At 65.5% G+C, this 103748-nt stretch carries 87 protein-coding genes, 2 tRNA genes and 1 rRNA gene; 49 read left to right on the top strand and 41 right to left on the bottom strand.

Going from position 1 to position 103748, the window contains the following annotated elements; translation table 11 throughout:
• Together GPA22_RS11580 and GPA22_RS11575 are read right to left on the bottom strand one after the other, a co-directional pair.
• Window positions 1-117 (bottom strand): 16S ribosomal RNA (locus tag GPA22_RS11580); the annotation flags it as partial.
• Window positions 118-547: 430 nt separating this feature from the next.
• The gene (locus GPA22_RS11575; RefSeq protein ID WP_211169075.1) at window positions 548-1912 is read right to left on the bottom strand and encodes a hypothetical protein; all 1365 of its coding nucleotides are present in this window, start codon (window positions 1910-1912) and stop codon (window positions 548-550) included.
• 212 nt (window positions 1913-2124) lie between these two features.
• On the opposite strand from GPA22_RS11575, the gene GPA22_RS11570 reads away from it, so the two are divergent.
• Window positions 2125-2919 (top strand): thymidylate synthase, encoded by a 795-nt coding sequence (locus GPA22_RS11570; protein ID WP_169256220.1) that lies wholly within the window; start codon window positions 2125-2127, stop codon window positions 2917-2919.
• Window positions 2916-3416, top strand: coding sequence for a dihydrofolate reductase (locus tag GPA22_RS11565; protein ID WP_169256219.1), 501 nt, complete (start codon window positions 2916-2918; stop codon window positions 3414-3416). Before GPA22_RS11570 ends, GPA22_RS11565 begins: the two co-directional genes overlap by 4 nt.
• A 44-nt stretch (window positions 3417-3460) precedes the next feature.
• On the opposite strand, the gene GPA22_RS11560 is transcribed toward GPA22_RS11565, so the two are convergent.
• The 3 genes from GPA22_RS11560 to apbC all read right to left on the bottom strand — a co-directional run bounded on the left by GPA22_RS11560 (window position 3461) and on the right by apbC (window position 7624).
• Entirely contained in the window at window positions 3461-5713 is a 2253-nt protein-coding gene (locus GPA22_RS11560; RefSeq protein WP_169256218.1) for an arginine/lysine/ornithine decarboxylase, read from the bottom strand.
• A gap of 141 nt (window positions 5714-5854) precedes the next feature.
• A complete protein-coding gene (gene dcd / locus GPA22_RS11555) occupies window positions 5855-6421 on the bottom strand; it encodes a dCTP deaminase (RefSeq protein WP_169256217.1) in 567 nt (188 codons plus the stop codon).
• 111 nt (window positions 6422-6532) lie between these two features.
• Window positions 6533-7624 (bottom strand): iron-sulfur cluster carrier protein ApbC, encoded by a 1092-nt coding sequence (gene apbC, locus GPA22_RS11550; protein WP_169256216.1) that lies wholly within the window; start codon window positions 7622-7624, stop codon window positions 6533-6535.
• A 171-nt stretch (window positions 7625-7795) separates the two neighbouring features.
• On the opposite strand from apbC, the gene GPA22_RS11545 reads away from it, so the two are divergent.
• The 5 genes from GPA22_RS11545 (at window position 7796) to GPA22_RS11525 (ending at window position 13498) form a co-directional block, all read left to right on the top strand.
• Window positions 7796-8380, top strand: a complete 585-nt coding sequence (locus GPA22_RS11545) for an OmpA family protein (RefSeq protein WP_169256215.1) — start codon at window positions 7796-7798, stop codon at window positions 8378-8380.
• Window positions 8381-8457: 77 nt separating this feature from the next.
• Window positions 8458-10602, top strand: a complete 2145-nt coding sequence (gene metG / locus GPA22_RS11540) for a methionine--tRNA ligase (protein WP_169256214.1) — start codon at window positions 8458-8460, stop codon at window positions 10600-10602.
• A 131-nt stretch (window positions 10603-10733) separates the two neighbouring features.
• Entirely contained in the window at window positions 10734-12425 is a 1692-nt protein-coding gene (locus GPA22_RS11535) for a sulfate permease (protein WP_169256226.1), read from the top strand.
• A complete protein-coding gene (locus tag GPA22_RS11530; RefSeq protein ID WP_169256213.1) occupies window positions 12418-12708 on the top strand; it encodes an acylphosphatase in 291 nt (96 codons plus the stop codon). Before GPA22_RS11535 ends, GPA22_RS11530 begins: the two co-directional genes overlap by 8 nt.
• Before the next feature lie 190 nt (window positions 12709-12898).
• Window positions 12899-13498: a peroxiredoxin gene (locus tag GPA22_RS11525; RefSeq protein ID WP_169256212.1), complete on the top strand. Its 600-nt coding sequence runs from the start codon at window positions 12899-12901 to the stop codon at window positions 13496-13498.
• Window positions 13499-13569: 71 nt separating this feature from the next.
• Here the strand turns inward: GPA22_RS11525 and dnaE are convergent, their stop codons facing one another.
• The 5 genes from dnaE to GPA22_RS11500 all read right to left on the bottom strand — a co-directional run bounded on the left by dnaE (window position 13570) and on the right by GPA22_RS11500 (window position 21152).
• Window positions 13570-17064 (bottom strand): DNA polymerase III subunit alpha, encoded by a 3495-nt coding sequence (dnaE, locus tag GPA22_RS11520; protein WP_169256211.1) that lies wholly within the window; start codon window positions 17062-17064, stop codon window positions 13570-13572.
• A gap of 86 nt (window positions 17065-17150) precedes the next feature.
• Window positions 17151-17540 carry a hypothetical protein gene (locus GPA22_RS11515; protein WP_169256210.1) on the bottom strand — a complete coding sequence of 130 codons (390 nt, stop codon included), beginning with the start codon at window positions 17538-17540 and terminating at the stop codon, window positions 17151-17153.
• A 14-nt stretch (window positions 17541-17554) separates the two neighbouring features.
• The gene (locus GPA22_RS11510; protein WP_169256209.1) at window positions 17555-18529 is read right to left on the bottom strand and encodes a quinone oxidoreductase family protein; all 975 of its coding nucleotides are present in this window, start codon (window positions 18527-18529) and stop codon (window positions 17555-17557) included.
• Between the two features lie 41 nt (window positions 18530-18570).
• On the bottom strand, window positions 18571-18771 hold the full coding sequence (locus tag GPA22_RS11505; RefSeq protein WP_169256208.1) for a DUF2905 domain-containing protein: 201 nt from the start codon (window positions 18769-18771) through the stop codon (window positions 18571-18573).
• A gap of 77 nt (window positions 18772-18848) precedes the next feature.
• Complete coding sequence (locus tag GPA22_RS11500) at window positions 18849-21152, bottom strand: NADP-dependent malic enzyme (RefSeq protein WP_169256207.1); 2304 nt, start codon at window positions 21150-21152, stop codon at window positions 18849-18851.
• Between the two features lie 381 nt (window positions 21153-21533).
• Here GPA22_RS11500 and GPA22_RS11495 point away from each other — a divergent pair, with 381 nt between their 5' ends.
• The gene (locus GPA22_RS11495) at window positions 21534-22313 is read left to right on the top strand and encodes a ParA family protein (RefSeq protein ID WP_169256206.1); all 780 of its coding nucleotides are present in this window, start codon (window positions 21534-21536) and stop codon (window positions 22311-22313) included.
• 45 nt (window positions 22314-22358) lie between these two features.
• Here GPA22_RS11495 and GPA22_RS11490 read toward each other — a convergent pair whose 3' ends face one another.
• On the bottom strand, window positions 22359-24578 hold the full coding sequence (locus GPA22_RS11490) for a UvrD-helicase domain-containing protein (RefSeq protein ID WP_169256205.1): 2220 nt from the start codon (window positions 24576-24578) through the stop codon (window positions 22359-22361).
• A gap of 246 nt (window positions 24579-24824) precedes the next feature.
• Here GPA22_RS11490 and GPA22_RS11485 point away from each other — a divergent pair, with 246 nt between their 5' ends.
• The 9 genes from GPA22_RS11485 to GPA22_RS11445 all read left to right on the top strand — a co-directional run bounded on the left by GPA22_RS11485 (window position 24825) and on the right by GPA22_RS11445 (window position 33546).
• Window positions 24825-25250, top strand: coding sequence for a hypothetical protein (locus GPA22_RS11485; protein ID WP_246264268.1), 426 nt, complete (start codon window positions 24825-24827; stop codon window positions 25248-25250).
• Between the two features lie 201 nt (window positions 25251-25451).
• A complete protein-coding gene (leuS, locus tag GPA22_RS11480; protein ID WP_169256203.1) occupies window positions 25452-28073 on the top strand; it encodes a leucine--tRNA ligase in 2622 nt (873 codons plus the stop codon).
• 12 nt (window positions 28074-28085) lie between these two features.
• Window positions 28086-28595: an LPS-assembly lipoprotein LptE gene (locus GPA22_RS11475; RefSeq protein WP_169256202.1), complete on the top strand. Its 510-nt coding sequence runs from the start codon at window positions 28086-28088 to the stop codon at window positions 28593-28595.
• Window positions 28592-29599 carry a DNA polymerase III subunit delta gene (gene holA, locus GPA22_RS11470; protein WP_169256201.1) on the top strand — a complete coding sequence of 336 codons (1008 nt, stop codon included), beginning with the start codon at window positions 28592-28594 and terminating at the stop codon, window positions 29597-29599. Before GPA22_RS11475 ends, holA begins: the two co-directional genes overlap by 4 nt.
• A 71-nt stretch (window positions 29600-29670) precedes the next feature.
• The gene (locus tag GPA22_RS11465) at window positions 29671-30948 is read left to right on the top strand and encodes a glutamate-5-semialdehyde dehydrogenase (protein ID WP_169256200.1); all 1278 of its coding nucleotides are present in this window, start codon (window positions 29671-29673) and stop codon (window positions 30946-30948) included.
• 123 nt (window positions 30949-31071) lie between these two features.
• Window positions 31072-31566 carry a methylated-DNA--[protein]-cysteine S-methyltransferase gene (locus tag GPA22_RS11460; protein WP_169256199.1) on the top strand — a complete coding sequence of 165 codons (495 nt, stop codon included), beginning with the start codon at window positions 31072-31074 and terminating at the stop codon, window positions 31564-31566.
• The gene (gene xerD / locus GPA22_RS11455) at window positions 31563-32477 is read left to right on the top strand and encodes a site-specific tyrosine recombinase XerD (protein ID WP_343036019.1); all 915 of its coding nucleotides are present in this window, start codon (window positions 31563-31565) and stop codon (window positions 32475-32477) included. The genes GPA22_RS11460 and xerD overlap by 4 nt, the downstream gene beginning before the upstream one ends.
• Before the next feature lie 52 nt (window positions 32478-32529).
• Complete coding sequence (gene ybaK, locus GPA22_RS11450; RefSeq protein ID WP_169256198.1) at window positions 32530-33018, top strand: Cys-tRNA(Pro) deacylase; 489 nt, start codon at window positions 32530-32532, stop codon at window positions 33016-33018.
• A gap of 162 nt (window positions 33019-33180) precedes the next feature.
• Entirely contained in the window at window positions 33181-33546 is a 366-nt protein-coding gene (locus GPA22_RS11445) for an H-NS histone family protein (RefSeq protein ID WP_169256197.1), read from the top strand.
• A 50-nt stretch (window positions 33547-33596) separates the two neighbouring features.
• Here GPA22_RS11445 and GPA22_RS11440 read toward each other — a convergent pair whose 3' ends face one another.
• Complete coding sequence (locus tag GPA22_RS11440) at window positions 33597-33974, bottom strand: dihydroneopterin aldolase (RefSeq protein ID WP_169256196.1); 378 nt, start codon at window positions 33972-33974, stop codon at window positions 33597-33599.
• A gap of 41 nt (window positions 33975-34015) precedes the next feature.
• On the opposite strand from GPA22_RS11440, the gene plsY reads away from it, so the two are divergent.
• On the top strand, window positions 34016-34609 hold the full coding sequence (gene plsY, locus GPA22_RS11435; RefSeq protein ID WP_169256195.1) for a glycerol-3-phosphate 1-O-acyltransferase PlsY: 594 nt from the start codon (window positions 34016-34018) through the stop codon (window positions 34607-34609).
• Window positions 34610-34623: 14 nt separating this feature from the next.
• On the opposite strand, the gene tsaD is transcribed toward plsY, so the two are convergent.
• Window positions 34624-35652, bottom strand: a complete 1029-nt coding sequence (tsaD, locus tag GPA22_RS11430; protein ID WP_169256194.1) for a tRNA (adenosine(37)-N6)-threonylcarbamoyltransferase complex transferase subunit TsaD — start codon at window positions 35650-35652, stop codon at window positions 34624-34626.
• A 146-nt stretch (window positions 35653-35798) separates the two neighbouring features.
• Here tsaD and rpsU point away from each other — a divergent pair, with 146 nt between their 5' ends.
• From rpsU to GPA22_RS11405, 5 genes are all read left to right on the top strand, one after another.
• Entirely contained in the window at window positions 35799-36011 is a 213-nt protein-coding gene (gene rpsU, locus GPA22_RS11425) for a 30S ribosomal protein S21 (protein WP_011238288.1), read from the top strand.
• Window positions 36012-36107: 96 nt separating this feature from the next.
• On the top strand, window positions 36108-36554 hold the full coding sequence (locus GPA22_RS11420) for a GatB/YqeY domain-containing protein (protein WP_169256193.1): 447 nt from the start codon (window positions 36108-36110) through the stop codon (window positions 36552-36554).
• Between the two features lie 37 nt (window positions 36555-36591).
• Window positions 36592-38427 (top strand): DNA primase, encoded by a 1836-nt coding sequence (gene dnaG, locus GPA22_RS11415; protein ID WP_169256192.1) that lies wholly within the window; start codon window positions 36592-36594, stop codon window positions 38425-38427.
• Between the two features lie 49 nt (window positions 38428-38476).
• A complete protein-coding gene (gene rpoD, locus GPA22_RS11410) occupies window positions 38477-40471 on the top strand; it encodes an RNA polymerase sigma factor RpoD (RefSeq protein ID WP_169256191.1) in 1995 nt (664 codons plus the stop codon).
• A 42-nt stretch (window positions 40472-40513) separates the two neighbouring features.
• Window positions 40514-40590 (top strand) — tRNA-Ile (locus GPA22_RS11405).
• 115 nt (window positions 40591-40705) lie between these two features.
• Here GPA22_RS11405 and tssH read toward each other — a convergent pair.
• The 8 genes from tssH to GPA22_RS11365 are packed head-to-tail and all read right to left on the bottom strand — an operon-like array spanning window position 40706 to window position 50050.
• Window positions 40706-43351 carry a type VI secretion system ATPase TssH gene (tssH, locus tag GPA22_RS11400; protein WP_169256190.1) on the bottom strand — a complete coding sequence of 882 codons (2646 nt, stop codon included), beginning with the start codon at window positions 43349-43351 and terminating at the stop codon, window positions 40706-40708.
• Window positions 43352-43379: 28 nt separating this feature from the next.
• Window positions 43380-44450, bottom strand: a complete 1071-nt coding sequence (gene tssG, locus GPA22_RS11395) for a type VI secretion system baseplate subunit TssG (protein WP_169256189.1) — start codon at window positions 44448-44450, stop codon at window positions 43380-43382.
• Window positions 44414-46240, bottom strand: a complete 1827-nt coding sequence (gene tssF, locus GPA22_RS11390; protein WP_169256188.1) for a type VI secretion system baseplate subunit TssF — start codon at window positions 46238-46240, stop codon at window positions 44414-44416. The genes tssG and tssF overlap by 37 nt, the downstream gene beginning before the upstream one ends.
• A gap of 1 nt (window position 46241) precedes the next feature.
• Window positions 46242-46721 carry a type VI secretion system baseplate subunit TssE gene (gene tssE, locus GPA22_RS11385; RefSeq protein WP_169256187.1) on the bottom strand — a complete coding sequence of 160 codons (480 nt, stop codon included), beginning with the start codon at window positions 46719-46721 and terminating at the stop codon, window positions 46242-46244.
• Window positions 46722-46767: 46 nt separating this feature from the next.
• Window positions 46768-47304 carry an Hcp family type VI secretion system effector gene (locus GPA22_RS11380; RefSeq protein WP_169256186.1) on the bottom strand — a complete coding sequence of 179 codons (537 nt, stop codon included), beginning with the start codon at window positions 47302-47304 and terminating at the stop codon, window positions 46768-46770.
• 30 nt (window positions 47305-47334) lie between these two features.
• Window positions 47335-48822 (bottom strand): type VI secretion system contractile sheath large subunit, encoded by a 1488-nt coding sequence (gene tssC / locus GPA22_RS11375; RefSeq protein WP_169256185.1) that lies wholly within the window; start codon window positions 48820-48822, stop codon window positions 47335-47337.
• The gene (tssB, locus tag GPA22_RS11370) at window positions 48819-49340 is read right to left on the bottom strand and encodes a type VI secretion system contractile sheath small subunit (RefSeq protein WP_169256184.1); all 522 of its coding nucleotides are present in this window, start codon (window positions 49338-49340) and stop codon (window positions 48819-48821) included. Before tssB ends, tssC begins: the two co-directional genes overlap by 4 nt.
• A 53-nt stretch (window positions 49341-49393) precedes the next feature.
• Complete coding sequence (locus tag GPA22_RS11365) at window positions 49394-50050, bottom strand: tetratricopeptide repeat protein (RefSeq protein WP_169256183.1); 657 nt, start codon at window positions 50048-50050, stop codon at window positions 49394-49396.
• Window positions 50051-50155: 105 nt separating this feature from the next.
• Here GPA22_RS11365 and tssJ point away from each other — a divergent pair, with 105 nt between their 5' ends.
• The 6 genes from tssJ to GPA22_RS11335 are packed head-to-tail and all read left to right on the top strand — an operon-like array spanning window position 50156 to window position 58151.
• Window positions 50156-50812, top strand: a complete 657-nt coding sequence (tssJ, locus tag GPA22_RS11360; RefSeq protein WP_246264272.1) for a type VI secretion system lipoprotein TssJ — start codon at window positions 50156-50158, stop codon at window positions 50810-50812.
• Between the two features lie 19 nt (window positions 50813-50831).
• On the top strand, window positions 50832-52175 hold the full coding sequence (tssK, locus tag GPA22_RS11355) for a type VI secretion system baseplate subunit TssK (protein WP_169256181.1): 1344 nt from the start codon (window positions 50832-50834) through the stop codon (window positions 52173-52175).
• Window positions 52172-52930 (top strand): DotU family type IV/VI secretion system protein, encoded by a 759-nt coding sequence (locus tag GPA22_RS11350; RefSeq protein WP_169256180.1) that lies wholly within the window; start codon window positions 52172-52174, stop codon window positions 52928-52930. Before tssK ends, GPA22_RS11350 begins: the two co-directional genes overlap by 4 nt.
• Before the next feature lie 6 nt (window positions 52931-52936).
• The gene (locus GPA22_RS11345) at window positions 52937-55717 is read left to right on the top strand and encodes a type VI secretion system Vgr family protein (RefSeq protein ID WP_246264266.1); all 2781 of its coding nucleotides are present in this window, start codon (window positions 52937-52939) and stop codon (window positions 55715-55717) included.
• Window positions 55718-55725: 8 nt separating this feature from the next.
• The gene (locus GPA22_RS11340; RefSeq protein ID WP_169256179.1) at window positions 55726-57201 is read left to right on the top strand and encodes a hypothetical protein; all 1476 of its coding nucleotides are present in this window, start codon (window positions 55726-55728) and stop codon (window positions 57199-57201) included.
• 2 nt (window positions 57202-57203) lie between these two features.
• Entirely contained in the window at window positions 57204-58151 is a 948-nt protein-coding gene (locus GPA22_RS11335) for a hypothetical protein (protein WP_169256178.1), read from the top strand.
• A gap of 110 nt (window positions 58152-58261) precedes the next feature.
• Here GPA22_RS11335 and GPA22_RS11330 read toward each other — a convergent pair whose 3' ends face one another.
• The 9 genes from GPA22_RS11330 to GPA22_RS11290 all read right to left on the bottom strand — a co-directional run bounded on the left by GPA22_RS11330 (window position 58262) and on the right by GPA22_RS11290 (window position 70419).
• Entirely contained in the window at window positions 58262-59158 is an 897-nt protein-coding gene (locus tag GPA22_RS11330; RefSeq protein ID WP_211169074.1) for a transglutaminase family protein, read from the bottom strand.
• 2 nt (window positions 59159-59160) lie between these two features.
• The gene (locus GPA22_RS11325) at window positions 59161-61788 is read right to left on the bottom strand and encodes a circularly permuted type 2 ATP-grasp protein (RefSeq protein WP_169256177.1); all 2628 of its coding nucleotides are present in this window, start codon (window positions 61786-61788) and stop codon (window positions 59161-59163) included.
• Window positions 61789-61797: 9 nt separating this feature from the next.
• A complete protein-coding gene (locus GPA22_RS11320) occupies window positions 61798-65154 on the bottom strand; it encodes a transglutaminase family protein (RefSeq protein WP_169256176.1) in 3357 nt (1118 codons plus the stop codon).
• Between the two features lie 55 nt (window positions 65155-65209).
• Complete coding sequence (locus GPA22_RS11315; protein ID WP_169256175.1) at window positions 65210-65938, bottom strand: proteasome-type protease; 729 nt, start codon at window positions 65936-65938, stop codon at window positions 65210-65212.
• A gap of 50 nt (window positions 65939-65988) precedes the next feature.
• Window positions 65989-66966 carry an alpha-E domain-containing protein gene (locus GPA22_RS11310; RefSeq protein WP_169256174.1) on the bottom strand — a complete coding sequence of 326 codons (978 nt, stop codon included), beginning with the start codon at window positions 66964-66966 and terminating at the stop codon, window positions 65989-65991.
• A 51-nt stretch (window positions 66967-67017) separates the two neighbouring features.
• Entirely contained in the window at window positions 67018-68442 is a 1425-nt protein-coding gene (locus GPA22_RS11305) for a circularly permuted type 2 ATP-grasp protein (protein ID WP_169256173.1), read from the bottom strand.
• Window positions 68443-68755: 313 nt separating this feature from the next.
• A complete protein-coding gene (locus GPA22_RS11300; protein WP_169256172.1) occupies window positions 68756-69181 on the bottom strand; it encodes a cupin domain-containing protein in 426 nt (141 codons plus the stop codon).
• A gap of 165 nt (window positions 69182-69346) precedes the next feature.
• Window positions 69347-69422 (bottom strand) — tRNA-Thr (locus GPA22_RS11295).
• Window positions 69423-69501: 79 nt separating this feature from the next.
• The gene (locus tag GPA22_RS11290; RefSeq protein WP_169256171.1) at window positions 69502-70419 is read right to left on the bottom strand and encodes a LysR family transcriptional regulator; all 918 of its coding nucleotides are present in this window, start codon (window positions 70417-70419) and stop codon (window positions 69502-69504) included.
• A gap of 177 nt (window positions 70420-70596) precedes the next feature.
• On the opposite strand from GPA22_RS11290, the gene GPA22_RS11285 reads away from it, so the two are divergent.
• Genes GPA22_RS11285 through GPA22_RS11275 form a run of 3 tightly spaced genes read left to right on the top strand, consistent with a single transcriptional unit; the run spans window position 70597 to window position 74267 of the window.
• Window positions 70597-71301, top strand: coding sequence for a haloacid dehalogenase type II (locus GPA22_RS11285; RefSeq protein ID WP_169256170.1), 705 nt, complete (start codon window positions 70597-70599; stop codon window positions 71299-71301).
• Window positions 71301-72071, top strand: coding sequence for a sulfite exporter TauE/SafE family protein (locus tag GPA22_RS11280; RefSeq protein WP_169256169.1), 771 nt, complete (start codon window positions 71301-71303; stop codon window positions 72069-72071). The genes GPA22_RS11285 and GPA22_RS11280 overlap by 1 nt, the downstream gene beginning before the upstream one ends.
• Before the next feature lie 18 nt (window positions 72072-72089).
• A complete protein-coding gene (locus GPA22_RS11275; protein WP_169256168.1) occupies window positions 72090-74267 on the top strand; it encodes a malate synthase G in 2178 nt (725 codons plus the stop codon).
• Between the two features lie 79 nt (window positions 74268-74346).
• Here the strand turns inward: GPA22_RS11275 and GPA22_RS11270 are convergent, their stop codons facing one another.
• On the bottom strand, window positions 74347-74772 hold the full coding sequence (locus GPA22_RS11270; protein WP_169256167.1) for an acyl-CoA thioesterase: 426 nt from the start codon (window positions 74770-74772) through the stop codon (window positions 74347-74349).
• A 131-nt stretch (window positions 74773-74903) separates the two neighbouring features.
• Between GPA22_RS11270 and GPA22_RS11265 the strand changes: the two genes are divergently transcribed.
• Entirely contained in the window at window positions 74904-75842 is a 939-nt protein-coding gene (locus GPA22_RS11265; RefSeq protein ID WP_169256166.1) for a nucleoside recognition domain-containing protein, read from the top strand.
• A 16-nt stretch (window positions 75843-75858) separates the two neighbouring features.
• Here GPA22_RS11265 and GPA22_RS11260 read toward each other — a convergent pair whose 3' ends face one another.
• On the bottom strand, window positions 75859-77940 hold the full coding sequence (locus GPA22_RS11260; protein ID WP_169256165.1) for a TonB-dependent receptor plug domain-containing protein: 2082 nt from the start codon (window positions 77938-77940) through the stop codon (window positions 75859-75861).
• 350 nt (window positions 77941-78290) lie between these two features.
• Between GPA22_RS11260 and GPA22_RS11255 the strand changes: the two genes are divergently transcribed.
• The 5 genes from GPA22_RS11255 (at window position 78291) to GPA22_RS11235 (ending at window position 83464) form a co-directional block, all read left to right on the top strand.
• A complete protein-coding gene (locus GPA22_RS11255) occupies window positions 78291-78650 on the top strand; it encodes a CidA/LrgA family protein (RefSeq protein ID WP_169256164.1) in 360 nt (119 codons plus the stop codon).
• Window positions 78647-79378, top strand: coding sequence for an LrgB family protein (locus GPA22_RS11250; protein ID WP_169256163.1), 732 nt, complete (start codon window positions 78647-78649; stop codon window positions 79376-79378). The genes GPA22_RS11255 and GPA22_RS11250 overlap by 4 nt, the downstream gene beginning before the upstream one ends.
• A gap of 56 nt (window positions 79379-79434) precedes the next feature.
• A complete protein-coding gene (locus GPA22_RS11245; RefSeq protein WP_169256162.1) occupies window positions 79435-81057 on the top strand; it encodes an MFS transporter in 1623 nt (540 codons plus the stop codon).
• Between the two features lie 76 nt (window positions 81058-81133).
• Entirely contained in the window at window positions 81134-83185 is a 2052-nt protein-coding gene (gene fusA, locus GPA22_RS11240; protein WP_169256161.1) for an elongation factor G, read from the top strand.
• An 18-nt stretch (window positions 83186-83203) separates the two neighbouring features.
• The gene (locus GPA22_RS11235) at window positions 83204-83464 is read left to right on the top strand and encodes a DUF4212 domain-containing protein (RefSeq protein WP_169256160.1); all 261 of its coding nucleotides are present in this window, start codon (window positions 83204-83206) and stop codon (window positions 83462-83464) included.
• Between the two features lie 93 nt (window positions 83465-83557).
• Here the strand turns inward: GPA22_RS11235 and icd are convergent, their stop codons facing one another.
• Together icd and GPA22_RS11225 are read right to left on the bottom strand one after the other, a co-directional pair.
• Window positions 83558-84802 carry an NADP-dependent isocitrate dehydrogenase gene (gene icd, locus GPA22_RS11230; RefSeq protein ID WP_169256159.1) on the bottom strand — a complete coding sequence of 415 codons (1245 nt, stop codon included), beginning with the start codon at window positions 84800-84802 and terminating at the stop codon, window positions 83558-83560.
• 297 nt (window positions 84803-85099) lie between these two features.
• Window positions 85100-87337, bottom strand: a complete 2238-nt coding sequence (locus GPA22_RS11225) for an NADP-dependent isocitrate dehydrogenase (RefSeq protein ID WP_169256158.1) — start codon at window positions 87335-87337, stop codon at window positions 85100-85102.
• A gap of 556 nt (window positions 87338-87893) precedes the next feature.
• Between GPA22_RS11225 and ggpS the strand changes: the two genes are divergently transcribed.
• Together ggpS and aceK are read left to right on the top strand one after the other, a co-directional pair.
• Complete coding sequence (gene ggpS / locus GPA22_RS11220) at window positions 87894-90146, top strand: glucosylglycerol-phosphate synthase (protein ID WP_169256157.1); 2253 nt, start codon at window positions 87894-87896, stop codon at window positions 90144-90146.
• Between the two features lie 60 nt (window positions 90147-90206).
• The gene (aceK, locus tag GPA22_RS11215; RefSeq protein WP_169256156.1) at window positions 90207-91997 is read left to right on the top strand and encodes a bifunctional isocitrate dehydrogenase kinase/phosphatase; all 1791 of its coding nucleotides are present in this window, start codon (window positions 90207-90209) and stop codon (window positions 91995-91997) included.
• Here the strand turns inward: aceK and soxZ are convergent.
• A complete protein-coding gene (gene soxZ, locus GPA22_RS11210; RefSeq protein ID WP_169256155.1) occupies window positions 91994-92305 on the bottom strand; it encodes a thiosulfate oxidation carrier complex protein SoxZ in 312 nt (103 codons plus the stop codon). The two genes, aceK and soxZ, sit on opposite strands and share 4 nt — an antisense overlap.
• On the bottom strand, window positions 92302-92769 hold the full coding sequence (gene soxY / locus GPA22_RS11205) for a thiosulfate oxidation carrier protein SoxY (RefSeq protein ID WP_169256154.1): 468 nt from the start codon (window positions 92767-92769) through the stop codon (window positions 92302-92304). The genes soxZ and soxY overlap by 4 nt, the downstream gene beginning before the upstream one ends.
• A gap of 118 nt (window positions 92770-92887) precedes the next feature.
• Between soxY and GPA22_RS11200 the strand changes: the two genes are divergently transcribed.
• A complete protein-coding gene (locus tag GPA22_RS11200) occupies window positions 92888-93199 on the top strand; it encodes a cytochrome C (protein ID WP_169256153.1) in 312 nt (103 codons plus the stop codon).
• Window positions 93200-93216: 17 nt separating this feature from the next.
• On the top strand, window positions 93217-94491 hold the full coding sequence (locus GPA22_RS11195) for an NAD(P)/FAD-dependent oxidoreductase (protein WP_169256152.1): 1275 nt from the start codon (window positions 93217-93219) through the stop codon (window positions 94489-94491).
• Window positions 94492-94495: 4 nt separating this feature from the next.
• On the opposite strand, the gene GPA22_RS11190 is transcribed toward GPA22_RS11195, so the two are convergent.
• The 3 genes from GPA22_RS11190 to coaBC are packed head-to-tail and all read right to left on the bottom strand — an operon-like array spanning window position 94496 to window position 96572.
• Window positions 94496-94918 (bottom strand): NUDIX hydrolase, encoded by a 423-nt coding sequence (locus GPA22_RS11190; RefSeq protein ID WP_211169073.1) that lies wholly within the window; start codon window positions 94916-94918, stop codon window positions 94496-94498.
• On the bottom strand, window positions 94918-95367 hold the full coding sequence (gene dut / locus GPA22_RS11185; RefSeq protein ID WP_169256151.1) for a dUTP diphosphatase: 450 nt from the start codon (window positions 95365-95367) through the stop codon (window positions 94918-94920). Before dut ends, GPA22_RS11190 begins: the two co-directional genes overlap by 1 nt.
• Before the next feature lie 8 nt (window positions 95368-95375).
• Window positions 95376-96572: a bifunctional phosphopantothenoylcysteine decarboxylase/phosphopantothenate--cysteine ligase CoaBC gene (gene coaBC / locus GPA22_RS11180; protein WP_169256150.1), complete on the bottom strand. Its 1197-nt coding sequence runs from the start codon at window positions 96570-96572 to the stop codon at window positions 95376-95378.
• 46 nt (window positions 96573-96618) lie between these two features.
• Between coaBC and radC the strand changes: the two genes are divergently transcribed.
• From radC to rpmG, 3 genes are all read left to right on the top strand, one after another.
• Window positions 96619-97296, top strand: a complete 678-nt coding sequence (radC, locus tag GPA22_RS11175) for a RadC family protein (RefSeq protein WP_169256149.1) — start codon at window positions 96619-96621, stop codon at window positions 97294-97296.
• A gap of 101 nt (window positions 97297-97397) precedes the next feature.
• A complete protein-coding gene (gene rpmB, locus GPA22_RS11170) occupies window positions 97398-97634 on the top strand; it encodes a 50S ribosomal protein L28 (RefSeq protein ID WP_015434856.1) in 237 nt (78 codons plus the stop codon).
• A gap of 56 nt (window positions 97635-97690) precedes the next feature.
• A complete protein-coding gene (gene rpmG, locus GPA22_RS11165; RefSeq protein ID WP_018990830.1) occupies window positions 97691-97858 on the top strand; it encodes a 50S ribosomal protein L33 in 168 nt (55 codons plus the stop codon).
• A 131-nt stretch (window positions 97859-97989) separates the two neighbouring features.
• Here the strand turns inward: rpmG and GPA22_RS11160 are convergent, their stop codons facing one another.
• Complete coding sequence (locus GPA22_RS11160) at window positions 97990-98193, bottom strand: cold-shock protein (protein WP_018990831.1); 204 nt, start codon at window positions 98191-98193, stop codon at window positions 97990-97992.
• 171 nt (window positions 98194-98364) lie between these two features.
• Window positions 98365-98577 (bottom strand): hypothetical protein, encoded by a 213-nt coding sequence (locus GPA22_RS11155; protein ID WP_169256148.1) that lies wholly within the window; start codon window positions 98575-98577, stop codon window positions 98365-98367.
• 29 nt (window positions 98578-98606) lie between these two features.
• Here GPA22_RS11155 and clpS point away from each other — a divergent pair, with 29 nt between their 5' ends.
• The 4 genes from clpS (at window position 98607) to aceA (ending at window position 103593) form a co-directional block, all read left to right on the top strand.
• A complete protein-coding gene (gene clpS, locus GPA22_RS11150; RefSeq protein WP_169256147.1) occupies window positions 98607-98915 on the top strand; it encodes an ATP-dependent Clp protease adapter ClpS in 309 nt (102 codons plus the stop codon).
• A gap of 2 nt (window positions 98916-98917) precedes the next feature.
• Complete coding sequence (gene clpA, locus GPA22_RS11145) at window positions 98918-101194, top strand: ATP-dependent Clp protease ATP-binding subunit ClpA (protein WP_169256146.1); 2277 nt, start codon at window positions 98918-98920, stop codon at window positions 101192-101194.
• Between the two features lie 160 nt (window positions 101195-101354).
• Window positions 101355-101834: a ribonuclease E activity regulator RraA gene (gene rraA / locus GPA22_RS11140; RefSeq protein WP_169256145.1), complete on the top strand. Its 480-nt coding sequence runs from the start codon at window positions 101355-101357 to the stop codon at window positions 101832-101834.
• 445 nt (window positions 101835-102279) lie between these two features.
• Entirely contained in the window at window positions 102280-103593 is a 1314-nt protein-coding gene (gene aceA / locus GPA22_RS11135; protein WP_169256144.1) for an isocitrate lyase, read from the top strand.
• Window positions 103594-103748 lie beyond the last annotated feature (155 nt).

Here is a 103748-nt window from a genome sequence, read left to right as displayed (position 1 = left end):
GCATTACTCACCCGTTCGCCACTCGCCGGCAGGCCGAAGCCCCCGCTGCCGTTCGACTTGCATGTGTAAAGCATGCCGCCAGCGTTCAATCTGAGCCAGGATCAAACTCTTAAGTTCAATCCAACAAAGCACTCAAAGAAATCATTACTGACTTACATATGAGCACTCAATCTTTGCAACATTAAACCGCCGAAGCAGTTTCAGCCGCACCAACCAAGCACCCACACTTATCGGTTGTCCAATTTTTTAAAGAACCGCTGCGTCAGCAGCGAGAAAGAGATTCTGACAAACTACCTTCACTTCGTCAAGCACCGCAGCAAACTTTTTTGAATCCGCCGCCGCGCTAACCACCTCTTTCCGGCCTCCACCGCCGCCGCCAAATCCGCCGCAGCGCTGAAGAGGCGCGAATTATATAGACCTCAAAAACCCCGTCAAGCACTTTCGAAAAAATGCCCGGCCGCGGATATGGCGGACCGCTAATCGTAAAAGCGCCCATTTGGCGCAGCCGGCCCACTGCGCCGTCACGCTTATAGTTTAGGGGAGTCAGCTACAGGACCTGATACACGCGTAGCTCGAATCCATCACCAACATATGAGGCGTCGAGCGGCTTGAGCTTCTGCACGCTGCCGTTTCCCGTCACAAACAAGGGAACCGAGGGAGCACTGAGGGTACGCGATGGCACGACGACTCGTACCGCCTCCCCGCGCAGCAGTGGATCGCACAGCAAGACCTCGGCGGGACAGCGTCCGTCATCGACGTGCGCGACGACAGGTCTGCTCGACAGCAGCTCAAGGCCAACCAGATTGGTGTCACCACCCTGCGCCCAAGTGCGCCTCACGAGGCCGAGTTGCCAACCCTGTCCGTCGACAAGGTGGACGCCGATGAGTTGGCCGATGCGAATCGATCGGCTCGCGGTGATCGCTCCGATCCCGCTACGGCTTGCGTCACGCAGTTGCCACTCCTCCCGCGTCACGCCTGTTTCGCCCGCGAAGACGCGTTTGAGCGCTTCGATTCCAGCGACTGCCGTGAGCTTTCCGTCCAGTAGGTGGCGCCTGTGACGCCGGACCGGAGGGACCTCCGACCAGTGCCTAAGGAGATGCTCGACCGCGAGCGTCTGCAGCGATGCATCCAGGGGGTCGGACGGAGCAGACGCATCGGACGCATGACGGACGGCGAATTGGTTCAAGACCGCGGATGCGGTCAAGGGAGTGAAGAACCAGCGCCCGGGCACACTCTCGGTGACTCCGGTAATTCGGTGCGGAGCCTCGCCTCCCAGCGGATCGACGAAATGGGTGGCACCGTCGAAGCGCCCGGACTCCAGTCTCAGGACCGGCGTGACGAGGCGCAACAAGTCGTCCACGGCGCTCAGGAGTTGCGGCGCGAGGAGATCGAGCGACGCAGTGGATGCGGCGATGGCGCGCACGTAATGGAACTCGACAGACTCGTCCGCTCGCGTTCCCATCTTTGCGACGGCCGCGACCGAAGGGGCGCGCACGAACGCCATCCCCAACCAGCGCCATAACCGCGGGTGTGCCGGGCCGCTGCTGCAGAGCTCCCATATCACGCGGTCAGCCGCCGTCCGCGCGAGCCGCAGCCGCAAGTCTGCGAGGGCGTTCCGCTCCGGCACGCCGTGACTGCCCCTCTCGAATGCCTGCAGGCATCTCTCGAGGTGATCGAGCAGCGTGCCGAGAATGTCGCGACCAGCGAACAGGAGAGCGCGGCAATCGCGGTCGTCGCCGATTGCGGCGAGGATCCCGCGGGCGCTCGCCAGGCATTCGTGAACATCGTCATCCAGACTGGCGATCGCCCGATGGCACGTCTCGACCGACCCGGAGTCGAGGTGCGGAAACTTCGCAAATTCGTGATCGAGTGCGCGGAACTCCGCGAGCACTTCGACGAGCCTTGCCTGCATCGAGAGGGCTCGTGCCGTGGCATGCATGGCCTGCGTACGGCCCCTGTTCGACTCGTCTGACATGGCCCCCTCCCCTAGATCGCCACCCATCCTCTTTTGCAGCCGGATCGCCTCGATCACGAGGCTAGCACATGCATGTCAGCGCCGTTCGTGACGCCTTGTACGCTCGCGGCACGATGTAGAATCCCGGTCTCTCCGCGACGGACGCTTACATGAAACAGTACCTGGACTTGATGCGGCACGTGCTCGAGCACGGCCATCGAAAGTCGGACCGTACCGGTACCGGCACGCTGTCCGTGTTCGGCTGGCAGATGCGCTTCAATCTCGACGACGGTTTTCCGTTGCTCACGACGAAAAAGCTGCATACGCGATCGATCATCCACGAATTGCTGTGGTTCCTGCAAGGCGACACGAATATCCGCTACCTGAAGGAAAACGGCGTGTCGATCTGGGACGAATGGGCCGACGCGAACGGGGACCTCGGGCCGGTGTATGGCAAGCAGTGGCGGCGCTGGGAGACGGCCGACGGGCGGACCGTGGACCAGATCGCCGGGCTGATCGACGGGCTGAAACGCAACCCGGATTCACGCCGGCACATCGTCTCGGCATGGAACCCGGGCGAGGTCGAGGGCATGGCGCTTCCGCCCTGCCATGCGCTGTTCCAGTTCTACGTCGCGGACGGGCGCCTGTCGTGCCAGCTGTACCAGCGCAGCGCCGACATATTCCTTGGCGTGCCGTTCAACATCGCGTCGTATGCCTTGTTTACGATGATGGTTGCACAGGTGTGCGAGCTGCAGCCGGGCGACTTCGTCTGGACGGGCGGCGACTGCCACCTTTACCTGAACCACGTCGAGCAGGCCAGGCTGCAGCTGTCGCGCGATCCGCGTCCGTTGCCCAGGATGATCCTCAAGCCGGACGTGAAGGACATTCTTGCGTTCCGCTTCGAGGATTTCACGCTCGAAGGGTACGACCCGCATCCCCACATCAAGGCGGACGTCGCGGTATGAGCGCGATGCAGCCGGAAGTCGTGTTGATTGCCGCAGTCGCCCGCAACGGGGTGATCGGCCGGGACAATGCGCTGCCCTGGCGCCTGAAGGCCGATCTGGCGCACTTCAAGGCGACGACCATCGGATCCCCGATACTGATGGGGCGAAAGACATGGGAGTCGCTGGGACGGCCGCTGCCCGGGCGCCGCAATATCGTCGTGACCCGCGACGCGAGCTACGTGGCAGACGGCGCGGAGGTCTTCACGAGCCTCGACGCGGCACTCGCCGCGGTCGGCGCAGGAAAGGTCTATGTGATCGGCGGGGCCGAGATCTACCGCCAGCTGCTCGACCGCGCGGACGCCCTGGTGTTGACCGAGGTCGGAGCCGAGGTGAGCGGCGACGCCTTTTTTCCCGCTTTCGATCGCTCGCGATTCATCGAGACGAGCCGCGAATCTCACGCCGCGGATGCGGCCAACGATTTTCCGTTCGCCTTCGTCGAATACCGGCGCAAGTCCTGAATTGCGCCGGGCGCGGCGGCGGTCCGCCGCGCCCGGCAAGACACTCAGCCCTGTTTGACGCAGTCGACGAAGTAATCGACGCGCCCGTTCGATTGTTCGCGCACGAAACCGTGGATGTCGGTTTCGAAGCCGGGGAACGCAGCGTTGAAGTCGCGCGCGAACTTCAGGTAGCGGACAATTGTCGCGTTGAAGCGCTCGCCCGGGATCAGCAGGGGGATTCCCGGCGGATACGGCGTGACGAGCATCGCGGTGACGCGGCCTTCCAGTTCGTCGATGGCGACACGCTCGATCTCGCGGTGGGCCATCTTGGCGAAGGCGTCGGCGGGCTTCATCGCCGGGACCATGTCCGACAGGTACATCTCGGTGGTGAGCCGCGCGACGTCGTGGGCCTTGTAGAACGAGTGGATCTGCCCGCACAGATCCTTCAGGCCGACCTTTTCGTAGCGCGGGTGCTTGGCGATGAAGTCGGGCATCACGCGCCACAGCGGCTGGTTGCGGTCGTAATCGTCCTTGAACTGCTGCAACTCCGTCACCAGCGTGTTCCAGCGGCCCTTCGTGATGCCGATGGTGAACATGATGAAGAAGGAGTAGAGGCCAGTCTTTTCGACGATGATCCCGTGTTCGGCGAGGTAGCGCGTGAGGATGCCGGCGGGGATGCCGGATTCGTCGAAATCGCCGTCGACATCCAGGCCCGGAGTGATGATCGTCGCCTTGATCGGGTCCAGCATGTTGAAGCCCGGCGCGAGATTGCCGAAACCGTGCCAGCGCTCGCCGGCGTTGAGCATCCAGTCCTCGCGCTCGCCGATGCCTTCGTCGGGCAGGTATTCCGGCCCCCAGACCTGGAACCACCAGTCGTCGTCACCGAATTCGGCATCGACCTTGCGCATCGCACGGCGGAACTCGACCGCTTCGGACAGCGACTCCTCGACCAGGGCGGGCCCGCCCGGCGGCTCCATCATCGCCGCGGCGACGTCGCACGAGGCGATGATCGCGTACTGCGGCGAGGTCGAGGTGTGCATCAGGTAGGCTTCGTTGAAGATGTCGCGGTCGAGCTTGCGCGTCTGGGAGTCCTGCACCAGGATCTGCGACGCCTGCGACAGGCCGGCCAGCAGCTTGTGCGTGGACTGGGTGGAGAAGATCATCGACGTTTCGCAGCGCGGACGGTCGGCGCCGATGGCGTGATAGTCGCCGTAGAAATCGTGGAACGCAGCATGCGGCAGCCACGCTTCGTCGAAGTGCAGCGTGTCGATCTTGCCGTCGAGCATTTCCTTGATCGTCTCGACGTTGTACACGACGCCGTCGTAGGTCGACTGCGTGATCGTCAGGATGCGCGGCTTCTTGTTTACCGCGTCGCGCGCGAAGGGGTTGGCCGCGATCTTCCTCTGGATCGCGTCCATGCTGAACTCGGCGAGGGGGATCGGCCCGATGATGCCGTAGTGGTTGCGCGTCGGCGTCAGGAACACCGGGATCGCGCCGGTCATGATGATCGAGTGGAGAATGGATTTGTGGCAGTTGCGGTCGACGACGACGATGTCGCCGGGCGCGACCGTGGTGTGCCACACCATCTTGTTCGAGGTCGAGGTGCCGTTGGTGACGAAGTAGAGGTGATCGCAGTTGAAAATGCGCGCGGCATTGCGCTCGGACGCGGCCACGGGGCCGGTGTGATCGAGCAGCTGGCCGAGTTCCTCGACAGCGTTGCAGACGTCGGCGCGCAGCATGTTCTCGCCGAAGAACTGGTGGAACATGTGCCCGACCGGGCTCTTGAGGAACGCGACGCCGCCGGAGTGGCCGGGGCAGTGCCAGGAGTAGGAGCCGTCCGCTGCATAGTGCGTGAGCGCGCGGAAGAACGGCGGCGGCAGGCTTTCGAGATAGTTCTTGGCCTCGCGCACGACGTAGCGGGCGATGAATTCCGGCGTGTCCTCGAACATGTGGATGAAGCCATGCATCTCGCGCAGCACGTCGTTGGGGATGTGGCGGCTGGTACGCGTTTCGCCGTACAGGAAGATCGGGATGTCGGCGTTGCGGAAGCGGATTTCCTCGACAAAGGCGCGCAGGTCGGCGATGGCCTTGTCGGAGGCTTCCGGCGACGAAAACTCCTCGTCGTCGATCGACAGGATGAAGCCCGATCCCTTGCTTTGCTGCTGCGCAAAGGAGGTCAGATCACCGTAGCTGGTGACGCCCAGCACTTCCATCCCTTCGTCCTGGATCGCCTCCGCGAGGGCACGAATGCCGAGTCCGCTCGCGTTCTCGGAGCGGAAGTCCTCGTCGATGATGATGATCGGAAAATGAAAGCGCATTCCAGTGTTCTCCAGCACGCCGCCTGGCGGCAAACGGGGATCGTGCCCGAAAGAGTTTGCTCCCGCGTTACCGGAAAGCACAAAGGGCCGTCAGCCGGCCCTGTCTAAATCGCTCCGCACGCGGCGGGTCGGTTTGGGATATCAGATCTTCGGCAAGGTGACGCCGGTCTGGCCGAGGTACTTGCCGCCGCGGTCCTTGTAGGACGTTTCACATACTTCGTCCGACTCGAAGAACAGCATCTGCGCAATGCCTTCGTTGGCATAGATCTTCGCCGGCAGCGGGGTGGTGTTCGAGAATTCGAGGGTCACGTGACCTTCCCATTCGGGCTCCAGCGGCGTGACGTTCACGATGATGCCGCAGCGCGCGTAGGTCGACTTGCCGAGGCACACCGTCAGGACGCTGCGCGGGATGCGGAAGTACTCGACGGTGCGGGCGAGCGCGAAGGAGTTCGGCGGAATGATGCACACGTCGCCGACGAAGTCGACGAAGTTGCGGGCGTCGAAATCCTTCGGGTCGACGATCGTCGAGTTGATGTTGGTGAAGATCTTGAATTCGTTGGCACAACGGACGTCGTAGCCGTAGCTCGACGTGCCGTATGAGACGATCTTCCCGCCGTCGTTGTGGCGCACCAGCTCGGGTGCGAACGGCTCGATCATCCCGTGCTGTTCCGCCATGCGGCGGATCCAATTGTCGGACTTGATGGACATGGGGCGCGTTTTCCTCGACGACCTGTCCGGCTCAGGCCGGACGCGAAAAATCCGCGTAGTGTAGGGCAAGCGCCGCCGGATCAAAAGTACCCATCCGGCGGCGCGTGCAGGTCAGGAGTTCTTGACGACGATATTGGGGAACTTGTGGGTCATGTCCTTGGCCTTTTCGGCCACGCGCACGGCCACTTTCCGCGCGATTTCGCGGTAGATGCCGGCGATGCGCCCGTCGGGATCGGCGATCACGGTCGGTGTGCCGCCGTCGGCCTCCTTGCGGATCTGCAGGTCGAGCGGCAGCGCGCCGAGGAAGGGGATCTTGTAGTCGGCGCACAGCTTTTCGCCGCCGCCGGTGCCGAAGATCGGTTCCTCGTGGCCGCAGTTCGAGCAGATGTGGATGCTCATGTTCTCGACGATACCGACGATGGGCACGCCGACCTTCTCGAACATCTTGAGGCCCTTGCGTGCGTCGAGGAGAGCGATGTCCTGCGGCGTCGTGACGATGACGGCGCCGGTGAGCGGGACGCTCTGCGACAGGGTGAGCTGGATGTCGCCGGTGCCCGGCGGCATGTCGATGACGAGGTAGTCGAGATCCTTCCAGTTCGTCTCCTTGAGCAGCTGGTTGAGCGCCTGGGTGGCCATGGGGCCGCGCCACACCATCGGCGTCTCGACGTCGACGAGGAAGCCGATCGACATCGCCTGCAGCCCGTGCGCCTCGAGCGGCTCCATCGTCTTGCCGTCGAGCGAGTGCGGCTTGTGTTCGCCGATACCCAGCATCTGCGGCTGCGACGGACCATAGATGTCGGCATCGAGGATACCCACGCGCGCACCTTCCGCCGCGAGGGCCAATGCGAGGTTCGCCGCCGTCGTGCTCTTGCCGACGCCCCCCTTGCCGGACGCCACCGCGATGATGTTCTTCACACCGGGCAGCAGTTTCACGCCCTGTTGCACGGAGTGGGCGACAATCTTGCTACCGATCCGGACGTCGACCTGCTCGACGCCCTGCAAGGTGCGGACTGCACCGATGGCGAGGTCGCGGATCATGGCCTGTTGCGTCTTGGCCGGGTAGCCCAATTCGATCTCGAAACCCACGCTTCCGCCGGACACCTGGAGATTCCGGATGCACCGGGATGACACGAGGTCCTTGCCGGTATTCGGGTCGACGACGGTTTTCAGCACTTCGGTAACGGACTCGGGGGTGAGACTCATGACTGGCTTCCTCGAAAATCACGGGCCCGCGAACGGGGCGACAAGAATTACATCATACCGAAGGCGGCGCCGACGCTCACCCTCGGACGCGAAAGGGTCATTGCGCGGGTGTCAACGCGGTAAAATCCGCGCCTCGCGAGATTGCCCGTCATCAAGGACCTCATTCAAAGCATGACCCGATTTCAGGCATTGATGCTTCCGGCGCTGATAGCGCTCCTTTCCGCATGTGCGACCCCGACCGAACCGACCGAAGCGCATCCCGAACGGTCGTCCGCACCGCAGCCGACCCCGCGGACGGAGGGCGGCCATCTTCCCAAGGTGGACTGGAACACCGAACGCGCCCGCATTGCACGCGCGTTGAGCGGCGCGAGCGACCTGTCGGTCATCACCCGCAACGACGGCAACCTCCAGGTGCTGATCCCCGGGGCGGAGGCTTTCGCGCGCGACGGCGTCGAGCCGCGCGCGAGCCTCAGGGCGACACTCGATCGCGTTGCCGCGGTGCTCGCCGAAAAGCCGGAAACGGAGATCCTGGTCCTGGGCCACACCGACGGCGTCGGCAGCGAGCTGCACAACATGCAGCTTTCCATCCGTCGCGCCGAGGCAGTCGTCGAGTACTTGCGCACGCACGGCATTGCCCTGACGCGCCTGCAGGCGGACGGCCGCGGCGAGACCGAACCGTTCGCCGACAACGGCACGGAAGCGGGGCGCGCCAAGAATCGCCGCGTGGAGATCATCGTCCGTCCGTTCGCCCGATAGGCCTTTGGTCGCACCCGTACCGGGGATAAGGGCGCGTGCGTTTGTTACACTCCCGTTTTCGATTTCTCTGACCGAACATGTCCCGCAAGATCCTTGTCACCAACGCCCTGCCCTACGCCAACGGCGACATCCACCTCGGCCATCTGGTCGGCTACATCCAGGGCGACATCTGGGTGCGCTACCAGCGCATGCGCGGGAACACGGTGCATTACGTCTGCGCGGACGACACGCACGGCACGCCGATCATGCTGCGCGCGGAAAAGGAAGGGATCACGCCGGAAACGCTGATCGGCCGCGTGCATGGCGAGCATCTGCGCGATTTCACCGATTTCGGCGTCGGCTTCGACAACTACCACAGCACGCACAGCGAGGAGAACCGCGCGTACGCCGAGGAGGTGTACAAGCGCCTGACGGCCGCGAAGCTGATCGAGACGCGCTCGATCGAGCAGTTCTACGATCCGGTGAAGGAGATGTTCCTGCCGGACCGCTTCATCAAGGGCGAGTGCCCCAAGTGCGGCGCGGCGGATCAGTACGGTGACAACTGCGAGGTGTGCGGCGCGGCGTATGCGCCGACCGAGCTGAAAAACCCGTACTCGGCCGTGTCGGGCGCGAAACCGGTGCTGAGGACCTCCGAGCACTACTTCTTCCGCCTGTCCGACCCGCGCGCGGTCGCCTTCCTGCGTGAATGGACGCGCGGCACGAACGCGGCCGGCACCCGTCGCCTGCAGGCCGAGGCGGCCAACAAGATGAAGGAATGGCTCGGCGAAGCGGGCCAGGAAGGCGAGAACACGCTGTCGGACTGGGACATTTCGCGCGACGCGCCGTATTTCGGCTTCGAGATTCCCGGTGCGCCGGGCAAGTATTTCTACGTCTGGCTGGACGCGCCGATCGGCTACCTGGCGAGCTTCCGCAACCTCGCCGACAAGCGCGGCGACATCGTCGTCGAAGACTTCGTCGAGGCCGCGCGCGCCGAGGCCGCCGGCACCGAAATGGTCCACTTCATCGGCAAGGACATCCTCTACTTCCACGCCCTGTTCTGGCCCGCGATGCTGCAGTTCGCCGGCCTGCGCACGCCCTCGCAGCTGTGCGTGAACGGTTTCCTGACCGTCGACGGCGCGAAGATGAGCAAGAGCCGCGGCACTTTCATCACGGCGCGCTCGTACGTGACCCAGGGCCTGAACCCGGAGTGGCTGCGTTATTACTTCGCGACCAAGTCGAACGGCACGATGGAAGACGTCGACCTGAACCTCGACGACATGATCGCGAAGGTGAATTCGGATCTCGTCGGCAAGTACGTGAATATCGCCAGCCGCTGTGCGGGCTTCATCACGAAGCGCTTCGGCGGCAAGCTCGGGACAGCCGATGCGGCCGCGACGGCCGCGTTCAAGTCCGCCTTCGAGGCCGGGACCATCGCCCAGGCCTACGAGGAGCGCGACTACGGCCGCGCGCTGCGCGAGATCATGCATCTGGCGGATCTCGCCAACCAGTACGTGAATGACCAGAAGCCGTGGGAACTCGCCAAGCAGGAAGGGCGCGAGGCCGATCTGCACGTCGTGTGCAGCACCGCGCTGACGCTCTTCCGCGACCTCACGCTGTACCTGAAGCCGGTGCTGCCGACGCTCGCCGCCAAGGTCGAGGCTTTCCTCGCGATCGGCACGCTGGGCTGGCAGGGTGAATGGCAGGCGCTGCCCGCGGGCCACGCGGTCAACGTCTACGCACACCTGATGACGCGCGTCGAGCGCAAGCAGATCGACGCGCTGCTCGAGGCCAACCGCGAATCGCTCGCACCGGCGGCCGCGGCGCCCGCAGCCAAGACCGCGTCGTCGCAGCAGCGCCATGCGAAAAAACAGCAGCACGAGGCCCAGGCTGCCGAAACCGCGTCGCCGCACATCTCGATCGACGACTTCACCAAGGTCGACCTGCGCATCGCGCGAATCGTCGGTGCCGAACACGTGGACGGTGCGGACAAGCTGATCCGCCTGCAACTCGACATCGGCGAGGACAAGCCGCGGCAGGTGTTCGCGGGCATCAAGTCGGCCTACGACCCGGCGGCGCTCGTCGGGCGCCTGACCGTGATGGTGGCCAACCTCGCGCCGCGCAAGATGAAGTTCGGCATGAGCGAGGGCATGGTCCTCGCGGCGTCCGATGCGGACGGCAAGACCGGCGGCCTCTACATCCTGTCGCCGGATGCCGGCGCCGTCGCGGGGATGCGCGTCAAGTAGGGCGACGGAACCGAGCCCGATGCCCCTCACTCCCTCGAAACGCTGGATCGTGCGGCTGCGCACGGCGCCCGGACGCTGGTATTGCACCAGCGCTTCGGACACGCAACGGCATAGAGAGGAATCGAGGAAGCATCGTGATCAATTTTCGCCCCAAACTGTTTGACACCCTGCCCGGCTACGGGCGGGGCCCCTTCACGCAGGACCTGTCGGCCGGCATCACCGTCGGCGTGCTTGCGCTCCCGCTGGCGATGGCCTTCGCCATTGCCTCCGGCATGAGCCCGACCGCGGGCATCTGGACGTCCATCGTCGCCGGTTTCCTGATTGCGGCCCTGGGTGGCTCGAAAGTGCAGATCGGCGGCCCGACCGGCGCGTTCATCCCCATCATCTACGCGATCGTCGTCGACTACGGTGTCCAGAACCTGCTGATCGCGACGATGATGTCCGGAATGCTGCTGCTCGCGATGGGAGCCTTCCGCCTCGGAAGCATGATCCGTTTCATCCCCGTTTCGGTCGTGATCGGCTTCACCAACGGGATTGCGGTCGTGATCTTCATCTCGCAGGTGAAGGACTTCCTCGGCCTGTCGATCGACAAGATGCCAGGGGAATTCTTCGGCAAGATGGAAGCGCTGCTGGGTGCTGCGCACACGATCCATCTTCCCACGGTCGCGGTATCCGTCGCCTCGCTTGCGGTGCTGCTGGGCTGGAACCGCATGGCGACCCGCGTGGCGTGGATGCGCCGCCTGCCCGGTCCGCTGGCGGTCCTGATCATCGCGACGGCAATCAACGGATTCGTCCACTTTCCCGTCGATACGATCGGCAGCCGCTTCGGGGGCATTCCCCAGGAGATCCCGCCCTTCGGCCTGCCCGCGCTGTCGCTCGGCACGCTCGGCAAGCTGATCGCACCGGCGCTGACGATCGCCCTGCTCGGCGCCATCGAATCGCTGTTGTCCGCGCGCGTCGCCGACAACCAGATCGACGACCGGCACGATCCCAACCAGGAACTGATGGCCCAAGGGATCGCGAACGTTGTGGCACCGCTGTTCGGCGGCTTCGCTGCAACCGGCGCAATCGCGCGCACCGCGACCAACATCCGCTCCGGCGGACGCACCCCCATCGCGGGGATGGTCCATTCGCTGGTGCTTCTGGCCGTGGTGCTGGCACTCGCTCCGCTCGCCAGCTACATCCCGCTCGGAACGCTGTCCGCAGTCGTCGTCATCGTTTCGGTCAACATGGGCGAATGGCACGCTTTCGCGTGGAAGGACCTGACCCGCTATTCACGCCAGTACCGCATCATCCTGCTGGGTACCTTCTTCGTGACGGTCGTGTTCGACCTCACGCTGGCGGTCGAGCTCGGCATGGTGCTTGCGAGCCTGTTCTTCATCTATCGCATGTCCGACCTGACACGGGTGGAGCGCATCGCGCTCGAGGAACATTACGGCGTCGAAGCGCTGTCGCGCAACGACGGCACGCCACGCCTCCTTGCCTATCGGGTGTTCGGCAGCCTGTTCTTCGGCGCTGCGAACAAGCTCGAGAACCTCATGCTGATGCAGGACGGCCATCCCGACGCGATGATCCTCGACATGGAGAAGGTCATCAACATCGACACGACCGGCCTCGACATGCTGCAGGCACTGCATCGCGCGCTGGAAAAACGTGGCACCCAGCTGATCCTGTGCGACCTGAACGAACAACCTGCCTCGATCGTCCAACGCTCGGGGTTCGGCGAAGTCCTCGGCACCGACTATCTCGCCGGGAACATCACGGACGCACTGCTGCGCGCGCAGCGCTGCGGCCCGCGCGACGCGGAGGTAGCCTATGCATGAAGCGGATTACGTCGTGCGTCACCTGATGATCCGGGGGCGCGTCCAGGGCGTCGCCTTCCGCGCGAGCGCGCAGGTCGAGGCCGAGCGCCTGAGCCTGCATGGCTGGGTGCGCAACCGCACGGACGGCCGCGTCGAGGCCCTTGTCGCCGGGTCCCTGGCGGCCGTCGATGATTTCGTCCGCTGGGCCCACCAGGGCCCTGCACATGCCCGGGTGGATGGTGTCGAGATCGGCAGCGGCGAACGGCCGGAGCAGTTGCGCTTCCTGATGCTCCCAACAGTGTAATCGCCGGGCCGGTTCCGGCGCTCGCGCACCTATCCCCCCAATGCGTCCTATCGAGGGAGGGCGAATCGCGACCCTCGCGACCGTCGCAATAGAAAATTTCTATCGCAGGGTCAAGGGAAAGACAATTGGAACTTTCCGAATCATGGCAACATAATCCTCCGGTCATTCAACCACTCTGGAGACGTCTAACATGGCAGTCCTCGTCGGCAAGAAGGCCCCGGATTTCACCGCCAGCGCGGTTCTCGGCAACAACGAAATCACCAACATCACGTTCTCGGAAGTCACCAAGGGCAAATACGCGGTGGTGTTCTTCTATCCGCTCGACTTCACGTTCGTGTGCCCGTCCGAACTGATCGCGTTCGATCATCGTCTGGAAGAGTTCAAGAAGCGCGGCGTCGAAGTGCTGGGCGTTTCGATCGACAGCCAGTTCACCCACCTCGCGTGGAAGAACACCCCGGTCAACAACGGCGGCATCGGCCAGGTCCGATACACCCTGGTTGCCGACGTGAAGCACGAGATCTGCCGTGCTTATGACGTCGAAGCCGAAGGCGGCGTCGCGTTCCGCGGCTCCTTCCTCATCGACAAGAACGGCGTCGTGCGCCACCAGGTCGTCAACGATCTGCCGCTGGGCCGCAACATCGACGAGATGATCCGCATGGTCGATGCGCTGCAGTTCACCGAAGAGCATGGCGAAGTCTGCCCGGCCGGCTGGAACAAGGGTAAGGCCGGCATGAAGGCCAGCACCAGCGGTGTTGCGGAGTACCTGGCGCAGCACGCCGAAGCGCTCTGATCGCGGCCCTGCCCGCGGATTGAGCATCGAAAGGCCGCGCCCGCGAGGGCAGCGGCCTTTTTCATGAGCGCTCAGTTCGGATACAGGACTTCGACGGCGCCGGGCGGCAGCCACTCGCGCAGGCTGTCGAGCAGGGCATCGTCCAGGCGTACGCGCCAGCCCGCCCCGAGCGGAAGTTCCCCCTCGGCCTGATCGTTGCGGTAGCGCAGGGAGATCGGGCAGACGCCATCGCGGAAAGGCGTCAGCAGGGTTTCCAGCTTGTCTGCGGCCGCGGCGGCACTGCCGGCGCGCTTCACTTCGCCATTGACCGTCAGTTGCAGCGCCTTCGCAAAGCGCGAGCGGGCTTCGCCCAAGGTCATCAGCCGGTCGGCAATGATGCGCAGGCCGCCCGTGAAGTCGTCGTTGCTGACCTTGCCTTCGACGACGAGTACCTCGTCGGTGACGATCCTGGTCCGGTTCGCGTCGAACACCTCGGAGAACACCGACACCTCGCGCACCTGGCTGCCATCATCGAGCACGACGAAGGCCATCTTGCCGCGGTTGGTCATCTTCGTGCGCACATCCATCACGACGCCCGCGAGCATCGCGAGATCCCGCGACGGCTCGAGCTGCGAGAGGGGGCGCCGGACGAAGCGCCGCACCTCCTCCTTGAAGCTGTTGAACGGATGGCCGGAGAGGAAGAAGCCGATCGCAAGCTTCTCCTCCTTCAGCCGCTCGCGCTCCGTCCACGGGCGCACGCTCACGTATTCGGGCGCCGCCCCGGCCGCCTCGGGCACCAGATCGAACAGGCCGCCCTGCATCGCGTTCGCCGCCGCCTGCTCGGCCGCTTCCATCGCGAGGCTCACGGTCGCGAGCAACCTCGCACGGTCGGCGGTACCGCTGGGTTCGATCAGATCGAACGCCCCCGAGCGGATCAGCGCCTCGATCACGCGGCGATTGACCATGCGCCGGTCGACGCGCGCGCAGAAATCGAACAGGTCCTTGAACGGGCCGCCGGACTGACGGGCGGCGAGGATAGAGCGCACCGCGGGCTCGCCGACGCCTTTCACCGCACCGAGGCCGTAGCGGATCGTCTTGCGGTCGGTCGGCACGAAGCGGAAATCGGACGCGTTGACGTCCGGCGGCAGGATCTTGATGCCGTTGGCGATCGAGTCCTCGAAGAAGATCTTGATCGTGTCGGTGTTGTCGAGGTCGGCGGACATCGTCGCGGCCATGAAGGCCGCGCAGTGGTGCGCCTTGAGCCACGCGGTGTGGTAGGTGACGACCGCGTAGGCGGCGGTGTGCGACTTGTTGAAGCCGTACTCCGCAAACTTCGTCATCAGGTCGAAGAGCTGCTCGGCGAGCGCCGGGTCGTAGCCCTTCTGCTTCGCACCGGCGGCGATCGTCTCGCGGTGCTTGGCCATCTCGTCGGCCTTCTTCTTGCCCATCGCGCGGCGCAGCATGTCGGCGCCGCCGAGCGTGTAGCCGCCGATGATCTGCGAGATCTGCATCACCTGTTCCTGATACACGATCACGCCGTAGGTCGGCTCGAGGCAGGGCTTGAGATCCGGGTGGAAGTAGTCGATTTCCTGCTGGCCCTTCTTGCGCAGGATAAAGTCGTCCACCATGCCCGAGCCGAGCGGGCCCGGACGATAGAGCGCGAGCACCGCGATGATGTCCTCGAAGCGGTCGGGCGCGAGCTTCTTGAGGAGCTTCTTCATCCCGTCCGATTCCACCTGGAAGATCGCGGTGGTGTTCGCATCCTTCAGGATCTGGTAAGCCGCCGGGTCGCTAAAAGGCAGCGCGGCGAGGTCGGGTTTCTCGCCGGTAAGACGCTCGACGTAGTCGACGGCGAGTTCGATGATGGTCAGGTTGCGCAGGCCGAGGAAGTCGAACTTCACGAGGCCGACGGCCTCGACGTCGTCCTTGTCGAACTGCGATACGGGGGTCGCGTCGTCGCCGTCGGCGATGTACAGCGGGCAGAAATCAGTGAGCTTGCCCGGCGCGATCAGCACGCCGCCCGCGTGCATGCCGACGTTACGCGACAGGCCTTCGAGCGGCTCGGCCAAGCCCCACAGCTCCTGCACCGATTCGCCGTCGTTGCCGTCTTGCATCATCTCGCCGATCTGCGGTTCCATCTCATAGGCCTTCGCCAGCGAGACGGGTTTCGCGCCCTCGATCGGGATGAGCTTCGACAGCCGGTCACACAGGCCGTAAGGCAGATCGAGCACGCGACCGACGTCGCGCACGACGGCTTTCGAGGCCATCGTGCCGAAGGTCGCGATCTGGCTGACCGCGTCCTTGCCGTAGCGCTCGCGCACGTACTCGATGACGCGGTAGCGGTTGTCCTGGCAGAAGTCGATGTCGAAGTCGGGCATCGACACGCGTTCGGGGTTCAGGAAGCGCTCGAACAGCAGCGCGTAGGCGAGCGGGTCGAGGTCGGTGATGCGCAGGCTGTACGCGACGAGAGAACCGGCACCCGAACCCCGGCCGGGTCCGACCGGCACGCCGTTCTGCTTGCCCCAGTTGATGAAGTCGGCAACGATCAGGAAGTAGCCGGGGAAGCCCATCTGGATGATGGTATCGGTCTCGAACTTCAGCCGCGCCTCGTAGGTCGGGCGCTGGCGCTCACGTTCCGCATCGTCCGGATACAGTTCCTTCAGGCGCACTTCGAGCCCGGCCTTCGCCTCGGCGATGAGGAAATCGTCGAGCGTCATGCCTTCCGGCGTCGGGAACTGCGGCAGGAAGTTCTTGCCGAGCTGCACGGTGAGCGAGCAGCGACGCGCGATCTCGACCGAGTTCTCGAGCGCTTCGGGGAGGTCGGCGAAGAGCTCGCACATCTCGGCCTGGCTCTTGAGGTACTGCTCCTCGGTGTAGTCGCGCGGACGGCGCTTGTCGGCCAGCACGTACCCCTGCGCGATACACACGCGCGCCTCGTGCGCCTTGAAGTCCTCGCGCTTGAGGAACTGCACGGGATGCGTCGCGACCACCGGCAGTCCAAGCCTGCCGGCGAGCTGGACGGCCTGACGCACGTACGCCTCGGCGCCGGCATGCCCCGCGCGTTGCAGTTCGATGTAGAAAGCCTCCGGGAACAGCGCAGCCCATTCCGCGGCGAGGCGCTCGGCGAGCTCGACGTTGCCGTTCCCCAGCGCCTGGCCGACATCGCCGTCGCGTGCGCCCGACAGGCACAGCAGCTCGGAGGCAGCACCGTCGGCAAACCATTCGCGGCGCATCTCCGCGCGACCGCGGTACTTGTTGTCGAGATAGGCCCGGGTGAGCAGCTCGCACACCTGCCCGTAGCCCTTGCGGTTCTTGCAGATCAGCAGAACGCGGAAGGGCTTGTCGCGGTCGGTGTCGTTGGTGATCCAGGCGTCCACGCCGATGATGGGCTTCATGCCCTTGCCGCGCGCGCCCTTGTAGAACTTGACCATGCCGAACAGGTTGGCAAGGTCCGAAATCCCCAGCGCCGGCATGCCGTCGGCGGCGGCACGTGCAATCGCCTGGTCGATCTGGACAATGCCGTCCGAGATCGAGTATTCGGAGTGCAGGCGGAGGTGGATGAAGCGGGGTTCGTGAGAGGCAGTCATGGGCGAATTTTACCCGATGGCCCACCTCCCCCGAGACCGATTTCGGCCGCGGCCCGGCAGACCGGAGCCGCCCGCGCCCCCCTCCCTCAGCGGCCTCGGGCCGCCTCGCGCGCCTTCATCAGGGACAGCTTGCGCGCCTGATCCGCCTCCAGGATTTCGGTTTGCTGCTCGGGCGTGAGCGGTGCGCCGAGGTCGACCTCCAGTGCCGAAATCAGGCGCGACGCGGCGGACGTGATCCGCCGCTCGTCCGGCATGGCCCGGCGCACCCTGTCCGGCGTGGTGCCCGCGATCCGGGCGACCTCCGCGACAAAGTGATCCTCGATGCGTCGGCTCGCGGCCGAAAGGGAGGCCGTGCGCGCGGGATCCATCGCGGCAGCCGGCCCGGGCTGCGCCGCCGCCTCCGGTGCCGCCGCCGATGCCAGCACGGCCCACAGCGCAAGGAGCGCGGCCCGCGACGTACGGGAACTCCACCTCATGTCGCCCCCACCGTTCAGGGCAGCAGGATCGTCGAACCGGTGGTCCGGCGCGCCTCGAGATCACTGTGCGCCTGCGCCGCATCCCTGAGGGCGTAACGCTGGTTGATCTCGATCCTGACCTTGCCCGATTCCACCACCTCGAAGAGTTCGTTCGCCATCGCCACCAGATCCTCGCGCTTCGCGGTGTAGGCCGCGATGCCCGGGCGCGTGACGTAGAGCGATCCCATCGTGTTCAACAGGCCGAGATCGAACGGGGGAACCGGCCCGGACGCCGCACCGAACAGCACCATCATGCCGAGCGGACGCAGGCAGCGCAGCGAATCCATGAAGGTGTCCTTGCCGATCGAGTCATAGACGACCGGCAGGCCTGCTCCGCCGGTAATCTCGCGGACACGCTCGGCGAATTTCTCGCGCGTGTAGACGATCGGGTGATCGCAGCCGTGCGCCCGAGCCAGTTCGGCCTTCGCGTCGGACCCCACGGTGCCGATCACGGTCGCACCCAGCGCCTTCGCCCACTGACACGCGATCAGCCCGACTCCGCCCGCAGCGGCGTGGATCAGCACCGTGTCGCCCGGCTGGACGCGGTAGGTGCGGCGCAACAGATACTGCGCGGTGAGGCCCTGGAGCATCATCGCCGCGCCCTGCTCGAACGACAGCCCAGCCGGCAGCTTCACGACGCGATGCGCCGGCAGGTTGCGCACCTCCGAATAGGCACCGAGCGGACCGCCGGCATACGCGACCCGATCCCCGGGGGCGAAGTCGGTGACGCCTTCGCCCACCGCCTCGACCACGCCGGCACCTTCGATGCCGAGCCCCGAAGGCAGGGGCATCGGGTAGAGCCCGCTGCGATGATAGGTATCGATGTAGTTCAGGCCGATCGCGTGATGCCGGACCGTCACCTCGCCGGCCCCGGGCGCACCGACATCGACCGTTTCCCACTGGAGCACTTCGGGCCCGCCTGTCTGGTGAAAGCGAATCGCATGAGCCATGTCAAAGTCCTCTGAAAATGTTGCAAGGATTGTAAACGCTGTTAACGGCGGAAGAGCCAGATAAGCAGACTGAGAACGGCAGAAACCAGCAGCCCGGTCGTGATCGGGAAATACAGATCGAAACCGTCACGCTGGATGTGGATGTCCCCCGGCAGGCGGCCGAACGGAATCCTTGCGAGCCACGGCCAGAACAGACCGGCGGCGAGAACGAGAAGGCCGAGGCTGATCAGCAGTTTTTGCATGATCGCTACCTCGGCCTCCCGGAAAATGCGCGCCGGCGGAATCCGCTACCGAACTCCGCCCGCACCGTGCCAGACGCTTACACGGCAGCGCCCGATTGCATGCGCTGCTCGTAGGCGTCGACCACCGAAACGGCCGTAATGTTCACCAGGCGGCGCACCGTCGCCGAAGGCGTCAGGATGTGCACCGGCAGGCGCGCACCCAGCAGCATCGGCCCGATGGAAACGCCGTCGCCGTTGGCCATCTTCATCATGTTGAAGGAGATATTGGCCGCATCGATGTTCGGCATGACGACCAGGTTGGCCTCGCCGACCAGCGTCGACTCGGGATTCACGCGGCAACGGATCTCCGGCGACAGGGCCGAATCGCCGTGCATCTCGCCATCGCACTCGAGGCCCGGGGCGATCTGGCGCAGGATTCCCGCCGCTTCGCGCATCTTGCGTGCGGACGCCGACGTGGAGCTGCCGAAGTTGGAATGCGACACCAGCGCGACGCGCGGCTCGATGCCGAAGCGACGCAGCTCCTCGGCCGCCATGCGGGCGATCTCCGCCACTTCCTCGGCGTTCGGATTCTCGTTCACGTACGGGTCGGTGATCGCGAGCGTGCGCTTGGGCAGCAGCAGCAGGCTCATCGACGCGAAGAGCTTCGCGCCCGGCTTGAGGCCGATCACGTCCTGGACCTGCTTGAAGTGGTAGTCGTAAGTGCCGAAGGTGCCGCACACCAGCGCATCGGCATCGCCACGACGCAGCACCATGCAGCCGATCAGCGTCGTGTCGCGCCGCATCTTGGCCTTCGCCAGCTCGGGCGTCACGCCGTCGCGGCACATCATGCGGTGGTATTCCTGCCACAGCTCCTTGTAGCGCGGGTCGGACTCGGGATTGATGATGTCGAAGTCGCGGCCCGGAACGAGGTTCAGGCCGATCTTCTGGATGCGCATCTCGATCACGCCCGGACGGCCGATGAGGATCGGGCGCGCGATGTTTTCCTCGATGACGACGCGGGCCGCATGCAGGACGCGCTCGTCCTCGCCCTCGGCGTAGACCACGCGCTTGAACTCGGCCGGCACCCGCTTGGCGGCGCCGAACACCGGCTTCATCACGATGCCGGACTGGTACACGAAGTCCGACAGGCTGGCCACATAGGCGCTCAGGTCCGCGATCGGCTTGGTCGCAACGCCCGAGTCCATCGCCGCTTTCGCGACGGCCGGCGCGATCTTGACGATCAGGCGCGGATCGAAGGGCTTGGGAATGATGTACTCGGGGCCGAAGCGCAGGTCGGCGCCGCCGTAGGCCGACGCGACGATGTCGCTCTGCTCCGCCTGGGCCAGTTCGGCGATCGCACGCACGCACGCGAGCTTCATCTCCTCGTTGATCGTCGTCGCGCCGACATCGAGCGCGCCGCGGAAGATGAAGGGGAAACACAGGACGTTATTCACCTGGTTCGGGAAATCCGACCGGCCCGTCGCGATGATGCAGTCCGGACGAACCTTCTTGGCGTCATCCGGCAGGATCTCGGGATTCGGGTTCGCGAGCGCGAAGATCAGCGGCGTATCGGCCATCGACACGACCATTTCCGGCTTCAGCACCCCGGCCGTCGACAGGCCCAGGAACACATCCGCACCGACCATGACGTCGGCGAGCGTGCGCGAATCGGTCTTCTGCGCGTAACGAGCCTTGTTGGCCTCCATGTTCTCTTCGCGACCGACGTAGATCACGCCCTTGGAGTCGCAGACGTATACGTTTTCGCGCTTGAGACCAAGAGCGACCATCAGGTCCAGGCACGCGATTGCCGCAGCACCGGCCCCGGAACACACGAGCTTGACCTTGGCGATGTCCTTGCCGATGACTTTCAGGCCGTTGATGAGGCCGGCGGTGGAGATGATCGCGGTGCCGTGCTGATCGTCATGGAAGACCGGGATCTTCATGCGCTCGCGCAGCTTCTTCTCGATGTAGAAGCACTCGGGCGCCTTGATGTCCTCGAGGTTGATGCCGCCCAGCGTGGGCTCGAGCGACGCGATGATCTCGATCAGCTTGTCCGGGTCGTTCTCCGCCAGTTCGATGTCGAACACGTCGATGCCGGCAAACTTCTTGAACAGGCAGCCCTTGCCTTCCATGACCGGCTTCGACGCGAGCGGGCCGATGTTGCCCAGCCCCAGCACCGCGGTGCCGTTGGTGACGACCGCGACGAGGTTGCCGCGCGAGGTGTATTCGCGCGCGTTCGCCGGATCCTCGACGATCGCGTCGCATGCCGCGGCGACGCCGGGCGAATAGGCCAGCGCCAGGTCGCGCTGGTTGACGAGGCTCTTGGTCGGAACGACCGAAATCTTGCCGCGCGTCGGCGACCGGTGATACTCGAGTGCCGCGGCGATGAAATCCTGATCCATTGTTCTCCCTCTCCGGGTCGGTGAGATGTGTTGTTCCTGTGGTGTCTTTTCCAGCGCGGCGAAAACTTACGCCCGTTCGGGCGTCTCGCCAATTGCGACCATCCGCAGCCATTTGGCATGGTCCGCCCGGCGCTCCCGGAACCGGGAGCCATCGCGCGGAGCGGACAGCGGAGCTCGCACGGCCGGGGCGATCGATGCCCCGCCGATACCGCGCTCGGCGAGGCGCAAGTGTAGCGCAGGTCCATGGGCTTGGGCAGAGGCCGCATAAGGGTAAACCCGATCGCATGCGGATCGCGGCAACGGCCGGCCGCCCGTCGGAAAGCACATCCCGTTCGACATTTTTTGGCACAATCTCACCCGAATCGACAAGGGAAATCCAAGATGCGACGCGTGGTGTTCAATCAGAAGGGCGGAGTCGGCAAATCGACCATTACCTGCAACCTGGCGGCGATCAGCGCCCACCAGGGCAAGCGCACGCTGGTAGTGGATCTCGATCCGCAGGGGAACTCGACCCAGTACCTGCTCGGCATTTCGGGGGAAAACCTGGAAACCACGCTCGCCGACTTCTTCGACCAGACGCTCAATTTCAAGCTCAACCCGAAGAAGAATGAAGAATTCATCGTCGCGAGCCCCTTCCCCAACCTCGACGTGATGCCCTCGCACCCCGGCCTCGAGGATCTGCAGGGCAAGCTCGAATCGCGCTACAAGATCTACAAGCTGCGCGATGCGCTCAACGAACTCTCCGGCGATTACGACGTCATCTACATCGATACCCCGCCGGCGCTGAACTTCTACACCCGCTCGGCGCTGATCGCGGCGGACAGCTGCCTCATCCCCTTCGACTGCGACGAATTCTCGCGGCGCGCGCTGTACGCACTGATCGAGAACGTGCAGGAGATCCAGGCCGACCACAATCGCGACCTTGCGGTCGAAGGCATCGTCGTGAACCAGTTCCAGGCCCGCGCCGGCCTGCCGCAGAAGGTCGTCCAGGAACTCATCGACGAGGGACTGCCGGTGCTTGCGCCCTACCTTTCGGCATCGGTGAAGATCAAGGAATCGCACGAACAGTCGCGTCCGATGATCCACCTCGACCCGAAGCACAAGCTCGCGCAGGAATACCTCGCGCTGCACGACCGGCTCGCACGCACCTACGGAGCCTGACCGCAGCTCGAGACAGCGCCCGGCGTCACACCCGGGCGCTGCACCTCACGCCGGGCTGAGCTTCGCGACGGCCAGCATCAGCCACTTGATTCCGGCCGACCCGAAATTGATCTGCACCCGCGCATCGGCGCCGCTGCCTTCGGCCGCGACGATCACGCCCTGGCCGAACTTCGCATGAGTCACGAGCTGGCCGACGCGCAGGCCGCCGAGATCCTGGCTGCGCGCCGGCGCCTGTGGCGCCCTCGGGGCGAAGCTGCCACGCGCGGGCTCCCCGCGCATCCCCGCCCCGCTGCGCGCGCCCATGCTGCGCGGGTTCGGCGGCGACAGCCACTTCGTCAGCCCTTCGGGAATCTCCTCGAGAAAGCGCGAACGCAGGTTGTAGCGCGTCTGTCCATGCAGCATCCGGCTTTGCGCAAAGCTCACGTACAGCCGCTCGCGCGCCCGCGTGACGGCCACATACATCAGCCGCCGCTCCTCCTCCAGCCCCTCGTTCTCCAGCGCGCTGTTCTCGTGCGGAAACAGCCCCTCCTCCAGCCCGGAGAGGAAAACCACGTCGAACTCCAGCCCCTTCGATGAATGCACGGTCATCAGCTGGACGGCGTCGCTGCCGGCATCGGCCTGATGCTCCCCGGCTTCGAGCGACGCGTGGGCGAGGAAATCGGCGAGCAGTGCATGCGGCTGCGCCAGCGCTTCCGCATCCGCGCCCGACTCGCCGAGGAAGTTCGCCGCCGCGTTGATGAGCTCGTCGAGGTTCTCGAGCCGCTCCTGTCCTTCCTTCTCGCTGCGGTAGAAGTCCCGCAGGCCGCTGGCGTCGAGCACGTGGTCGACAAGCTCGGGCAGCGGCAGGCGCGCGGTGTCGCGGCGCAGATCCTCGATCAGGCGCACGAACTGCGCCAGCACCGTCCCTGGCTTGCCCGACAAGTGCGGCACCGACGAATACAGGCTCGCGTTCCAGGTGCGCGCCGCATCCTGCAGCGCTTCGAGCGAGCGCGCGCCGATGCCACGCGTGGGGAAATTCACGACACGGCTGAACGCCGTATCGTCGTCGGGGTTCGCGATCAGGCGAAGGTAGGCCAGCGCATGCTTGATCTCCTGCCGCTCGAAGAAGCGCAGCCCGCCATAGACGCGATAGGCTATGCCCGCCGAAAAAAGCTGGTGTTCCAGCACCCGCGACTGCGCATTGGAGCGGTACAGCAGCGCGATGTCCGAACGGCTCATGCCGTCGCGCACCAGCGACTGGATCTCCTCGACGATCCAGCGCGCCTCGTCCATGTCCGCATAGGCTTCGAAGATGCGGATCGGTTCGCCCGCACCGCGCTCGGTCCACAGGTTCTTGCCCAGGCGCGCCGTGTTGTGGCGAATGATCGCGTTCGCCGCATCGAGGATATTGCCGTGCGAGCGGTAGTTCTGCTCCAGCCGGATCACGTTGGCAACCTGGAATTCGCGCTCGAAGTCGCGCATGTTCCCGACCTCGGCGCCGCGAAAGCGGTAGATCGACTGGTCGTCGTCGCCCACGCAGAAGAGGCAGGCCGCGCCTTCCGCCCCGTCATCGGCGAGGAGCTTCAGCCAGCGGTACTGCAGGCGGTTCGTGTCCTGGAACTCGTCAACGAGGATGTGCCGAAAGCGGCGCTGGTAATGGCGGCGGATCGGCTCGTTGCGCTCGAGCAACTCGTAGGTGCGCAGCAGCAACTCCGCAAAATCCACAACAGACTCGCGCTGGCACTGCGCCTCATACTCCGCGAAAAGCTCCACCCGGCGACGGGTGTAGTCGTCCCAGGCCTCGACGGCATGTGGGCGCAGACCGGCTTCCTTCTGGGCATTGATGAAATGTTGCAGTTCGCGTGGCGGAAATTTCTCGTCGTCGACATTGAGCGCCTTCAGCAACCGCTTGATCGCGGCGAGCTGATCGCCGGAGTCGAGGATCTGGAACAGCTGCGGCAGCCCTGCGTCGCGGTGGTGGGCACGCAGCAGGCGGTTGCACAGGCCGTGGAAGGTGCCGATCCACATCCCGCGGGCGGAATGGCCGAAGGAAAGCGGCAGCATCGCCGACAGGCGCGCCAGCAGTTCCTTGGCCGCTTTGTTGGTGAAGGTCACGGCCAGCACACCCTGCGGATCGACCTGGCCGGTCTGCACCAGCCACGCGATGCGGGTCGTGAGCACGCGGGTCTTGCCCGAGCCTGCACCGGCAAGGATCAGCGCGTGCTGCGGCGGCAGGGTGACGGCCTGGAGTTGTTCGGGATTGAGATTGGCAAGCAGATCGGACATGCGGGCTTCCTGGTCAGGCCGCGATTCTAACCGGGAGCGGCCCCTTGTTTTCCTCCCGGGTCGTCGTGTCTGGAGCAAAAACGGAACCAAACTGATATCGTTTCAATATTCAACCGTTGCGGCAGCGCAACATGCAGTTGAAAATGTATAACGATCGGCGTAGTTTTGAATTGTGCGCAGCAGCAATCCGTTGAGAAAAATCAAGGAACAGCTCCGCCAAACAGAAGAAAATTGCAACAAATTTCGATGCTGCATCGCATTAACCGCGCCCTACACGGCCGGCTCAAGAGGCCGATCCGCGCGACGCAAGAACTGGCCGACGATGGCCATCAGGAGAACCAGATCATGCAAACCCCAAAACTACTGCCTTGGTATGCCCGCAAGGCCGGCGTAACCATCGAGCGCGCCACGGCGCTCTGGCAGCAGGCCGTGCGCGAGGCAACCGCGACAACGGGATGGGTGGGCAACTCCGAATACTGGGGTGAGGCCATGAGCGCCTTCCAGCGCCTGCTCGAAGCCGAGCGCGCCAGCTTCTGCGCGCCGCGCGTGACCCCGATCGTGCGCTGCCAGAACCGTCTCTGGCGCCTGCCGCTGACCGCGATGGAAGACATGGTCTCCGCCTTTCACGCGAACTGGCAGCGTCACGCAAGCACCCCGCGCAAGGCCGCCTGAACTCCGAACTCCCGCGGCTTACGCCGCGACACCGTCTTCCTCCCTCTCCTTCAAAGGAGATTTCAAGCATCCGGCTCCCTCCGGATGCTTTTTTTTGTCCGCGTGCAGCCGGCCCGGACGTGGCACACAGAGACGCCGCACGAGGCTCAACGGCTTCGCGGTATACTCGCGTGTTTTCCACGTCTCGACTCCCGCCCGCAAATGCAGGACAAATACACCCCCGCCACGGTCGAATCCGCCGCCCAGCAGCACTGGGAAAGCACCCAGGCATTCCGCGTCGCCGAGGATGCGAACAAGCCCAAGTACTACTGTCTGAGCATGTTCCCATACCCGTCGGGCAAGCTGCACATGGGCCATGTGCGCAACTACACGATCGGCGACGTACTCGCGCGCTACCACCGCATGCGCGGCTACAACGTGCTGCAGCCGATGGGCTGGGACGCCTTCGGCATGCCGGCCGAGAACGCCGCGATCCAGAACAACGTGCCGCCCGCGAAGTGGACCTACGCGAACATCGACTACATGAAGACGCAGCTGAAGCGTCTCGGTTTCGCGATCGACTGGGCACGCGAGCTCGCCACCTGCAAGCCGGACTACTACCGCTGGGAACAGTGGCTGTTCACCCGGCTGTACCAGAAGGGCCTGATCTACAAGAAACTCGGCACCGTGAACTGGGACCCGGTCGACGAGACCGTGCTCGCCAACGAGCAGGTGATCGATGGCAAGGGCTGGCGCAGCGGCGCCGTGGTCGAGAAGCGCGAAATCCCGATGTACTACATGAAGATCACCGCCTACGCGGATGAGCTTCTCGACGCGCTCGACGCCCTGCCCGGCTGGCCCGAGCAGGTCAAGCTGATGCAGAAGAACTGGATCGGCCGCTCCGAAGGCGCCGAAGTGCACTTCCCCTACGACTTGTCGACGATTGGCAAGTCGGGCGTGCTGAAGGTATTCACGACCCGTGCCGACACGCTGATGGGCGCGACCTATGTCGCCGTCGCCGCCGAGCACCCGCTGGCGCTGCAGGCGGCGGCGAACAACCCCGAACTCGCCGCCTTCATCGATGAATGCCGCCACGGCGGCGTCGCCGAAGCCGACCTCGCGACGATGGAAAAGAAGGGCATGCCGACCGGCCTGCGCGTGGTCCACCCCATCTCCGGCGAATTCATGGACGTCTGGGTCGCGAACTACGTGCTGATGGGCTACGGCGAAGGCGCGGTGATGGCCGTTCCGGCGCACGACGAGCGCGATTTCGCGTTCGCGACGAAATACCACCTGCCGATCCGCATGGTCGTCGGCTCGACGCGCGACGCCTATGCCGACACCGTCGCACCGTGGCAGGACGCGTACAGCGAGCACGGCCGTCTCGTGAATTCCGGCAAGTACGACGGCCTGCACTTCCAGGACGCCGTCGATGCGATCGCCGCCGATCTTACGGAAAAGGGCCTTGGCGCCAAGCGCACGCAGTACCGCCTGCGCGACTGGGGCATCTCGCGCCAGCGCTACTGGGGCTGCCCGATCCCGATGATCCACTGCGACGACTGCGGCGACGTACCCGTGCCGGACGAGCAATTGCCCGTGGTGCTGCCCGAGAACGTCGAAATCACCGGGCGCGGCTCGCCGCTCGCGAAAATGCCGGAGTTCTACCAGTGCAGTTGCCCGAAGTGCGGCAAGCCGGCCCGTCGCGAGACCGACACGATGGACACCTTCGTCGAATCGTCGTGGTACTTCCTGCGCTACGCCTCGCCCGACAACGACAAGGCCATGGTCGACGGACGCGTGAACTACTGGGCGCCGGTCGACCAGTACATCGGCGGCATCGAGCACGCGATCCTGCATCTGCTGTACTCGCGCTTCTTCACCCGTGCGATGCGCGACGAAGGCCTGGTGAACGTCTCCGAACCCTTCACCAACCTGCTGACGCAGGGCATGGTCGTCGCCGAGACTTACTATCGCGAGGCCGCGGGCGGCAAGAAGCAGTGGATCAATCCTTCCGACGTCCAGATCGAACGTGACGACAAGGGCCGCATCACGGTGGCGAAGCTCGCCGCCGACGGCCAGCCGGTCGTCATCGGCGGCACCGAGAAGATGTCGAAGTCGAAGAACAACGGCGTCGACCCGCAAGCCCTCGTCGACCAGTACGGCGCCGACACGGCACGCCTCTTCATCATCTTCGCCGCGCCGCCGGACCAGCAGCTCGAATGGTCCGATTCGGGCGTCGAAGGCGCCTACCGCTTCCTGCGCCGCGTCTGGGCCTTCGGTCACAGCTTCGTGAACGAAATCCGCGCCCAACTGCCGGGGACGCGCGCACTCGCGACCGGCCAGCTGCCCGAAGCGCTCGCCGCCGTACGCCGCGAGATCCACGGCTGCCTGAAGCAGGCCAACTACGACTTCGGCAAACACCAGTTCAACACCGTCGTCTCGGCGGCGATGAAGACGCTCAACGCACTGGAAAAGGCGCCGCGCGACAGCGCCGCCGCCCACGCCGAGGTCGCCGAGGAAGGGCTGGCCATCCTGCTGCGCCTGCTCGCACCGATCACCCCGCACATCACCCATGCGCTGTGGCAGGACTGCGGTTTCGCCGGCGACGTGCTGAACGCGGCATGGCCCGAACCGTCCGAAGCCGCGCTCAAGCAAGACGAGCTCGACCTCGTGCTGCAGGTCAACGGCAAGCTGCGCGGCAGCATCAAGGTCGCCGCGGGCGCGAGTTCGTCGCAGATCGAAGCCATCGCCCTGGCTTCCGAGGCTGCACACAAGTTCATGGAAGGCAAGCCGCCACGCAAGGTCGTCGTGGTGCCGGGCCGTCTCGTCAACATCGTGGTCTGAGGACGCACGCGGATGACTCCTTCACGCTCCCGCCGCAGCCTGCTGCGGGCCCTTGGCGCCCTCGCGGCGACCACCGCGCTGGCGGGCTGCGGCTTCCAGCTGCGCGGGCCGCGCCCGCTCGCATTCTCGACCATCCACGTCAACGTTACCGCCCAGAGCGACTTCGGCGCCGCACTGCGTCGCCGCATCCGCACTAGCGGCACCACCGAGATCGTCGACGACCCGGCGAAGGCCGACATGCGGCTCGAGATCCTGCGCAACCAGCCCGACCGCGAGATTCTCACCCTCACCGGCGCGGGCAAGGTGCGCGAGTACGAACTGCGTCACGCCCTCACCTTCCGGCTGGTCGATCGCGCGGGCACCGAACGCATCCGCCCGACCACGATCTCGGCCAAGCGCGAATACACCTACGACGACTCGCAGGCGCTCGCCAAGGAACAGGAAGAGGCCCTGCTCTACCGCGACATGCAAGGCGACCTCGTCGACCAGTTGATGCGCCGGCTCGCCGCCTACAAGCCGTGATCCTGCGCCCCGACCAGCTCCCCGCCCTTCTCGACAAGCCGCTCGCCCCGCTCTACCTCCTGCACGGCAACGAACCGCTGCTGGTGCTCGAAGCGGCCGACCTGATCCGCGCCGCGGCGCGCCGTCAGGGCTTCGAGGAACGCGAGACGCTGGTCGTCGGCCAGGGATTCCGCTGGGACAGCCTCAGTGCAGCTGCCGGCAATTTCTCGCTCTTCGGCGGCGCCAAACTCATCGACCTGCGCATTCCGAACGGCAAGCCCGGGCGGGAAGGCGGCGAGGCGCTGCAGCGGCACGCGCGCCGTCCCGGCGATGGCATCGTCACACTGATCACCCTTCCGGAACTCGACTGGGCGGCGCGCAAGGCCACCTGGTTCACCGCACTATGCGATGCCGGAGTCGCCGTCGAGCTGAACGCACCCGAACGCGAACGGCTGCCGGAATGGATCGCCGCACGACTCGCGCGGCAGCACCAGTCCGCCCCCGCTGAAGCCCTCACGTTCATCGCGGACCACGTCGAAGGCAACCTCCTCGCGGCCCACCAGGAAATCCTCAAGCTCGGCCTCCTGCACGGCGAAGCACGCCTCACGCTCGAAGAGGTGCAGGACGCGGTCCTCAACGTTGCGCGCTACGACATCGACAAGCTGCGCCAGGCACTCCTCGAAGGCGACCCGGTGCGCTGCACGCGCCTGCTCGAAGGCCTGCAAGGGGAAGGCGCCGCGCCGCCGCTCGTGCTGTGGGCGCTTGCGAACGAGATCCGCACGCTTGCGAACCTCGCCTCGGGCGTGGCCGCGGGCCAGCAACTCGCGCCCCTGCTCAAGGCCGAGCGCGTTTTCGACGAACGACGCCGTCAGGCCATCCAGCGTGCGCTGCCGCGCCTGAAGGCCGCGAGCCTGCGCGCCGCCCTGCTGCATGCGGCACGCATCGACCGGATCATCAAGGGACTCGTTCCCGGCGACGTGTGGGACGAGTTCCTGCAGCTCACGCTCCGGCTCGTCCGCCACTAGCCGCCCGGCACTGGCCGCACCGCACCGATCGGTGCTTTAATGTTCTTTTGCACGGCAACACCGGGATTTCCATGCACATTCAGGAATACATGCAGACGCTGGGCCGCCAGGCCCGTGCCGCATCGCGCCAGCTCGCCAGCGCTTCGACCGCCGAGAAGAACGCCGCGCTGCTTGCGATGGCTGCCACGATCCGCGAGCGGCGGGAGGAACTCCTCGCCGCCAATGCGCGCGACCTCGAAGAGGCACGCGCGGCCGGGCTGGAACCGGCGATGATCGACCGCCTGACCCTCAACGCAAAAGGCATCGAGGCGATGGCGCAAGGTCTGGAACAGGTCGCCGCGCTGCCCGACCCCGTCGGCGAGATCACCGACGTCAAGCGCCGCCCCTCGGGCATCCAGGTCGGCAAGATGCGCGTTCCGCTGGGCGTCATCGGCATCATCTACGAAGCGCGCCCCAACGTCACGGCCGACGCCGCCGCCCTGTGCCTGAAGTCCGGCAACGCCGCGATCCTGCGCGGCGGCAAGGAAGCCCTGCACTGCAACCAGGCCATCGCGGCCTGCGTGCGTGCCGGGCTCGCCACCGCCGGGCTGCCCGAAACCGCAGTCCAGGTCGTCGACACCACCGACCGGGCCGCCGTCGGTCATCTGATCACGATGCCCGAGTTCGTCGATGTCATCGTTCCGCGCGGCGGCAAGGGGCTGATCGAACGGATCTCGCGCGAAGCCCGGGTGCCGGTGATCAAGCACCTCGACGGCAACTGCCATGTCTATGTCGAGACCGATGCGGATCCGGCCAAGGTCGTGCCCATCGTCGAGAATGCCAAGACGCAGCGCTACGGCACCTGCAACACCACCGAATCGCTGCTCGTCGATCGCGCCGTCGCAGCCCGTTTCCTGCCGGAAATCGGCCGCATGCTCGCCGCAAAAGAAGTCGAAATGCGCTGCTGCAGCGAGTCGCTCGCGATCCTGCGCGACGCTGCCATAGCCGGCGCCCGTCTCGTCGCGGCAACGGAACAGGACTGGAGCGAGGAATACCTTGCGCCGGTCATCGCGGTCAAGGTGGTGGCGGGCATCGACGAAGCGATCGCGCACATCAACACATACAGCTCCGGGCATACCGAGGCGATCCTCACCGAGAACTACACGCGCGCAATGCGTTTCCTGCGCGAGGTCGACTCGTCCTCGGTAATGGTCAATGCATCCACGCGATTCGCCGACGGATTCGAATACGGGCTGGGCGCGGAGATCGGCATTTCGACCGACAAGATCCATGCGCGCGGCCCGGTCGGCCTCGAAGGCCTGACGAGCCAGAAATGGATCGTCTTCGGCAACGGCGAAACCCGGCGCTGAACAAGGAACGACAGCGCGAGCGGCGCTGTGCACGGCCGCCCGCACTGAACGGAAACGCCCGTCCCCGGATGGGCGCTTCCGCTCCGGCGGACCGCAAGCGCATCGCCCCTCTCGGGTCATACGATGAAACCTGACCAAGACGATCCCTCGGCGCCCGCATACTCGGCAGTCCTCGCACTGCCCTTTGGCGGATTCGGTGTGCGTGCCGACGACAGCGCGATCCGGGAACTGGTCTTCCTGCCCCCGGGCGCGCCCACCATTGCTCCCGACAACCCGCTGGCAGAGCGGGCGACGCTCCAGCTCCTCGCCTGGCTCGACGACCCCGACCGCCCGTTCGACCTCCCGCTCGCACGGCGCGGAACACCGTTCCAGCAACGCGTCTGGTCTTCGATTGGGGCTATCCCGCGTGGCAGGCTGCGCACCTACGGCGATATCGCCGGCACATTGAACAGCGCCGCGCGCGCCGTCGGGCAGGCCTGCGGCGCCAATCCCTTCCCCATCGTCATCCCGTGCCACCGCGTCGTCGCAGCGTCGGGTCTGGGCGGGTTCGCGAATTCCACCGGCGGCTATCTCCTCGACGCCAAACGCTGGCTGCTGGCGTTCGAGGCCGCGCGGTGAGCATCGAAGACCGTCTCGACTCCGCTCTCCGCGCCGAACTCGATGGCTTCAACGATGCGATGTGGCTCGAGCACGGCCTCGCGCGCAACACGCTGGCAGGCTACCGCAGCGACCTCGCACAATTCGCGTTCTGGCTGCAGCAACGCGGCGGGCAACTCCAGCACGCGCGCGAAGCCGACCTGGCCGCCTATCTCGCAGAATTCAGCCACCACTCGAAACCCGCAAGCCAGCGACGACTGCTCGCGGCTTGGCGTCGGTACTACCGGCATCTCCTCGCGCAGGGGCGCATCGCGGCGGATCCAACGACACTGCTCGATCCGCCAATGCGTAGCGAACGTTTTCCCAAAACACTCTCCGAAGCCCAGGTCGATTCCCTGCTCGCCGCCCCCGACGTGGATACTGCAATTGGCTTGCGCGACCGCAGCATGCTCGAGGTCCTTTATGCCACGGGCCTTCGCGTATCGGAACTTGTCGGATTGAAAGTATTTTCGACCAGCCTTTCCGACGGCCTCGTGCGCGTAATGGGAAAAGGCAGCAAGGAACGACTGGTTCCCCTCGGCGAGGAAGCGATCGACTGGCTCGCACAATACCTGCGAACGGCTCGTCCTGCCCTCCTCGCAGGAAAGACCTGCGACGAAGTTTTCGTCAGCCGGCGCGGTTCCGGCATGACGCGCCAGATGTTCTGGCGCATCATCAAGCAATACGCACTGGTTTCGGGAATTCCGGTCGCCGGCATCTCCCCTCACACCCTGCGGCACGCATTTGCCACCCACCTGCTCAATCACGGAGCGGATTTGCGGGTTGTCCAGATGCTCCTGGGTCACGCGGACATATCGACCACCCAGGTCTACACGCATGTCGCACGCGAACGCCTCAAGGCCCTGCATGCACGACATCATCCGCGCGGGTGAATCATTCCGAAAAAATCGGTTTCCAAGTACACAAACAATCCGGAGCACCATCATGACCAAACAGGATGCGCACGCCCCCGAAACGCCGGCCACGCGTTTCCTCCGGCAACACGGCATTCCCTTCTCCACGCATCTCTACGACTATGAAGCGCATGGCGGGACCAAGGTTTCGTCACGCGAACTCAATGTCCCCGAGCATTCCGTGGTCAAGACATTGGTCATGGAAGACGAAACCGCCGCTCCGCTGATCGTGCTCATGCACGGCGACCGCAAGGTATCCACGAAGGAACTCGCCCGCCAGACAGGCCGCAAGCGCATTGAACCCTGCGCCCCGGAAACGGCCAACCGGCATTCAGGCTATCTTGTCGGCGGCACTTCGCCATTCGGGCTGCGCAAGCGCATGCCCATTTACATGGAGCGCACCATCCTCGACCTTCCGCTTGTCTATATCAATGGCGGGCGACGCGGCTTCCTGGTCGGCGTCAGGCCTCACGAGATAATGCGAGTATTGCAGCCCGAACTCGTCAACACCGCCAGTTGATCACGTGCACGCCCTCCCGATTTGAAATTTCATTTGCTTCGGGATTCTAATTCTCCGGAATTGCTGGCAGAATGACTTCGGCCAATCACCTAAAGATCCGATCGCACACGGACTCGGGAGATTGCCCTCATCAGATCAAGAACAATTGAAACCGGAGAAAACATGGAACTGGCCAAGATGTCGCTGACCGAATTGCGCCGCCTGCAATCCAAGGTCGAAACGGAGATCCGTCGACGCAGCGATTCCGCCCGCCGCGACCTCCTCAAGAAGATGCAGAAGATGGCAGCCGAAGAAGGCCTGTCACTGAGCGACTTGCTGCCCAATGCGGCGGCGACCGAAGAAAAGAGCACGCCCAACAAGCGGAAAGCAAAAGCCGCCGGCAAGAAACCCGGGGTTGTCCCGATCAAGTATCGCAACCCGGCAAATCCGACGGTCGGCTGGAGCGGCCGTGGTCGCAAACCTCAATGGGTGATCGACTGGCTCGCGCAAAACAAGCCGCTTGCCGAACTCGAAGCAGTCGGAGCTTAATAAGCCACGCTCAAAGGGGCGCTTCTCGCGCCCCGCACCGGACGCCCCATTCAGTCGGCGGTCGGGGGGAGGGAGACTCCTTCCCGACCACGCTGAATATATACCCCTACGCGGCGCACGCCCTTCATCACACCCAGCTTGGCGACACGGATCTTTACCCAAGGCGCACCGAATTCATCCAGTAGCAATGTGACGACGAATTCGCCCAGGGTCTCGATCAAATTGAAGTGGCGCTCGGCGAGCTCCTTGCGGATGCGCTCGATCACCTCCGCATAATCGATGGTGTCGGCAATGTCGTCCTGCTCGGCAGCAGAGTCAGGGACGCCGAATGTGAGATTGAGTTCGACGATCTGCGGCGCAGCCTTCTCGCGCGAATAGATACCGACCCAGGCCTCTACCCTCAGATCCTCGATGAAAATGAAGTCCATGTCGCTTCCCGATTAGAATCGCGGCAATTCTAGGTGAAAAAATGACCCTGCTGTTCCTGCTGATCGCCGCCTATCTGCTCGGCTCCATTCCCTTCGCGATCGTCTCCAGCCGCCTCTTCGGTCTTGCCGATCCACGCAAATACGGTTCCGGCAACCCCGGCGCAACGAACGTCCTGCGCAGCGGAAACAAGTCCGCCGCGCTGCTGACCCTCGTCGGCGACTGCGCCAAGGGGTGGCTTGCCGCATGGGGCGCCACCCGACTCGGCTTCGACGCGACCGACGTCGCACTCGCCGGACTGGCCGCATTCCTCGGTCATGTGTTCAGTGTCTTTCTGCGCTTCAACGGCGGCAAGGGCGTCGCCACGGCACTCGGCGTGCTGCTCGGCATCAATGCCTGGGTCGCGCTGACCGCTCTTGCAGTATGGCTCGCGATCGCCTTCACCACCCGCTACTCCTCGGCCGCCGCGCTCGGCGCGGCCTTCGCAACGCCCATCGTCGGTTACTTCCTGTCGGGTCCGCCTGCAGTCGTCGGCATTCTCACCCTGATCGCAGCGCTACTGATCTGGCGCCACAGCGCGAACATCCGGAAATTGCTCAACGGAACGGAAGGCCGTATCGGCGGACGCAAGGCCTGAGCCCCCCCCTTGGCTCACGCTGCGCCGGGCGCCCGCAGCGTCGCCAGAGGCCAGCGCGGATGAATCCTCACCGCCCCCCCCTGTCCCGCCGCCTCACCGGCAACCAGGCGCTGCGCACCGGCAAAGGCGATCATTGCACCGTTGTCGGTGCATAGCTCGGGCTCCGGGTAATACACCCGCCATCCCTTGCGCCGCGTCGCCGAATCGAGGCGGTGACGCAGATGGCGGTTCGCCCCCACCCCTCCGGCCACGACAAGCCGCGACAGGCCGGTCAGCTCCAGCGCCTTCAGCGCCTTCGCGCACAGCACCTCGACGACCGCCTCCTGAAAGTCGGCCGCCAGATCGCCGGCATCCCCGGAATTCCAGTCCGACGCACTCACCACATTCAATACCGCAGTCTTCAGACCGCTGAAGCTGAAGTCGAGATCGCCCGATTTGAGCATCGGCCGGGGCAAACGGAAGCGCCCCGGACGCCCCCGCTCGGCCAGTTGCGCCAACTGCGGTCCGCCGGGATAGCCAAGACCGATCAGCTTGGCGGTCTTGTCGAACGCCTCGCCCGCGGCGTCGTCGAGCGACTCGCCCAGCAGCACGTACTCCCCGACCCCGGTCACCTGCATCAACTGGGTGTGCCCCCCCGACACCAGCAGTGCAACGAACGGGAATTCCGGAGGATCGGCCGACAGCAGCGGCGACAGAAGATGACCTTCGAGGTGATGCACCGGCAGCACTGGCACTCCGAGCGACATTCCCAGCGCCTCGGCATAACTCGCACCGACCAGCAGCGCCCCGGCCAGGCCCGGCCCGGCCGTATAGGCAATCGCATCGATATCGGAAAGGCCGCACCCCGCCTCCGCGAGCGCCTGCCGCACGAGGGCCGGGAGTCGCCGGATGTGATCGCGCGACGCGAGCTCGGGAACGACACCTCCATAGGCGGCATGCAGATCGATCTGGGAATGCACGCAATGCCCGAGCAAACCCGCCTCGACATCGAACACGGCCACACCCGTCTCGTCGCACGACGTCTCGATTCCCAGAACTCTCATGATCCCCAGCCGACAGCCTCGCCAATGTGCAGGACGCCATTGTAACGGCGCCGTCACGCGGGAAGTTAAGTTTCCACTTGGCTTGTCGAGTTCAACTCGTTATACTTCGCATTTTTCCGCCTACCAGAATACACAAGGAAGTCGCAATGCCGGGTATCCGCGTCAAGGAGAACGAGCCGTTTGAAGTCGCCATCCGCCGCTTCAAGCGCACCATCGAAAAAACCGGTTTGCTGACCGAGCTTCGCGCCCGCGAATTCTACGAAAAGCCCACCGCGGAGCGTAAGCGCAAGTCGGCCGCCGCCGTCAAGCGCAACCACAAGCGCCTGCGCAGCCAGACCCTGCCGCCGAAGCTGTACTGATCCCAGCCGGATCAATCGGCCGGCCGCCCACGCCGGGCGCGAGTCATTCGACTTGCGCCCGGCGTGGCGTTTTCATCTCCACTCGGAGCTTCGCTCATGTCCCTCAAGCAACGCATCCAGGACGACATGAAGGCCGCCCTGCGCGCCAAGGAAAGCGCCCGCCTCTCGGCCGTGCGCCTGCTCATCGCGGCCATCAAACAGCGCGAGATCGACGATCGGGTCGAACTCGACGACGCCGGCATCATGAGCACGGTCGAAAAGCTCGTCAAACAGCGCCGTGACTCCGCAAGCCAGTACGACGCCGCAAACCGCCCCGACCTCGCCGCCAATGAACGCTTCGAGATCGAAGTGCTCTCGGCCTATCTGCCTGCGCAACTGTCGGACAGCGAACTCGACGCCGAAATCGCCGCAGCGATCGCGGAAACCGGCGCCACGGGCATTGCCGATCTCGGGCGCGTGATGCCGCAACTCAAGGCACGCCTCGCCGGGCGCGCCGACATGGCGGAAGCATCGCGACGCGTCCGCGCAAAGCTCTCGACCTGAGCGCCTGCCGCCCGTCTCACCGCGGGCGGCCGCAGCAATGATCCCGCAGTCGTTCATCCAGGATCTGCTCGCGCGCGTCGACATCGTCGACGTCATCGAACGCCACCTCACGCTCAAGAAGAGTGGCGCGAACTACTTCGCCTGCTGCCCCTTCCACGGAGAAAAATCCGCCTCGTTCTCGGTAAGCCCGAGCAAGCAGTTCTATCACTGCTTCGGTTGCGGCGTCCATGGCAGCGCCGTCGGCTTCCTCATGGAGTACAGCGGCCTGTCCTTCGTCGAGGCCGTCAAGGAACTGGCGTCGTACGCCGGACTGCAGGTTCCACAGGAGACCCGCCCCGGCTTCCGCGCCGAAGCGATATCCGCGCACGACGGCCTCATCGACGCGATGACGGCGGCCGCCCGCCTCTATCGCGAGCAGCTCAAATCGTCCCCGGCCGCGATCGAGTACCTCAAGCGGCGCGGCGTCTCCGGCGAGATTGCCGCGCGCTTCGGCATCGGCTTCGCGCCCGACGACTGGCAGGCCCTGCGTCACGCCTTCCCGGACTACAACGCAAAAGCCCTGCTCGACGCGGGACTGGTCATCGAGAACGATGCCGGACGGCGCTACGACCGTTTCCGCAACCGCATCATGTTCCCGATCCAGGACCGCCGCGGCCGAATCATCGCTTTCGGCGGGCGCGTCCTCGATTCGGGCGAGCCGAAGTACCTGAACTCCCCCGAGACCCCGCTGTTCGAGAAAGGCCGCGAGCTGTATGGCCTCCCGCAGGCACAGAAAACCATCCGGGACGCCGGTTACTCGATCGTCGTCGAAGGCTACATGGATGTCGTGGCGCTCGCGCAATTCGGCGTAACCAACGCCGTCGCGACCCTCGGGACCGCGACCACACCACATCACATCAACACCCTGCTGCGCCACGCCCAGCGCATCGTGTTCTGCTTCGATGGCGACAACGCCGGACGAAAGGCCGCCCGACGCGCGCTCGAATCCGCACTCGAGGCGCTGCGTGACGACGTCACCCTCGCCTTTCTGTTCCTGCCCGAGCAGCACGATCCGGACTCCTTCGTCCGCGCAAACGGCGCCGAAGCGTTCAATCAGGCAGCAGCAGTCGCCACGCCGCTGACGAGCTTCCTGCTCAACGAGCTGCGCACCGAATGTCCGCTCGACACGGCCGAGGGGCGCGCCAAGCTCGTGCATGACGCCAAGCCGCTCGTCACCCGCATCGCCGCACCGATGCTGCGCCTGCAGATCATCAAGGCCATCGCCGACGCCTCGGGATTCAGCCAGGGCGAAGTGGAGACGGCCTTCGGCCTCAAGCCGTCAGCCAATTCGCGCCCGCCGCGCGATGCCGCCTACGGTGGCCGACGCGACTACGGCTCATCCGGCTATCCGGCATCGTCACCAGGGCGCGTGCGGCGACGCCCGCCATCGGAGGCAAACGCCCCGAACACGCTGCTACGGCTGGTGCTGCAACATCCGGCATGGGCGGCGCGACTCCCCGTCGACCTCGTCCCGTCGGACTCCGCAGAGGGGCGCGCACTGATCGCGATCGTCGACATGTCGAGCACCGGCGACCTGACAACGAACGCCGGGCTCGGTGCACTGGTCGAACAATTTCGGGACACCCCGCACGCAGATACGCTGGCTCGCGTCGCCGCGGAACTGGTCGATGCGGAATTTGACGAAGATGTTGTCGAAGTGCTCTTCGCAGACGCGATGAACAAGCTTCACACCAACGCAATCGCTCGCGAAATCGCCGCTTTGACGGCGCAGGAGCGCGAGTCCGGACTTTCACCGATGGACAGGCATCGCCTCGCAGAACTGCTTATCGAGAAAATGAGCCTTGTCAACGCCCGCAAAGTCCAGGACGTTTAGTATAATTGCAGGTTACCCAACTTACCTTTCGCCCGACTCAAGGAGTGCCATGGCCCGCGAAAAAATCAAGGATTCGCGCAAGGATAGCCCAAAAGGACGAGCCTCCAAGGCCAAGGACAAGGCCGCACTGATCGCCGAAGGGCCGGAACTCGCGCCCCTCGATGCAGAAATCCGCAGGACCCGCCTCAAGACACTGATCACGCTCGGCAAGGAGCGCGGCTACCTCACGTACGCCGAAATCAGCGACCACCTGCCCGATGACGTCGCCGACGCCGAGCAGATCGAAGGCATCATCGCCACCTTCAACAACATGGGCATCCGGGTGTTCGACGAAGCCCCGGCCGCCGAAGACCTCCTGATGTCGGATGCCGTGCCCAGCACGGTGGACGAGGATGTCGCGGAAGAAGAAGCCGAACAGGCGCTGTCGTCGGTCGACTCGGAATTCGGGCGCACCACCGACCCGGTGCGGATGTACATGCGCGAAATGGGCACGGTCGAGTTGCTCACCCGCGAAGGCGAAATCGAGATCGCCAAGCGCATCGAAGATGGCCTGCGCCACATGGTCCAGGCGATCTCTGCCTGCCCGACGACCATCGTCGAGATGCTCGAGAGCACCGACAAGGTCGCACGCGACGAGATGCGCATCGACGAGCTGATCGACGGCCTGATCGACCCGAATGCCGCCACCGAGGAAGAGGCTGCCGCGCTTTCCGAAGCCGACGAGGGCGACGAGGAAGCGGAAGAAGAGGAAGGTGCTGCTGACGTCGGCGACGAGGACGACGAAAGCGCCGAAGAGAAGGAAGCCGCCGCCAACGCCGCGACGCTCCTGCAACTCAAGACCGAAGCCCTCGCGCGCTTCGCCGTGATCCGCAACCTCAACGAGCAAAAGATGTCCGCCCTCGTCGAGCGCGGCTCGCAGGATTCCGGGTATCTCGCGCTGCAACAGCAGATTTCGGACGAACTGCTCAACATCCGCTTCACTGCGAAGGCCATCGAGCGCCTGTGCGACTCCGTCCGCCACATGGTCGAACAGGTGCGCAGCCATGAGCGCCAGATCCTGCAGTTGTGCGTCGACCGCGCCGGCATGCCGCGCCAGCACTTCATCAAGGTGTTCCCTGGCAAGGAAGTGGACCTCGACTGGCTCAAGGACGAAATCGCCCTTGGCAAGAGCTACGCCGAAGGCCTGATGCGCGTGCATCCCGCCGTGCTCGAAGAGCAGCAGAAGCTCATCGACCTGCAAACCCGCATCGGCATTCCGCTCAAGGAACTGAAGGACATCAACCGCCAGATGTCGACCGGTGAAGCCAAGATGCGCCGCGCCAAGCGCGAGATGACCGAAGCCAACCTGCGCCTCGTGATCTCGATCGCCAAGAAGTACACCAACCGCGGCCTGCAGTTCCTCGACCTGATCCAGGAAGGCAACATCGGCCTGATGAAGGCAGTGGACAAGTTCGAATACCGCCGCGGCTACAAATTCTCGACCTACGCGACGTGGTGGATCCGCCAGGCCATCACCCGCTCGATCGCCGACCAGGCGCGCACGATCCGCATCCCGGTTCACATGATCGAAACGATCAACAAGATGAACCGCATCAGCCGGCAGATCCTGCAGGAAACCGGCCAGGAACCGGATCCCGCAACGCTCGCCGAAAAGATGGAGATGCCCGAGGAGAAGATCCGCAAGATCATGAAGATCTCCAAGGAACCGATCTCCATGGAAACGCCAATCGGAGACGACGACGATTCGCATCTGGGCGACTTCATCGAAGACCAGGCCACGCTGGCGCCGGCCGATGCAGCGATGTATTCCAGTCTGCGCGACGCCACCGGCGAAGTGCTCGACTCGCTGACCGCCCGCGAGGCCAAGGTACTGCGCATGCGTTTCGGCATCGAAATGAACACCGACCACACCCTCGAGGAAGTCGGCAAGCAGTTCGACGTCACCCGCGAGCGTATCCGCCAGATCGAAGCGAAGGCACTGCGCAAACTGCGTCACCCGAGCCGCTCGGAGCGCCTGCGCAGCTTCCTCGACAGCGACGCCTGACGACCGACTCAGCGCCCGTCTTTGCACGGGTGCCCGCTTTCCGGGCCCATAGCTCAGTTGGTTAGAGCAGGCGACTCATAATCGCTTGGTCACAGGTTCAAGTCCTGTTGGGCCCACCACTTGCGTGCAACAGGCCACCCGCCGCGGGTGGCCTGTTGTTTTTGAAATGGCGCAAAGCGCCGCCTCGTGCTGGCAAGTTGACTGCTCCTGGACTGCGCCCAAGCCGCGCACCGCCTATTGGATCGTGTAGCGGAAAGCCCCGCGCTTGTCGGTCGTCACCTTGATGGCATTGATGGCGATGCCGTCGGCCATGCGGGCCAAGGTGGTCTCCGCAATGTCCGGCAGGAGACTCCCATTGAGGATGTGGTCGACATTGCGCGCCCCCGAGTCGGCCTCGGTACAGCGCTGTAATGTCGATTCGACCAGCTTTTCATCCCACTCGAAATGCGCCCGGTGGTTAATGGCTATCCGCTCGCCGATACGTCTGAGCTTGAGTCGGATGATTCCGGCCAGCACGTCGTCGGAAATCGGGTAATAGGGAATGACTTGCATGCGCCCGAGAAAGGCCGGCTTGAAATTCTGATACAGCACCGGCCGCAGGGAATCACCAAGCTCTTTTAGCGACGGCATGTCTTTTGCGGCCTTGTTCAAGCACGCGTGCATGATCTGACTCGAGCCGACATTGCTCGTGAGGATGATGAGCGTATTGCGGAAATCGACCTCCCTGCCCTCCGCGTCATCGAGCACCCCCTTGTCGAAAACCTGAAAGAACAGCTCGAGCACGTCGGGATGCGCCTTCTCGACCTCATCCAGAAGTACCACGCAATAGGGGTTCCGTCGCACGGCCTCGGTCAGCACCCCGCCTTCCCCATACCCGACGTAGCCCGGCGGCGAACCCTTCAGGCCGGAGACCGAATGCGCCTCCTGATATTCGCTCATGTTCAACGTGACCATCTTCCGCTCGCCGCCGTACAGGATGTCCGCGAGGGCGATGGCGGTCTCGGTCTTTCCCACGCCCGACGGCCCCACGAACAGGAACACGCCTTTGGGCTTGTCCGGATCCTCGAGATTCGCGCGGGCGGTACGCACGCGCTGGGCAATGGCCTCGAGCGCATGGGACTGGCCGATCACGCGTTCCTCGAGCAAGGGCTTGAGCTGAAGCACCGTCGCGATCTCGTCCTTGACCATCCTGCCCAGTGGAATTCCGGTCCATGCGGAGACGATACCCGCGACGACGCTGCCGTCGACCTGAACAGGCACCATCGGGTCCTCTCCCTGGAGTGCGCGCAATTCGGCAATCAGGGACTGCGACTCCCGTGCCCCGGCGTGTTCACCGCCGCCGTCGCGGCAACGCGTGCGAACCGAGCCGATCTGCGCGACCAATGATTTCTCGCGCTCATGACGCTGACGCAGGCCGTGCAACTCGGTTTCGACCGCCCCAATCTGTTCGTCGAGTTCGGTCAGACGCTTCGCATGTGCAGCCCCGTCGCTCACCTCGCGCTCCAGCGCTACGGCTTCGGCGCGCAAATGAAGAACCTGTTTTTCGCCATCCTCGATCCGGGCGGGCGTTGCGCTGTGCGCCAGCGCCACTCTGGCGCAAGCGGTGTCGAGGACACTGATCGCCTTGTCGGGAAGTTGCCGACCACTGACGTAGCGGTGCGACAGCCGCACGGCTTCGGTCACCGCTTCGTCCAGCACGCGCACGCCGAAGTGCCGCTCCATCAACGGCACGATGCTGCGCAGCATCGCCGCCGCGACCGGCTCGGATGGCTCCTCGACCTTGACGACCTGGAAACGTCTCGCGAGGGCCGCATCCTTCTCGAAGTATTTCTTGTATTCCGCCCAGGTCGTGGCCGCAACCGTTCGCAACTCGCCGCGCGCGAGCGCGGGCTTCAGCAGATTGGCCGCGTCGTTCTGCCCTGCCTGTCCACCGGCCCCGATGATCGTGTGCGCCTCGTCGATGAAGAGGATGATGGGCGTCGGACTGGCACGAACTTCGTCGATCACGCCCCGCAACCGGTTTTCAAACTCGCCCTTGACACTCGCCCCTGCCTGCAGCAAGCCCATGTCGAGTACATGCAAGCCGACGCCCTGCAGCGCAGGCGGAACGTCTCCACCGGCAATGCGCAGCGCCAGCCCCTCGACGACGGCCGTCTTGCCGACGCCGGCCTCGCCGGTCAGGATCGGATTGTTCTGCCGCCGCCGCATCAGGATGTCGATGACCTGCCGAATCTCGGCATCGCGCCCGATCACCGGATCGAGCCCGCCTTCTTGTGCACGTTGAGTCAGGTTGGTCGTAAACCGGTCGAGCGCGGGCTGCGAGCGGCGCCCATCGACAAGGTCCGGCTCACTCGCGCTTTCCGGCGCAGCGCCCTGCCCAGCGTCGGCGTCGAGCACTTCGCGCGCCTCCATCGACCCGTCAGTCAGCTCGTCGAACTTGTGCTTGAGCTCGTCGACACGGACACGCCCGAACAGCGGCGACGCACGCAGCGCGAGTTGCGACAGCGCCGGCTCCGTCAACATGGCCAGGAGCAGGTGCCCCGAGCGGATGCGGGGCATGCGCGCGTCGAGCGATGCGATCAGCCAGGCATGCTCCAGGAGTCGCTGCAACTGCGCGGAGAATACCGGAGTCCGCGTGTTGCCCGAGCGAAGCCGCCCCATCTCCGATTCGAGCTCATCGCGCAGAGCCGATACGCTGATGCCGCAACGCTTCACGATCACCGCAAGGTCGCTCGCAATCTGCTCGCACAGGGCAAGGAACACATGCTCGGGATCAACCTCGTAATGGCCGTGCGCCATGCAAAGGCTGGCCGCACGTTCAACGGCACCCCGACAACTCGCGTCGAGCTTGCTGATCAATGTCTTCAGGGAAGTACTCATGGCATCACGATGGAGAAAGGGTCGGTTATCAATTGAGGGGGCGCGCAGCGTAAGCGGCATCGCTGCGATCGTGCGCGGATGGACGTGAAGCGAGAAAGGCGTCACGACCGAGTCGCACGGGCTTGCCGATGTCGAGCGTCGCGGGGTGGACATCCTCGGCACGCAGGCACGGGCAGATTTCGTATTCGAACTGGTGCCCGGTCGCGAGCATCAGCAATTTGGCCAGGGCCGCCGCGGCTTCGCCGCCGGGGAGAAATGCGTGATACGCGCCCGCCGACAGCGGCCCCAGATGGACACGGACCTTCAGGTTGCGCTGCCACACACGATCGCCCGCGAGTGCGGTGCGCCCCAGTGCAGCATTGCGCCCGCCCAGCGCGGTACGCTGATCGTCGGACAGCACATACCATGCGCCCACGAACTGCTCGACACGGACCGGAACGCGGAAGTGGCCTGCGAGAATGCGCGTCAGCGCCCCCGCGGACAGCGGATGCTGCCCTAGCAGGCTCGCAACACGCGCAATCGCCTCATCCTCGACACAACCCGGCTCTGCCCGCATCCGGTCGCGCAAGGCGTCAAAACCCAGGCCCGCCACGGACAGCACCAGTGGCAGGAAGCGATTACGACGGTCGCACTCGTACTGCAGCGGCAACCGGTATTTTTTCCAGGCTTGGTAGAACTGGCCGATCGCGCGGTTCGCGAAGATGTCGAGCAAGGCGCGTGCTGCGCGATCCCGGTAGTAGCGCTCGCGTTCGGAGATGCGCTCCGTGTAATGCGCCGGCAATACCCCGTGGGTGCCCAGAAGCCCGATGCAATACGGGGTGATCTCGACCCTCCGCAGGCTGCCAGGCCCGTCGCCATCGTCGCTCGCGTCATGCCACACCTCCAGCGCCTCGATCTCGGCGGGCGCGAAACCCTGATGCAGCGTGTTCCGGAACCGGATGCTGTCGGACAGGGCATCCGCGCCGTGCGGGCGCCCTGCGGGTTCGCGACGGAACAGGCCGTCGAGCAGCCGTACCGCCTGAAAGAATTCAAACCGGTAGGGTGCCTGAACGAGTTGCTCGATCAGCCCAGGATCGAATCGCCCGAGCGCGGCTTGCATCGAACAAGCTCCTCCCCTGTTCTGACGGAAACGAGCACCAGCTGCACGAAACTGTTCAGGTGCACATACAGGCCCAGGAACCGGTCGATCACGCGCGAAAAGACATCCAGACCGACCCCGACGAAGCTGTCTTCGTCGACTGTCAGTCGCACTTCGACACCCCGTACAAAGCCCGCAAACGGACGCCCCACCATCCAGCACGTCTTTTCGCGTTGTTCAATGCCGCGGATGCCGTCGATCTGTCGCCGCGACACTGCCGTCCGGCGCATGTCGTAGAGCCCGAGCATTTCCTTGAAGGCGGCGAGGCCACTGCCGGTAAGGGAGAGATGATTGAGCGACAGGTGGGATATCAGGCGCCACAGGCCGTCACGCTCATGGTTGAACCGGCACGGCCTGGTTGGCGCTCGCAGCAACCGGATCGCCCGCACGACGCCGCCGCCTTCGGCGAACAGGTCGCCTCCGTCCAGTCCGATCGAAAGGCGCGCCGGGAGATCCCTGTTCGTGCAGGTCAGCGAGAGGCTCAGGACGTCCGACCGCGGATTTACCGGGTCGAAATCCGTACCGACAATCGTCAGTGCCATCTCGTACCCGGGACTGCTTTCGGCAACCCGCGCGTCGCGCTCGGCGTGCCAGTAATGGCCGTCCTGTTCCTGCGTTTCATTGTGCCGCAAGGAAAAGAACGGGCGATATTCGGTGTGCGATTCGCCTTCCACTCCTCGGCTGACACAACGCACCGTGTCGATGGAATACACCTCGTAGGCATGCGCCTGCCGTCCATCGGCAACGACGGGGTACGTCGACGTGCGTCCGCTCAAGCGGATCGGCTCGCCGTGACGCTCGAAGCGATTGACGATCGGGACGCAGCCGAGCTTCACGGACTCCTTCGTCACGTCGGCGAGAAGCCGGGCTGTCTCCCCCTCCGGGCGCACGTCCTTCAGCGCGAAATGAAACCGGAGCGATGCCCCCGAACGCCACGAGGGCGGCAATCGATCGAGCAACAGATCGAAGAAGTTGTATTTTTCCGGGAACGCGAAATATTCGGTCAGGTGCCGGTACGCGTCATGGGAGTTGTCGGGGAAGTCGATGAGCGATTCGTCGTCGGTAAAACCCACTTCCCCGATCGGACTGCCTTCCAGCGGATGCCATACCCCCTCCTCACTTTCGACCCACGCCTGCGCGACACGCAGAAACAGGGCATCACGCAGCGCTGCGGCAACGGAAGACTCGGCGTCGATGTACAGGCGCACCCGATCGGCAGCGCGCGCACCCGCACCGAGAACGCATAAACCCAGCGTCAGTATTCCCGATACGCCACGCGGCGCCCGCACCGATGCAGGCATCCACGCGACTGGGTCGAAACGGAACTGGTCTACACGCAGCGGCAGGAGATCGACCTGCCAGGCAGTACGAAAGCGGCAGGCAATCCCATTCACGGGCCGCGACCGGAGCTCACTCCCGCGCGCGATGGCCGCCGCACCCGAAAGCTGCAGCTCCCCGCCGCCCAGGTCGAAATGAGCGATCGAACAGGCGGGAAACGGGCGCAGATAGTGTGGATAGAGGACCTGCAGCAGGGCCTCGGTAAATTGCGGATAGGAATCCTCGAGCTTGCGCGAGATTCGCGCCGACAGCAGCGCGAATGATTCGATCATCCGCTCGACGTGCGGATCGTCACACCCATCGCCATTGACGAGCAGTCGCCCGGCAATCTTCGGGTAACGCTCGGCAAATTCGCGCGAATGGCCGCGCAGGAACGCGAGTTCGCGTTCGTAATGGGGAAGCAGATCATCCATCTCAGTTCGTTCCGCTTCGCGGCACCCGCCGATTCACCGAATACAGGAGGGTTGTCGGTTGCAGCAATGCGTCGAAATTCACCGGCTCCCGGGCGGGGCGGACCACCAGCAAGGCCTTGATCGAAAAGTACAGCGCGTTGACGGAACGCCGGTCGAGTTCGAGCTGAACCTCGACATTGCGCAGACGGGGCTCGTGGCGGGCAATCGCCAGTTCGATCGATTGGCAGATCGCCGCCCGATGCTCGGGATTGTTCAGGCTCATGGCCGCGAAGTCCGCAAGCCCGTAGGTAAGCGGCGAACGCATTGCCTGCGGATAGCTTGCGGCAACCGACTCATCGACGATCGTGCGCGCATTGAGGAGCGCTTCCAGATCCCGCGCAACCGCATCCTTCAGCTGCTCGATCGACAGGCTGCGCCGAGCGGGCTCGGCCGGGCTGTCGTCGAACAACTTGTCGAAGAAGGTGGGCTCGAAACCTTTCACGATGGCAGCATAGCCCGGCTACGCGGGAACGAGCACGACAAGAGGATCAGGTCAGGCTCGGTGCATTCTTCGCCAGGTTCCAGGCCCCCTGGATGTTCACCTTGCCCGACTTGTTCCCGTCGATATTGAGTTCGTCATACGTCCACTTGACCGCAGAGTACTTCAGGGCGAAGGTTTCCGATGGAATGCCTTCACTCGATACGGACGGCGATACCGACGAAATCAGCACGTTCTTGAGTTCGATCTTGAGATACTGGTGACGGTTCTGCGTACCGCTCGGATTACCGGTGGTGTTCTTGCCGCCGAACGCGCGATAGAAACAAATGATCGCATCGTTGATGATGAGTCCCGAGGAACAGGCCTGATAGAGCTTCGGACTCGCGCCGTCGATGTCCTTCGTGAAGATCATCTCGCCGTGTTCGCAGCGCTCGGCCGTGTGTCCGCCTGCGCTCGACGCGGTGGCCGATTTCGGCTGACGGATGCTATGTAGCCACGAATACACCTCGACCTGGTCCTTGTGTTTCGTATCGCGCGAGTCGCCCTTGATGTCGCTGCCCTTGAACTCGATGTAGATATCCTTCATGGCTTTTCAATCCTTCAGATAGTCGAACAATCAGGCCTTTCCAGACTGGGGCAGTTCAGCGACCAGTCTTAGTGACACGGAAAGCTCGTCGAGCTGGAAATGCGGGCGGATGAACGAGACCGCACGGTATACACCGGGACGTCCGGGCACCTCGCCCACTTCGATCGATGCTTCCCGCAGCGGAAACTGCGCCTTGGTTTCCTGCGATGCCGTATCGTCGGCCGTGACGTACTGATCGATCCAGCGCTGCAGGTACATCTCGACATTGGCGGCACTGGCAAAGCTGCCGATCTTGTCGCGCATCATCGCTTTCATGTAGTGGGCGATTCGGCACACTGCAAAGATGTACTGGAGCTGCGCCGACAACGAGGCGTTCGCGTTCGCCGCATCGGTGTCATAGCGACGGGCTTTCTGCGTCGATTGCGCGCCGAAGAACGCCGCATAGTCGGTGTTCTTGCAATGGACCATCGGAATGAAGCCCAGATCGCTGAGCTCCTTTTCGCGCCGGTCGGTGATGGCAATCTCGGTCGGGCATTTCAATGCCACCTCGCCCTCGCCAGTGCGGAAGGTGTGCGTCGGCAGGTCCTCGACCAGGCCTCCGCCCTCGACGCCGCGGATCGCGGCGCACCAGCCGTGGTTCTCGAACGCGTTGGTCAGTCGGGCACCGAAGGCGAACGCGGCGTTGCACCAAAGGTATTTCGAATGATCGGCACCATCGACCTCCTCCACGAAATTGAATCCCTCCGTGGTGATCCCGTCGATCGGGTTATAAGGCAGGCGCCCGAGGAAACGCGGCAGGGTCAGCCCCACGTATCGGGCATCCTCGGAGTCGCGATAGGATTTCCACTTGGCGTATTCGACCGTATCGAACACCTTCGAGAGGTCTCTCGGCCGGCTCAACTCGACGTAGGATTCGAGGCCGAACAGCTCGGGCGACGCCGCAGTGATGAACGGAGCGTGTGCAGCCGCGGCGACATGGGACATCTGCTCGAGCAGATAGAGGTCTTCCGGCTGGCGCGTCATTTCGAACTGGCCGAGCAGGACACCGAAGGGGGAACCACCGAAGGTGCCGAACTCCTCTTCGTAGACCTTCCTGAAAAGCGCGCTCTGATCGAACTCGATCGCCGTCTTGAAATCCTTGACGAGATCGCGTTTCGTCGCGTTCAGCAACTTGATCTTCAGTTGAGGGCCTGTCGCGGACTGGCGGCAGAGATAGTGCAGGCCGGTCCACGCACTCTCCAGCGCCTGGAACTCGGCCGCGTGCATCACTTCGCTGAGTTGCGCCGAGATCAGACGATCGAGCTCCGCCAGACGTGCGTCGAGAGACGCGGACAGATTTTCGGACACGACGACTTCGCCATCGAGAACCTGCCTGGCCAACTCACCGATGATGTCGCGCGCGTGGTGTCGTTCCGATTCAGAGCGGGCGACGCGACTCTCTTCGATGATGCGATCGAGGAGAGGAGCCTCGGAACCCGCAGCAAAGACATCGACCGCCCCGGAGTGCATCGTGGTCATCGCTCCTCCCCCGATTCTGCGGCGTTGCCGCATGCGCCGATGGCGCGCAGCTTCTCCGTGCTCGTCAACACATCGCTGAGGAGATCATCAAGTTTCTCGTTGCCTGCCAACTTGTTTCGAAGTTCCGCAAGCTTGGCGCGCGCTTCCATCAGCTTGCGCAGGGGCTCGAGCTGCCGGACGACGGATTCGGGACGAAAATCCTCGAAAGCGCTGAAAGTCAGATCGACGGCGAACTCACCCCCCTCGCCTGAAAGCCTGTTCCTGACCTGAAACGACGCGCGCGGCGCGACCGCAGCGATCACGTCATCGAAGTTGTCGGTATCGACGCCGACGAACTTGCGGTCACGCAGCTTCGCCTGCCCTGTTTCGCTCTGGCCGGCGAAATCGCCGAGCACGCCGACAACGAAAGGCAGCTCCTTCTGTTCGACGGCGTCACCTTTCTCCACGTCATAGGTCAATTGCACGCGCGGTGGCCTGACCTTCTGCAGACGCTTCTGAACGCTTTCCTTCCTGGACACGGTTTCCTCCTGGCGAGGCGCCGCCAAATCAAGCGGCGCCCCGGTGGGCACTCTTATCGAAGACCGCTGAATGGACCAGCACCGCCGGGGGCGCCGGGCGTGGCCGGCTCGGCAGCACTCACGGCCGGCGTGACCTTCTTTACGCGCGCCTTCGGCCTGGCCTTCTGCTTCTGGTTCTGGTTCTTTTCCCGCTCCTCGGCCAACCGCCGTGCCTCGAGTTCTTCACGCGTGGGCGGCGGAATGAGCACCGACTCGCCCAGCGATTCGCGCATCACCTTGGCCAGGGCAACGGCGTCGCCGCGCGCCGAGCCGGTCATTTCGGTATCGGTACGCAGGTCAGCGAGCGACTCGGTTGCCACACGCAGGCCGCTTACGGCGCGGACGCTCTTTGCCACACGGTCCGCCGGATCGCGTTGCAACACCTCACCGGCCGCGACGATCGCTTCGCCGTACTTGCCACCGTCAAACTGGATCTTCGCGATGCGTACCCACGGATCCTTTGCTGCGGGGTTGAGATCCGCCGCCTTCGACAGAAGGCCGACTGCCTCATCCCGCTTGCTCTCCGAGAGCAGCTGATCGACCTGCAGGGTCGTCGTCTGCAAGTACTGCGAAAACTCGTCCTGCGACATCTTCTGCGGCGCGGACGCACATCCGGTGACCAGCAAGACCATCGCCAGAGCGCCCGTCGTTCGTAGATTTCCGATTGCCATCACTACCCCTGAAAACGTTCCAATGTCATTTACATCATTGCACAACGCAGTCCGGCATAGTACATTCGCATCGAAACACAACGCAATCCTTTGGCATTATTTTTTATGCTTTTGTCACGCACTGGACCTTTCACTGAAACAACGGCGGGGCGACTGGCGCGCTTCGGGAGCGCCGCCCTTATCCTGTCGCTCGCCGCGAGCGGGGCGGGTTGCGCATCTGCATCCGCACTTCGGATTGCAGGGACGGTGGCAGGGGTGGCCATGGAAGCGGCCGGACTGCGCAAGACGGAGGATCGTCCCGATCCGGATGCGCCGCGTCCGCTTGCCATGACCTTGTCGACGGGCCCGGCGACCAACGCCACGGCTAGCGGCGCCCCCCTGGCACTGGTCGTGCGCATTTACCAGTTGCGCAGCGACACCGCGTTCGCGCGCCTGACATACGGGCAGGCCAGCGATCCGGACGCCGAACGCGATGCGCTGCAGAACGATCTCGTGGCCGTTCGCGAAATGACGCTCCTCCCCAGCCGAACCTACCGGTTCGAGGAGCAGGTACCGGGGCGCGTCAAGGTCATCGGTGTCGTCGCGCAATTTCACAAACCGGCGGCGAACCGATGGAAGCTGGCATTCGACCGCGACGCATCGCAGAAGACCGGCATCGCCATCGGGTTCCACACCTGCGCGATGACGGCGGGAACCGGTGAGCTTTCCAGTCCCGCAATGGCCGCATCTTCCCGCGCGCTCTCGGGCGTGCGCTGCATCTGACCCAGGAAACCCGAACACCGTGACACCCAACAAGATCCTGTGGGGCGAAGGACTGTTTCTTCGTCCCCAGCACTTCCAGCAGCAGGATGCCCGCCACGAGGCATGCGTCCGTAAGGCCATGCTCGCGGCGGAGCCGTTTGCATGGGGCTTGCGCGCGCTTGAATTCGACCACGACGCACTCGCGAGCGGGACCTTGCGCGTCGACCGTCTCGACGTGGTACTGCCTGACGGCGAAATCTACTGCGCTCCGGGCGAGGACCGTCCCCCGTCTCCCCTCGCGCTAGACCAGTTCGACTGGGAAGGCGGTCCGATCGAGTTCCACCTCGCGCTGCACCATCTGCGGGATTTCGGACGCAACTACGACGCGGGCGAAGGCGGCACCACGAACAGCCGCTACGTGCTCGACACGCACCAGGTGCCCGATCTGTTTACCGACGCACTGGAGGCGGAAATCAGTGTCCTGCGCAAGCAGTCGCGTCTGATCGCGAGCACACAGGCGTCCGATCAGTACCTGACGATCCCGCTCCTGCGCATCCGCCGGACCCCTACCAACGGGTACGAATTCGATCCATCCTTCATCGCCCCGAGCCTGCGCGTCGATGGCGCACCGGCCTTGTGCCTGATGTTGCGGCGACTACTCGACGCGCTCCAGGCGAAAGTCGATGCGCTGTATGGATTCCATCGCGAACCGACGAAGAACGTCATCGAATTCCGTTCCGGGGACGTCGCGTCGTTCTGGCTCCTGCACACCGCGAGCAGCGCGTTCGCAGCGCTCGCCCACATCCAGCGAAATCCGTCACTCCACCCCGAACGTCTCTTTCAGGAACTGTTGCGCCTTGCCGGCGGACTGATGACGTTCTCGAAATCCCACACGCTCGCGGAACTGCCCACGTACGATCACCGACGCCCCGCTTCGTGCTTCGAGAAGATCGACGACATCCTGCGCAGTCTGCTCGAAGCCGTGATCTCGACACGTTATTTCGCGATTGCGCTGGTCGAGCAGAAGCCGTCGTTTCATCTGGGCAGGATCGATTCGGACAAGATCTCGCACGACTCGCGATTCTTCATGGCCGTGTCGGCGGCACTTCCCCTGTCGGAGATCATCGAATCGGTCCCCGCCCGCTTCAAGGCGGGAGCGCCCGACGACGTCGAAAAGCTCGTGCTTTCGGCCATGGGCGGGGTATCCCTCACGCACTGCGCACAGGTGCCACCCGCGATACCCGTGCGTCCCGGAGCCTGCTATTTCAGCCTCGACCCGCACGGCCCCCTGTACGAGCGCATGGTCAAGGCGCGCAGCATCACGATCTATGCCCCGGCCGGGTATCCCGACCTCAAACTCGAACTGATCGCCGTCACTTCATGAACGCCAATCCGTCGATATTCGCCGCGCCCACGGGACAAGTGACTTCCACGCCCCGAACCACTCTTGCGGATCTGCTGTACGAAGGGTTCTACATGGTGTTCCTGCTGCGGAACTCGAAGACGCCGCGCGACGCGCGCGAGTTTTCCGACTGCGTGACCGGTTTTCTCGCGGATTTCGAACGCCAGGCGAAGCGGCACGATTTCACGCCCGAAGATATCTTCGACGCCAAATATGCGTTCTGCGCAACCGTCGACGAGGCGATCCTGGCATCACGGCTTTCGATCCGCGATGACTGGGAGCGCCGTCCGCTGCAGCTGAGCCTGTTTGGCGACCAGCTCGCCGGCGAATATTTCTTCGACAAGCTCGGCGTCGCCCGCGACGCGGGATCCCGCCGGATACAGGCGCTGGAAGTGTTCCACATGTGCCTGCTGCTCGGGTTTCGCGGCAAGTATCTGCTCGAAGGGCCGGAGCGACTGGCCTACCTGACCGCACAGGTCGGCGAGCAGATCGCTCACATCAAGGGCCGCAAGGCGGGCTTCGCGCCCCACGGCGCCCGCCCCGACAGCATCTCGCATGAACTGCGACGCAGCCTGCCCGCATGGGTGACCGTCGCCATGGTTGCGCTGAGCGCGCTCGGCGCCTTCACCGGCATCCGCAGCCATCTGGAATACACCACGCGGGAAGCCCTTGCGCCCTATCACGACATCATCAAGGTCGCCGCCAGACGTCCCCACATCACCATCACGCTGCCCTGACCGCAGATGCGATCCGCAGAACTCGATTCCCTGCTGTCGCAGCGTGCGCGCCTGATCGAAATCCGATCCCCGGTCGCGACGGCGTTGCTCGTCGAACGAATGGCGGGACGCGAAGCGGTCAACGAGCTGTTCCGTTTCGACGTCGATTGCATCGCGACCAATGCGCATATCCCCCTTCCGGACGTGCTGGGCAGGGAGTTCGCACTGCGCCTGCGTCTGGCGGACGGCGGCATGCGGACCTGGCATGGCTACTGTACGCACGCAGCCCCGCTCGGCAGCGACGGCGGCCTGGCACGTTACCGACTGACGCTGGAGCCCTGGATCGCCCTGCTCGCCCAGGGGCGGCGCAGCCGCATCTTTCAGGACCTTGACCTGCGCGGAATATGCGACGCCGTGTTTGCCGGCTACACGACTCACGCCAACTGGCGTTTCCAGGTCACCCAGACGCTGCGCAAGCGCAGCCTCTGCATTCAGCACCGCGAAAGCGATCTCGATTTCCTGCTGCGCCTGCTCGCCGAAGAAGGAATCTCCTTCCGGTTTGAACATGAGCAGGCGCCCGAGACCGGCGAGGCGGCGGACCGCTCCCGGCACGCGGTCATCTTCTTCGATCGCCACGCCGAACGCACCCGATCACTTCAGGAGCGCATCCGGTATCACCGCGCCGACGCTACCGAGGCCGCCGACACCATCCAGACGCTCGCGGACGCCTACCGTATCGGCACGAACGCCGTAAGCCGGAGCGCATGGGATTATCGGACCCTCGCCGCGACCGGTGCCCATGCCCGCAGTGCAGTCAACCACGACGACCCGCCCCGTCTGGAGGATTACGACGGAAGTGGCGCGTACCGCTTCGAATCCGATGAATCGGCTGCGCAGCGGGTGGATCTCGCCCTCTCCGGGCACGAAAGCCGCTATCGGCGCCTGTGCGGCGAAGGCACGGTGCGCATGATGACTGCGGGGACACGATTCGTCCTGGAAGGCCACGCCGCGTTCAGCGGCGAGCACGCGGAGTTTGCCGTCCTCAGCGTCGATCATCGCGCCACCAACAACCTGGGCAGCGGCGCCACGAAGCTCCTGCCCATCCACGACATCGAGCCCGGCAGCTATCGCAACGACTTCGTGATTCAGCCTGCCGCAGCACCCATCCTGCCTGCACCGCGCCGGAAGCCGCTGGCGCATGCCGAGACCGCGGTGGTCGTCGGCGAGGCATCTGCCGCACTGACGTCCGACCGCGATCACCGGATCAAGGTGCAGTTTCACTGGCAACGTGGCGAAAGGCCGAACGATGGCGGGCTCGCGGCGACAACCCCGGAAACAGGTGGCGAAAACGCGCCGGGAGACGAGCGCAGCGGCACCTGGGTGCGCGTTGCCGAATGGCTTTCGGGCCCAGACTGGGGGAGTCACTTCCTGCCGCGAACGGGCACTGAAGTGTTGGTGGATTTCGTCGAAGGTGACATCGATCGCCCCCTCGTGGTCGGTCAACTCTACAACGGGGGCGACCTTCCCCCCTTCAGCGCCGGCGACGCAAGCACGGCCAACCACCCCGGCGTGATCTCGGGCTGGACGAGCGACACGCACGGGGGCGATACGGGCCTCAATCAATGGCTCGCGGACGACGCACCCGGCCAGTTGCGCACGAGACTCGCCAGCAGTTACGCCGCATCACAGCTTTCACTCGGCCACCTCGTCGAGCATGACCCACGAAGCGCGGTGCGTGGCCCCTGGCGCGGGACGGGGCTCGAATTGCGCACCGACGGCTGGATGGCGATCCGCGCTGGCGAGGGCATCTTGATCTCGGCCGCCGCCCGCCCCAACGCGGCCTCGACACAGATGGACGTCGCCGATGCGGTCAGCCAACTGCGGGCGGCGGAACACACCGCACAGGCGTTGTCCGCTGCCGCCGCAGCGCAGTCCGCCCGGCCACTCACCGCCAACGCCGGGCAGAGCGCCTTCATCGACGCAATCGACGTTTCTCGCGCAGGCCGCTTCGAAGGAAGCGTCGGCGGGCAGGAGCCCCGGAAAGCCCGGCCCGGCAGCCGCGACCCGGACGCCCCCACCGAGCGGTTCTCGCACCCGTACATTCTCACCGAGGGTCCGGACGACATCGGTCTTTCCACCCCCGCAGCGGCCCTGCTATTCGCGGGAGGTCAGTTGCACGCCACCACGCAGCAGGACTTTCACGTCGCCGCGACACATGCCTTCAGCGCCACGATCGGCGAGGGGGCAAGCTGGTTCAGCCACTCGGGCGGCATCAGGAGCATTGCCGCGGCCGGCAGCCAGACCGTGCAGGCACACACCGACGCGATGGAAATCCTCGCCGACCAGTCGGTGGCGGTGACCAGTTCGAACGACGAGATCCACATCTCCGCCAAGGACCGCATCGTGCTGCAGGCGGGCCAGTCCTCGGTAACGCTGCAGGGCGGCGACATTACCTTCGCCTGCCCGGGGACGTTTTCGGTGAAGGGGGCGGGGCATGCGTTCGAGGGGCCGGCAAAGGGTTTTGCCAACCTCCCGCCATTGCCATCCGGTCACGCCGAGATGGAGAACTGGATTGAGATCAGCCACTTCGACGCCGAGGGAGAACCCTTTGTTGGCCAAGGATACAAGATCGTCTTCGATGGCGATCAGGTCATCGAAGGAAAACTCGACGGAAATGGTTTCGCCCGTCACGACGCCGTTCCAGGAAACGCCCTGCGCGTCGAGTACGAACAACGTACGCCGCTTGCAGAAAAGCCTTGGGCCGCGCTCCGGGATGTGATCGCTGCAGCCAAGAGCAGGATGGGCTGAAGACAAGCATGTGGGAAGAACTCGAAAACGCGCTCGCGTGGTATGCCGCTGCGCCCAGCCGCTGGGTGCAAAGCTCCAGGCAGGAGCTTGCTGCAGCAGCCGAGTGGATCTGGGTGGTCATCCAGGGCGATTTCGCCGAAGACCAGAGCGCCGCGCAAATCGCCACCGGAACGGTGATCTCGATGGTCCCGTTCGTGGATCAGCTCTGCGACATTCGCGACGTGGTTGCGAATTGCAAGAAAATCAGCGAAGACGACGACAACGCGCTGCACTGGTTTGCACTCGCCATCACCCTCGTCGGCCTCGTCCCGGTTCTGGGCTCCCTCGCCAAGGGATGCCTGAAGATCCTCCTCAACGGGGCGCGCAAGGCCGTCGTCACGCATACAGTGAAGGCGCTCAACGGCAGCGTCTGGCTCGCGACCCGCCCGTTCGTCGAAGCGAGCATCGTCAAGCTCAACCAGCATCTTGCCAGCCCGCCGGTGCGCAAGACCTTGGCCGCGCTCAAGATCGACAACGTCTACAAGCATCTTGCGACGAAGACACGCGAACTGAAGGCGGCGGCCAGCGCCAACGCGCTCGTGAAGGCCTTCGATTCCGTGATCGGCCCGCTCAAACAACTCGCCGAACTGATGGATCGCTGGGGCTCGGCGGCCATGAAGACACAGGTCGGCCAACTGCTCGCCAAGGTACAGGTCGTGCGCGACAAGGCGCACAGGAAACTGGGCGAAGTGGTGCAACCCTTGCAGGACATGCTCGAACGCATCGCCCGGCGCCTCGATGTCGAAGCCGACATGACATACCGCGCTAGCACCAATGCGCACAATCCGCATGCTTATCGGCGGCCCGGGCTGGAAGCGGAGATCGCTGCGCTCAGGGCCGATCCGCCGTCGTGGGTGAAGGTGCGACGGAGGGCGCCGAAGAAAGCCAAAAAGACGTGCCCAGCCATCCCTGAGGGCTATCCGGACATTACCGATATAAGCGCGAGCCGACCACTTAGGAAGAGTTTCAGGACATTCCACATCCTTGAACCGGCGGAAATTCCACCCGGCACGGTACTCTACCGGGTAATCGATCCGAACTCCGCCGACAACAGTATCTGCTGGATGCGCAAGGAGGAATTCGATCTGCTCAAGAGCAAAACCGACTGGCGCGACCGCTTCGCTGTCTGGGCGAACTGGAACGGCAACGGGGAAGTCGTCACCTACACCGTGCCACCAGGCAAACCTCTGAAAGTGTGGGAAGGTGAAACCGCGTCGCAGGTGCTCAAAGACCGCGCGGGTAATCCTGTCAAGGCAGACGACAAAGGGAATTATTTCTGGACGGCGGGTGGCGGCAAGCAGATCGTGCTTGACCCGGCCAACCTCGACACGGCCCACCTTGGCAGGCGCCAACCCACCAACTGGGGCTACAGCAATTTCGGTGGTGAACATGTGGACCTGGTGGGCGTGCCGACGCTCACCAACAACTGGCACAAGGGCAAATAGGCATGGCCACTCCCCTGATCCCGCAGGAAATCTACCTGCTCGAACGCTACAGCAGCGCGGACTACTTTAAGAAGCTGCGCGACGCCTTCGCCGATACGGTGCAGGCCGCCGAGGATGCGCTGGCCGAAGTCATGCGCACCCTGCCGCCGGACTACCGCAGCCGCCCGCGCTGGCAACAGCCCGACATCACCTGGGGCGACGTCGTGCTGCCGAACTTCCGCGACACGCTCCAGATGGTGGAAGAGGCCTATCGCGACCTGCTGCACGGCGACCCGTCTGCCATCGAGATCGCGGGCAACGTTAATACCACCTTCGCGGGCCAAATCCGGGACTATCCTTGCGACTGGATGCCGGAACCTTACGCGACGCGATTCGATGAAGCCGGAGTTTTGGCCAGCCGCTATGCGAGCAACATCGAATTTACCGCATTTGTCGGTTGGAACAGTAGTGACCTTTCCACCCGCTACGACGCAGATAGTCGCGGCCCGCTGGATGCCCCGCCGACTTGGCCGATCTACCGACTCAATCCTGCGATCCGCGTCGCGACCGACGAACCGGTCAAGGTCACTGGCATCTATCTGCCCGACGCCGATGACAGTTGCGCCCAGTTCTTCTACGCCGGCCCTCATGCAACGTCCGCCTCGGTCGGCTACGACCCCAAGACCACGCAGAACATCGACGAGGTCGACACCGTGTGGACGCTGGTCGAGCGCGTGGCGGACAGCGGCGGGGGCGTGCCCGGTGACGAAGCATCGATCGACGCGGGCGAGTGCCGTCGCCCCAACGTCCCCGCCGGCCAGCCCTGCCCCGAGGCCGGCTGGTGGTTCACGCCGGCCAAGGCCGACAGCCGGCGCTACTTCAGGCAGGACGAGATCATGCCTACGCTCGGCGGCGATTATGGTGACACCTTCTGGCAGTGGTCACCGGATCAATCCGCGCCCCGGCTCTGATCGCATGCGCGACGCTTTTGCTGGCGAGCACCGCCGCCCTCCTCTTGAACCGCTCGCCTTATCGGAGGCGGTCCGGTACCTCACAGGCTGCGCGGGACTGTGGGCTCGAATCACTTACCGAGTTCAACGGGGGTCACTGTGACGCCCACCTTCAGGGTATGCTCGCCGCCACCCTGGATCACCCCGCGGATGGGCGAGACGTCGCCGAAATCGCGCCCCCAGGCGAGAACCAGATGGTTTTCGTCGGCCAGGCAATCGTTTGTCGGATCGAGTTCGATCCAGCCGAGTTCGGGGACGAACAGGGCGACCCAGGCGTGTGAGGCGTCGGAGCCTGTCAGCCTTGGCTGACCGGGCGGGGGGTCGGTGCGCAGGTAGCCGGAGACGTAGCGCGCGGCGAGGCCGAGCGAGCGCAGGCAGCCGATCATCAGGTGGGCGAAGTCCTGGCAGACACCGCGCTTCATTTCCAGCACTTCGAGGACGGAGGTACCGACCCGGGTGGCTTCGGGATCGTAGCGGAACTCGGTGTGGATGCGGCGCATGAGGTCGCGGGCGGCGTCGATTACCGGGCGGCCGGCGACGAACGAAGGGGCGGCGTAGTCTTCGAGTTCGCGTTTGACGCGCACGCCGGGTGATTCGAAGCGCATGTGCTGAGCACCCGCGATCGCCTCCCCGAGCGCGGTCGCGCGATAGTCGAGGGCGTCGCGCACCTTCTCCCAGGCAGGACCGTCGATCGGCGTGGCGAGCCACGGGCGTGGAGCGAGCGTGAGCGTCTGCTCGCTTTCGACGTGCAGGTGGTCGTGCGAGGCCGCGAATTCGATGCGGTCAGCCGGGTTGCCGAACATGTCGATGCCGTGCGCACGCGTCGTCGGTTCGGGGTCGATGCGCAGTGCCTGGCGCTCGAGCATTTGCCAGGGCACGGGGCGCGGAACGAGGTGCAGGAGATGCCGCGCGGTCTGCACCGGCTGCGAATAGTGGTACTCGGTGGTGTGCAGGACGTGGTAGCGCATGTTCAGGCGGAGAGGATGCGCGCGGCGGGGCGGACGTGGGTGAAGAAGCGCTCGGCGATGCGGTTGGACAGGGTGGCCGAGCCGTCGTGGACGATGTGCAGGATTCGTGCGAGCTCGCTGCACCCGGCGCAGTTGGCGCAGCGCTGCATCGCCGCCGTCCCGTCCGGCAGCGCGAGTTCCAGCTCGTGCAGGGAAAACGCGTTCAGCGTGCCAACGGCATCGCGGAAAGCGGAGATGCCGTAGTCGGCCTCCCCCTCTGCCGCCCCGGATGCGGCGAGGTCGCGCTGCAGCGATTCGAGATAGCGCAGCAGCATGTCGGTCTGGAAGGCGACGGCGTGCGGATTGTCGGTGTCGAATACGACGAGGTCGAGCGTCGGCAGGACGTCGGGAGTGCGGAGATAGCGCTGGCGATAGGCTTCGGCGCAGTCGGCCAGTTCCAGCAGCGCATCGACGCCGGCCGGCTGGCCGCCGCAGGCTTCGAGGAAATGCGCGACGATGCGGCTGCGGCACTGCAGGCGCTCGATGCGGCGACCGAGGATCAGGAAGCGCCAGCCGCTGTCGCGCATCATCTCGTCCATCGCGAAGCCCGACAGCGAGACGCACGCGAGCAGGACGCGGTCCAGCGTCGACAGCAGCGTCGCGATGTCGGACGGCGCGCCGCCGTCGAGGCGCTGCCGGCGCAGGATGTCGTGCAGGCGGTTGAGGGAGTGCCAGTGGTCGATGGACAGACGATCGCGCACCTGGGTGGCGGCCCAGACGGCGCGGCGCAGGGTGGCGGCCAGGCTGCCGGGGGCGTTTTCGTCGAGCGCCCCTTCGACGAGGCGACGTGCCACGGACCGGTCTTCCTCGGGCGGCAGCAGGCCGAAGCGTTCGCAGTAGCCGACGGCGGTGGCGAGGACACCGGGTTCGTCGAAGAGGTCACCCGCTGCTGCACCGAGCGCCGTAGCGCCGGACCGAGCCGCAGCGGACGCCGACTCGCCTTCCTCGTTCAGGCGGTCGCACGCGAAGCGCAGCAGGCGGGCGCTGTTTTCGACGCGTTCGCCGTAGCGGCCGAGCCAGAACAGGTTCTCGGCGCTACGGCTGGCGATCTCGGGGCCGGCACGCACGATGTCGCCGGCACCGAGTGCGCCCTTGAGCAGGCTGAACTGGCTGACCGGCGCTTCGGACAGGACCCAGGTGTCCTTCGATGAGCCGCCGCGCTGCATCGACAGGATGTCCACGTCGCCGCTGCCCGAGACGCGCGTGAGTCCGCCGGGCATCACGCGCCAGCCTTCGGGCGTGACGACCGCATAGACGCGCACCCCGATGGCGCGTGCAACGAGGCGGCGCTCGAGCGTGGAGCTGCCTGCGTAGGGCATCGCCGGCGCCTGCGACAGCTGCACCAGTTCCTGGCCGATGTAGGCGTGCGGGCGATGGCGCAGGCGTTCGGTCCAGTGCGCACGCCCGCGGGCGTCGAGGTCGCGCCCGAACACCGGTTGCATGCGCTGCGAGGGATAGGCGGGCTTGATGACGAGTTCGGCGAGATGTTCGACGACGTAGTCGAGCGCCGGCGCTTCGCCGCACCACCAGCTGGCGACGGCCGGCATCGCGAGCGGTTCGCCGAGGAGGCGTTCGGCGAGCTTGGGCAGGAAGGCGAGCAGGCCCGCGGATTCCAGCACGCCGCTGCCCAGCGCGTTGGCGACCAGCACGCGGCCGGCGCGCGCCGCCTCGACGAGGCCCGGCACGCCGAGGGAGGATTCGCCGCGCAGTTCGAGCGGATCGGCGTAGTCGTCGTCGAGCCGGCGCAGGATCACATGCACGCGCCGGAGTCCGCCCAGCGTCTTGAGATACACGGCGTCGCCGCGCACGGTGAGGTCCTGGCCTTCGACCAGCGGGAAGCCGAGGTAGCGGGCGAGGTAGGAGTGTTCGAAGTAGGTCTCGTTGTAGGGGCCGGGCGTGAGCAGCACGATGAAGGGGGCCTCGCCGCGGTCGACGGGGGCCCAGCGCGCGAGGCTGTCCTGCACGTGGCGGAAGAAGTCCGCGAGGTGATGCACGCGCAGGTCGCGGAAAAGCTCCGGAAACAGCCGCGAGACGATCAGCCGGTTTTCGAGCGCGTAGCCGGCGCCCGAGGGCCCCTGCGTGCGGTCGGCGATCACCCACCAGCGGCCGTCCGGCGAGCGTGCGAGGTCGGCGGCATAGACGTGCAGGAAATGGCCGGACGGCGGTTGCGTGCCCTGGCAGGGCCACAGGAAGCCGTTGTGGCCGTACACCAGCGCGGCGGGCAGCGCGCCGCTGCGGATCAGGTGCTGCGGCCCGTAGAGGTCGGCGAGCACCCGGTCGAGGAGATCGGCGCGCTGCGCGACGGCGGCCTCGATGTGCGTCCATTCGTCGGCCGGCAGGATGAAGGGCAGCGGATCGAGCGTCCACGGCCGGTCGGCCCCGTGGGGATCGGCATAGACGTTGTAGGTGGTGCCGTTCTCGCGGATGCGCTCGGTGACGAAAGCCTGGCGCGCGCGCATCTGGTCGGGCGTCGAAGCGTCGAGGGCCTCGAACAGCGATCGCCAGTGCGGCCGCAATTGCTCCGCGCCCGCCAGCATTTCATCGTAGCGGCCGGTCGGGCGGACGTAGAGGGAGAGCAGCTTGTGCGGCATCGCGGAAGGTCAGGGCCTGGCTTTGCTTGATCCTCTCAAGTCTAGCGTGAAGGGGAATTCGGCGTTGCGCTGCGCGGTGTCGATCCGTGAAGGACGACCGCCGGGCGTATGACCCATGCGGAAGAAGCGCGCGAGGCGGCGCGATTCGGCCTCGAAGGCGTTCACCGGAAAAGTCTCGTAATGGCGTCCGCCGGGGTGGGCGGCGTGGTACTGGGCGCCGCCGAGCGAGCGCTGCATCCAGGTGTCGACGAGGTCGAACACCAGCGGCGCGTCGACACCGATGGTCGGATGCAGGCAGGACGCCGGCTGCCACGCGCGGTAACGCACCCCGGCGACCGCCTCGCCGACCGTGCCGGTGGGCTGCAGCGGCAGCGCTGCGCCGTTGACCGCCAGCACGTAGCGGTCCGGTGCCATGCCGCTCACCTTGACCTGCAGGCGCTCGAGCGAGGAGTCGACATAGCGCACGGTGGCGCCGGCGGCGCCCTCCTCCCCCATCACGTGCCAGGGCTCGAGCGCGTGGCGCAGTTCGACCTCGATGCCGCGCACAGCGAAGTCGCCGACCTTGGGAAAGCGGAACTCGAAATGCGGCGCGAACCATTCCTCGCGGATCGGCAGGCCGAAGGCGTTCATCTCGGCGATGACGTCGGCGAAATCCTGTTCGACGAAGTGCGGCAGCATGTAGCGGTCGTGCAGCTCGGTGCCCCAACGCACGAGGCGCTCCGGGTTGTACGGCTGTTGCCAGAAGCGCGCGACCAGCCCGCGCAGCAGGAGCTGCTGCGTGAGCGACATGCGCGCGTGCGGCGGCATCTCGAAGGCGCGCAGTTCGAGCAGGCCGTGGCGGCCGGCCGGGCCGTCGGGCGAGTACAGCTTGTCGATGCAGAACTCGGCGCGATGGGTGTTGCCGCTGACGTCGATGAGCAGGTTGCGCAGCAGGCGGTCGACGAGCCAGGGCGGGCATTGCTCGTGACTACCGATCTGCCGCTCCATCTCGCGGAAGGCGATCTCGATCTCGTGGACCGAGTCGTTGCGCGCCTCGTCGATGCGCGGCGCCTGCGAGGTCGGGCCGATGAAGAGGCCGGAGAAGAGATAGGACAGCGAGGGGTGGTTGTGCCAGTAGCCGATCAGGCTCCGGAGCAGGTCGGGGCGGCGCAGGAAGGGCGAGTCGGCGGGGGTCGCGCCGCCGAGCACGAAATGGTTGCCGCCGCCGGTGCCGCTGTGGCGACCGTCGAGCATGAACTTCTCGGTCGACAGGCGGGACTCGCGCGCGGCCTCGTAGAGGAAGGTGGTGCGGTCGACGAGCTCGTCCCACTTCGCGGCCGGGTGGATGTTGACCTCGATCACGCCGGGGTCGGGGGTGATGCTGAAATGCGCCAGGCGCGGATCGGACGGCGGCGCGTAGCCTTCGAGGATGACCGGCTGGCCGAGCGCCGCGGCGGTGTCCTCGACCGCGGTGACGATCGTGAGATAGTCTTCGAGCGCCTCGGTGGGCGGCATGAAGATGTACAGCGTGCCTTCGCGCGGCTGCGCGCACATCGCGGTGCGCGTGATCCACGCGGCGGATTCGTGCCTGGCGGGGACGCGCGCGGCAGCGGCCGCCTCGCGGGCTCTCGCCTCGTCGGCACGGGCGCGCGCCGACTGCTCGCGCAGCTGGTGGCGCAGCTGCGCATGCGTCGCGAGCGGCGGGAAGGCCTGCGACGGATCGGGCTGGTGCAGGTAGGGATAATCCCGCCGGCTGACCCAGGGCTGCGAATCGAGCGGCAGGCGGTAGCCCATCGGCGAATCGCCCGGGGTCAGGTAGCAGCGCTCGGCGCGCAGGAACCACGGCCCGGAGACCCACTGCCCGGCCGGGTCGCGCGCGATCGGCAGCACGGCGCCGACGGCGTTCGGCAGGCCGTGCGCGAACACCCGCATCAGGCGCTCGCGCTCCAGCGGATCGTCGAGCCGCGCGTCGAAGGGATCGACGTTGGCCGGCAGGCGGTGTTCGCGCCACAGGTAGTAGAAGACGTCCTCGAAAGCATCGAACACGTGTTCCGGATCGAGCGCGAGCCGCCCGGCGACACCCGCGAGGAAGCGGTTCGCAGCCGCGGCGTCGGCCCCGGCAGGATTGCGCTCGTCGGCGTAGAGCGCGGCATCGCGCCACATCGGCTCGCCGTCGCGGCGCCAGAAGGCGTTCAGCGACCAGCGTGGCAGCTGCTCGCCGGGATACCACTTCCCTTGGCCGAAGTGCATCAGGCCCCGGGCGCCGTATTTCTCGCGCAGGCGGTGATACAACGCCGCGGCGAACAGGCGCTTGGTGGGCCCCAGCGCCGTGGTGTTCCACTCGTCGTCATCGGGATCGTCGATCGCCACGAAGGTCGGCTCGCCCCCCATCGTCAGACGCACGTCGTGCGCCGCGAGCTGCGCGTCGATCTCGTGGCCGAGCGCCTCGATGCGTGCCCACTGCGCGTCCGTGTAAGGCTTGGTGACGCGCGGCGCCTCCCGGATGCGCTCGACCTTCATCGCGTGCGCGAAATCGCATTCGCAGTCGTCGACGAGGCCGCTGATCGGCGCCGCCGACGAGGGCTCGGGGCTGCATGCGAGCGGGATGTGGCCTTCGCCGGCCAGGAGGCCCGAGGTCGGATCGAGGCCGATCCAGCCCGCGCCCGGCAGATAGACCTCGCACCACGCGTGGAGGTCGGTGAAGTCCGCCTCGGGGCCGCTCGGGCCGTCGAGCGACTTCACGTCGGCGGCGAGCTGGATCAGGTAGCCGGACACGAAGCGCGCCGCCAGCCCCAGGTGACGCAGCAGCTGCGCGAGCAGCCAGGCGGTGTCGCGGCAGGAACCGCTGCCGAGCGCCAGCGTCTCCTCGGGCGTCTGCACGCCGGGTTGGAGGCGGATCACGTAGCCGACGTCCTGCTGCAGCTTCGCGTTCAGGTCGACGAGAAAGTCGATGGTGCGGCGCCTGCCGCGCGGGATCGCCTCCAGGTAAGCGGCGAAGCGTTCCCCCAGCCCCTTGCCGATGCTCATGCGGTGCAGGTAGGGCGCGAGCTCGACGCGCTGCGCCTCGCTGTACGCGAACGGGAAATGATCGGCCTCCGGTTCGAGGAAGAAGTCGAACGGATTCAGCACCGCCATCTCGGCCACGAGATCGACCTCGACGCGGAATTCCCGCGTCGGCTCCGGGAACACGAGGCGCGCGAGGTAGTTGCCCTGCGGATCCTGCTGCCAGTTGATGAAGTGCTTGGCCGGCAGCACCTTCAGCGCATACGACAGGATGCGCGTGCGGCTGTGCGGGCACGGTCGAAGGCGCACGACTTGCGGCCCGAGCCGGACCGGCCGGTCGTACTGATAATGGGTGACGTGGTTCAGGGCGACGTGGATCGACACGCTGGATCTCCGCGGATTGTCGGGGCACCGGGCGAGCCGCTGCGATGCGGCACGCTCACAGCCAGTCGGGGTTGGGCAGTTCGGCGAACGCGTCGCGCAGCCGCTCGCCCCACTGGCCGCGGATCTGCATGTAGTACGCGTGATCCTGGTCGATCGACAGGTGGGACTTCACGGAGAGCGCGTCGCGCTCGACCACGCACAGGTCGAGCGGCAGGCCCACCGACAGGTTTGAGCGGATCGTCGAATCCATCGACACCAGCGCGCACTTGGCCGCGTCGGAAAGCGCGGAGCCGTAGCGCAGCACGCGGTCGATGATCGGTTTGCCGTACTTCGATTCGCCGATCTGGATGTAGGGGGTGTCCTCGGTGGCCTCGATGAAGTTGCCCGCGGCATAGATGTTGAAGAGGCGCGGCGTCTCGCCGTAGATCTGCCCGCCGACGATCAGCGAGGCGTTGAACTCGACGCCGAAGTCGCGCAGCGCCTCGGCATCGCGCCGGTGCACCTCGCGCACGACATCGCCGACGTGGCGTGCGACCTCGAACATGTTCGGCGCGTTGAAGAGGTTGGCCGAATCGGTGAGCGCCAGGCGCTCGCTGACGATGTTCACGATCGACTGGCTCACCGACAGGTTGCCCGACGTCAGCATCACGACGACACGCTCGCCCGGCCGCTGCCAGACGTGCATCTTGCGGAAGGTGTTGATGTGATCGACCCCCGCGTTGGTACGCGAGTCGGAGAGGAAGACCAGCCCCTTTTCGAGGCACATCGCGACACAATAGGTCATGGCATTCGCTCGCTAAGGGGCCACGGGCGGCAGGTGCCGACCGCGGCGGATCAAGGGAGGGTTGGCTCGCCCGGCTCGCCGCCGACGAGGAAGTCGTCGCTGATGCGCGCGCTCAGGTCGCCGATCGCATCGATGAAATCGTCCAGCCACGCGTGCAGCCCGCGCGCGAAGATGTCGTCCATGCGGGCGTAGCGCAGCGCCGCATAGAGCTGGCCGGCGCGGCGCACGGTCTCGTCGGAGCGGCTGTTGCGCACCTTGCCGAGGATCCGGACGATCCCCTCCATGCACGAATGCAGCGCCCGCGGCAGGTCCTCGCGCAGGATCAGCAGTTCCGCGACGCGCTCGGGCGTGATCACGTCGCGATAGACCTTGCGATACACCTCGAACGCCGACACCGAGCGCAGCAACGCGCCCCAGTGGTAGAAATCGCTGGCTTCGCCGAGATCGTCCGCCTCGCCGTGCTGCACGCCGGCGAGACTGTGGTACTTCACGTCGAGGATGCGCGCGGTGTTGTCGGCGCGCTCGAGCAGGGCCCCCAGGTGGATGAACTGGAAGGCCTCGTCGCGCAGCATCGTGCCGAACATCGCCCCGCGCAGCAGCGAGGCGCGCTGCTTCACCCAGTCGAAGAAGGCCGCGATCCCTCCGAGGCAGATCGCGTCGAAGCTCTGGTCGCGCAGTTGCAGCCAGGTCTCGTTGATCGTCTCCCACATCTCCGCCGTCAGCGTGCCGCGCACCGCGCGGGCATTCTCGCGCGCCGCGCGCAGGCAATTGTAGATCGACGACGGCTGCGTCTCGTCGCGCACCATGAAGTGCAGCACTTTCGTCGCCGTGACCTCATCGTGCCGTTTCGCGTACGCAAATTGGAGGCTGTTCAGCGCGATGATGGCGTTCCAGTTGCTGCGCTCGGTCTCGGCGTCATGCGGGACGAGCGACATCTGGTAGGTCACATCGAGCAGACGCGCGAGATTCTCGGCGCGTTCGGAATAACGGGCCATCCAGTAGAGATGATCGGCCGTGCGGCTCAGCATGATCCGGACTCCGGCGCGACGGGCGTGGTCGGGAGGCGGGGACGGAGCCGCTCACGCATGGCCGTTCTCCAGCACCCACGTGTCCTTGGTCCCGCCCCCCTGCGAGGAATTGACCACCAGCGAGCCCTCCCGCAGCGCAACGCGCGTGAGCCCGCCGGACACCAGCGACACCTCCTTGCCCGAGAGCACGAAAGGCCGCAAGTCGATGTGGCGCGGCGCGATGCCGCTCTCGACGTAGGTCGGGCAGGTCGACAAGGCGAGCGTCGGCTGCGCGATGTACTTCTCCGGGTGCGCGCTCAACACCGCGCGGAACCGCTCGATCTCGGCCTTCGTCGCAGCCGGCCCCACCAGCATCCCGTAGCCGCCCGCGCCATGCACCTCCTTGACCACCAGCTCGGACAGGTGCTCCAGCACATGGCGCAGCTTGTCCTTCTCGCGGCAGCGGTAGGTCGGCACGTTGTTGAGGATCGGCTCCTCACCGAGGTAGAAGCGCACCATCTCGCCGACATAGGGGTAGATGGACTTGTCGTCCGCGACGCCGGTGCCGATCGCGTTGCACAGCGTCACCCGCCCCGCGCGGTAAGCCTTCAGCAGGCCGGGCACGCCCAGCAGCGAATCGGGACGGAAAGCGCGCGGATCGAGGAAATCGTCATCGATGCGGCGATAGATCACGTCCACGCGCCTCGGCCCGCGCGTCGTGCGCATGTATACGGCATCGTGATCGATGAAAAGGTCGCGCCCCTCCACCAGTTCGACCCCCATCTGCTGCGCGAGGAAGGAATGCTCGAAGTAGGCGGAGTTGAACGCCCCCGGCGTCATCACGACCACCGTCGGATCCTCCACGCCGGCCGGCGCCACCGCGCGCAGCGTCTCCAGCAGCAGGTCCGGGTAGTGCTCGACCGGCGCGATCTTCTGCTGCGCGAACAGCTCCGGGAAGAGCCGCATCATCATCTTGCGGTTCTCGAGCATGTAGGACACGCCCGACGGCACGCGCAGATTGTCCTCCAGCACGTAGAACTCCCCCGCCCCCGCGCGCACGACATCCACGCCCGCGATATGCGCGTAGATGCCGTTCGGCACCTTGAAGCCCTTCATCTCCGGGCGGAACTGCGCGTTGTCGAGCACCTCGTCGGCGGGGATGCGGCCCGCGCGCAGGATGTCCTGGTCGTTATAGATGTCGTCCAGGAACATGTTCAGCGCCTTCACGCGCTGCTTCAGGCCGGCGCGCAGCGTCTTCCATTCCGCATTGGGGATGATGCGCGGGATGGTGTCGAAGGGGATCAGCCGCTCGGTGCCCGCCTCCTCGCCATACACCGCGAAAGTGATGCCCAGGCGGCGGAACGCAAGATCGGCCTCGGCCCGCTTGCGCGCCATCACGTCCGGCGACAGCCCGCGCGCCCACGCCTCGAACGGAGCGTAGTGCGCGCGCGTCTTCGCATCCGCGTCGTGCATTTCGTCGAAAGACAGCGTCGTCATGATGCCTCGATTCCAGATGCAATTGACCGAACATCGGCGAAGACCGTGCCACGGCGCGCCTCTCCAGGGAAGATACGCAAATTCATGTCATCCGCACGATTTCCGCATAAACAGGCACCAAGCCGGTGCGCGCTCCCGCGCCTTTCGATGTGCAACAGCGATGCGATGCACCGGAAAGCGTCCCCCGGCCCGCCTCACACCACTGCGCGGGGCACCGTGGGACAAGGAGCAATAAACTTCATCCTAGGAAAAAATCGTGCACTCTGCGGCCCCGGATTCGCCCCGCACCAAGCAGGGCCCGGGCGCGGACAACTCAAGGCTCACCGTCGTCTTCGGCGGGATCGTATGCAACGACATTCTCCTGCTCGGCCGGATCGTTGCGCGCAACAATCGCACGTGCCGGCGCGCTGTCGCTGAGATTGAAAGCCTGATGCGGGACATCCGGCGGAATGAAGAGGAACTCCCCGGCCCCGGTCACCACCCGCTCGCGCAGCCCCGGCCCGTAGCGCGTCTCGACGCTCCCCTCCAGCACGTAGATCGCGGTCTCGTAGCCGCGATGACGATGCGGCGCGGCGACGCCTCCGGGGGGAATGACGACCATGTGCATCGACAGGCCGCGGCTGCCGGCCGTTTCGCCCGAGATGCCGACGAAGTAAGGCAGTCGCTGCCGCGTGGCGATTTCGCGATCGGGACGAACGGCCACCACGGTCCGGGAAGGAATCGGGTTCGGGTTCGACATGCGCACTTCCTGCGAGCGACGGCGCGGCGCGAATGCGTCGCAGGCATCGCACCCTGTTCAGGGTAGTCCGCGGAACCGGCGCTGTCGAGAACGCCCCGCCGACGATGCGGACGGGGCGCCCCAAAAGCAACAGGGGCTTGCATCGCTGCAAGCCCCTGCCATGTTTGGTGCTGGTGAGAGGAATCGAACCCCCGACCTACTGATTACGAATCAGTTGCTCTACCAACTGAGCTACACCAGCGAAAGAGGCGAGAATATACCGCACGATTTTTGATCGTACAAGTACCTGTCTCCGGATGATCGCAAATCCCCACCGCCGCTCACTCGACGATCGACGGCGGCGACGAAACCCAGTAATCGGGACGCCCGTAATGGTTCTTCAGGTGGTCGATGAAGAGCCGCACCCGCAGCGCGAGCCGCTTGCGCTGCGGGAACACCGCGTAGATCCCCATCGTCGGCGCGGCAAACTCGTCGAGCACGGTCACGAGGCGCCCGGCGCGCAGGTCGGCGTCGACTTCCCACAGCGAGCGCCAGGCGAGTCCGTCGCCGGCCAGTGCACACTGGTGCAGCACCGCGCCGTCGTTGCATTCGAGCCGCCCGCTGACCTTCACCGTGAGCGTCTCCCCCTTCTCGTCGCAGAACAACCAGCCGCGCTGCTGGCCCAGCGACAGGCAGTTGTGGGCGGCGAGATCCGGCGGCGCCTCGGGCGAGCCGTGGCGGGCCAGATAGGCCGGACTCGCGACCACCACGCGCCGGTTGTCGGCCAGCCGGATCGACACGAGGCTGGAATCGGACAACTCGCCGATGCGGATCGCGCAGTCGATGCCCTCGTTGACCAGATCCACGACGCGGTCGGTGAGATCCAGCGTGCACGACACATCCGCATTCATCTCCAGGAATTCGCGCAGCAGCGGCGCGACATGCAGCCGCCCGAAACCCGCCGGCGCGGACACGCGGATATGGCCGCTCGCCTTGACCCCGCCGAGGCTCACCGAGGCCTCGGCGTTCGCGAGATCGTTGAGGATGCGCTGGCAATCCTCGAGGAAGGCCGCGCCTTCGAAGGTGAGCGAGATGCTGCGCGTCGTGCGCGTCAGCAGCTTCACGCCCAGCCGCTGTTCGAGCGCATCGAGGCGGCGCCCGATCACGGCCGGCGTGACCCCCTCCGCCCGGGCAGCGGCCGACAGGCTACCCCTGGTCGCGACGCCAACGAAGGTTTCGACCTGCTTGAACGCGTCCATTTTGTACTTTTAGTAAAAGATAAATTGACCGTACAGGGTATTCAGTCTTATACAAGAGTTCAATACACTTCATCCTCAACGAAGGGTGGAGGAGACGCTACCCGAAAGTGCAGACGTCCACGTGGCCGGCAGCAATGCCGGCCACGCAAGGCGCGAATTTCAACACCAGGATTCCACATGAAACCCTCCGAGCGCATCCGCGCAGTCGCCTTCGACGCCTTCGGCACGCTGTTCGACGTGTACTCGGTGGGCGCGCTCGCGGAGCAGCTCTTTCCGGGCAAGGGCGAGGCGCTGACCGCGCTGTGGCGCCTGAAGCAGATCGAGTATTCCTTCATCCACACGCTGTCCGGCCGCTACAAGCCTTTTTTCGAAATCACCGGGGACGGCTTGGCGTTTGCGGCAAAGAGGCTGGGGCTGGCGATGAACGACTCGCAGCGCCGCCAGCTGATGAACCAGTACGCCTGCCTGTCGCCCTTCCCCGAAAACCTCGGCGCGCTGCGGGCGCTGCGCGCGCTCGGCATCCCGATGGCGGTGCTGTCGAACGGCACGCTGCAGATGCTCGATGTCGCGATCAAGAGCGCGGGCATGACCGGGCTCTTCGACCACGTCCTGTCGGTGGACGCGGTGCGCCAGTACAAGACGTCCGACGCTGCGTACCAGCTCGGCCCCGACGCCTTCGGCGTGCCGGCGAAGGAAATCCTCTTCGTCTCCTCGAACGGCTGGGATGCGGCCGGCGCGACCTGGTTCGGCTATACGACGTTCTGGATCAACCGCGCCCAGCTGCCGCAGGAAGAGCTCGGCGTGACACCCACCGCCGTCGGCCAGCGCCTCACCGACATCGTCGAATTCGTGCAGTCGCGCTGCGCGCCGGCCTCCCGCTGATGACCGCCGGCGAAATCCTCCTCGTCGGACTGGCGGCCACGATGGCAGGCGCGATGAATTCGGTCGCCGGCGGCGGCACCTTCTTCTCCTTCCCGGCCCTGCTCACGATCGGCGTGCCGCCGGTGGTCGCCAACGCGAGCAACGCGGTCGCACTGTGGCCCGCGAGCCTGTCCGGCGCCTGGGCCTACCGCCGCGAGCTCGCACGCTTCCGCACGGGCCTCGCCGCGCTGTCGCTGGTCGCGCTCGTCGGCGGCATGGCGGGCGGCGTGCTGCTGCTCTCCACCGGGGACGACACCTTCTCGCAGCTGATCCCGTGGCTGCTCCTGACCGCGACCGTGATGTTCGCCGCCAGCGGACGGATCTCCGCACTCCTCGCGCGGCTGCGCCAGCGCCCCGCCGACGGTCCGTCGCACGGCAGCGCAGGCGGCCTGCTGTTCCAGCTCGGCGTGTCGATCTACGGCGGCTTCTTCGGTGCGGGCATGGGCATCGTGATGATCGCCGCGCTCGCGATCCAGGGCCACCGCGACATCCACGACATCAACGCACTCAAGAACTGGCTGTCCGCGATCATCTACAGCGTCGCCGTCGTCACTTTCGTCGTCGCCGGCGCGGTCAGCTGGCCGCACACGCTGGTCATGATCGTCACCGCCGCCATTGGCGGCTACTGGGGGGCGGTCGGTGCCCGCAAGGTCCCGGCCGCGTGGTTGCGCCGTTTCATCATCGGGGTGGGCAGCATCCTCACCACCTACTATTTTCTTAAGACACTCTGACCTAGAGAGCGAGGAATCATGAGCACGAGAATCCAATGCCACCAACTGCAGGTCGACGCCGAGCTGCACCGTTTCATCGAAACCGAAGCCCTGCCGGGAACCGGCATCGACGCCGGCGCGTTCTGGAAGGGGTTCAGCGAGCTCGCTAATGAACTCGCACCGAAGAACCGCGCGCTGCTCGCCGAACGCGACCGCCTGCAGACCGAACTCGACAACTGGCACCGCGCCCACCCCGGCCCGATCCAGGACATGCCGGCCTACCGCGCCTTCCTCGAGAAGATCGGCTACCTGCAGCCGGTGCCGGCGCCGTTCAAGATCACGACCGCGAACGTCGACAGCGAAATCAGCGAACAGGCCGGCCCGCAGCTCGTGGTGCCGATCATGAATGCCCGTTACGCGCTCAACGCCGCGAACGCGCGCTGGGGCAGCCTCTACGACGCGCTGTACGGCACCGACGCGATCCCCTCGGACGGCGGCGCCGAAGCCGGCTCGTCGTACAACCCGGTGCGCGGCGCGCGCGTCATCGCCTTCGGCCGCAACCTGCTCAACCAGGCCGCGCCGCTTGCGCAGGGCGACCACGCGAAGGCCGCCGGCTACACCGTCGAGGGCGGCAAGCTGGTCGTCACGCTGCAGGACGGCTCGAAGACCGGCCTCGCCGACGCCGCGAAGTTCGCCGGCTTCCAGGGTGACGCGGCCGCACCGAAAGCCGTGCTGCTGAAGAACAACGGCCTGCACCTCGAGATCCAGTTCGACCGCAACCACCCGATCGGCAAGACCGACGCCGCCGGCATCAAGGACGTGCTCGTCGAAGCCGCCGTCACGACGATCATGGACTGCGAGGACTCGACCGCCGCGGTCGACGCCGAAGACAAGGTCGTCGTCTATCGCAGCTGGCTGGGCCTGATCACCGGCACCCTCGTCGAGACCTTCGAGAAGGGCGGCAAGATGGTCGAGCGCAAGATGAACCCGGACCGCGAATACACCGCCCCGAACGGCGGCGCGCTCCGTCTGCACGGCCGCTCGCTGCTCTTCATCCGCAACGTCGGCCACCTGATGACCAACCCGGCCATCCTGCTTGCCGACGGCGCCGAGATCCCCGAAGGCATCATGGACGGCGTCGTCACGACGCTGATCTCGATGCGCGACCTGAAGCTCAAGCGCAACTCGCGCACCGGCAGCATGTACATCGTGAAGCCGAAGATGCACGGCCCGGCCGAAGTCGCCTTCGCCTCCGAGCTCTTCGGCCGCGTCGAGCAACTGCTGGGCCTGCCGGCCAACACGATGAAGGTCGGCATCATGGACGAGGAGCGCCGCACCTCGGTGAACCTCGCCGGCTGCATCAAGGCCGCCGAATCGCGCGTCGCCTTCATCAACACCGGCTTCCTCGACCGCACCGGCGACGAGATGCACACCGCGATGGAAGCGGGCCCGATGATCCGCAAGGGCGACATGAAGACCTCCGCGTGGATCCAGGCCTACGAGCGCCAGAACGTGCTGGTCGGCCTCGACTGCGGCCTGCGCGGCAAGGCGCAGATCGGCAAGGGCATGTGGGCGATGCCGGACCTGATGGCCGAGATGCTCAAGCAGAAGATCGGCCACCCGAAAGCCGGCGCCACGACCGCGTGGGTGCCCTCGCCCACCGGCGCGACCCTGCATGCGCTGCACTACCATCAGGTGGATGTCCATGCCGTGCAGCAGGAGATGGAGAAGATCAGCCTCGCCGCCGAGCGCGACACCCTCCTCACCAACCTGCTGACGGTGCCGGTCGCGGCCTCCGCGAACTGGAGCGCGACCGAGATCCAGCAGGAACTCGACAACAACACCCAGGGCATCCTCGGCTACGTCGTGCGCTGGATCGATCAGGGCGTGGGCTGCTCGAAGGTGCCGGACATCAACAACATCGGCCTGATGGAAGACCGCGCGACGCTGCGCATCTCCAGCCAGCACATCGCCAACTGGCTGCGCCACGGCGTGACCACCGAGGCGCAGGTCACGGAAACCTTCAAGCGCATGGCCGTGGTGGTCGACCAGCAGAACGCCGGCGATCCGCTGTACCAGCCGATGGCGCCCGACTTCGACAAGTCGGTGGCCTTCCAGGCCGCGAAGGACCTCGTGTTCAAGGGCTGCGCGCAACCGAGCGGCTACACCGAGCCGCTGCTGCACAAGTGGCGCCAGGTGAAGAAGGCGCAACGCTGAGTCGCGCCGCGGGCCGCTCCGGCGGCCCCGACACCAGGGACGGCACCGCAGACGCGGTGCCGTTTTCGTTTCCGCCCGCTCAGGTCGCGAGCGGCAACAGCAGCCCCTGGGCGCATTCGACCACTGCGTCCGGAAACGGCTGCGAACGGCGCGTTTCGGGGTTCAGGCACACCACGGTGAACTCGCAAATCGCGCACACTTCGCCGTTCTCCGTGTTCGTGAGTTCGTGGCGGAAGCGCAGCACCTTCTCGCGCATCTCGACGACCCCGGTACGCACGACGATGGTGTCGCCCGGGTACAGCTCCTTCTTGTAGCTGATGTTCTGCTGCACCGCGGCCAGCTTGAACTCGCCGCTGCGCAGCCGCGACGGGCTCAGTCCGAGCATCCCGTAAAACTGCCAGCAGGCCGCATCGAAAAACTCCATGTAGGCACGCACGTTGATGTGCCCCATGTGATCCCGCTGCCATTCATGCGCCGTGCCGCGCGCCGTCTCCACCATCGCCATGCCGGTCTCCTTGTCCTTGCGAATTGTTGGAAAGCGAACGATAGGCCCCGACGCGGCGCCAGGGCAATAGCGGCATTCGACCCGTATGCTCGGGTATCATTCGCTGCACCGCACAATTCCTGATTCCCTGCATGGACATCATCACCGACATCATCCTGCGCGCCGGCCGCTCCGCCGTCGAACTCGCGCTGTTCGTCCTGCTGCCGGTGATGGTCGTGATGCTGTCGCTGATGCGCCTGCTCGAAGCGAAGGGCGTGCTCGACCGCTTCGTGCACGCGCTGGCCCCGCTGCTGCGTCCCGCCGGACTCACCGGCCTGGGCGTTTTCGCCGCCCTGCAGATCAACTTCGTCAGTTTCGCCGCGCCGATCGCAACGCTGACGATGATGGAAAGTCGCGGCGCCTCCGACCGCCATCTGGCGGCAACGCTGGCGATGGTGATGGCGATGTCGCAGGCCAACGCGGCCTTTCCGATGATCGCGATGGGGCTCGATTTCGGCCTCACGCTCGCGCTGTCGGTCGTCGGCGGCCTCGTTGCCGCGGCCGTCACCTACCACGGCTTCGGCCGCGGACTGTCGGCCAGCGAAGGTCCGGTGGACGAGACCCTGCACCACCGTGTCGCCGAAGACGCCAAGGGCGTGCTCGACGTCATCAACCGTGCCGGCGCGGAAGCCTTCAAGATCGCCGTCGGCGCGATTCCCATGCTCGTGCTCGCACTCGTCGCGGTGATGGCGCTGCGTTCGAGCGGCGCGGTGGATCTCCTCACCCGTGCACTCGCGCCGGTGCTCGCTGCCGTATCGATCGACCCGGCGCTGATCCTGCCGACCCTGACCAAGTACATCGGCGGCGGCACGGCGATGATGGGCGTGATGGACGACATGCTGCGGGACGGCACCGCGAGCGTCGCGATGCTGAACCGCAGCGCCGGCTTCCTCATTCACCCGCTGGACGTCCCGGGCGTCGCCGTGCTCATCTCCGCCGGCAGGCGCGTCGCCGGCGTCTGGAAGCCGGCTGCGGTGGGCGCGGGCGTGGGCATCCTCGCGCGCACCGTCGGTCACGTATGGCTCGCGTGAGCCGCCGGACGCCGCGTCAGAACTCCAGTGTCAGGCTGACCCAGTAGCGCGGATCGAGAAACTGCGGCGGTGCAAAATCCGGGTCGTGACGATCCGCCCCGCGCCGCCTGAACTCCGCGCGCCTGCCCTCGATGCCCTGCCCGGTCAGGGCCACCTCGCCACGTGTCGGGCCGGCCCGGAACGGGTAGGCGAGGCGCACGTCCGTGCGATCGAAGGGGTCGACCGAGGTGCCGGCCGTCCACTGGAAGCGCCCGTAGCGGAAGTGCGCGATCGACATCTGCGCCCCGCCCGGCAACTCCTGCGTCCAGCGCAGCACCGTCGCCCTGGTCGGCGCCGAGTGGTTCATGTGACGCTCGGCGTTGCGCGCGGTCTGTGCGTTCAACGCGAACACCTGCTCGTTCACACGGGAATCGATGTGGGTGAAGGTCTGGTTGAGCGTGAACTCGCTGCCCTGCCGCGGGCGCCAGCGCAGCACGTATTCGGCGCCGCGAATGTCGAGATCCTGCCCGTTGATGAAGTCCGTATAGCTCCCGCAAACACGCGGCCTCTTGAGCAGGCCGAGCACTTCGCACTGCGGCGGCACCAGCGCCCGCGGCACCGACAGGATGCGATCGCTGACCTTCTCCTGAAAGGCCCGGACATCGACGAACAGCCCCTGCTCGCGGAAATCCCCCAGATAGCCGATCTCGGCGACGTCGATGCGCTCCTGGTCGACGTCGCCGCTCGCCATGCGCTCGATTTCCAGCGGAATCACACCGAACGGCCGCCCGGCGTTCACCGCGCCGTAGATCTCGCGCGATCTCGCTTCGGTGAGGGAAGGAATGCGGTGCGCGCGCGAAAGACCGGTACGCAGCGTCTGGCGCGACGACAGGTGATAGTTCACCGCCAGGCGTGGGGCAAGCGAGGTATCCGAGAGCGAGTCGTTCTCCCAGGTCAGACCCAGGTTGGTCGTCCACGCCTCCGACGGCCGCCACTCGAAATTGCCGAACAGGCGATTCACGTGCTGCCGCACGGCGTCGCCACCGCGCCCGTAGAATTGCTGACCGCGAACGGCGTCATGGCGCGCCCCCGCGCCCCACACGAGCCGGGTCTCGGGTGAGGGCACCATCGTGTGCTGGAGCTCGAGCTCGTCGCGCGTCGTGCTCGTGTGGTAGTCGATGAACAGGCTCAGGCCTTTCTCGCGCGCAAAAAAGGCGTCGTCGTACACCTCGTTCGAACGCGTGTAGCGCGCGGACAGGGAGCCGCCGTCGGACAGGTTGCGCGTCCAGCCGAAGGAGAGGAACTCCTTGACCGCCTTCTGCTCGCGCGGCGGATTGGTGGGGGCGTCGATGAAGCCCGTGCGCAGCGCCATCTCCACGTTGCCGGCCTGCACCTGCAGTTCGTCGGCGCCCCCCAGGGGGATATCCGCGCGCAGATTCACCCGCCGGTTCTCGCGACGGTCGTCGAAATCCTTCACGCCGTCGTCGCGGGTACTCTCGGCGCTCACGCGCACCGCGGCATCGCCGATGCGCATGCCCGCGCGCACGTGCCGGTCCGCAACGCCGTCGTTGCCTTGCCCGACGCGCACGCGCACCCCGCGAGTATCGGCCGCGGCCCGCGTCACGACATTCACGACGCCGAGGAAGGCATTCGAGCCGTAGGCGGCGGAGTTGGAACCCCGAATCACCTCGATGCGCTCGATCTCGTCCAGGGAGACGTCGATCAGGTTCCACGCGATGCCGCCGAAGAACAGCGGGCTATACTGCGAGCGCCCGTCGATCAGGACCTGCAAGCCGCGGGTATTCCGGTCGGTCATGCCGTGGTAGACCGCGCTGGGGGCCCCGAACTCCGAGTGCGCAACGAGAAAGCCCGGCACCAGGCGCAGCAGGTCCGCGAGATCCCGGGCGCCCGAGGTGCGTATCGTCTCGGCATCGATGACGGTGACCGAGCCCGGCGCGTCGCGCAAGGGCTGCGCGAGCCGCGACACCGAAAGCACGACGGGCAGCTCATCGAAGAAGGGGTCCTCGGTCACCCGGGCAAGCGGGCCGATCTCATTTGCCCCCACGGCCGGGCCCGCGAGCACGGCCATCAAGGCCACCGAAGCGTTTCTTACCCCCATCACGACCCCGTTCGATTTCCGGACTGCGTTATTGCGCCGCCATTGTTTGTGCAGTGCGAAGCGATGGTACCCACAGGGGGAACCTTCCCGCAATCCCGCCTGCACGGCGCATGTCCGTTCGCGGCGCCATGCCGGACGCCACGCTCATCATTGAGGCAGAATTATTTCACATGGCGATGCAACATTTCGCATGACAGGTATCGAGCCTGCCCAAAATGGGGCTAAATCACCCATCATCGATCCGATACCGCTGTGCCGGCTGCCCGGTGGCACCCAACGAATCCCGCCCCGCATGCCGGTATCAGACACTAGAATGACAGTCATTTGCTCGACGGGGCCCCTGCAAGCCAATGATCGGCGGACTCACCCTCCTTCTCGTGTTCCAACTGGTCGGCGAAGCCCTCGTCCGCGGCCTGAGCCTCCCGATTCCCGGCCCGGTCATCGGCATGGGCCTCCTGTTCATCGCCCTGGTGCTGCGCGGCGGCCCGAACGAGCAGTTGCGCGGCACCGCGACGGGCATCCTGCAGCACTTTTCGCTGCTGTTCGTCCCGGCCGGCACCGGCGTGATGCTCCACTTCCACCGCCTCGCCGACGAATGGCTGCCGCTCACGGTCGCACTGGTCGCGAGCACGCTGCTGTCGATCGCCGTGTCCGCACTGCTCCTCCAGGCGCTGTCCCGCCACGCCAGACACCGCGAGGACCGGCCATGAGACCCGCGCTCGGCGAAATCTGGGTCTACCTGGCGACGACCCCTCTGCTCGGCCTGACCCTCACGCTGCTCGCCTACCAGGGCGCCTTCTGGGTGTACCGGCGCGCGAACCACCACCCGCTGCTCAATCCGGTGATGGTCGCCGTGACCGTCCTCGTGCTCGTGCTGACGCTCACCGGCACGCCCTACCAAACCTACTTCGACGGCGCGCAATTCGTGCACTTCCTCCTCGGCCCGGCGACCGTCGCGCTGGCCATCCCGCTTTATGCGCAGTGGGAACGCCTCAAGGGCATGCTGCTGCCGCTGCTCGTGAGCCTGGCTGCCGGCTCGCTCACGGCCGCCCTGTCGGCCGTCGGCATCGCGGCGCTGCTCGGCGCGAGCCGCGAATCGGTGATGTCCATGGCGCCCAAGAGCGTCACGATGCCGATCGCGATGGGCGTCGCCGAGCGCCTCGGCGGGCTGCCCTCGCTGACCGCGGTGCTGGTGATGAGCACCGGCATCCTCGGCGCCGTCTGCGCCCGCTACATCTACCGCATCCTGCACGTCGACGACTACGCCGTGCGCGGCTTCGCGGTCGGCCTCGCCTCGCACGGCATCGGCACGGCACGCGCCTTCCAGGTGAACGAGCAGGCCGGCGCGTTCGCCGCGCTGGCGATGGGGCTCAACGGCCTGCTGACCGCGCTGATGCTGCCATGGCTCCTGCCCTGGCTGGAATCACTCCTGCCCTGATCGCCCGCCCCTTCGCATTCCCTTCCCCTGACCGAGCCCGACGGAATCCGCCCCCGATGACCGCCCTGCTTCGCTGGTTCGACCGCACCATCCTCGAACTCGGCCGCGAGATGCGCCTCTCCTACCTGCCGCCGCTGATGGTCTATGTCGCGGCGGGTGTCTCCGGCCTCACCGGCATCGTCGGCACCTTCTTCGTCAAGGACTACCTCGGCCTGTCGGCGTCCTTCCTCGCCGCGCTGGGCTTCTGGGCCGGCATCCCGTGGGCGCTCAAGATGCCCATCGGCCATCTCGTGGACCTCCTGTGGCGCCACAAGGCCGGCCTCGTCTATCTCGGCGCCTCCCTCATCGCCGCGAGCCTCGCGATCATGATCGGACTGATCGGCAATCCCGCCGCGATGCGTCAGCTGATGTCGGCCGAAGCCTGGTTCGTGCTGTCCACGCTGCTCGCACCGGTCGGCTACGTGATGCAGGACGCCGTCGCCGATGCGATGACCGTCGAGGCCGTACCGCGCCTCGACGCCGACGGAGCCCCGTTCCCCGAGGAGACCGTGCGCCTGATGCACACGACGATGCAGATGCTCGGCCGCGTCGCCATCATCGGTGGCACGGTGCTCGTGTCGCTCGCCAACGTCGCGATGTTCGAGGGCAGCGAAGCCCTGCCGGAAGCCGAAAAGGTCGCAATCTACGTGCGCATCTACGAATACGCGCTGGTGATCCCGCTGCTCTCGGTGAGCGGCGTGCTCCTCTCGGGCATCCTCAAGCGCCGCGAAGCCCGGCGCCTCGCGCGCCTCGGGTACGACGCGGCTGCGATCGACCGCCTCGTGCACGCCCCCGAGCAGGCGACCACCCCCAACTGGTGGATCCTCGGCGGCAGCGCCGCCTTCGTCGCGCTCACGCTCGCGGTCGGCCTGTCCGGCCTCGGCTACGGCCAGGAGCTGATCTTCGGCGCATCCTTCGTGATCATCGGCGTGATGATCTTCCGCCTGGTGCGCGAACTGGCGGACGACGCCCGCCGCACGCTGCTCGGCACCATCATCGTGATCTTCGTCTTCCGCGCCATGCCGGGACCGGGCGCGGGCGCGAGCTGGTGGATGATCGACGAGCTCGGCTTCGACCAGAGCTTCCTGTCGCGGCTCGACCTCATCACCAGCGCACTGACGCTCGCCGGGCTCTTCATCTTCCGCCGCTTCATGGCGGAAAAGTCGATCGCGCAGATCGTGATCTTCCTGACCGTCGCCGGCACGCTGCTGTCGCTGCCTCTCCTCGGCATGTTCCACGGCCTGCACGCGTGGACCGCGGCGGCGACGGGCGGATTCGTCGACGCGCGCTTCATCGCCATCGCCAACACCGCGCTCGAATCGCCGCTCGGACAGGTGTCGATGGTGCCGATGCTCGCGTGGATCGCGAACTCCGCGCCGCCGCACCTCAAGGCGACCTTCTTCGCGGTGATGGCCTCGTTCACGAACCTCGCCCTGTCCGCCTCGCAGCTCGGCACCAGGTACCTCAACGAGATCTACACGATCACCCGCGAGGTGCACGACGCCGCGAGCGGCACCGTCACGGTGCCGGCGAACTACGCCGAGCTCGGCCAGCTCCTCGTGGCGGTCCTGCTGCTGGGCTTCGCACTGCCCCTGCTGGCGATCGCCGCGACGCGCCTGCTCGGCCTGCGCAGCGCATGAGCATAGGCGCGAAACCGTTGCGCCGCCGTCGCGACAGGGGGAAACTGCGAGTCAAAGGCCACGTGAGGACAAGTCCATGACACCCGCTTCGGTTCACGACATCCGCAACCTCGCCCTGCTGGGCCACGCCGGCTGCGGCAAGACCACCCTGCTCGAAGCCCTGCTCGTCGCCTCCGGTACCATCGGCGCCGCCGGCACGATCGAACGCGGCGACACCGTCAGCGATTTCGACCCCCAGGAAAAGGCGATGGGGCATTCGCTGTCGACTTCGCTCGCGCACCTGGAATGGGCCGGGCACTGGGTCAATCTCCTCGACACCCCGGGACTGCCCGACCTCGCCGGCCGCGCGCTGACCGCGCTGCCCGCGGTCGAGACCGCCGCGGTGCTGGTCAGTGCCTCGTCCGGCATCGAGAGCGGCACGCGCCGCATGATGGAAGCCGGCCGCGACAAGTGCCGCCTCGTCGTCGTGTCGAAAATCGACGCCGCCACGCCGGCTTCGCTCGCGGCCCTGCTCGAGGACCTGTGCGCCACCTTCGGGCGCGAGTGCCTGCCGATCAACCTGCCGTCCGCGAGCGGCGATTCGGTCATCGACTGCTTCTTCACCCCCGACACGGGCCGCGAACCGGCGTTTTCGTCGGTCTCCGCCGCGCACGACAGCATCGTCGACCAGGTCGTCGAGCTCGACGAAGCCCTGATGGCGAGCTACCTCGAACAGGGCGAATCGCTCGACCCGGAGCAGCTCCACGCCCCCTTCGAGCAAGCCCTGCGCGAAGGCCACCTGATCCCGGTGTGCTTCGTCTCTGCACGCACCGGCGCCGGCGTGAAGGAGCTGCTCGACATCCTCGGCCGCCTCATGCCCGATCCGACCGAAGGCAACCCGCCGCGCTTCCTCAAGGGCGAAGGCGCCGCTGCGCAGGCAGTCGAGGTCGCGACCGATCCGGACCGCCATGTCGTCGCGCACGTGTTCCAGGTCGCCAACGACCCCTACCGCGGCAAGCTGGGCCTCTTCCGCATCCACCAGGGACGCATCGGCCCCAACACCCAACTCTACATCGGCGACAGCCGCAAGCCCTTCAAGGTCTCGCACCTGTTGCGCCTGCAGGGCAAGAACCAGGTCGAAACGCCCCTGGGCGTGCCCGGCGACATCTGCGCGGTCGCCCGCGTGGACGACATCCACCCCGACGCGGTGCTGCACGACTCGCACGACGAGGACAACTTCCATCTCGCGCCCGCCAGCTATCCGCAGCCGGTCTTCGGCCTCGCGCTGATCCCGCAGAAGCACGGCGACGAGCAGAAGCTCGCCGAAGCGCTCGCGCGCCTGCTCGACGAGGATCCCTGCCTCGAAGTCGGCTTCGACCACCAGGCCCGCCAGACCGTCGTGCGCGGCCTGGGCGAGCTGCACCTGAAGATCATCCTCGAACAGCTGCGCGCACGCTGGAACCTGCAGTTCGACACCGCCACGCCCTCGGTTCCCTACCGCGAGACGATCAACGGCACGGCCGAGGCGCGCTACCGGCACAAGAAGCAGAGCGGCGGCGCCGGCCAGTTCGGCGAGGTCGCGCTGCGCGTCGAATCGCTGCCGCGCGGCACGGGCATCGAGCTCGGCAACGAGGTCAAGGGCGGGGCGATCCCGACCAACTTCCTGCCGGCGGTCGAGAAGGGCGTGCGCCAGGCGCTGGCCGAAGGGGCACTGGCCGGCTTCCCGGTGCAGGACGTGCGCGTCGTGCTGGTCGACGGCAAGTCCCACGCCGTCGACTCGAACGAGGTGTCCTTCGTCACGGCGGGTCGGCACGCGACGCTCGAGGCGCTGCTCGACGCCCGGCCGGTCGTGCTGGAACCACTCGTCAGCGTCACGGTGAAGGTCGCCGACAGCAACTTCGGCGAAGTCAGCGCCGAGTTCGCCGGCCGGCGCGGCCACCTGACGACGACGGAAAGCCCGGCGAGCGGCGTCACGCTGCTCACCGCGACCCTGCCGCTCGCAGAGATGGAAGGCTTCGAGGCCCGCCTGAAGGCGATCTGCGCCGGCGAGAGCGAGTTCTCGATGACCGCTGCCGGCTACGAGCCCGCTCCGCAGGACGTGCAGCAGCGTCTCGCCAAGGCCTGGAGCGGCCACGGCAACGGCCAGTAGGGCCGACCGGCGCACGCGATGAAACTCACCGAACAGCATCGGGCCTACTGGCGCCGCAACCTGCTGCTGACCTTCTCGCTGCTGTCGGTGTGGTTTCTCGTGAGCTTCGTCGCCGGCTACTACGCCGACGAACTCAACCGCTTCTCCTTCATGAGCTTCCCGCTCGGCTTCTACATCTTCGCCCAGGGCTCGCAGATCACCTTCGTGGTCCTGATCGGGATCTACGTGCTCGCGATGAATCACCTCGACCGCAAGTACCAGATCGGCGAAAAGCGCTGAGCCGCCGGTACCCGGCAACAAAAAACCCGCCGTCTTGACGAGAGGGCGGGTTTTTTCCTCGGCGCGCAGTACAGCGCGCCTGGGCGAACCTTCTTACATGCGCGCGATCATCGCATCGCCGAACGCCGAGCACGACACTTCCTGCGCCCCTTCCATCAGGCGCGCGAAGTCGTAGGTCACGACCTTGTCGCCGATCGCCCCTTCCATGCCCTTGATGACGAGGTCGGCGGCTTCCTTCCAGCCGAGGTGGCGCAGCATCATTTCGGCCGACAGGATCAGCGAACCGGGATTGACCTTGTCCTGCCCGGCGTACTTCGGCGCCGTGCCGTGGGTCGCCTCGAAGCACGCGTACTGGTCGGAGATGTTCGCCCCCGGCGCGATGCCGATGCCGCCGACCTGCGCGGCGAGCGCGTCGGAGATGTAGTCGCCGTTGAGGTTGGTCGTCGCGATCACGTCGTATTCGGCCGGGCGCAGCAGGATCTGCTGCAGGAAGGCGTCGGCGATCGCGTCCTTGACGACGATCTCGCGCCCCGTCTTCGGGTTCTTGAACTTGCACCACGGTCCGCCGTCGATCGGCTGTGCGCCGAATTCCTCCTGCGCGACCTTGTAGCCGGTGTCGCGGAACAGGCCTTCCGTGAACTTCATGATGTTGCCCTTGTGCACCAGGGTCACCGACTTGCGGTCGTTGTCGATCGCGTACCGGATCGCCGCGCGCACGAGGCGCGTCGTGCCTTCCACCGACACGGGCTTGATGCCGATGCCCGAGGTCTCCGGGAAGCGGATTTTCTTCACGCCCATCTCGTTCTGCAGGAAGGCGATGACCTTCTTCACCTGCTCCGAGCCCGACGCCCACTCGATGCCGGCGTAGATGTCCTCGGTGTTCTCGCGGTAGATCACCATGTCGGTGAGTTCCGGCTGCTTCAGCGGCGAGGGCACGCCCTTGAAGTAGCGCACCGGGCGCACGCACTGGTACAGGTCCAGTTCCTGGCGCAGCGCGACGTTGAGCGAGCGGATGCCGCCACCGACGGGGGTGGTCATCGGCCCCTTGATCGACACCGAGTATTCCTTCAGCGCGTCGAAGGTCTCCTTCGGCAGCCACTCGTCGGGGCCGTACAGTTGGGTCGACTTCTCGCCCGCATAGACCTCCATCCAGTGGATCTTCTTCTTGCCGCCGTAGGCCTTCTCGACTGCCGCGTCGATCACCTTGATCATCACCGGGGTGATATCGACGCCGATGCCGTCGCCCTCGATGAAGGGGATGATCGGTTGATCGGGAACCGTCTGGCCCGGAACGATTTTCTGGCCGCCGGCGGGAACCTTGATCTTGGATGCGCTCATGCCTACTCCCTCTTTGTGTGGATGTATCTCGATCGATTCAGCTCATCGCTGAAAACCCTTGGCTTGCAGCTTGGGCGCTTCATCTCGCACGCGGCGCGGGGCACGCACTGCAGATGATGTCTCCCCATTCCAGAAAGTAATTATGGCCCAAGAATCCCGACGAGTACCTTACGGCGGCGGGGCCACCCTCACCCGGAGCCAAGACGCATGGACGAAAAAAAGCCGGCGAACCTGTGCCGGCTTTTCGGTGAAGCGCCGTCCTGCACGGGCAGGACGGGGGGTCGATGGAGCTACCCGTCAGGCATTGACGGCCGCAAGCGCGGCGTTGAGCGTTGCGCTCGGGCGCATCACGGCCGCGGTCTTGGCCGGATCGGCGTAGTAGTAGCCGCCGATATCGGCCGGTTTGCCCTGCACCGCGCTGAGTTCGGCGAGGATCTTCTGCTCGTTCTCCGCCAGCGTCTTCGCGAGCGGCGCGAAGCGGGCCTTCAGCTCGGCATCCTCGTCCTGCGCGGCGAGCGCCTCGGCCCAGTACAGCGCGAGGTAGAAGTGGCTGCCGCGGTTGTCGAGCTGGCCGGTGCGGCGCGACGGCGACTTGTCGTTGTCGAGCAGCTTGCCGGTGGCCTGGTCGAGCGTCTTCGCGAGCAGCTTCGCCTTGGCGTTGCCGGTCTTGAAGCTCATGTCCTCGAGCGACACTGCCAGCGCGAGGAATTCGCCCAGCGAATCCCAGCGCAGGTGGTTTTCCTCGACCAGCTGCTGCACGTGCTTCGGCGCCGAACCGCCCGCGCCCGTCTCGTACATGCCGCCACCGGCCATCAGCGGGACGATCGACAGCATCTTGGCCGAGGTGCCGAGTTCCATGATCGGGAACAGGTCGGTCAGGTAGTCGCGCAGGATGTTGCCGGTCACCGAGATGGTGTCGAGGCCGCGGAAGACTCGCTCGAGCGTGTAACGCATCGCACGCACCTGCGACATGATCTGGATGTCGAGGCCGGTCGTGTCGTGATCCTTCAGGTACTTCTGCACCTTCTTGATCAGCTCGTTCTCGTGCGGGCGATAGGGATCGAGCCAGAAGATTGCCGGCATGCCCGAATTGCGAGCGCGGGTCACGGCGAGCTTGACCCAGTCGCGGATCGGCGCGTCCTTGACCTGGCACATGCGCCAGAGGTCGCCTTCCTCCACGTTCTGCGACATCAGCACTTCACCGGTGTCGATGTCGGTGATGTTCGCAACGCCGTCTTCCGGGATTTCGAACGTCTTGTCATGCGAACCGTATTCCTCGGCTTTCTGCGCCATCAGGCCGACGTTCGGCACCGTGCCCATCGTGGCGGGATCGAAGTTGCCGTGCCACTTGCAGAAGCTGATCATCTCCTGGTAGATGCGGGCGAAGGTCGATTCCGGCATCACCGCCTTGCAGTCGTACTGCTTGCCGTCGGCACCCCACATCTTGCCGCCGCCGCGGATCATCGCCGGCATCGAGGCGTCGACGATGATGTCGTTGGGCGAGTGGAAGTTCGTGATGCCCTTGGCCGAGTCCACCATCGCCAGGCGCGGGCGGTGCTCCTGGCAGGCGTGCAGGTCGCGGATGATCTCGTCGCGCTTCGATTCCGGCAGCGTCTCGATCTTCTCGTAGAGCGTCGCCATGCCGTTGTTGACGTTGATGCCCAGCTCGTCGAACAGCTTGCCGTGCTTCTCGAACGCTTCCTTGTAGTAGATCTTCACGCAGTGGCCGAAGACGATCGGGTGCGAGACCTTCATCATCGTCGCCTTCACGTGCAGCGAGAACAGGATGCCCGCTTCACGGCAGTCATCGAGCTGCTGCTCGTAGAACTCGCACAGCGCCTTCTTGCTCATGAACATCGAGTCGATGATCTCGCCGTCCAGCAGCGCGGTCTTCGGCTTGAACACGATGGTCTTGCCGCTCTTGGTGAGGAGTTCCATCTTCACATTGCGCGCGCGGTCGAGCGTCATCGACTTCTCGCCGTGGTAGAAGTCGCCGTGTTCCATGTGCGAGCAGTGGGTCTGCGACCACTGCTTCCACTCGCCCATCGAGTGCGGGTGCTTCTTCGCGTAGTTCTTGACCGCCAGCGGCGCGCGGCGGTCGGAGTTGCCTTCGCGCAGCACCGGGTTCACCGCGGAACCGAGGCACTTGCCGTAGCGGGTCTTGAGCGCCTTCTCTTCCTCGGTCGCCGGGTTCTCGGGGTAGTCGGGGATCGCGTAGCCCTTGCCCTGCAGTTCCTTGATGCACGCCATCAGCTGCGCCACCGAGGCGCTGATGTTCGGCAGCTTGATGATGTTGGTGTCCGGATCCTGGGTCAGGCGACCGAGCTCGGCGAGATTGTCCGGAACCTTCTGCGCGTCCGTCAGATAGTCGGAGAACTCGGCCAGCACGCGGGCCGCCACCGAGATGTCGGTCTTCTCGACATGGACACCGGCCGGCGCCGTGAACGTCTCGATGATCGGCAGCAACGAGTAGGTCGCCAGCAGCGGCGCCTCATCGGTGAGCGTGTAGATGATCGTCGAATTCTTGCTGGTCATGCGTTTCTCCCTCTATATCTCTTTGTGGCGGATAGCCGAGCGGACGTAGGAGCCGGCCGAGACACATCCGTTAAAGGCCTGACAGCATCCGGACATTTTCTGGCGGCGCGTAATTATAGACCCTCGGACGCCGTAGTTAGTCGCCAGAATCGCAATCTTTGTCTTATATAAGACACAAGATAAGCTTTCGAACTGGCCCAGACCCTCTGCGCGGCGGGTATGCAGGCGATTTCCGGACCCGCGCCTCGTTCATGACAATGCTGAATGGAAGCTGTTTCGGCAGTCTGCCGAAGCGCTGCCCTTCCCCACCCCGGAGCTCGGCACCGGGCTTGACGAACAGCCCGGCCTTGGCCTGCAGCCGGAAATCGGTTAACATATTTGTAGCAATATATTTCCTGCGATTCATTTTCTGTAATTTCATTCGCACCGACCCCTCTTCCGGCTGCGACCATCGCCGGGGCGGCATTCCGCAACCGCCGCCCCTCTCCCCCCAAGATGTCCCGAACAACGCGACGCCAAAGCCTTGCGCGGGCCGGACCATTCAGGAGGACAGCCTATGCTGCTTGCGACCGACCTCGACGGCACCTTTCTTGCCGGCCACCCCGAACAGCGCCTTCGCCTGTACCAGCTGATCAACGCCCACCCGCAGATCAAGCTCGTATTCGTGACCGGACGCGGCCTCGAAGTCGTGATGCCGCTGCTGTCGGATCCTTCGGTGCCGACGCCCGACTACATCATCTGCGACGTTGGCGCCACCGTCGTGGATGGCCGCACGCTGAAACCGATACAGCCCCTGCAGGCGGAAATCGACGCGCGCTGGCCTGGCGAGCGGACCGTGGCCCAGGCGCTGGGATCCTTTGCCGGCATCGAGCGCCAGGAGGTCCCTCAACAGCGGCGCTGTTCGTATTTCTGCGCACCCGGCACCGTGGACAGCGACCTGCAGACGATTGCCGATTCCCTGGGCTGCGACGTGCTCTACTCGGCCGACCGCTATCTCGACATCCTGCCACGGGGCGTCAACAAGGGCAGCACGCTCGATGCATTGGTATGCGCCCAGGGCTTCGACCGCGACGCGGTGCTCGTCGCCGGCGACACGCTGAACGACCTGTCGATGTACCGGCAAGGCTTCCGTGGAGTATGCGTCGGGGAATCGGAAACTGCCCTGCTTGAGGCGACACGCGCGCGGGCGGGGGTTCTGCATGCGCGCTCGCCGGGCTGCGGAGGCATCCTGGAGGCGATCGCCCACTTCGGCTTTCTCGGCCCGGCCGGCATCGATGCGCAGCTGCCCGACGCCGACGCACCCGGGCGGAGCGAGCTGGTGATGGTCTATCACAGACTGCCGTACGAGGAAGTGACCGAAGGGGGCCGTGTCTTGCGCCGCCCGCCCAGCTCGCCGAACGGCATCATCCCGACCCTGCTGAGCTACTTCGGCGACGGCCGCCCCGGCGCCTGGGTCGCGTGGTCGGTGCACGACCCCAAGAAGGCCATCCCCTTCGAGGTACACACGAGCGTCGATCGCGACCGCTATCCTCAACTCGTCGCCGCACGGGTCCCGCTGACGAAGGACGACGTAGACGTGTTCTACAAGCGCTTCTCGAAGGAAGCGTTCTGGCCCACGCTGCATACCTTCTGGGAACGGGCACAGTTTCGCGACGAGGACTGGCGCGTCTTCCTGAAGGTCAACCGGCTCTTCGCCCGGCGGGCGGCGGCCGAAGCCGCCGAAGGTGCCGTGGTGTGGCTGCACGACTACAACCTGTGGATGGTGCCGGCGGTTCTGCGGGAGCTGCGGCCGGACGTGAAGATCGCGTTCTTCCATCACACCTATTTTCCTTCCGCGGACGTCTTCAACGTGCTGCCCTGGCGGCGCGAAATCATCGGCAGCCTGCTTCAATGCGATTACATCGGCTTCCACATCCCCCGCCAGGCAGAGAACTTCCTCGACGTGGTGCGGGGAGTGGCGCCGCTCAAGGTTCTCGAGCAGCGCAACTGTGCGCCGCGCTACCTCACGTACGGCTGCGCCGTCGGCCTGGAGGAGATGACGACCGCCTTCGAGGTGCACGGCCGGCGCATCGGGCTCGGCGCCCATCCGGTCGGACTCGACGTCGGGCGCATCCGCGCGATCCTCGAGCGCCCCGAAACGCGCGCGCGCATCGACGAGCTGCGCGAGGGGCTTGGCGGCACGCGCATGATCCTGTCGGTGGAGCGGCTCGACTACACGAAGGGCACGCTCGAGAAGCTCATCGCGTTCGAACGCCTGCTGGACGAACACCCCGAGCTTCAGGGCGAAGTGTCGCTGCTCGCGGTGTGCGTGCCCGCCGCAAAGGAGATGACGATCTACGACGGGCTTCAGACGCAGATCGAGCAGGCGGTCGGCCGCCTCAACGGCCGTTTCTCGCGCGTGGGCTGGACGCCAGTGCAGTTTTTCTTCCGCGCGCTGCCGTTCGACGAGGTCGTCGCGTGGTACGCGACGGCCGACGTCATGTGGATTACCCCGCTGCGCGACGGGCTCAACCTGGTGTCCAAGGAATACGTCGCAACGCAGGGCATCCTCGACGGCCGTGGCGTGCTCGTGCTGTCGGAGTTCGCGGGTGCGGCGGCCGAACTGCACGGCGCAGTCCTGACGAATCCGCACGATGGCGCGGATCTCGCCGCCCAGCTGCATCACGCGATCACAATGGATCCGGCCGAGGCGGCTACCCGGCTCCGCGAGTTGTTCTCGATCGTCGAGCATAACGACATCCGGCGCTGGGGCCGGGATTTCCTCGCCGCCGTCTCCGGCGAACTCGAGGACTGCGCGCTTCCGGGCTAATATGTCGCGCAGGCCCCGCCCCCGGAGGCGGGCCTGCCGAACCCCCGCGCGAGGCGCTCCATGGACGCAGCCGTCGGCGAAAATCCGCTCGCCCACGCCATCGCCCAGGCGATGATCGAAGGTTTCAACAAGCACTATCGCATCTTCCGCGAGACCTCGCGGCGGGCGAAGGAAAGCTTCGAGGCCGCCGAGTGGCAGGCCCAGCTCGACGCCGTACGGGAGCGCGTCGAGTTCTACGACGAGCGCGTGGAAGAGACGGTGCGCCGCCTGCACGACGAGTTCGACGCCGATTCGGTCGACGACGACACCTGGCAGCAGGCCAAGCTCCACTACATCGGCATCCTGATCCGCCACAAGCAGCCGGAGCTCGCCGAGACCTTCTTCAATTCGGTGTGCTGCAAGATCCTGCACCGCACCTACTTCAACAACGACTACCTGTTCGCGCGCCCCGCCATCTCCACCGAGTACATGGAGTCGTACCCGCCGGTGTACAGCAGCTACTACCCGCGCGACGAAGGCCTGCGCGCGACCGTGCGCCGCGTCATCGAGGACTTCGACTGGCAGCGCCCGTTCGAGGACCTCGACCGCGACGTCACCCTGCTCCTGCACGCGGTGCATAGGCACCTCGGCAAATGGCCGGACATGGAGGTGAACTGCCAGATCCAGGTGCTGTATTCGGCCTTCTACCGCAACAAGACGGCCTACATTATCGGCAAGGCGATCAACGGCTACCAGGAATACCCCTTCGCGATCGCCGTGCGCCACAACGCCTCGGGACGGCTCGAGATCGACACCATCCTGCTCGACGCGTGGCGCATCTCGGTGCTGTTCTCGCTGTCGCGCGCGTACTTCCTCGTCGACATGGAAGTGCCGTCCGGCTACGTGCAGTTCCTGCGCTCCATCATGCCCAACAAGCACCGTTCGGAGCTCTACACGATGCTGGGACTGGGCAAGCAGGGCAAGACGATGTTCTTCCGCGACCTCATCGCCCACCTGCGCCACTCCAACGACCAGTTCGTGATCGCCCCCGGCATCCGCGGCATGGTGATGCTGGTGTTCACGCTGCCGTCCTACCCGTACGTGTTCAAGGTGATCAAGGATGTCTTCGGTGCCTCGAAGAACACCGACCGTGCGACGGTGAAGCGCAAGTACCTGATGGTCAAGCGCGTCGACCGCGTCGGCCGCATGGCCGACACGCTGGAGTTCTCCTACGCCGCACTCCCGCTGTCACGCTTCAATCCCGAACTGCTCGACGAGCTGCGCGCGCTCGCACCGTCCGCTTTCGAGATCGATGGCGATTCGGTCATCATCAAGCACCTGTACATCGAGCGCCGCATGACGCCGCTCAACATCCACCTCGAGCGGGCGAGCGACGAGCAGGTCGAGCACGCGGTGCGCGAATACGGCAATGCGATCCGCGAAATGGCGACGGCCAACATCTTCCCGGGCGACATGCTGTGGAAGAACTTCGGCGTCACGCGCTACGGCCGCGTCGTGTTCTACGACTACGACGAGATCGAGTACATGACGGACATGAACTTCCGCCACATCCCGGAAGCGCCCTACCCGGAGATGGAGATGTCCAGCGAGCCGTGGTACTCCGCCGGCCCGATGGACGTGTTCCCGGAGGAATTCGCGACCTTCCTGCTCGGCGCGCCGCGCGTGCGCCAGGCCTTCCTGAAGCATCACCGCGACCTGCTCAGCCCCGGCTTCTGGCAGCGCACGCAGGCGTCGATCCGCAGCGGCTACCTGGAGGACTTCTTCCCCTACCCGGAAGAGTTGCGCTTTTGCCGCACGCGCGCGCGCCTCGGGCACCCGCGGCGCGCGGCCGAAGGCAGCCGAGCCGCCTAGGCGATGCGGATCGTGTCGCTGCGCGTCTCGCCGCGGTTGTCGCGCCAGCTCACCGCGATCTCGTCGCCGACAGCGCCGCCCGCGAGGCTGAACGCGAGGTAGGGATTGGTCGAGATCGACGGCCCGAAATCGGCCGCCAGCACGAGCTCGCCATTGCGGCGCACGCTGAGCTCGGTGATGAAATGCGCCGGAATGAGCTTGCCCTCCGCATCCTTGCGCAGGCCGTTCTCCATCGGATGCGCCAGCAGCATCCGCAACTCCGTGGCGCCCTCCTTCAGTGTCGCGCGGATGCGCGTCGGTGCCGTCATGTGCCGCAGCCTCCCACGGTCACCGTGACCTCGCGCCGCGCCGCGTAGATCCGCCCCTCCGCCTTCACCAGCGCATGCACGCGCGTCGTGCGTGCCATCTTCACGCGCGTGTGGATCGTCGGCGTCATCGCCCCCGACAGCCGAAAGTTCGCGGCGACCTTGAACGGGTTTTCCTCGATGAGGATCGCAATCTGCTCGGTCCGCGGGATATCGCTCGACACCGTGAGTGCCACCGCGCGGCCATCCTCCGCCACGTCGGGCGCGACGATGCGGATCGCGCCGCTGTCCTGCGCCGCCGCGGCACCCAGCGCCTGCAATGCCTCGTCGAGCGTCCTGGCCTCGAAGGCGGCCACGTTCCGGCTCCCCTCGGCCATCGCCGGCGCGACGATCCCCGTCGCCACGAGCGCCGCCCAGATTCCCATTCCGCCGCCTGCCTTCAGCACCTTCCTGCGCCGCCTGTCCATCCTCGCTCCCAAACTTCTTCGCCTCTGCTCGTCCAGCCCTTATGCCGGTTGCGTCGGAACGCGCCGCCACTCGCGCTATACTCGGCCGTTACGCGCACGCCATCGCTGGAGTACGTCCGTGACGGGCAAGTCTACCCTCGCCGCCCTGTGCCTGCTCGCCGGATTGGCCCACGCTGCCGACCCGGCAGCGGTCCACGCACGCAACCTCGCGGCCAACTGCACGTCCTGCCACGCACCGGACGCGCCCGCACCGAACGCCATCCCGCGCCTCGCCGGCCGGCCCGCCGCCGCAATCCTGCAGAAACTGCAGGAATTCCGCGCCGGCACGGCGCCCGCCACCGTGATGCACCAGATCGTGCGCGGCTACAGCGACGAGCAGCTCGCGCTGATCGCCGCCGATTTTGCCTCCCGTTCCGCCGCAGCGGACTGACGCCAGCACGCCCGACGATGGATAGACGCCGATTCCTGCACAGCCTCAGCCTCGCCGCGGCAGCGCCCGCCCTCGGCGCGCTCGCCGCCTGTTCGAGCGCCCCGCCGCGCGGCGCTCCGCATGTCGTCGTGGTCGGCGGCGGCTACGGCGGCACGACGGCCGCGAAGTACCTGCGCATGTGGAGCGCCGGCCGCGTCGCGGTCACGCTCGTCGAGCGCGAGCCACGCTTCGTGTCCTGCCCGATGTCCAACCTCGTCCTCGCCGGCCTGCGCAGCATGGACGACCTCACCGCAAGCTACGATCAGCTGCGCTCGCGCTGGGGCGTGCGCGTCGTCACCGACGCGGCCACGTCCGTCGATGCCGCGAAACGCCGGGTCCGCCTCGCGAACAATGGCGAGATCGGCTTCGATCGCGTCGTCCTGTCACCCGGCGTGGATTTCCTCGCCGACGACATTCCCGGCCTCGCCGGCAACTTCGAACGCATCCCGCACGCGTGGAAAGCCGGCCCGCAGACCGAACTCCTGCGCCGGCAGATCGCGGCGATGCCCGCGGGCGGCGTGTTCGCGCTGCACGTGCCGAAGTCCCCCTATCGCTGCCCGCCCGGCCCCTACGAACGCGCCTGCCTCGTCGCGCATTACCTGCGCACCCACAAGCCGCGCGCCAAGCTGCTGCTGCTCGACGCCAACGGCGAGATCCAGTCGAAGAAGGCGCTCTTCGCCGCGGCGTTTGCCGGACCGTACAAGGACCTCATCGAATACCGCCCCGACAGCACCCTGCTCTCCGTCGATGCCCGCAACCTGGGCGCCGAGCTCGAGTTCGACCGCGTGCGCGCCGACGTCCTCAACGTCATCCCGCCGATGCGCGCCGGGTGGCTCGTCGACGCGCTGGGCATCCCGCTGGTCAACCGGCGCTGGGTCGAGGTCGACTGGCAGACGATGGAAGTCCGCGGCCTGCCGAACGTCCATGTCCTCGGCGATGCTGTCCTCGCCGCACCGGGCATGCCGAAGTCCGGCCACATCACCAACCAGCAGGCCAAGCTCGCCGCGGCCGCGATCATCGAACTGCTGCACGGGCGCGCACCGGACGCCGCGCCGATGCTGCTGAACACCTGCTACAGCTTCGTCGATGACCGCAACGCGATGCACGTCGCGTCGGTGCACCGCTACGACGAGGCGGAACGAACCTTCCTGCCGGTCGCCGGCGCGGGAGGCCTGTCGCCGTCGGCCAGCGAAGCGGAAGGGCGCTACGCCGACGCCTGGGCGCAGAACATTCGCGCCGACATGCTGGCCTGACGCATCACCAGCCCAGTTCGAGTATCCACGGCCCCTCGCCCGCCGCGAGCGCCTGGCGCACATAGGCCACCGTGTTGGCGGGCAAATCGGCGCGCGCGAACCAGCCCAGCGCGTCGCACTTGTCCGGCTCGCAGATGCGGGGCTCGCCCGCCCACGCCTTCGCACGCAGGAAGAAATCGACCCGGTTCGTATCGGAGCGGCGATGCACGACACCCAGGTGCACGAGCCCGGCGGGGTCGATCTCCACCCCGACCTCCTCGCGCATCTCACGCACCGCCGTCCGGCCCAGCGACTCGTCCGCCTCGACGTGCCCGCCCGGCAGGCTGTAGAGCCCGTCGAAGAAACCCGTCCCGGCCCGGCGCATCAACAGGATGCGCCCCTCGCGCTCCATCAGCACATGCACGCCGACGGGAATGCCCACATGCATCAGTGCTTGCCGGTGCTGCCGAAACCGCCCTCGCCGCGATCGCTCTCGGGGAACTCGTCGACGATGTTGAAGCCGACCTGCAGCACGGGCACGACCACCAGCTGCGCGATGCGCTCCATCGGCTGCACCGTGAAGGTCGCGCGCCCGCGGTTCCACACCGACACGAAGATCTGGCCCTGGTAATCGGAATCGATCAGGCCGACCAGATTGCCCAGCACGATGCCGTGCTTGTGCCCCAGGCCCGAACGGGGCAACACCATCGCGGCCAGTCCGGGGTCGGCGAGATGGATTGCCAGACCGGTCGGAATCAGCGTCGTGTCGCCCGGATGCAGGCTGATCGACGTGTTCACGCAAGCACGCAGGTCGAGTCCGGCCGCGCCCGGCGTCGCATAGGACGGCTTGTGCTCGCGCAGTCGCTCGTCGAGGATCTTGACGTCAATTCGGTGCATGTTCGCCCTCAGTTGGCGGCCGTTGTCAGCAAACCGGCCAGATGTTCGACAATCTTCCGCGCGACCTCGGTCTTGGGCGCACGTTCCAGCGGGTGTCGCCCCGCGTCGTCATACAGGATCACCTGGTTGTCGTCGCTTCCGAGCCCGTCCTGCACCAGGTTGCCGACCAGCATGGGCAGGCGTTTCGCACGCCGCTTGCCCTCCGCGTAGGCATCCAGGTCGCGGCTTTCCGCCGCGAAGCCGACGCAGAACGGCGCATCGTCGCGCGCTGCGACCTCGGCCAGGATGTCGGGGTTCGGCGTGAGCCGCAGGCTCATCTCCGCCGATGATTTCTTGACCTTGTGCTCGGCGGCCTCGACCGGCCGATAGTCCGCCACGGCCGCCACGCCGATGAACACATCCGCGCCGGGCAGGGCGGCCATCACCGCATCGCGCATCTGCAACGCGCTGCGCACATCGACCCGCTGCGTCCCCACGGGCACCGACAGCCCCGTCGGTCCACTCACGAGCACGACTTCCGCGCCGGCGCGCACGCAGGCCTGCGCCAGCGCGTAACCCATCTTGCCCGAACTGGTGTTCGTGATCCCGCGCACCGGATCGATCGCCTCGAAGGTCGGACCGGCCGTGAGCACGACCTTGCGCCCCGCCAGCGGCTTCGGCTGGAAGAACGCGATCACGTGCTCCAGCAGCTCCTCCGGCTCCAGCATGCGCCCCATGCCGACCTCGCCGCAGGCCTGGTCGCCCGCGGCCGGGCCGAGCACGGTGGCACCGTCGGCGGTCAACTGCGCCATGTTGCGCTGCGTCGCCGGGTGCTCCCACATCTGGCGGTTCATCGCCGGGGCGACGAGCAGCGGGCACTCGCGCGCCAGGCACAGCGTCGTCAGCAGATCGTCCGCCCGCCCCTGCACCAGCTTCGCGATCACGTCGGCCGTCGCCGGCGCGATCAGCACCGCATCGGCGCCGCGCGTGAGATCGATGTGCGCCATGTTGTTGTCCATGCGCGCGTCCCACAGGTCCGACCACACCGGGTTGCCCGACAGCGCCTGATAGGTGACCGGCGTGACGAAACGCGCGCCGCCCTCGGTCAGCACGACATGCACGTCCGCGCCCGCCTTGCCGAGCAGCCGCACCAGTTCCGCGGCCTTGTATGCAGCAACACCACCGGTCACACCGAGAACCAGCTTGCGGCCTTTCAATTCGCACATGGCATATGCCTTACAATTATCAAGTCATCCACAACACACACCCGGCATGGCAATCACCGACTGGCCTGCGGACGAACGGCCGCGCGAGAAGCTCCTCGGCCGGGGCGCCAACGCCCTCTCCGACGCCGAGCTCCTCGCATTGTTCCTGCGTGTCGGCATCCGCGGCAAAAGCGCCGTTGACCTCGCCCGCGACCTCATCGGCCGCTTCGGATCCCTCACCCGTCTGTGCGCCGCCCCCGCAGACGAATTCGCCGCGATACCGGGAATGGGGCTCGCGAAGTATGCCCAACTGCAGGCGGTCATGGAACTGGCAAGGCGCGCCCTGAGCGAGGAGATGGCCGCGCGCGACGTATTCGATTCGCCTGCCGCGGTGCGCGACTGGCTGCGGCTGCGCATCGGCAGCCTGCCGCACGAAGTCTTCTGCGTGCTGCTGCTCGACGCGCGCAACCGCCTGATCGAGGCGGTCGAACTCTTCCGCGGCACGCTCACGGCGACCAGCGTCTATCCGCGCGAGGTGGTCAAGCTCGCCTTGACGCACAATGCCGCCGCCGTCATCCTCGCGCACAATCACCCCTCCGGCGCGAGCGAACCGAGCAGCGCGGACGAATTGCTGACGCGCAGCCTCAAGCAGGCCCTCGACCTGGTCGATGTCCGCGTCCTCGATCACTTCGTCGTCACCGCCCATGCGCGCCCGCTCTCCTTCGCCGAGCGCGGCCTGCTCTGACGGAGCCCCCGGCAGGCGTATCGCAATCCGCACTTGCTCTCGGCGAACGTTATCGGATAACATCCGAGGTTTTCCGCAATCCGAATTCCCTGGAGCAACATATGGCTCGCGTCTGCCAAGTGACCGGTAAAGCACCGATGGTGGGGAACAACGTTTCCCACGCTAACAACAAGACCAAGCGTCGTTTCCTCCCGAACCTGCAGAATCGCCGGTTCTGGAGCGAATCCGAAAACCGCTGGATCCGCCTGCGCGTGTCCAATGCTGCCCTGCGCACCATCGACAAGAAGGGCATCGACGTCGTCGTTTCCGAGCTGCGTGCCCGCGGCGAGAAGATCTGAGACGGCTGATCCAAGCACTGCGCCACACACGCGCAAGCAACTGAACGGAGATTCAAATGGCTAAAGGCGGCCGCGAAAAAATCAAGCTGGAGTCGACCGCAGGTACCGGTCACTTCTACACGACCTCGAAGAACAAGCGCACCACCCCGAACAAGCTCGAGTTCAACAAGTACGACCCCGTCGCACGCAAGCACGTCCTGTACAAGGAAGTGAAGCTCAAGTAAGCCCCCTGCAGGCTGCGGCCTGCTCCAGGGACGCAGCGCATAAAACAAGAGGCCGCCGGAGTGATCCGGCGGCCTCTTGTTTTTCCGGCAGGCCTCCGCGTTAGCGTACGGCCTTCCGGATTAAAGGGACATCAGGCCTTCTGGATGTTAGAGGCCTGCTTACCCTTCGGACCCTGCGTGACTTCGAAGGAGACCTTTTCGCCTTCCTTCAGGGTTTTGAACCCGGCCATGTTGATCGCGGAGAAGTGAGCGAACAGATCTTCGCTACCGTCGTCCGGAGTAATGAAGCCGAAGCCCTTGGAGTCGTTGAACCACTTAACGGTACCAGTTGCCATGTTGCCTTAATCCTTCAAGATTGCTTAGAACGATGCGGGGTCTCCCCCCTCAGTGCACCAATGCTCAGTGAGGCGTTACCAGTACTGCCAAGCCAGTGACCACAAGAGCCAGGATTACAGAACCAGTGCATTGAACTTCGCATTTCGCACCCGTCTGCTTTTACGCATTTGTCAGCACAGCGTCAACATTTTCTTGCCGGCATGAATGGTGCATTGCCGCACGCGCAAGGCCGTTGAAAACAGCGGCTTGCCGCCTTCCGCAACCAATCCGGCATAGCGCCGAGCGATCGTTTTCCGGTTGCGGCGCAACATATCCGGCGTTGCATTTGCGCACTTCTCCGTTGCGAAATGCGGCCCATGCTCGCGGCCGGAGGTCTGTTGCACTCTGCTTGCACTTGATTAGAATGGGTTACATGGCCACTCAGAAACAGGGCGAGTACACACTCGAGGCGGAGCGCTCTCGCACCAAGCCCCCGCCACTCTACAAGGTGCTATTGCTTAATGACGACTTCACGCCCATGGATTTCGTCGTCGTTGTGTTGCAGAAATTTTTTGGCATGGACCGCGAACGGGCTACACGGGTCATGCTCCAAGTCCACAGAGAGGGCATGGGGGTCTGCGGGGTCTTCGCGAAGGACGTCGCAGCGACCAAGGTGGAACAGGTCGTATCCTTCGCCCGTCAGCACCAGCATCCGCTGGCATGCGTGATGGAGGAAAACTGAGAATGATCGCGCAAGAGCTTGAAGTCAGTCTGCACATGGCCTTTGTCGAAGCCCGACAAAAGCGGCACGAGTTCATCACCGTTGAACACCTGCTGCTGGCATTGCTCGACAATCCGTCTGCAGCCGAGGTCCTGCGCGCCTGCGCAGCCAACGTCGAGGAACTGCGGCGGGAATTGACGAATTTCATCAACGAGCACACGCCGAAGGTCGAAGGCACCGACGAGATCGACACGCAGCCGACCCTCGGCTTCCAGCGCGTGATCCAGCGGGCGATCCTGCACGTGCAATCGTCGGGCAAGAAGGAAGTGACCGGCGCGAACGTGCTTGTCGCGATCTTCGGGGAAAAGGACTCGCATGCGGTCTATTTCCTGCAACGCCAGAACATCTCGCGCCTCGACGTCGTGAATTTCATCTCCCACGGCATCGCGAAGACGCCGCAGCATGGGCAGCCGCCGCAAGGCAAGAGCGAATCGCAGGAACAGGGCGAGCCGGAAACCGAGAATACCCAGGGCAACAGCGCGCTGGAGAACTACACCCAGAACCTCAACCAGCAGGCGCTCATCGGCAAGATCGACCCGCTGATCGGGCGTGAGCGCGAACTCGAACGCGTGATCCAGACCCTGTGCCGCCGGCGCAAGAACAACCCGCTGCTGGTCGGCGAGGCCGGCGTCGGCAAGACGGCGATCGCGGAAGGCCTGGCGCGCTACATCGTCGACGGGCGGATTCCGGAAATCCTCGAGGGGGCGCAGGTCTATGCGCTCGACATGGGCGCGCTGCTCGCCGGGACCAAGTACCGGGGCGATTTCGAGCAGCGCCTGAAAGCGGTGCTGAAGCAGTTGCGCGAAACGCGCAATGCGATCCTCTTCATCGACGAGATCCATACGCTGATCGGCGCGGGCGCCGCGTCGGGCGGTACGCTGGACGCATCGAACCTGCTCAAGCCGGCCCTGTCGTCCGGACAGTTGAAGTGCATCGGCGCGACGACCTACTCCGAGTTCCGCCAGATCTTCGAGAAGGATCACGCGCTGTCGCGGCGCTTCCAGAAAGTCGACGTGACCGAGCCGTCGGTCGCGGAGACGGTGGAAATCCTGAAGGGCCTGAAGAGCCGCTTCGAGGAGCACCACGGCGTGAAGTATTCGAGCGCGGCGCTGACTTCGGCCGCGGAGCTGTCGGCCCGCTACATCAACGACCGCCAGCTGCCCGACAAGGCCATCGACGTGATCGACGAAGCGGGCGCGGCGCAGCGCATCCTGCCGAAATCGAAGCAGCGCAAGACGATCGGCAAGAGCGAGATCGAGGACATCGTCGCGAAGATCGCGCGCATTCCGCCGCGCTCCGTGTCGAACGACGACAAGGCCGCGCTGAAGAATCTCGAACGCGACCTGAAGAACGTCGTGTTCGGCCAGGAGGCGGCAATCGATGCGCTCGCGAAGGCGATCAAGATGTCGCGTTCCGGCCTGGGCAATCCGGCCAAGCCGATCGGCAGCTTCCTGTTCTCCGGCCCCACCGGCGTCGGCAAGACCGAGGTCGCGCGCCAGCTCGCCTTCACGATGGGCATCGAACTGGTGCGCTTCGACATGTCCGAGTACATGGAGCGTCATGCGGTGAGCCGTCTCATCGGCGCGCCGCCGGGATACGTCGGCTTCGACCAGGGCGGCCTGCTGACCGAGGCGATCACGAAGAAGCCGCACTGCGTGCTGCTGCTCGACGAGATCGAGAAGGCGCACCCCGACATCTTCAACATCCTGCTGCAGGTGATGGACCACGGCACGCTGACCGACAACAACGGCCGGCAGGCGGATTTCCGCAACGTCATCATCATCATGACGACCAACGCGGGCGCCGAGATGATGCAGAAGTCGGTGATCGGCTTCTCCGCCAAGCGCGAGGTCGGCGACGAGATGGGCGAGATCAAGCGCATGTTCTCGCCCGAGTTCCGCAACCGGCTGGATGCGACGATCTCGTTCAAGCCGCTCGACAACGAGGTCATCCTGCGGGTCGTCGACAAGTTCCTGATGCAGCTAGAAGCGCAGCTGCACGAGAAGAAGGTCGAGGCGCACTTCACCGACGAGCTCAAGGGCTGGCTGGCGTCCGAGGGTTTCGACCCGGTCATGGGCGCCCGCCCGATGGCACGCCTGATCCAGGACACGATCCGCGCCGCGCTCGCCGACGAACTGCTGTTCGGACGCCTGGTGCATGGCGGCAAGGTGACGATCGATCTCGATGCCGAAGGCAAGGTCAAGCTGGTGTTCGACCAGACGGAGGCGGCCACGGTGTAAGGCACCGCAGCGCAACGCAGTCGGAAAGGGCGACCCGGGGTCGCCCTTTTTTTGTGCCCCGAGCTGGTTTATCGTCGCACTCCGGCCCGCACGCTTGCGCGTGTCATCGCCCCTGCCCGCTCAACCGACATCAACGCAAATCACACAAGGAATCGCACGCATGGAAATCCAGACCGCCGACCTTTGCGACGCCCACGAGGGCAAACTCCGCGTCGTCAGCCCGATGTTCCGCAGCTACGGCGGTCGCCCGTCCTTCGGCGGCGAGATCGCGACGCTCAAGGTGTTCGAGGACAACTCGCTGGTGCGCACGGCACTTGAAGGGCCGGGCAACGGACGCGTGCTCGTGATCGACGGCGGCGCCTCGATGCGCTGCGCGCTGGTGGGCGATCAACTCGCGTTGCTCGGCGTGAAGAACGGCTGGGCGGGCGTGATCGTCTATGGCTGCATCCGCGATTCGAAGGCGATCGGCGGCATGGACCTCGGGGTGTTCGCGCTCGGCACGCATCCGCAGAAAAGCATCAAGAAAGGTGCCGGGGACAAGGACCTGCCCGTGACCTTCGGCGGCGTCACCTTCGCTCCCGGACAGTTCGTCTACGCCGACGAGGACGGCGTCGTCGTTTCCGAATCGGCCCTGCTCTGACCACCACGGGGCCGGCGGCGCCCGCGGCCCCTTTTCGTGCCCCCCGCCACACTTCCCGCCGTGGCGCGCGGGCTCCCGCCCCCCTGATCCGAGCCGGGCCCGGATACCCCCCTGCGACGGGCCGGCCGTCCCTTGCCGAGCGCACCACGTCCGCGCCCACATCCGCGGGCGATTTTGCGCGCCGCAGCAGCATTTCATTTCACAACGCCAAGCGCGATCTCACGATACGAAAACTTCGGCGCAAGTAGTTGATTTGTTTGCACCAAATAATTTCTTATATCTTATATAAGACTTATTGCTGCAGAGCGAGATCGTCCCTATACTTTTTTCCACACGAGGCCGCTCCGGCGGACCCCGTACCGGCGAGCGCCACCCGGCCGAAACAAGCACCGGGGCGAGCAGCCGAGTTGAAACCCTGTAAACCATCAGTCGAGAAGGAATTGTCATGACCCTGACCCGCGAACAGCAAATCGCCGCCCTCGAAAAAGACTGGGCCGAGAATCCCCGTTGGAAAGGCATCAAGCGCGGCTACGCCGCTGCCGATGTCGTCCGCCTGCGCGGCTCCCTGCCCATCGAGCACACCCTGGCCAAGCGCGGCGCCGAGAAGCTGTGGGAAAAGGTCAATGGCGGCGCGAAGAAGGGCTATGTGAACGCCTTCGGCGCGATCACCGCCGGCCAGGCGATGCAGCAGGCCAAGGCCGGCCTCGAGGCCGTGTATCTGTCGGGCTGGCAGGTCGCCGCCGACGGCAACACTTCCGAGACCATGTACCCGGACCAGTCGCTGTACGCCTACGACTCGGTGCCGACGATGGTTCGCCGCATCAACAACACCTTCAAGCGTGCCGACGAGATCCAGTGGTCGCGCGGCGTCAATCCCGGCGACAAGGAATTCATCGACTACTTCCTGCCGATCGTCGCTGACGCGGAAGCCGGTTTCGGCGGCGTGCTGAACGCCTTCGAACTGATGAAGAACATGATCACCGCCGGCGCCGCCGGGGTGCACTTCGAAGACCAGCTGGCCGCCGTGAAGAAGTGCGGCCACATGGGCGGCAAGGTGCTCGTGCCGACGCAGGAAGCGATCGAGAAGCTGATCTCGGCCCGCTTCGCCTCCGACGTGATGGGCGTGTCGACGCTGATCCTGGCCCGTACCGACGCGGAAGCCGCGAACCTGATCACCTCGGACCATGACGCCAACGACAAGCCCTTCCTGACCGGCGAGCGCACGCAGGAAGGCTTCTACCGCGTCCGTAACGGCCTCGAGCAGGCGATCAGCCGCGGTGTCGCCTACGCGCCGTACGCCGATCTGGTGTGGTGCGAGACCGGCACGCCGGACCTCGGCTTCGCCCGTGAATTCGCGCAGGCCGTGCTCGCCGCCTGCCCGGGCAAGCTGCTGTCGTACAACTGCTCGCCGTCCTTCAACTGGAAGAAGAACCTCGACGACAAGACCATCGCCAAGTTCCAGGACGAGCTGTCGGCGCTGGGCTACAAGTACCAGTTCATCACGCTGGCCGGCATCCACGTCAATTGGTTCAACACCTTCCAGTTCGCGCACGCTTACGCTCGCGGCGAAGGCATGAAGCACTACGTCGAGATGGTCCAGGAGAAGGAATTCGCCGCTCGCGAGCAGGGCTACACCTTCGTGTCGCACCAGCAGGAAGTCGGCGCCGGCTACTTCGACGACGTGACCACCGTGATCCAGGGCGGTTCGTCCTCGGTCAAGGCGCTGACCGGTTCGACCGAAGAAGAGCAGTTCCACTGATAAAAGGGGCTAGGCGGGTCGACATCTGACCCGCCACAGCGGGAAGCCGCGCTCACAAGGCGCGGCTTTTTTCATTGGGCTCGCACCGGCTCAGTTCGTACCCGCTCCGCCCGGTGCCGTCCCCGGTGCCATTCCCGGCCCGGGCCCCATCCGTC

The sequence above is a fragment of the Aromatoleum toluvorans genome (assembly GCF_012910905.1).
GTDB lineage: Bacteria > Pseudomonadota > Gammaproteobacteria > Burkholderiales > Rhodocyclaceae > Aromatoleum > Aromatoleum toluvorans.
The sequence above is the reverse complement of the archived record's forward strand: the minus strand, read 5'-3'. Positions and strand labels throughout refer to the sequence as shown.

Bases quoted from the DNA above. Each gene is read 5' to 3' on its own strand.
- GPA22_RS11575 (WP_211169075.1), bottom strand. From the start codon at position 1,912: ATGCAGGCAAGGCTCGTCGAAGTGCTCGCGGAGTTCCGCGCACTCGAT.
- GPA22_RS11570 (WP_169256220.1), top strand. From the start codon at position 2,125: ATGAAACAGTACCTGGACTTGATGCGGCACGTGCTCGAGCACGGCCAT.
- GPA22_RS11565 (WP_169256219.1), top strand. From the start codon at position 2,916: ATGAGCGCGATGCAGCCGGAAGTCGTGTTGATTGCCGCAGTCGCCCGC.
- GPA22_RS11560 (WP_169256218.1), bottom strand. From the start codon at position 5,713: ATGCGCTTTCATTTTCCGATCATCATCATCGACGAGGACTTCCGCTCC.
- dcd (WP_169256217.1), bottom strand. From the start codon at position 6,421: ATGTCCATCAAGTCCGACAATTGGATCCGCCGCATGGCGGAACAGCAC.
- apbC (WP_169256216.1), bottom strand. From the start codon at position 7,624: ATGAGTCTCACCCCCGAGTCCGTTACCGAAGTGCTGAAAACCGTCGTC.
- GPA22_RS11545 (WP_169256215.1), top strand. From the start codon at position 7,796: ATGACCCGATTTCAGGCATTGATGCTTCCGGCGCTGATAGCGCTCCTT.
- metG (WP_169256214.1), top strand. From the start codon at position 8,458: ATGTCCCGCAAGATCCTTGTCACCAACGCCCTGCCCTACGCCAACGGC.
- GPA22_RS11530 (WP_169256213.1), top strand. From the start codon at position 12,418: ATGCATGAAGCGGATTACGTCGTGCGTCACCTGATGATCCGGGGGCGC.
- GPA22_RS11525 (WP_169256212.1), top strand. From the start codon at position 12,899: ATGGCAGTCCTCGTCGGCAAGAAGGCCCCGGATTTCACCGCCAGCGCG.
- dnaE (WP_169256211.1), bottom strand. From the start codon at position 17,064: ATGACTGCCTCTCACGAACCCCGCTTCATCCACCTCCGCCTGCACTCC.
- GPA22_RS11515 (WP_169256210.1), bottom strand. From the start codon at position 17,540: ATGAGGTGGAGTTCCCGTACGTCGCGGGCCGCGCTCCTTGCGCTGTGG.
- GPA22_RS11510 (WP_169256209.1), bottom strand. From the start codon at position 18,529: ATGGCTCATGCGATTCGCTTTCACCAGACAGGCGGGCCCGAAGTGCTC.
- GPA22_RS11505 (WP_169256208.1), bottom strand. From the start codon at position 18,771: ATGCAAAAACTGCTGATCAGCCTCGGCCTTCTCGTTCTCGCCGCCGGT.
- GPA22_RS11500 (WP_169256207.1), bottom strand. From the start codon at position 21,152: ATGGATCAGGATTTCATCGCCGCGGCACTCGAGTATCACCGGTCGCCG.
- GPA22_RS11495 (WP_169256206.1), top strand. From the start codon at position 21,534: ATGCGACGCGTGGTGTTCAATCAGAAGGGCGGAGTCGGCAAATCGACC.
- GPA22_RS11490 (WP_169256205.1), bottom strand. From the start codon at position 24,578: ATGTCCGATCTGCTTGCCAATCTCAATCCCGAACAACTCCAGGCCGTC.
- GPA22_RS11485 (WP_246264268.1), top strand. From the start codon at position 24,825: ATGCTGCATCGCATTAACCGCGCCCTACACGGCCGGCTCAAGAGGCCG.
- leuS (WP_169256203.1), top strand. From the start codon at position 25,452: ATGCAGGACAAATACACCCCCGCCACGGTCGAATCCGCCGCCCAGCAG.
- GPA22_RS11475 (WP_169256202.1), top strand. From the start codon at position 28,086: ATGACTCCTTCACGCTCCCGCCGCAGCCTGCTGCGGGCCCTTGGCGCC.
- GPA22_RS11465 (WP_169256200.1), top strand. From the start codon at position 29,671: ATGCACATTCAGGAATACATGCAGACGCTGGGCCGCCAGGCCCGTGCC.
- GPA22_RS11460 (WP_169256199.1), top strand. From the start codon at position 31,072: ATGAAACCTGACCAAGACGATCCCTCGGCGCCCGCATACTCGGCAGTC.
- ybaK (WP_169256198.1), top strand. From the start codon at position 32,530: ATGACCAAACAGGATGCGCACGCCCCCGAAACGCCGGCCACGCGTTTC.
- GPA22_RS11445 (WP_169256197.1), top strand. From the start codon at position 33,181: ATGGAACTGGCCAAGATGTCGCTGACCGAATTGCGCCGCCTGCAATCC.
- GPA22_RS11440 (WP_169256196.1), bottom strand. From the start codon at position 33,974: ATGGACTTCATTTTCATCGAGGATCTGAGGGTAGAGGCCTGGGTCGGT.
- plsY (WP_169256195.1), top strand. From the start codon at position 34,016: ATGACCCTGCTGTTCCTGCTGATCGCCGCCTATCTGCTCGGCTCCATT.
- tsaD (WP_169256194.1), bottom strand. From the start codon at position 35,652: ATGAGAGTTCTGGGAATCGAGACGTCGTGCGACGAGACGGGTGTGGCC.
- rpsU (WP_011238288.1), top strand. From the start codon at position 35,799: ATGCCGGGTATCCGCGTCAAGGAGAACGAGCCGTTTGAAGTCGCCATC.
- GPA22_RS11420 (WP_169256193.1), top strand. From the start codon at position 36,108: ATGTCCCTCAAGCAACGCATCCAGGACGACATGAAGGCCGCCCTGCGC.
- dnaG (WP_169256192.1), top strand. From the start codon at position 36,592: ATGATCCCGCAGTCGTTCATCCAGGATCTGCTCGCGCGCGTCGACATC.
- rpoD (WP_169256191.1), top strand. From the start codon at position 38,477: ATGGCCCGCGAAAAAATCAAGGATTCGCGCAAGGATAGCCCAAAAGGA.
- tssH (WP_169256190.1), bottom strand. From the start codon at position 43,351: ATGAGTACTTCCCTGAAGACATTGATCAGCAAGCTCGACGCGAGTTGT.
- tssG (WP_169256189.1), bottom strand. From the start codon at position 44,450: ATGCAAGCCGCGCTCGGGCGATTCGATCCTGGGCTGATCGAGCAACTC.
- tssF (WP_169256188.1), bottom strand. From the start codon at position 46,240: ATGGATGATCTGCTTCCCCATTACGAACGCGAACTCGCGTTCCTGCGC.
- GPA22_RS11380 (WP_169256186.1), bottom strand. From the start codon at position 47,304: ATGAAGGATATCTACATCGAGTTCAAGGGCAGCGACATCAAGGGCGAC.
- tssC (WP_169256185.1), bottom strand. From the start codon at position 48,822: ATGACCACGATGCACTCCGGGGCGGTCGATGTCTTTGCTGCGGGTTCC.
- GPA22_RS11365 (WP_169256183.1), bottom strand. From the start codon at position 50,050: ATGGCAATCGGAAATCTACGAACGACGGGCGCTCTGGCGATGGTCTTG.
- tssJ (WP_246264272.1), top strand. From the start codon at position 50,156: ATGCTTTTGTCACGCACTGGACCTTTCACTGAAACAACGGCGGGGCGA.
- GPA22_RS11350 (WP_169256180.1), top strand. From the start codon at position 52,172: ATGAACGCCAATCCGTCGATATTCGCCGCGCCCACGGGACAAGTGACT.
- GPA22_RS11345 (WP_246264266.1), top strand. From the start codon at position 52,937: ATGCGATCCGCAGAACTCGATTCCCTGCTGTCGCAGCGTGCGCGCCTG.
- GPA22_RS11340 (WP_169256179.1), top strand. From the start codon at position 55,726: ATGTGGGAAGAACTCGAAAACGCGCTCGCGTGGTATGCCGCTGCGCCC.
- GPA22_RS11335 (WP_169256178.1), top strand. From the start codon at position 57,204: ATGGCCACTCCCCTGATCCCGCAGGAAATCTACCTGCTCGAACGCTAC.
- GPA22_RS11330 (WP_211169074.1), bottom strand. From the start codon at position 59,158: ATGCGCTACCACGTCCTGCACACCACCGAGTACCACTATTCGCAGCCG.
- GPA22_RS11325 (WP_169256177.1), bottom strand. From the start codon at position 61,788: ATGCCGCACAAGCTGCTCTCCCTCTACGTCCGCCCGACCGGCCGCTAC.
- GPA22_RS11315 (WP_169256175.1), bottom strand. From the start codon at position 65,938: ATGACCTATTGTGTCGCGATGTGCCTCGAAAAGGGGCTGGTCTTCCTC.
- GPA22_RS11310 (WP_169256174.1), bottom strand. From the start codon at position 66,966: ATGCTGAGCCGCACGGCCGATCATCTCTACTGGATGGCCCGTTATTCC.
- GPA22_RS11305 (WP_169256173.1), bottom strand. From the start codon at position 68,442: ATGACGACGCTGTCTTTCGACGAAATGCACGACGCGGATGCGAAGACG.
- GPA22_RS11300 (WP_169256172.1), bottom strand. From the start codon at position 69,181: ATGTCGAACCCGAACCCGATTCCTTCCCGGACCGTGGTGGCCGTTCGT.
- GPA22_RS11290 (WP_169256171.1), bottom strand. From the start codon at position 70,419: ATGGACGCGTTCAAGCAGGTCGAAACCTTCGTTGGCGTCGCGACCAGG.
- GPA22_RS11285 (WP_169256170.1), top strand. From the start codon at position 70,597: ATGAAACCCTCCGAGCGCATCCGCGCAGTCGCCTTCGACGCCTTCGGC.
- GPA22_RS11280 (WP_169256169.1), top strand. From the start codon at position 71,301: ATGACCGCCGGCGAAATCCTCCTCGTCGGACTGGCGGCCACGATGGCA.
- GPA22_RS11275 (WP_169256168.1), top strand. From the start codon at position 72,090: ATGAGCACGAGAATCCAATGCCACCAACTGCAGGTCGACGCCGAGCTG.
- GPA22_RS11270 (WP_169256167.1), bottom strand. From the start codon at position 74,772: ATGGCGATGGTGGAGACGGCGCGCGGCACGGCGCATGAATGGCAGCGG.
- GPA22_RS11265 (WP_169256166.1), top strand. From the start codon at position 74,904: ATGGACATCATCACCGACATCATCCTGCGCGCCGGCCGCTCCGCCGTC.
- GPA22_RS11260 (WP_169256165.1), bottom strand. From the start codon at position 77,940: ATGGGGGTAAGAAACGCTTCGGTGGCCTTGATGGCCGTGCTCGCGGGC.
- GPA22_RS11255 (WP_169256164.1), top strand. From the start codon at position 78,291: ATGATCGGCGGACTCACCCTCCTTCTCGTGTTCCAACTGGTCGGCGAA.
- GPA22_RS11250 (WP_169256163.1), top strand. From the start codon at position 78,647: ATGAGACCCGCGCTCGGCGAAATCTGGGTCTACCTGGCGACGACCCCT.
- GPA22_RS11245 (WP_169256162.1), top strand. From the start codon at position 79,435: ATGACCGCCCTGCTTCGCTGGTTCGACCGCACCATCCTCGAACTCGGC.
- fusA (WP_169256161.1), top strand. From the start codon at position 81,134: ATGACACCCGCTTCGGTTCACGACATCCGCAACCTCGCCCTGCTGGGC.
- GPA22_RS11235 (WP_169256160.1), top strand. From the start codon at position 83,204: ATGAAACTCACCGAACAGCATCGGGCCTACTGGCGCCGCAACCTGCTG.
- icd (WP_169256159.1), bottom strand. From the start codon at position 84,802: ATGAGCGCATCCAAGATCAAGGTTCCCGCCGGCGGCCAGAAAATCGTT.
- GPA22_RS11225 (WP_169256158.1), bottom strand. From the start codon at position 87,337: ATGACCAGCAAGAATTCGACGATCATCTACACGCTCACCGATGAGGCG.
- ggpS (WP_169256157.1), top strand. From the start codon at position 87,894: ATGCTGCTTGCGACCGACCTCGACGGCACCTTTCTTGCCGGCCACCCC.
- aceK (WP_169256156.1), top strand. From the start codon at position 90,207: ATGGACGCAGCCGTCGGCGAAAATCCGCTCGCCCACGCCATCGCCCAG.
- soxZ (WP_169256155.1), bottom strand. From the start codon at position 92,305: ATGACGGCACCGACGCGCATCCGCGCGACACTGAAGGAGGGCGCCACG.
- soxY (WP_169256154.1), bottom strand. From the start codon at position 92,769: ATGGACAGGCGGCGCAGGAAGGTGCTGAAGGCAGGCGGCGGAATGGGA.
- GPA22_RS11195 (WP_169256152.1), top strand. From the start codon at position 93,217: ATGGATAGACGCCGATTCCTGCACAGCCTCAGCCTCGCCGCGGCAGCG.
- GPA22_RS11190 (WP_211169073.1), bottom strand. From the start codon at position 94,918: ATGCATGTGGGCATTCCCGTCGGCGTGCATGTGCTGATGGAGCGCGAG.
- dut (WP_169256151.1), bottom strand. From the start codon at position 95,367: ATGCACCGAATTGACGTCAAGATCCTCGACGAGCGACTGCGCGAGCAC.
- coaBC (WP_169256150.1), bottom strand. From the start codon at position 96,572: ATGTGCGAATTGAAAGGCCGCAAGCTGGTTCTCGGTGTGACCGGTGGT.
- radC (WP_169256149.1), top strand. From the start codon at position 96,619: ATGGCAATCACCGACTGGCCTGCGGACGAACGGCCGCGCGAGAAGCTC.
- rpmB (WP_015434856.1), top strand. From the start codon at position 97,398: ATGGCTCGCGTCTGCCAAGTGACCGGTAAAGCACCGATGGTGGGGAAC.
- rpmG (WP_018990830.1), top strand. From the start codon at position 97,691: ATGGCTAAAGGCGGCCGCGAAAAAATCAAGCTGGAGTCGACCGCAGGT.
- GPA22_RS11160 (WP_018990831.1), bottom strand. From the start codon at position 98,193: ATGGCAACTGGTACCGTTAAGTGGTTCAACGACTCCAAGGGCTTCGGC.
- clpS (WP_169256147.1), top strand. From the start codon at position 98,607: ATGGCCACTCAGAAACAGGGCGAGTACACACTCGAGGCGGAGCGCTCT.
- clpA (WP_169256146.1), top strand. From the start codon at position 98,918: ATGATCGCGCAAGAGCTTGAAGTCAGTCTGCACATGGCCTTTGTCGAA.
- rraA (WP_169256145.1), top strand. From the start codon at position 101,355: ATGGAAATCCAGACCGCCGACCTTTGCGACGCCCACGAGGGCAAACTC.
- aceA (WP_169256144.1), top strand. From the start codon at position 102,280: ATGACCCTGACCCGCGAACAGCAAATCGCCGCCCTCGAAAAAGACTGG.